The following is a 115,343-nucleotide window of genomic DNA, read 5'->3' as shown; positions in this document are numbered from 1 at the left end:
CTCCAGGAGCGGCCGGCGGGTCCGGTCCCAGGCCTCGCGGGCGCGGACCAGGAAATCACCCCAGCGCTGCCCGGCGCCCGACCCGAGCGCCTCGTCCAGGGCCGCGACCACGCCCGCGCGCGAGGCGTTCGGCAGCGACACCTCGGTGCCGTCCGCGAAGACGTGCCGCGCCGACGGGTCTACCTGGACCAGCTCGACGCAGGACTCGAGTGGCTCCTTGCCGGTCTTGACGAACAGGTCGCGGTAGACCGCGGGGAGAGGGAGGAGCCCCGGGCCCGTGTCGAAGGAGAAGCCGTCCCGCTCGAAACGGCGCACCGCTCCGCCGTACGTCTCCGTACGCTCGTACACCGCCACCCGGTGGCCCGCGACGGCCAGCCGGGCGGCGGCCGCCATCGCGCCCGTCCCGGCGCCGATCACCGCAATCCTTGCCATGCCTGCGACTTTATCGGCCGCCACTGACAATCCGGCCGCGCGCCGGTGACCAGCGAAGTTCCCTTCTTCAGTCGGCTGCGGGCAGGCGTGTGCGCCGCGTCCCCTGCCGAGTCGACGGACGGGCTCTTGTCTGCGCCCGCCTCGCTCGACGGAGTACGGGCACGGAGGCGATCGTGCCCAGTCGGCGACACCGCCTCCTGAGGGTGAGCGCGGACTACTGAGTACCCGTACTCAGGGGGCTGGTTGAGTACGCGCGCGGATGGGGGACGACCTGCGCGAACGAGAGAGTGGGAGGCACGGAAAAGGGGCGCGGCTCCGGCACCGGCGACACGGGGCGCCGGAACGGAGCGGCCCCCGGATCCGCTCCTTCCGTCGGCCGGTGTCGGCGGGAGCGAGGCACGGGGGGACCGGGGGACCGGGGGAACGACCGAACGGGGGATACGGGGGCACGGGGAAACGGGGGGGCACGGGGAAACGGGGAAACGGGGAAACGGGGGAGCACAAGGAGACGCCGGTTCGAGGTGGCCCGCGGGGGACGCGGCCACATCGGACCGGCGCTTCTCTGTGCTCCCCTGTTCTCGTGCGCCCGGGTGCCTTCCTGCGCCCGGCGTTTCCCGTGGCCTGGGAAGCCGTTATGTGCCGCTGTCCCAGAGGGTCGCCTCAGCGGCGCCCGCTCACCCGTCCCTGGAGCAGTCGGGACAGTGCCGCGTGCACGTCGTCCAGGGAGCGCTCCGGCTGGAAGGCCTGCCAGTCCAGGGCGGCCACCAGCACCATGCCGACCAGTGCGGCCGCGGTGAGCTGCACGTCGATCTCGTCGCTGAACTCGCCGTTCTCCACGCCCTCGCGCAGCACGCTCTCGACGACGGCCACCGCCTGTTGCCGCACCACCATGAGGGTGGACTGCCAGGCCCGGTTGGTGCGCCACAACTCCGCCACGTACAGCTGGGTGAAGGACGGGTAGCGCTGGATGAAGACGAGCCCCGCGCGGACCATCGCGTCCAGGGCGTCCACCTTGCTGCCGCCTTCGCGGGCGGTGTGTTCGGTCGCCTCGCGAAGGGAGGCGGTGAGGAGTCCCACTCCGTGCCGCAGCAGCTCTTCGAAGAGGACCGACTTGCTCGCGAAGTTGTAGTACACCGTGCCCTTGGCGACCCCGGCCCGCTCGGCGATCTCGTCCACGGTGGTGGCGGAGAACCCCTGCTCGGCGATGAGGGTGACGGCCGCCTCGTAGAGCTTCTGTCGGGTGGCCTCGCGGCGCGAGCTGACACCCGGCGTGGCGCTGCTGCTTTCCATGGTCCTGATTCTCACAGGAGCCGTGCCGCGAGGGGGCACCGAACGGTTCAAAGGGTCAGCTCCGGGTGCAGCCGGTCGAGAGTCCACGCCTGGCGGCGCCGGGCCGCCACGGCGGTCAGCGCGAGGGCGCCGACGGTGAATGCCGTCAGGACGACACAGGCCTGCCACACCGGGCCCAGGCCGCCGCCGGTGATCAGCCTGCGCAGGGCTTCGACGACGTAGCTCATCGGCAGGAAGGGATGCAGGGCGTTGAAGAAGCCGGGGCTGGTCTGCACGGGGTAGGTGCCGCCCGCGGACGTCAACTGCAGCATCAGAAGCGCCAGGACGAGGATCCGGCCCGCCGCTCCGAAGCGCGCGTTCAGCCACTGCACGATCGCCGCGAAGCACGCCGTCACCAGGAACAGGAAGCCCACCGTGCCGGCCGCTCGCGCCATCTGCAGGCCGACCGCCCAGTGCAGCACGGACATCAGCGCCACGGTCTGCAGCACCCCGACCGCCACCACGGGCAGCCAGCCCGCCAGCGCGATCCGCCGGGCCGGCGCACCCATCGCCAGCGCCCGCCGGTTCATCGGCGTGATCAGCATGTACGCCACCATCGCCCCGACCCACAGGGACAGCGGGATGAAGTACGGAGCGAAACCGGTGCCGTAGTTGGGTGCCTTGTGCAGGTCCCTGGAGGCGAGCTGGACCGGGTCTGCCATCACCCCGGTGCGCCGGTCGCGGTCCTTCTTGTCGTAGTCGGGGATCTGCTGCGCACCGTCGTGAAGACCGTCGGAGAGCTTCCCGGAACCGTCGACGAGCTTGTACATGCCGCCGCTCAGGTCCTCGGCGCCCGTCTTGAGGTCCCCGACGCCCGCGTCCAGGTCCGACGCGCCGGTGTCAGCGGTGCTGAGCCCCTTGTGCAGCTCCGTGGCGCCGGCGGCGACCTTCCCGGCGCCCTCGTTCAACTCGTTGATCTTCGATACGGCATCGTCGAGGTCCGCGGCGAGGTGCGGGGTGTGGTCGGCGAGCGCCCGGGCCTGCTTCTGGAGGGTGCCGAGGTTGGCGTCGAGCTTCCTCAGATCGCCGTGCTGGTCGGCGATCAGGGCGTCGAGGTCGTCGGCGACCTTCGCCACGTCGGCGGCGGCCTGCTTGGCCTTCTTCAGGTCGGCGCAGGCGGCGTCCGGGAGGACCGGGTCCTCGCAGCGTGCCTTGTGGACGGCGTTCAGCGTGTCGGAGGCCGCGTGCGCCCCCTTGGCGGCCGTCGGGGCCGTCTTCACCAGCGTGTCGAGGTGGTGCCGGACCACTCCGGACGAGTCGGCGACCAGTCGGGCGGTGGCGCCGATGGTCTTCTCGTTGTCCGCCAGGAAGGGACCCGCCTTGTCCGCGGCTCCGTTGACCTTGTCGGCCAGGGTCTGGGTGCCCGCCGCGACCCGCCGTGAGCCGTCCTCCAGGTCACCCGCGCCCGTGTCGAGCTTCGTCAGCCCCTTTGACAGCTTGCCGCTGCCCTTCTTGGCGTCCTTGAGACCGTCGGCGAGGTCCTGGGAGCCCTTCTCCGCCTTGCCGATGCCGCCTTCGAGGTCATCCGCCCCTTTCGCGGCTTTCACCGTCTCGGCGTGGATGTCCGAGAACGAGATGAAGATCCGGTCCAGGAAGGACCGCGAGGCCTTCGTGGACGCGGCCGTCCGCACCTCGCTGAACACCGTCCGAGAGATCTGACCGACGATGTAGTTGTTCGCGTCGTTCGTGCGCACCTGGAGCGCGCCCGTCTCGGGGGAGTCGCCCGAACTGGAGGCGATGCGTCTGCTGAAGTCGGCCGGCATGGTCAGCGAGAGGTAGTACCTGCCGTCCTCCACGCCCGCGCGTGCCTCGGCGGCGCTCACCTCGTGCCATTCGAAGGTGTCGCTGTCGCGCAGGCCCTCGGTGATGTCCTCGCCGGCGGTGAGATTCTTCCCGTCGGCCCTCGCGCCCTTGTCGTCGTCCACCAGGGCGACGGGGATGCGGTCGAGGCGGCCGTACGGGTCCCAGAAGGACCACAGGTACAGGGCGCCGTACAGCAACGGCAGGACCAGCAGCGCGACCAGCGCGGCGCGCGGCAGCCTGCCCCTGCCGAAGCGGCGCAGCTCAAGCGCGGCCAGTTGCGGCGAGCGCATCGGCTTCCTCCTCCGTCTCGTCCGGTTCCGTCTTGTCCGGCTTGCGAGTGGGCACCGTGACGGCGCCTTCGGGGGCCTCGGCACACACCGCCAGGACGGTCGTCCCGGCCTCGGCGATCGATGTCAACAGCTCCCAGACCTCGGCCCGTTCGGCCCCGGACAGCTTCAGGTCGGTGTCGTCGACCCCGAGCAGCCCCGGCCGCCCGACGAGCGCCAGGGCCACCGACAGCCGCAACGCCTCGACCCGCTCCAGATCGCGTACGGCGGTCCGGGAGCCCTTGGGCAGGGCCTCAGGGGCCAGGCCGGCGGTGGTGAGGGCGCTGTCGACGAACAGCTTCGTCTCGTGCGCCCGTTCCGCGCGTGGGCGCAGCAACTCCCGTAGGGACCCGCCGTACCGTCGCTGCAGCAGGGCACGCTCGTACAGGTGCTCGCCGACGGTCAGGGCCGGGTCGAGGTCGGTCACTCCGGGGACGTGCGCGAGCGCGCTGACGCGGCGGACCGCCCCCAGTTGCTTCGGCAGCCGCGCGGTCCCCACGGCCGCCGTGCCCTCGGTGGCCTTCATCCGCCCGGTGAGCGCGAGCAGCAGGCTCGTGCGGCCCGAACCGGAGGGGCCCGTGACCGCGATCAGCGACCCGGGCTCCGCGTCGACGCCGAGGTCCCGGAAGACCCACCCCCGAGGACCCCTGAGGCCGAGACCCTCGGCTGTGATGCGGATGCCGCCCACAGATCCTCCTGCCGTGATCCTCATTTTTTGCACTGACTGGTCAGTACAAAAACTACTCCGAACTTTCGTTTGAGGCAAAAGCCCAGGTCAGGGTGGATTGTCAGTGCCATACCTCACGATGGGCACATACGGCACCCCGTATCGGGGCGATGCCGTCACACGACGACAGGAGGTTCGTCATGGCCAACCACCTCGCAGCAGCCGCCCGTCGGCGCCGCGCCACCGGCCCTGCCCCCTCACTGACCGGCCCGCCGAGCGACGTGCACCCCGTGCTGCGCCGGGCCACGGCCCCGCCCGCCGCCCTTGACCTGCTCGCCCAGGCCCGTGCCGGACTGGACGAGGCCGCCGCCCTGGAAACCCCGAACGAGCGCTACGCGACGGCCCACCTCGCCGCCCTGCGCACCGCCGCCGCCGTGCTCGCCGCCCGCGGGCGCCCGGAGTCCACACAACGACGCAGGGCCAAGATCCGGAGTGCCTGGGAAGTGCTCCCCGAAATCGCGCCCGAGCTCGCCGAGTGGAGTGCGCTGTTCGCCTCCGGCGCCCGGCGCCGCGCTCGGGCCGAGGCGGGCATCCAGGGCGCGGCCGGCCGCCGGGACGCCGACGACCTGATACGTGACGTGGCGATGTTCCTGCGCCTCGTCGAGCGCACGCTGGTGCTCCAGCCGGTCCTGCCCCAGCCACGCCAGGACACGGACCAGCCGACGGGCCCGGAGCCCGCCATTCGTGACGTCCCGGACGCGGGATGAGCGACCAGAGGGGCACATGGCGAGACGGGCGATGGAGCAGGCGTCGCGGAGGACCGCCGTGAGACGAGACGCGCGATGGGCCAGAGGCGGCGGAGGACCGGTGTGAGGCGTGTGGTGGGGCCCGGCATCGCAGGTGACCGCGTTGTGAGACGTGCGAGGGGCCCGACACCGCAGTGACCGGCCGCGGTGCGGGAGGCAATAGGGTGGGAAGCGCCTGAAGCCTCCCCCATCCCGCGCCTCGGGGCGGGGAGGCGCCCCGTTCGCTCCGCCGCGCAAGAGGCGGTGCCGCGCCGAGGAGTCAACTGCCGTGTCGGACCCGATGCGCCCGCCCGCCTCCCCCCACAGCCCTCGAACGGCGTCGCTGCGCTCCGACCCTTCTCGACCCCGCGCCTCTCTGCGTACCGCCGTGGTCTGGGAGGTCCTCCAGGACGCCCTCGACCGCCGGGTCAAGGCCACGGGACGGGAGTCGCTGGACGTCCTCGACACCGGAGGCGGCAGCGGCAACTTCGCGGTGCCCGTAGCCCGCCTCGGCCACCGCGTCACGGTTGTCGACCCCAGCCCGAACGCGCTGTTCGCCCTGGAGCGCCGCGCCGCCGAGGCCGGTGTCGCCGACCGCGTCCAGGGCGTCCAGGGCGACGCCCACGGCCTCTTCGACGTGGTCGAGCGCGGCGGCTATGACGCGGTGCTGTGTCACGGCGTCCTGGAGTACGTGGACGACCCCGCCGATGGCGTCCGCAACGTGGTGGCCGCCCTGCGCGCCGAGGGCGTCCTCAGCCTGCTCGCCGCGGGACTGGGCGGCGCCGTGCTCGCCCGCGCCCTCGCCGGCCACTTCAAGGAGGCCAGGCAGGCCCTCGACGACCCCAACGGCCGCTGGGGCGACGGCGACCCGGTGCCGCACCGCTTCACCACCGAGCAGCTCACCGCGCTGGTAGAGGGCGCCGGCCTCACGGTCGCGGCGGTGCACGGGGTGCGGGTCTTCGCCGACCTCGTCCCCGGCGTGCTCGTCGACACCGAGCCCGGTGCCCTGGAGGCCCTGCTGAAGCTGGAGGAGGCAGCGGCAGAACTCCCCGCCTTCCACTCCGTGGCCACACAGCTCCATGTGCTCGGTGAGACCCGCGGGCAGGGCGAGGCCTGAGAGCCTCCGTGGGCAGGGCGACGGGAGCGCCCGCTGATCAGGGACTTGCGTGCGCATGTAGTACGCCACAGGCCCCCCGATCCGGCGCAGCGCGCCGTATGATCGAGGGAGACCGCCCGGCATGACGGGTCGGCTGCCGGGGAATGGAATCCTCAGCGAGCCGGGATGTTCATGGCGGGATCCGGTTGGCCAATTGGCGTAGAGGGGCGGGTTTCACGGGGGCGATTCCCTGCCTATCCTGAAGGGACCCCCTAGTCGCCCCGGCGACTGCACGATGAGGAGGACTCCGTGCCGCTCTCGGAGCACGAGCAGCGAATGCTCGAGCAGATGGAGCGAGCGCTGTACGCCGAAGATCCCAAGTTCGCGTCGGCGCTCGAGGGAAGCGGGCTGCGTACGTACACCCGGCGGCGGGTCTACCAGGCGGTCGCGGGCTTCCTCGTGGGTATCGCGCTCCTCATGGCCGGTGTGGTCGCCAAGCAGGTGTGGCTCAGCGTGCTGGGCTTCCTGGTCATGCTGGGTTGTGCGGTGCTCGCGGTGACTGGTTGGCGCAAAGCACCCAAGCCGGGTGAACAGCCGGCCGGCGGCCCACAGGCACGCCGCCAGGGACGGCAGCGGCGCTCCATGATGGACCGGATCGAGCAGCGCTGGCAGCGGCGTCGCGACGAACAGGGCCATTAGCCAACAGCTCTCACAGACAGGTGAGGGGGTGACCACCCGCCGGGTGGTCACCCCCTCACGTATGCCCTCAAGGCCGGTGAAGCCGGGGCACTAGTGCCCCTGCCTCGACGGCTTGCGCAGGTTCGGCCGGGCCGCCGCTGCGCGGGCCGTCAGGCCGGTCCACCACTCCGACAGATCCCACACCGCTCGCGCGGTGGACCGCGGGGCGAGTAGCGCGCGCAGCCGGCTGCTCCTGCTGACCGTGCTTTCCAGTGCGGCGACGACCCGGAAGACATCGTCCGCGAGCCCTGCCGTCAGGCGGGGGTGAGGCGCGTAGAGGACCTGCTCCACGGCGTCCGCCACCCGTTGCACCGAGGCTGCCGCCGTCGGGTCGAGATGCCCGATCCGGATGATCCGGGCGGCCGCCTTGCGCGGGGTCAGCGAGTCGTCCGGCAGGATCCCGAAGTCCCACGCCGAATCGGTGAGCTCCTGCCAGGCCGCCAGGGTGGTCAGTGCCGCGTCCGCCTCGCCGCGGCCGTGCCCGCCCAGCCGTACGACTCTGCGCCGCAGCCGCCACAGCATGGGCGCCAGCGGTATCGCCAGGGCGGCCAGGCCTGCGAGGGCCCACAGAGACAGACGCACGTACCGCCACGGGCCGTCGTCGTTCGCGCTCAGCGCGGCTTGCGGGGGCTGGCTCGCGCAGCCGTCCAGCTTGCGCTGCTGCGGTGTGCAGGACTCGCTGGCCGAGGCCGCGGCGGAAGGCGCCGTGCTCGCGGACTGCGACGGCTGCGTCGGGTCGGGGAGGGTGTTGCCGGACGCGTCCGGGACGGTGTACGAGGGCACCGTGCCCCGGTTCGGGGTCGGCTCGAAGCGGGTCCAGCCCACGCCCTCGAAGTACAGCTCGGGCCAGGCGTGGGCGTCCTTCAGCCCCACGGACACCGTCCCGTCCGCCTGCGGAGTACCGGGTGCGAAGCCCACCGCGACCCGGGCCGGAATGTCCAGGGAACGGGCCATCGCCGCCATCGCGAAGGAGAAGTGGACGCAGAAGCCCTGCTTGTCCCTCAGAAAGCGGGCGATCGCCTCCGAGCCGCTGCCGACCTGAACCTCGGTGTCGTACTGGAAGCCGCCGGTCACGGCGAAGTAGTCCTGGAGCGCGACCGCCTGCTCGTACGGGTTCTGGGCGTTCGCGGTGACCTCGCGGGCCGTCTGCGCCACCACCGGCGGCAGCGAGTCGGGCAGCCTGGTGTACTCGCGGGCCAGGGCCGACGGCGGGTTCGGCGCCGTGGCGAGTTGATCGGCCGTCGGCTGCACGTCCAGACTCTTCACCTCGTACGTCGCACCGCGGGTGTTCTGACCGTGGTCCCCGACGAGCGTCATGCCCTCGGGCTCGTAACGCCAGTTGCCGCTGATCCGTACGCCGCTGGGCGGATACGGCATCGGCAGCCAGTCCTGGGCGTACCAGTCGGCCGCCGAGATGGTCGTCCGGGTCTCCGAGCGCTTGACGTCGGATGCGAGGCCGATGGGGGTCGGGAACTCTCCCTCGGGGACTGTGGTGATGGACCGCTTGGACGGCTTCCAGGTGGTGCCGTCGAAGTCGTCCAGGGACACGATCCGCAGGTAGAGGTTGGAGACGTCCGCGTCGGTGTCGGGCCGCAGGGAGAGCACCGTGCGGTCCTCGTCCACGTTCAGACTGTCGCGCAGGGACACCAGCGGGTTGACCGCGGAGATCGTTCCGCCGCCCCCGGAGCCGGAGCCCACGCCCGCCCCGGCGCCGTCCAGCAGGCCGCCGTTCATCGAGGGCAGCGCCCACGGCACCAGCAGGGCCACGCCCAGGGCGGCCATACCGATGCGCCGCCCGGTGCGGACCGGGGCCACCGCTCCGGACGTCTCGCCCGGGACGCGCGCGGCCCCTCCGAAGACCCGGCCCCACTGCGACAGCCGCTCCCGCCCCTCGGCCAGGAGGAGCAGCAGATAGCCGGCGGCCGCGATCAGGAACCAGAGCCAGGGGGTGCCGCCCTCGGACAACCCCGCGGCGACGGAGTACAGCGCGAGCAGCGGCAGACCGGCCGGGGCCGCGCTGCGGAAGGTCACCGCCAGGGTGTCCACCGCGAGGCCGATGATCAGCACACCCCCGACGAGCATCAACCGGATGCCGTCGGACTCCAGCGGTGCCGGGATCGCGTACCGCGCGATGTCGTCCGAGCCCTGTTGCAGCAGGTCGGCGAAGTGCCCGAAGGCGTCAGGGCCGGGGATCAGTTCGAAGAAGGCCTGCTCCCGCGCGAAGGTCACGGTCAGCAGGAGCAGCGTGACCAGGGCCTGCGCGGCCATGGTCAGCGGCCGTGCCAGCGGCACCCGCCGGGTCGCCGCACCCACGCCCGACTGCACCGCCAGCAGGAAGGCCGCCTGCAGGATCCAGGTGGCCGGCCGGACCAGCGGCAGCAGGGCGCACGCGGACATCAGCGTGGCCGCCCAGGCGCACAGTGTCAGTCGTACCCCCCCGCTCATGACCATCCCTCCCCGAAACCGAGCGCGCCGACGCCCGTACGCTCACGCTCCGCCTGGCGCCACAGGTCCTCCAGCGAGGCGCTCCGGCGCACGCTCAGAGCCGTCCAGCCCGCCTCGCGCAGCATCCGCATCCGTTCCTCGCTCCGGTCCGACGGGCCGGGCACATCGCTCGGCTCCCGCACCCAGCTGTCGCTGTCCAGAACGAAGGCGACCGCTCCGCCACTGCGCTGCCGCATCCGGCCGGCGATCGCGGCCTGCTCCTCGTCGAGGTCGCCGAAGAAGGCCACCAACAGCCCTTCGTTGCCGCCACGCAGCACGTCGTAGGCCCGGGACAGACCCGCGCTGTCGGAGTGGTCGATCACCGCGAGGGTGTCCATCATCAGCCCGGCCGCGTCCGCCGTCTCCTGGCTGGCGCCCGCGAACCCGTCGCCGCCCTCGCCGGGCACCGAATTGCCGCTGTCCGTCAACAGTCGTACGGAGAAGCCCCGTTCGAGCATGTGCACCAGGACCGACGCGGCGCCCGACACGGCCCACTCGAAGGCCGAGTCGGGGCCGGAGCCCCGGAAGGCGGGGCCTCGGGTGTCGAGCAGGACCGTGCAGCGGGCGCGCTGCGGTGTCTCCTCGCGGCGGACCATCAGTTCGCCGTAGCGCGCGGTGGAGCGCCAGTGCACCCGGCGCAGATCGTCGCCGTGGCGGTAGCCGCGCGGGATCACGTCGTCCTCGCCGGCCAGCGCCAGCGAGCGCTGCCGTCCGTCGCCGTACCCCTTCGCCTCGCCGCTGAACCGCAGCGGCGGCAGCGCCTCCACGCGCGGGATCACCGTCAGGGTGTCGGACGTCGAGAAGGACCGGGTCAGCTCGCACATGCCGAACTGGTCGGTCAGGCGTAGCTGCAGCGGGCCCAGCGGGTAGCGGCCGCGCAGGTCGGAGCGGACACGGTAGGACACCTCGCGGCGGCCGCCCGGCTCCACCCGGTCCAGTACGAAGCGAGGGCGCGGGCCGAGGACGTAGGGCACCCGGTCCTGGAGCATCAGCAGGCCCGTGGGCAACCGCGAGACGTTGTCCATCCGCAGATGGACGCGGGCCTCGCTGCCCGCCGGCACGCGCGCAGGGGAGAGCCGGCGGCTGCCGGCCACCCGGTAACGGGTGCGGAAGAGCACGGCGGCGCAGATCAGGGGCAGTGTGGCGAGCAGCAGGCCGACCCGCAGCAGGTCGCTCTGGCCGAGGACGTAGGAGCAGATGGCGGCGGCGATTCCGGCCGCGAAGAAGGAGCGGCCACGGGTGGTCAGACCGGCCAGTGCCGTGCGCACCCCGCCCCTCTCGCCGCGGTCGGCCTCCGCCTGCCCGGTCCCGCCGGGGGCCATCACAGCCTCCGCGGCGGCTGCCGGCCGTAGGCCGTCGCGCCCCGGCCCGGACCGACGCCGCCCTGCTGGGGTGCGGCGGGCACCGGGGTGGCCTGCAGGATCTCCTGCACCACCTGCTCGGCTGTACGGCGGTTCAGCTGGGCCTGGGCGGTCGGCAGCAGCCGGTGGGCCAGGACCGCGACGGCGAGCGCCTGCACGTCGTCCGGCAGGGCGTACTCCCGGCCGCTGAGGGCCGCGGAGGCCTTCGACGCGCGCAGCAGATGCAGCGTCGCGCGCGGCGAGGCGCCGAGTCTGAGGTCGGGGTGGGAGCGGGTGGCGGACACCAGGTCCACCGCGTACCGCCGGACCGGGGCGGCGACATGGACGCCGCGGACGGCGTCGATCAGTTTCACGACATCGTGGGCGTGCGCCACCGGCTGGAGATCGTCCAGAGGATTGGCCCCGCCGTGCACGTCGAGCATCTCCAGCTCGGCCTCAGCGCTCGGGTAGCCGATGGAGACCCGGGCCATGAAGCGGTCGCGCTGGGCCTCCGGCAGCGGGTAGGTGCCCTCCATCTCGACCGGGTTCTGCGTGGCCACCACCATGAAGGGGCTGGGCAGCTCGTAGGTCTGCCCGTCGATGGTGACCTGGCGCTCCTCCATGGATTCCAGGAGTGCCGACTGCGTCTTCGGCGAGGCGCGGTTGATCTCGTCGCCGATCACGATCTGCGCGAAGATCGCGCCCGGCTTGAACTCGAAGTCCCGGCGCTGCTGGTCCCAGATGGACACACCCGTGATGTCCGAGGGCAGCAGGTCGGGCGTGAACTGGATACGTCGCACCGAGCAGTCGATGGACCGCGCCAGTGCCTTGGCCAGCATGGTCTTGCCGACGCCGGGGACATCCTCGATCAGAAGATGCCCCTCGGCGAGCAGTACGGTCAGCGAAAGCCGTACGACCTCGGGCTTGCCCTCGATCACACCCTCCACCGAACTGCGGACACGCTCCACAGTGGCGGTCAGATCTGTGAGGCTCGCTCGATCGTCATAGGTCGTCACCCGGCCCTCCTCGGCCCGTTCTTTCCTGGCCGGCGCACGTGCTGCGCGACCGGCCCACCCCGGAATACGGACACCACGCGGAAAATGTTCGCGTGACGCCACAAGCGCATTCTTGCCGCCGTTACCGTTTCGTGTCACTCGCCTGTGGACAACTGCCCTCGATATGTCGGGTCTTGCGGTCTTTTGAGTAACCCAGGGTCGGGAATCAACAGCGAAACGACAGGTGTAGCAGACAGTTACGCGGGTCCATCGGGGGTTCTACGCGGGATACGCGGGGTCCATCGGGGGTTCTACGCGGGATCGATCTCGCGCAGCAGGCCGGTCTTCACGTCGAAGACGAAGCCGCGCACGTCGTCGGTGTGCAGCAGGAACGGCGAGGTGCGCACCCGCTGCATCGACTGCCGTACGTCCTGGTCGACGTCCCGGAAGGCCTCCACCGCCCACGCGGGACGCTGGCCCACCTCCATCTCCAGCTCGGTGCGGAAGTCCTCGGTGATCGCCTCCAGGCCGCAGCCGGTGTGGTGGATCAGCACGACGCTGCGCGTGCCGAGCTTGTGCTGGCTGATGGTGAGCGAGCGGATGACGTCGTCGGTGACGACCCCTCCGGCGTTGCGGACGGTGTGGCAGTCGCCGAGTTCCAGACCGAGCGCGGCGTGCAGGTCCAGCCGGGCGTCCATGCAGGCCACGACGGCGACGTGGAGCACGGGACGGGCGTCCATGCCGGGGTCGGTGAAGGCGGCGGCGTACTGCTCGTTCGCCGCGACGAGTCGGTCGGTGACGGTGCCGCCGGTGGTTATGGCGGCTTCAGGGCCGGTGGGGAGCGATGCGGAAGTCGTCATACTGATGACGGTACTGGTCACGGTCGCCTCGGGCCTGGTGTGAGGAAGGACAAAGAACGCCGCCGCGGCTTGTTGTGAGCTAACCCACACAGGTGGCGTAAGCGCGGCCATGCGAGTGATTCCTTCCGTTTCGTCGTATCGATCGCACCCGGTCTCGCGACGCGCAGGCCGGTTGATTGACCGCGAGACACCGTGGACTAAAGTGACGCGAAGCGGGAGGCGAGGCCTCCCTGCGGACTGATTTCCCCCGGAGGCCCCGGCGATTTTCCGGAGCTCTCCCCACGTGCGCGGCGCGTACGTACGGCTCGGCCTCCTCCCGCTCCCGGCCGGCTGACGCTCTGGGCGCCGGCAGGCCTCCCCTTCACCGGGGCCCCAGCTTGCCGGGGGAGGGCGGGGACCCGGCGGTGCGTACCGCCCGTGCCGGACCTGAGAGGGCCCCTTGAGCCAGCAGAGTCGACACGTTCCGGTGATGCTCCAGCGGTGTCTGGACCTGTTGGCCCCCGCTCTCCAGGCCCCCGGAGCGGTGGTCGTCGACTGCACGCTCGGTCTCGGCGGTCACAGCGAGGCCCTGCTGGCGCGGTTCCCCGAGGCCCGGCTCGTCGCCCTCGACCGTGACAAGGAGGCCCTGCGCCTGTCCGGCGAGCGCCTCGCGCCCTACGGAGAGCGCGCCACCCTGGTGCACGCGGTCTACGACGAGCTCCCGGACGTCCTGCGAAGGCTCGGTGTCCCCCGTGTCCAGGGCGTCCTCTTCGACCTCGGCGTCTCCTCCATGCAACTCGACGAGGCCGACCGCGGCTTCGCCTACTCCCAGGACGCACCGCTCGACATGCGCATGGACCAGACGACCGGGATCGGCGCCGCCGAGGTCCTCAACACCTACCCGCCGGGTGAGCTGGTGCGGATCCTGCGGGCGTACGGCGAGGAGAAGCAGGCCAAGCGGATCGTGGCCGCGGTCGTGCGGGAGCGGGCGAAGGAACCGTTCACCAGCAGCGCGCGGCTCGTCGAACTCATCCGGGACTCGCTGCCGCAGGCCGTCAAGCGCACCGGCGGCAACCCGGCCAAGCGCACCTTCCAGGCCCTGCGCATCGAGGTCAACGGTGAACTGTCCGTCCTGGAGCGGGCGATCCCGGCCGCGGTGAAGGCGCTCGACGTGGGCGGACGGATCGCCGTGCTGTCGTACCACTCGCTGGAGGACCGGCTGGTCAAACAGGTGTTCGCGGCCGGCGCCGCCACCACCGCGCCGGCCGGCCTGCCGGTGGTCCCCGAGCGCTACCAGCCCCGGCTCAAGCTGCTCACACGCGGTGCCGACCTTCCCACCGAGGAAGAGATCGCCGAGAACCGGCGGGCGGCACCGGCGCGGCTGCGCGGGGCCGAGCGCGTCAGGGAGGACGTCGGGTGAGCGAGTCGGGGAAACGGACCCAAGGGGAGGGCGTGTGAGTAGGAAACCCCAACTGAGGGGCAGGGCCGCCCGTCTGGCGCGGCTCATCCCGATGACCGCGGGCCCCGGGCAGGCCGCCCGCACCCCCTTCGTCCTCCTCGTCGTGTTCCTCCTCGGCGGCGGTCTGATCGGGCTGCTGGTGCTGAACTCGGCGGTCTCCGAAGGGTCGTTCAAACTCGACGACCTGCAGAAGGGGACGAAGAACCTCACCGACGAGGAACAGGCGCTCCAGCGGGACATCGACGCCTACTCGGCCCCCGACGCCCTCCAGCTCCGAGCCAGGGAGCTCGGCATGGTGCCCGGCGGCGACCCTGCCTTCCTCGACCCCGACGGCACCGTCAAGGGCGTACCGGGCCCCGCCTCCGGCGCCCAGCAGGCCTCCGCGCGCTTCCCCCTCGTCCTCGCCCCTGAGGCGATGGGCGCCGCGACCGGCCCGGACCTGACCGCACCCGCCCCGACGACACCGACACCGACTCCCCCTCCGACGGCCACTCACACCGCCCCGCAGCCCGTCCAGCCGGCCGACCCCGCCCAGCCCGCCGAGGCGCCCCCGGCCTCCTCGACCTCCCCTTCCTTCACGATCCAGACGCAGACGCAGACGCAGACGCAGACGCAGCCCCAGCCCCAGCCCGCGACCCAGACCCCCGGCAGGTGACGGAAGTGTCCGACAGGGAACCGCCGCCGCGCCGCCGCGTGCCCCGGCCTGCACGCCCCGAGCGCCCTGCACGCCCCGAGCGCTCCGCACGCCCCGAGCGCTCCGCCCGTCCCGTCGGCCGGCGCACTCCGGGCCCCGGCGCCCGTCCAACCCGCCGCCCGGCGCCCCGCTCCGCGGCCCCCCGCGTCATCCGGCTGGGCAGCCCCCGCCCCCGGCTGCGCATGATCGGCCTCGCCCTGACCCTCGTACTGATCGCGTTCGTCGTACGGCTGCTCCAGGTGCAGGCCGTCGACGCGAGCACCTACGCCGCCAAGGCCCAGCAGAACCGGTACGTCGGCTACACCCTGGCCGCCGAGCGCGGCGGGATCACCGACCGCGCCGGCGTGGCCCTCGCGACCAGCGTGGACGCGTACACGATCACGGCGGACCCGACGCTGTTCACCCGCAAGCAGTTGAAGGCCGACGACGGGCCCGAACAGGCCGCCGCGCTGCTCGCCCCGATCCTCGGCGAGGACCAGGAAACGATCGTCAAGAAGCTCAGGCCGGCGAACCGCAACCTGCGCTATGTCGTGCTCGCCTATCGGCAGACCCCGCAGGTCTGGAAGCAGATCAAGGACCTGAAGACCGCGCTGGCCGGCAAGGCCGAGACCGACCCGAGCACGGTCAACGCCCTCGCGGGCGTGCTCGCCGTCCCCACCAGCAAGCGCGTGTATCCCAACGGCGACCTCGCCGCCGGGATACTGGGCTGGGTCAACGCCGAAGGCAAGGGCGGCGGCGGGGTCGAGCAGCGGCTGAACCGGATGCTGGCCGGCAAGGACGGCAAGATCCGCTACGCCCAGTCCGGGGGCCGGCAGGTGCCGACCGTGGGCTCCACCGAGACGCCCGCCGTGCCCGGCAGCGACGTCGAGCTCACCATCGACCGCGACATCCAGTGGGCCGCGCAGAACGCGATCTCCGACCAGGTGAAGGCGTCCAAGGCCGACCGCGGCTATGTGATCGTGCAGGACACGCGGACCGGCGAGGTCCTCGCCATGGCGAACTCGCCCGGCTTCGACCCGAACGACCTGTCCAAGGCCAGCTCGGTGAACATGGGCAACGCGGCCCTCCAGGACGCCTACGAGCCCGGCTCCACCGCGAAGGTCATGTCGATGGCCGCCGTCCTGGAGCATGGTGTCGCCACCTCGCAGACGCACGTCGTCGTGCCCAACCGGCTGCACCGCGGCGACCGGCTCTTCAAGGACGACATCGACCACCCGACCTGGCACCTCACGCTCAACGGCGTGCTCGCCAAGTCCAGCAACATCGGCACCATTCTCGCCACCGGCCAACTCGGCAGGACGCAGCAGCAGGCCAACCAGGTCCTCTACTCGTACCTGCGCAAGTTCGGCCTCGGCCGCTACACCGGGCTCGGCTTCCCCGGCGAGACACCGGGCATCCTCGCCGCACCCGGTGACTGGTCCACCTCGCAGCAGTACACGATTCCTTTCGGCCAAGGCGTGTCCCTCACCGCGATGCAGGCGGCCTCCGTCTACTCGACCATCGCCAACGGCGGCGTACGCGTCGCACCCACGCTCGTGCGCGGCACGAAGGGCCCGGACGGACGCTTCACACCGGCCGCGAAGCCCCGGCAGACCAGGGTCGTGAGCGCGAAAACGGCGAAGACCCTCGCCCAGATGCTGGAGTCCGTCGTGGACGACGAGGAGGGCACCGGCGCCAGGGCGCGCATCCCGGGCTACCGGGTGGCGGGCAAAACGGGTACGGCCAACCGCGTGGATCCGGCCACCGGCAAGTACAAGGGCTACACCTCGTCCTTCGCCGGTTTCGCCCCCGCCGACCAGCCGCGGATCACCGTCTACTGCGCCATCCAGAACGCCACCGAGGGCGGTTACTTCGGCGGCCAGATCTGCGGACCCGTCTACAAGCAGGTCATGGAGTTCGCCCTGAAGAGCCTGCAGATCCCGCCGACCGGGGCCAAGGCGGCCAAGCTCCCGGTCACCTACAAACCCTGACCAGCAGGGACCCTTACAAACCCTGACCAGCAGGGACCTTCCACCCTGATCAGTACCGAGCACCCAGGAACCACCTCGTGACAACGATCACCCCCGATTCCGGGAACCAGGGAACGCCCAACCCCTCACTTCGCTCCCGGGCGGGTACGCCCGGTACGCTCACCGCCGTGCCACACGCCGATCAGTCCCAAATCACCCAGAAGGGTGCACCCGTGACGTATCCGGGACCGCCCCGGCCGGTTCAGGTCTCCGCGACACCCCTCGCCGAGCTCGCCGATCAGTTGGGTGCGGAAAAGCCGGCGAGTCCGGCTGGTCCGGCGACCGCCGCCGAGGTCACGGGCATCACCCACGACTCGCGCGCCGTCCGCCCCGGTGACCTGTACGCCGCCCTTCCGGGCGCCCGTCTGCACGGTGCCGACTTCGTCAGGCAGGCCGCGGGCCTCGGTGCGGTCGCGGTGCTGACCGACCCGACGGGCGCCGAGCGGGCCGCCGCGACGGGCCTGCCGGTGCTGGTCGTCGACGACCCGCGCGCGCAGATGGGCGAACTGGCGGCCACCGTCTACGGCCACCCCGGCCGTGATCTGCTCCAGATCGGCATCACCGGCACCTCCGGCAAGACCACCACCGCCTATCTCGTCGAGGGCGGCCTGCGAGCGGCCGGGTCCACCGGCGAGAGGGGCCGGCGCGAAGCGTCGTCGGTCGAGGGCGGTGGTGGGCGACGGGTGGGCCTCATCGGCACCGTCGAGACGCGCATCGGTGACGAACGCGTCAAGTCCGAGCGCACCACCCCCGAAGCCACCGACCTCCAGGCCCTGTTGGCGGTCATGCGCGAGCGGGGAGTCGAGGCGGTCGCCATGGAGGTATCCAGCCACGCCCTGGTCCTCGGCCGGGTCGACGGCTGCGTGTTCGACATCGGCGTCTTCACCAACCTCAGCCCGGAGCACATGGAGTTCCACTCCGGCATGGAGGACTACTTCCAGGCCAAGGCACAGCTGTTCACGCCTCGACGCAGTCGGCTCGGTGTGGTCAACATCGACGACGAGTACGGGCTCAGGCTGGTCGAGGAGGCCACCGTCCCCGTCGTCACCTACTCCGCCGAGGGCCACCCGGACGCCGACTGGCGCGCCGAGGACGTCGAAGTCGGGCCGCTGGACTCGACGTTCACCGTGATCGGCCCCAAGGAGGAGCGGATCACCGCCAGGTCGCCGCTCGCCGGGCCCTTCAACGTGGCCAACACCCTCGCCGCGATCGTCGCCCTCGCCGCCGCCGGCCTGGACCCGCAGACCGCCGCCGACGGCATCGCCGCCGTCCCGGGCGTACCGGGCCGGCTGGAACGGGTGGACGCCGGACAGCCGTATCTCGCGGTCGTCGACTACGCCCACAAGACGGACGCCGTCGAATCGGTCCTGCGCGCCCTGCGCAAGGTCACCGAGGGTCGGCTGCACGTCGTGCTGGGCTGCGGCGGCGACCGGGACAAGACCAAGCGGATGCCCATGGGTGCCGCCGTGGCCCGGTTCGCCGACACGGCCGTACTGACCTCCGACAACCCACGCTCCGAGGACCCCCTCGCGATCCTCGCCACCATGCTCCAGGGCGCCGCGTCCGTACCGGCACACGAACGCGGTGAGGTCCAGGTCTTCGAGGACCGGGCCGCCGCGATCGCCGCCACCGTGTCCCGCGCGCGGCCCGGGGACACCGTGCTGGTCGCGGGCAAGGGCCACGAGCAGGGCCAGGACATCGCCGGGGTGGTGCGTCCCTTCGACGACCGCCAGGTGCTTCGCGAAGCTATCCAGAAGACCCAGGGATGAACTTGTGATCGCCCTCCCTCTCGCCGAGATCGCAGCAGTCGTCGGCGGGCAGACGTACGACATACCGGATCCGTCCGTCCAGGTCACCGGACCGGTGATCCGGGACTCCCGGGAAGCCGGCCCCGGCACCCTCTTCGTCGCCTTCGTCGGTGAGCGGGTGGACGGCCACGACTTCGCGCAGGCGGTCGTCGAGGCGGGTGCCGTGGCCGTTCTGGCGTCCCACCCGGTCGGCGTGCCCGCGATCGTCGTCGACGACGTCCAGACGGCACTCGGCGCCCTCGCCCGGCATGTCGTGCAACGGCTCGGCGCGACCCTGGTCGCCCTGACCGGTTCCGCGGGCAAGACCAGCACCAAGGACCTGATCGCCCAGGTCCTCCAGCGCAAGGCGCCCACGGTGTGGACGCCGGGCTCGTTCAACAACGAGATCGGACTGCCGCTGACCGCCCTGTCGGCCACCGAGGAGACCAAGTTCCTCGTGCTGGAGATGGGCGCCCGCGGCATCGGCCACATCCGCTACCTCGCCGGCCTGACGCCCCCGAAGATCGGCCTGGTGCTGAACGTCGGCACCGCCCACATCGGCGAGTTCGGCGGCCGTGAGCAGATCGCGCAGGCCAAGGGCGAGCTCGTCGAGAGCCTGCCGGAGGACGGCACCGCGGTGCTCAACGCCGACGATCCCCTCGTACGGGCCATGGCATCCCGAACGAAGGCGAAGGTGATCCTTTTCGGAGAGTCCGGCGAAGCGGACGTACGCGCCGAGAACGTGCGACTCATGGACAGCGGACAGCCCGCCTTCATGCTTCACACACCCTCCGGTGCAAGCGAAGTGACCATGCGCCTGTACGGTGAGCACCACGTGTCGAACGCGCTCGCCGCGGCCGCCGTCGCCCATGAACTGGGTATGTCCGCGGAAGAGATCGCCACCGCGCTCTCCGAGGCGGGCTCCCTCTCCCGCTGGCGTATGGAGGTCACCGAGCGCCCGGACGGCGTGACGGTCGTCAACGACGCCTACAACGCGAACCCCGAGTCCATGCGAGCGGCTTTGCGCGCGCTCGCGGCCATGGGCAGGGGGCGGCGGACCTGGGCGGTGCTCGGCAAGATGGCCGAGCTCGGGGACGAGGCGCTCGCCGAGCACGACGCGGTCGGACGGCTCGCCGTCCGGCTCAATGTCGGCAAGCTCGTCGCGGTCGGGGGCAGGGAAGCGTCCTGGCTGCAACTGGGCGCATATAACGAGGGTTCGTGGGGTGAGGAGTCGGTGCACGTGTCCGACGCACAGGCGGCGATCGACCTGTTGCGCAGCGAGTTGCGCCCAGGGGATGTCGTACTCGTGAAGGCGTCCCGGTCGGTCGGGCTCGAGAGCGTGGCACAGGCGCTCGTCGAGACCGGTGCCGAGGGTGAGGTTTCCGCCCGATGATGAAGCAGATCCTGTTCGCAGGAGTCATTGGTCTTTTTCTGACGCTGATCGGTACCCCGCTGCTGATCAAGCTCCTCGCGCGCAAGGGCTACGGCCAGTACATCCGCGACGACGGCCCGCGCACGCACGGCAGCAAGCGCGGTACGCCGACCATGGGCGGTATCGCCTTCATCCTGGCGACGGTCGTCGCGTACTTCCTGTCCAAGGTGTTCACCGGACTCGGCGAGGCCAAGACGCCCCCGCCGACCTTCTCGGGCATGCTGGTCCTCGCCCTGATGGTCGGCATGGGCATGGTCGGCTTCCTGGACGACTACATCAAGATCGTCAAGCGGCGTTCGCTCGGTCTGCGGGCCAAGGCGAAGATGGCCGGCCAGCTGACCGTCGGCATCGCCTTCGCGGTGCTCTCGCTCCAGTTCGCGGACTCCCGGGGACAGACGCCGGCCTCCACGAAGCTGTCGTTCATCACGGACTTCGGCTGGACGATCGGCCCGGTGCTGTTCGTCGTCTGGGCGCTGTTCATGATCCTCGCGATGTCGAACGGCGTGAACCTGACGGACGGTCTGGACGGCCTGGCCACCGGTGCCTCGGTGCTCGTCTTCGGCGCCTACACCTTCATCGGCGTCTGGCAGTACCAGGAGTCCTGCGCCAACGGCGAGACCCTGACCAACCCGGGCGCCTGTTACGAGGTGCGTGATCCGCTCGACCTCGCGGTGATCGCCTCCGCGCTGATGGGGTCCTGCCTCGGCTTCCTGTGGTGGAACACCTCGCCCGCCAAGATCTTCATGGGCGACACCGGCTCGCTGGCCCTCGGCGGGGTGCTCGCCGGCCTCGCGATCTGCTCCCGCACCGAACTGCTGATCGCCCTCCTGGGCGGCCTGTTCGTCCTCATCACCATGTCGGTCGTCATCCAGGTCGGCTCCTTCCGGCTCACCGGGAAGCGCGTCTTCCGCATGGCGCCACTCCAGCACCACTTCGAACTCAAGGGGTGGTCCGAAGTCCTTGTCGTGGTCCGCTTCTGGATCATTCAGGGCATCTGCGTGATCGTCGGACTGGGTCTCTTCTACGCGGGATGGGCGGCGGACAAGTGACCGACTGGCAGGGCAAGGGCGTCACCGTCGCCGGGCTCGGCGTCTCAGGCGTCCCGGCCGCCAAGGTGCTGCACGAGCGCGGCGCCCTCGTCACGGTCGTCAACGACGGCGACGACGAGCGGGCCCGCGCCCAGGCCGCGGAACTGGAGACCCTGGGCGTCACCGTGCGCCTCGGCGACGGCGCCACCCTGCCGGAGGGCACCGAACTCATCGTCACCGCGCCCGGCTGGAAGCCGGACAAGCCGCTGTTCGCGGCAGCTCATGAAGCAGGGGTCCCGGTCTGGGGGGACGTCGAGCTCGCCTGGCGGCTGCGCGGCCCCGACGCCGCCCCCTGGCTCTGCGTCACCGGCACCAACGGCAAGACCACCACCACGCAGATGCTGGCGTCGATCCTGACGGCGGCCGGCCTGCGCACGGCCGCCGTCGGCAACATCGGCGTCTCGCTGCTGGACGCGGTGCTGGGGGAGGAGCGGTACGACGTCCTCGCCGTGGAGCTCTCCAGCTACCAGCTCCACTGGGCGCCCTCCCTGCGTGCCCACTCCGCCGTCGTCCTCAACCTGGCCCCGGACCACCTCGACTGGCACGGCTCCATGGAGGCGTACGCCAAGGACAAGGGCCGTGTCTACGAAGGCAATCGGGTCGCCTGCGTCTACAACGTCGCCGACAAGGCCACCGAGGACCTGGTGCGCGAGGCCGACGTCGAGGAGGGCTGCCGGGCCGTCGGCTTCACCCTCGGCACCCCCGGCCCCTCCCAACTCGGCGTGGTGGACGGCATTCTGGTCGACCGCGCCTTCGTGGAGAACCGGCAGAAGAACGCCCAGGAGCTGGCGGAGGTCTCCGACATCGATCCGCCGGCCCCGCACAACATCGCCGACGCCCTCGCGGCGGCGGCCCTCGCGCGCGCCTTCGGGGTGCCCGCCGCGGCCGTACGGGACGGGCTTCGGGCCTTCACCCCGGACGCCCACCGCATCGCGCATGTCGCCGACGTGGACGGCGTGGCCTACGTCGACGACTCCAAGGCCACCAACACGCACGCGGCCGAGGCCTCGTTGGCGGCGTACGAGTCGATCGTATGGATCGCGGGCGGACTGGCGAAGGGCGCGACCTTCGACGAACTGGTCGCCAAGTCGGCAAAGCGACTTCGCGGGGTCGTCCTGATCGGTGCCGACCGTGCCCGCATCCGGGAAGCCCTCGCGCGACACGCCCCGGAAGTACCCGTCGTCGACCTGGACCGGACCGACACTGGGGCGATGCTCCAGGCAGTCCAGGAGGCGCAGCGGCTCGCGGCGCCGGGCGACACGGTTCTGCTGGCCCCGGCCTGCGCCTCCATGGATATGTTCGCCAACTACAACAAGCGCGGTGACGCGTTCGCCCAGGCGGTTCGCGAACTCGGAACCTGACCCGGCCGCCTGCCGGGCGGCCCCTTGGGAGGGACGCGTGTCGAGGCCGACGTACAGCGGAGAAGCCGATGCCCGTTAGCCGTACCGGACGCCCGCCCGTGCAGCGGGCGGCCAGACGGCCCGCCGTCCCCCGCGCACCGCGCGAGAACCCCTTCGTGCGTCTGTACACGCGCGCCCGCCGGGCCTGGGACCGACCGCTGACCGCGTACTATCTGATCCTCGGCGGCAGCCTGCTGATCACCGTGCTCGGCCTGGTGATGGTCTACTCGGCCTCCCAGGTCACCGCGCTGCAGATGTCGCTGCCGGGTTCCTACTTCTTCCGCAAGCAGCTCCTCGCGGCTGTCATCGGCGGGGTGCTGCTGCTGGTCGCCTCCCGCATGCCGGTGAAGCTGCACCGGGCGCTCGCCTACCCGATCCTCGCGGGCGCCGTCTTCCTGATGGCACTGGTGCAGGTGCCGGGCATAGGGATGTCGGTCAACGGCAACCAGAACTGGATCTCGCTCGGCGGCTCCTTCCAGATTCAGCCGAGCGAGTTCGGCAAGCTCGCGCTGGTGCTGTGGGGCGCCGATCTGCTGGCCCGCAAGCAGGACCGGAAGCTGCTGGCCCAGTGGAAGCACATGCTGGTGCCGCTGGTACCGGCCGCCTTCATGCTGCTCGGGCTGATCATGCTCGGCGGCGACATGGGAACGGCGATCATCCTGACCGCGGTCCTCTTCGGCCTGCTGTGGCTGGCGGGCGCTCCGACCCGGCTGTTCGTCGGCGTGCTCTCGGTCGCCGCCACGCTCGGTGTGATCCTCATCAGGACCAGCCCCAACCGGATGGCCCGGCTCCAGTGCATCGGCGCCACCGAGCCGAAGTCCGGAGCGGCCGACTGCTGGCAGGCCGTGCACGGCATCTACGCCCTGGCCTCCGGCGGACTCTTCGGTTCCGGGCTCGGTGCGAGTGTGGAAAAATGGGGCCAACTCCCGGAAGCCCACACCGACTTCATCTTCGCTGTGACCGGCGAGGAACTGGGGTTGGCGGGGACGCTGTCCGTGCTGGCCCTCTTCGCGGCTCTAGGCTATGCGGGTATCCGCGTGGCCGGACGCACGGAGGACCCCTTCGTAAGGTATGCCGCGGGAGGTGTGACGACCTGGATCATCGCTCAGGCGGTGATCAACATGGGTGCGGTGCTCGGCCTGCTGCCGATCGCCGGCGTCCCCCTCCCGCTGTTCTCCTACGGAGGTTCCGCCCTGTTGCCGACCATGTTCGCCGTCGGGTTGCTGATCGCCTTCGCGCGTGACGATCCCGCCGCGCGGATGGCGCTTTCTCTGCGGCAACCCCGCTTTGGTAGAAAGCGGGCGGGAGGCCCTGTGCGGGGGCCTCGAAGATGGAACACGATGCGACGGCGTGCCTCGTCGGCGCGCACGTCCGGAGAGCGGTGAATTTCGGTGCATGTCGTACTCGCCGGTGGGGGGACCGCCGGCCACATCGAGCCCGCGCTCGCCCTCGCGGACGCCCTGCGCAGGCAGGACCCGACCGTGGGGATCACGGCTCTGGGCACGGAGCGCGGCCTGGAGACCCGGCTCGTACCGGAGCGGGGCTACGATCTCGCGCTGATCCCCGCAGTACCGCTGCCACGCAAGCCCACTCCCGAGCTGATCACCGTCCCGGGCCGGCTGCGCGGCACGATCAAGGCGGCCGAGCAGATCCTGGAGCGCACCCACGCGGACGCCGTCGTCGGCTTCGGCGGCTACGTGGCCCTGCCCGGCTACCTCGCCGCCAAGCGCCTGGGCGTGCCGATCGTGGTCCACGAGGCCAACGCCCGGCCCGGCCTCGCCAACAAGATCGGCTCGCGGTACGCCGCCAAGGTCGCCGTCTCCACCCCGGACAGCAAGCTGCGGGACGCCCGGTACATCGGGATCCCGCTGCGCCGTTCCATCGCCACCCTCGACCGGGCCGCCGTGCGTCCCCAGGCGCGGGCGACCTTCAGACTCGACCCGAACCTGCCGACGCTGCTGGTCTCCGGCGGTTCCCAGGGCGCACGCCGGCTCAACGAGGTGGTCCAGCAGGTCGCGCCGTATCTCCAGCAGGCCGGGATCCAGATCCTGCACGTGGTCGGCCCGAAGAACGAACTGCCGCAGGTGCAGCAGATGCCGGGGATGCCCCCGTACATCCCGCTACCGTACGTGGACCGGATGGACCTCGCGTACGCCGCGGCCGACATGATGCTCTGCCGCGCCGGCGCGATGACCGTCGCCGAACTCTCCGCCGTCGGGCTCCCGGCCGCCTACGTCCCGCTGCCCGTCGGCAACGGCGAACAGCGGTTGAACGCCCAGCCGGTGGTCAAGGCCGGCGGCGGACTGCTGGTCGACGACGCGGAACTGACGCCCCAGTGGGTGCAGCAGAATGTTCTGCCCGTGCTCGCCGACCCGCACCGGCTGTACCAGATGTCCCGGTCCGCCGCCGAGTTCGGCCGCCGGGACGCCGACGACCTGCTCGTCGGCATGGTGTACGAGGCGATCGCCGCTTCCCGTGCACGCCGATAGCGACCGTATTCCTGTGTAGACGAGGGGCAGCGAGCGTGGCCGGACCGACGACCGCCGAGCGCGGTGAACGCCAACAGGAGTCGTCCGGCCCGCCGCCCACCCGAAGGTTCACCCCGCCCCCGCTTCGTACGATCATCATTCTCGCTGTCGCACTGGTGGTTCTCGGGGCGGGGTGCGTCTGGCTGTTGTACGGCTCGCAGTGGCTGCGGGTGGAACAGGTGTCTGTCTCGGGGACCCGGGTCCTGACGCCCGCGCAGGTGCGCGAGGCAGCCGACGTACCGGTCGGATCGCCGCTGATCTCGGTCGACACCGATGCGATCGAGGCACGGTTGCGCCAGAAATTGCCTCGAATTGACGTGGTTGACGTAGCGCGTTCCTGGCCCGATGAAATCGGACTGAAAGTGACGGAGAGGGCTCCGGTTCTGCTTGTCCGAAAGGGTCGAAACTTCATCGAAGTGGACGATGAAGGTGTCAGATTCGCCACGGTTTCCGAGGCCCCGAAAGGGGTTCCCGGACTGGAATTGGCCCTGTCCCGGCCAGGGTCGCGCGCCCCGAGTCTGCGCCGCTTCGGCGCCGACCGTCTGGTGCGCGAGGCGGTCCGGGTCGCCGGCGCCCTTCCGGCCGCCGTCGCCCGCGGCACCCGCACTGTCAAGGTGCGTTCCTACGACGACATCTCCCTGGAGTTGGGCGACGGCCGGACCGTCGCGTGGGGGAGCAGCGAGAAGGGTCCTTTGAAGGCCCGTACCCTCACGGCTCTCATGAAAGCCTCCTCGGGTGCGCGGTACTTCGATGTCAGCGCTCCCACCGCACCTGCGTCATCAGGGAGTTGACGCACCTCCGCGCAGGTCGGCACCCGGGTTGGGCACTGCTATGGCTGATCACATAGGGTGAAAAGAAAAACGGGAGGTTCGGCGTGTTCGTTGAACGTGCGCCACTTGTCGACTTAGTGTCCTGTTCAGAAGACTCCAGGGAACAGACACACTGGTAACCCTAAACTTCAACGTTAGGGTTCGGGTCGGCGCTACGGACCGTCCCATCGGCATCTGTCGTCGGACCGCGGGTTCACACCCGCGAGGCGACGGCAACGTAATTCGAGGCGAGAGGCCTTCGACGTGGCAGCACCGCAGAACTACCTCGCAGTCATCAAGGTCATCGGTGTCGGCGGCGGTGGTGTCAATGCCATCAACCGGATGATCGAAGTCGGCCTCAAGGGTGTCGAGTTCATCGCCATCAACACCGACGCGCAGGCCCTGTTGATGAGCGACGCCGACGTCAAGCTCGACGTCGGCCGTGAACTCACCCGTGGACTCGGCGCCGGAGCCAACCCGGCCGTCGGCCGCAAGGCCGCCGAGGACCACCGCGAGGAGATCGAGGAGGTCCTCAAGGGGGCCGACATGGTCTTCGTGACAGCCGGCGAAGGCGGTGGCACCGGCACCGGCGGCGCGCCCGTGGTGGCCAACATCGCCCGTACGCTGGGCGCCCTCACCATCGGCGTGGTCACGCGCCCGTTCACCTTCGAGGGACGGCGCCGCGCCAACCAGGCGGAGGACGGCATCGCGGAACTCCGCGAAGAGGTCGACACCCTCATCGTCATCCCGAACGACCGACTGCTGTCCATCTCGGACCGCCAGGTCTCCGTCCTCGACGCCTTCAAGTCGGCGGACCAGGTCCTGCTCTCCGGTGTTCAGGGCATCACCGACCTCATCACCACCCCCGGCCTGATCAACCTCGACTTCGCCGACGTCAAGTCCGTCATGTCCGAGGCCGGTTCGGCTCTCATGGGCATCGGCTCGGCCCGCGGCGACGACCGTGCGGTGGCCGCGGCCGAGATGGCGATCTCCTCGCCGCTGCTCGAGGCCTCCATCGACGGTGCCCGGGGCGTGCTGCTCTCCATCTCCGGCGGCTCGGACCTCGGCCTGTTCGAGATCAACGAGGCCGCCCAGCTGGTCAGCGAGGCCGCCCACCCCGAGGCCAACATCATCTTCGGCGCGGTCATCGACGACGCCCTCGGTGACGAGGTGCGGGTCACCGTGATCGCGGCCGGCTTCGACGGGGGTCAGCCGCCGACCCGGCGGGAGACCGTCATCGGGTCGTCCTCGACCTCGGCCCGACGTGAGGAGCCCACTCCGGTACGGCAGCCGGAGAGCCGTCCGTCCTTCGGCTCCCTCGGCAGCGTCACACCGAGGGAGGAGCCGGAGCTCGCCCCGGAGCCGGTGGCTGACATTCCGGTCTCCCCGCCTGTTCCGCCGTCGCGGTCCTACACGGACAGCGCGGCCGAGGAACTGGACGTGCCGGACTTCCTGAAGTGATAGGACGGCGCGACACCGAGAGCGGCGCGCACTTCGCCTTCACCGACAGGTGGGGCGGGGTGAGCGCCGCTCCGTATGAGGAGCTCAATCTCGGCGGAGCGGTCGGCGACGACCCCGAGGCCGTACGGACCAACCGGGAGTTGGCCGCGAAGTCGCTGGGACTCGATCCGGGCCGGGTGGTCTGGATGAACCAGGTGCATGGCAACGCTGTCGCCGAGGTCGACGGTCCGTGGGCCACGCGGCTCACGCCGGAGACCGACGGTCTGGTGACCGCGACGCGTGGACTCGCACTGGCCGTCCTGACCGCGGACTGTGTACCGGTCCTGCTGGCCGACCCGGTCGCCGGTGTGGTCGCCGCGGCTCACGCGGGACGGCCCGGCCTGGTCAAGGGGATCGTGCCCGCCGCCGTCGACGCGATGGAGTCGCTGGGCGCCGAGCCGTCCCGGATCGTCGCCCGCACCGGACCCGCCGTCTGCGGCCGATGTTATGAAGTGCCGGCCCAGCTGCGCGCCGAGGTCGCCGAGACCGAACCGGCGGCGCACGCCGAGACGAGTTGGGGCACACCCGCGGTCGATGTGAGCGCCGGAGTGCACGCTCAGCTCAAGCGCCTCGGGGTGCGCGACCGGGAGCAGTCGCCGGTGTGTACGCGGGAGTCGGCGGACCACTTCTCGTACCGTCGCGACCGGACCACGGGCCGGCTCGCGGGCTATGTCTGGCTGGACTGATCGGGTATGACGGACCGTAAGGACGAACTCGCCGGAAATCTGGCGAAGGTCGAGGAGCGCATCACCGCCGCGTGCGTGGCTGCGGGCCGGGGGCGCGAGGAAGTGACCCTGATCGTGGTCACGAAGACCTATCCCGCCGCCGACGTGCGGGCACTCTCGGATCTCGGCGTGCGGCACGTCGCCGAGAACCGCGACCAGGACGCGTCACCCAAGGCCGCCGAATGTGTGGACTTGCCCCTTACTTGGCACTTCGTCGGTCAATTGCAGACCAACAAAGTTCGATCCGTGGTCGGTTACGCGGATCTTGTGCAGTCCGTCGATCGTTCCAAGCTTGTGACGGCCTTGTCCAAGGAGGCCGTGCGGGCCGAGCGCGAAGTGGGCTGCCTGATCCAGGTCGCCCTCGACGCGGGGGAGAACGAGCGAGGAGAGCGAGGGGGTGTAGCGCCAGGTGGAATCGGAAAGTTGGCCGACCTCGTCGCCGGCGCCCCGGGCCTGCGGCTCGACGGGCTGATGACCGTCGCTCCGCTCACCGGGGAGTACGCGGGTCGCCAACAGGCGGCGTTCGAGCGGTTGATGGATTTGTCGACCGACCTGCGCCGATCCCATCCGGCTGCGAACATGGTCTCGGCAGGGATGAGTGCGGACCTCGAACAGGCCGTGGCGGCCGGAGCGACACATGTACGCGTCGGCACCGCGGTACTCGGAGTCCGCCCCAGGCTCGGGTAACGTCGCCAGGAAGTCGGACCACAGCAGAAAATATGGTCATTACCGCTGGATAGCGGGCATAACGACCTCTTGGATCGCGGGCACTTGACAGTCGTCAGTCGATCCATCACAGAGCGGAGGACTCAGAGCATGGCCGGCGCGATGCGCAAGATGGCGGTCTACCTCGGCCTCGTGGAGGACGACGGGTACGATGGCCGCGGTTTTGACCCCGATGACGACTTCGAACCTGAACTGGACCCGGAACCCGAGCGGGACCGTCGACGGCATGAGCCGTCGCACCAGTCACATCAATCCCATCAGGCGCTTCAGCCTGAAAGGGATGAACCCGTACGAGTGGTGCAACCCTCGCCGCCGCGTGACCCGGTACCCCGATCCGCTTCGCTCGCCGCGGATTCCGGACGTCCGGCGCGCATCGCGCCCGTGGCATCTATCACACAAGAACGCGCAAGCCTGGAGAAGAACGCACCGGTGATCATGCCCAAGGTCGTGTCGGAACGAGAGCCGTATCGGATCACCACCCTTCACCCCCGTACTTACAACGAGGCCCGTACCATCGGGGAACACTTCCGTGAGGGCACCCCGGTGATCATGAATCTGACGGAGATGGACGACACGGACGCCAAGCGACTTGTCGACTTTGCGGCCGGTCTGGTGTTTGGCCTTCACGGCAGCATCGAACGGGTGACGCAGAAGGTGTTCCTGTTGTCGCCTGCTAACGTCGATGTCACGGCGGAGGACAAGGCCCGCATCGCAGAGGGCGGGTTCTTCAACCAGAGCTGAGACGCACGACCGGTATCAGCAGTACAAGTAGTACCCGGCAGCACGGAACAGAGGAGAGGGAAGCACCAGTAATGAGCGTGGTCCTGGATGTCATCTACATCGCGCTGATGTGCTTCCTCATCGTGCTCATCTTCCGGTTGGTCATGGACTACGTCTTCCAGTTCGCCCGCTCGTGGCAACCCGGCAAGGCGATGGTGGTCGTTCTGGAGGCCACCTACACTGTCACTGATCCACCGCTCAAGCTTCTACGGCGGGTCATCCCGCCGTTGCGTCTCGGGGGCGTGGCGCTCGACCTGTCCTTCTTCGTACTGATGATCATCGTCTACATCCTGATCTCCGTCGTGAGCCGGCTGTGAACGATACGGTCTTGCCGAATGCCGACGACTACGTTGAGGTGAAGAGATGCCGTTGACCCCCGAGGACGTGCGGAACAAGCAGTTCACGACCGTCCGCCTCCGAGAAGGCTATGACGAGGACGAGGTCGATGCCTTCCTCGATGAGGTTGAAGCCGAACTGACCCGACTGCTCCGCGAGAACGAGGACCTGCGCGCCAAGCTGGCCGCGGCCACGCGTGCTGCTGCCCAGAACCAGCAGAACATGCGCAAGCCTCCGGAACCGCCCCAGGATCAGCAGCAACAGCAGCAACAGCAGCAACAGCAGGGCATGCCGCCGCAGGGTATGCCGCAGCAGGGCATGCGCGGTCCGGGCGCTCCGGTGCCCGCCGGCATATCGGGCCCGCCGCAGCAGCAGATGGGCGGCCCCATGGGTGGCCCACCCCAGCTGCCGAGCGGTGCTCCGCAACTGCCCGCCGGTTCCGGCGGTGGCCAGGGCGGCCAGCAGGGTCCCGGTCCGATGGGTCAGGGTCAGATGGGCCAGGGTCCGATGGGTCAGAACCCGATGGGCCAGGGTCAGATGGGCCAGGGTCCGATGGGTCAGGGTCCGATGGGTCAGGGTCCGATGGGTCAGGGTCCGATGGGCCAGGGCCCCATGGGTGGTCAGCCCCCCATGCAGCAGCAGATGGGCGGCCCGATGGGTGGCCCCATGCAGCAGCAGATGGGCGGCCCCGGTCAGGGCCCCGGTGGCGACAGTGCCGCCCGTGTCCTCTCGCTGGCTCAGCAGACCGCCGACCAGGCGATCGCCGAGGCCCGTTCCGAGGCCAACAAGATCGTCGGCGAGGCGCGTTCGCGTGCCGAGGGTCTCGAGCGTGACGCCCGTGCCAAGGCCGACGCCCTGGAGCGGGACGCGCAGGAGAAGCACCGCGTCGCGATGGGCTCCCTCGAGTCCGCCCGCGCCACGCTGGAGCGCAAGGTCGAGGACCTGCGCGGCTTCGAGCGCGAGTACCGCACGCGGCTGAAGTCCTACCTGGAGTCTCAGCTGCGTCAGCTGGAGACGCAGGCCGACGACTCGCTGGCCCCGCCGCGCGCTCCGGCGACCGCGTCCCTGCCGCCGTCCCCGGCGCCGTCCATGGCCCCGGCCGGTGCGAGCGCCCCGTCGTACGGCGGCAACCAGGGCATGGGCGGCGGCCCTTCGCCGGCCGGCCCGTCCTATGGCGGCCAGCAGCAGATGTCCCCGGCGATGACCCAGCCGATGGCGCCGGTACGGCCCCAGGGTCCCTCGCCCATGGGGCAGGCTCCCTCGCCGATGCGCGGCTTCCTCATCGACGAGGATGACAACTGACGGCCAGTAGTACGCCTCAGGCGTCGGCAGCGTTCAAAGGGCGGGGCCCCGGATTTCGATCCGGGGCCCCGCCCTTTTGGCGGCCGCAGAGGTCCGCGCCCGCGTGGCGGGCCTCCTGGTTCGTCCGGACGAACCGTTCCGTTGCCCGAGCAACTGGGCCTGCCCGCCGTCGTGACGGCAGACGCAGACGCAGACGCAGACGAGGGCCCGGCCCCCGTCCGGGAGCCGGGCCCTCGTCTGTGTCTGCCTCGGCGGCCTTAGGCCTTACGCCTTGCGCAGGCGGAACGTCAGGGACAGGCCCTCGTCCGTGAACGGGGTGCCGTACGTGTCGTCCGCCTCGCCCTGGGCGAAGTCCGTGGCGAGGACCTCGTCGGCGATGAGCTCGGCGTGCTCGCTGAGTGCCGCGATGACCGCGGGGTCCGTGGAGGTCCAGCGCAGCACGATGCGGTCGGCCACGTCGAGCCCGCTGTTCTTGCGGGCCTCCTGCATCAGGCGGATCGCGTCACGGGCCAGGCCCGCCTGCCGCAGCTTCTCCGTGATCTCCAGGTCGAGGGCGACCGTCGCACCCGAGTCGGAGGCCACCGACCAGCCCTCGCGCGGGGTCTCCGTGATGATCACCTCATCCGGGGCGAGAGGGATCGTCTCGCCGTCGACCTCCACCGACGCCGTACCCTCGCGCAGGGCGAGGGAGAGCCCGGCCGCGTCGGCGTCGGCGACCGCCTTCGCCACGTCCTGGACGCGCTTGCCGAACCGCTTGCCCAGGGCACGGAAGTTGGCCTTGGCCGTGGTGTCGACCAGGCTGCCGCCGACCTCGCTCAACGACGCCAGCGCCTCGACGTTCAGCTCCTCGGTGATCTGCGCGTGCAGCTCCGGGTCGAGGGCGTGGAAGCCCGTCGCTGCGATCAGCGCACGCTTCAGCGGCTGGCGGGTCTTGACGCCCGACTCCGCGCGTGTGGCCCGGCCCAGCTCCACCAGGCGGCGGACCAGGACCATCTGCCGGGACAGTTCGGGGTCGATCGCCGTGAGGTCCGCCTCCGGCCAGGACGCCAGGTGCACCGACTCCGGCGCGCCCGGGGCGATCGGAACGACCAGGTCCTGCCAGACCCGTTCGGTGATGAACGGGGTCAGCGGGGCCATCAGTCGGGTGACGGTCTCCACGACCTCGTGCAGCGTGCGCAGCGCGGCCTTGTCGCCCTGCCAGAAGCGGCGCCGGGACCGGCGGACGTACCAGTTGGACAGGTCGTCGACGAACGCCGAGAGGAGCTTGCCGGCGCGCTGGGTGTCGTAGGCCTCCAGGGACTGGGTGACCTGGTCGGTGAGCGCGTGCAGTTCGGACAGCAGCCAGCGGTCCAGGAGCGGGCGGTCGGCCGGGGCCGGGTCCGCCTCGCTGGGCGACCAGTTCGCCGTGCGCGCGTACAGGGCCTGGAAGGCGACCGTGTTCCAGTACGTCAGGAGGGTCTTGCGGACGACTTCCTGGATCGTGCCGTGGCCGACTCGGCGGGCCGCCCACGGGGAGCCGCCGGCTGCCATGAACCAGCGGACCGCGTCGGCGCCGTGCTGGTCCATCAGCGGGATCGGCTGCAGGATGTTGCCCAGATGCTTGGACATCTTGCGGCCGTCCTCGGCGAGGATGTGGCCCAGACACACCACGTTCTCGTACGACGACTTGTCGAAGACCAGGGTGCCGACCGCCATCAGCGTGTAGAACCAGCCACGGGTCTGGTCGATGGCCTCGCTGATGAACTGCGCCGGGTAGCGGGACTCGAACAGTTCCTTGTTCTTGTACGGGTAGCCCCACTGCGCGAACGGCATCGAACCCGAGTCGTACCAGGCGTCGATGACCTCCGGCACGCGCGTGGCCGTCTTCTCGCACTGCGGGCAGGCGAAGGTGACCTCGTCGATGTACGGGCGGTGCGGGTCCAGGGCCGACTGGTCGGTGCCGGTCAGCTCGGTGAGCTCCGCGCGGGAGCCGACGACGGTGAGGTGGTCGTCCTCGCAGCGCCAGATCGGCAGCGGGGTGCCCCAGTAGCGGCTGCGGGACAGCGCCCAGTCGATGTTGTTGTTCAGCCAGTCGCCGAAGCGGCCGTGCTTGACGTTCTCCGGGAACCAGTTGGTCTTCTCGTTCTCCTGGAGGAGGCGGTCCTTGATGGCGGTGGTCCGGATGTACCAGGACGGCTGCGCGTAGTAGAGGAGCGCGGTGTGGCAGCGCCAGCAGTGCGGGTAGCTGTGTTCGTACGGGAGGTGCTTGAAGAGGAGGCCGCGCTGCTGAAGGTCCTCGGTGAGCTGTTCGTCCGCCTTCTTGAAGAAGACGCCGCCCACGAGGGGGACGTCCTCCTCGAAGGTGCCGTCCCGGCGGACGGGGTTGACGACGGGAAGGCCGTAGGCGCGGCAGACCTTGAGGTCGTCCTCGCCGAAGGCGGGGGACTGGTGGACCAGGCCCGTACCGTCCTCGGTCGTCACGTACTCGGCGTTGACCACGTAGTGGGCCGGTTCCGGGAACTCGACGAGCTCGAACGGACGTTGGTAGGTCCAGCGCTCCATCTCGGCGCCGGTGAAGGTCTCGCCGGTGACCTCCCAGCCCTCGCCGAGGGCCTTGCCGACGAGCGGCTCGGCGACGAGGAGTTTTTCCCCGCCGTCTGTGCCGTCTGTGCTCTTCGTCGCGACGACGTAGGTGACGTCGGGATGCGCGGCGACGGCGGTGTTGGAGACCAGCGTCCAGGGGGTCGTCGTCCACACCAGGAGCGCTGCCTGGCCGGCGAGCGGGCCGGAGGTGAGCGGGAAACGGACGTACACGGACGGGTCGATGACCGTCTCGTAGCCCTGCGCCAGTTCGTGGTCCGACAGACCCGTCTCGTCGCGCGGGCACCACGGGGCGACACGGTAGTCCTGGACCAGCAGACCCTTGTTGAAGATCTCCTTCAGCGACCACCAGACGGACTCCACGTACTCGGGATCCATCGTGCGGTACGCGTCGTCCAGGTCGACCCAGTAGCCCATGCGGTTCGTGAGCTCGGTGAAGGCGTCGGTATGGCGGGTCACGGACTCGCGGCACTTGGCGTTGAACTCGGCGATGCCGTACGTCTCGATGTCCTTCTTGCCCTCGAAGCCGAGTTCCTTCTCCACGGCGATCTCGACCGGGAGGCCGTGGCAGTCCCAGCCGGCCTTGCGGGCCACGTGATAGCCGCGCATGGTGCGGAAGCGGGGAAAGACGTCCTTGAAGACGCGCGCCTCGATGTGGTGGGCGCCCGGCATGCCGTTGGCGGTGGGCGGGCCCTCGTAGAACACCCACTCGGGGCGGCCCTCGGACTGCTCCAGGCTCTTGGCGAAGATCTTCTGCTCGCGCCAGAAGTCGAGCACGGCGTGCTCGAGCGCGGGCAGGTCGACCTGAGCGGGCACCTGGCGGTACGTCGGCGTTGTCATCAGCGAGCTTCCTCCGGCGGACTTGCTGCCTTCCGTCCGGAGGGACGAGAGCTGTGTCATTCCTGCGCCGCTTTCGGCGCGCTCCCGCGGTACCACCCTCCTTGGCCCTCCGGTGCGGTGTGCACACCGGCGAGCCCCCTCATTGGGGTCGCGATGCCGGGTCTACTCGCCGCTGCGGTGCTTGCTGCTTGGCTGCGGTTTTCCTCCGGCGGCTCCGGGGTGATCTTCACGTCGTGCTCGCCCCCGGGCTTCCACCGTCCCCGGGTCGCTCTGGGCTGCGTACGCCGCTACTCGTCCCCATCCACGCTTTTCGCTCCGCCCAGTGTACGGCGCCGCGAGGACAGCGGCCGACCGCTTTTCCGGCTCCGGCGGCGGGGCCGGGCGCCGCTGGTGGTGACCCGAATGGCGAGGCGCGTGCGTTCGGATCCTGGGGCCCTCGCCCGTCGGGTTACCCGGCGGGGAGCTGGGCACAACGCATGCAGGTCTGCCGCGCCGCATCCGCGAGGCGGGCGAATCGGGCGGTGCGCCCCGTTGCCGCGAGGCTCAAGTCGATTTATCGTCCCAGCACGACTCGCGAGCAAGATCACAATATGTGAAGGGGCCGCGGCCATGGTGGCGAAGAAGACCGCCGAACAGCAGTCGGCGTCCAAGTCCACGGGTGCCTTTGGCGGTGCGGCCAAGGACGTCGGCGGGAAGAGCGCGGCCGGGGGCGTGGGGGCGGTCGGCAAGAAGGGCGCGGTCGCCAAGAAGGCGGTGCCGGGGAAGAAGGCGGTGCCGGGAAGGAAGGGTGCCGGCAGGGAGGCCGCGGTGAAGAAGGCGGCTGGTTCGGTGAGGGCGGTCGAGGAAGAGGGGGCGGAGAGACCGGCGGCCGAGGAAGCGGCGGTGGCTGAAAAGACGGGGGCAGGGAAGAAGGTGGTGGTCAAGAAGGCGGGCACCAAGAAGACCGGCGCCAAAAAGGCCGTGGCGAAGAGGGCCTCGGCGGAGAACGTGGTGGCGAAGAAGGCGGTGGTGGCCACGACCGAGGCGGCCGGACAGCAGACGGCCCCGAAGAAGACCGCTGCTCGGAAGAAGGCCCCCACGGGGAGCGTGTCTCCGAAGGGTGCGTCCGCGACGGGCGCCACTCCGGGAAGAGAGTCCCCGAAGGGTGCCTCCACAGAGCGTGCGTCCCCCAAGAGCGCCGCCTCGAAGAGTGCGTCTCCGAAGCGCACCCCGAAGAAGAGCGCAGCCAAGACGACTGCGGCCAAGACGACTGCGACTGCGACTGAGACGACTGCGGCCAAGAAGACTGCGGCCAAAAAGGGCATGGCCAAGAAGGCGGGCGCGGCTGAGGCCGCGGAGCAGACGGGAGCCACGACGGTGGTTGCGAAGAAGACCCCTGGCACAGCCACGGCGGCGAAGACCGCCCTACCCAAGGTGCGCGTCGTCGCGGCGGAGCCCGGCGAGCTCGCGGTACGCCCCGGCGAGGCCCCCTGGACGCCGGAAGAGGCCGCGGAGGCACGCGCCGAACTGGAGTCCGAGGCGAAGCGGCTGCGCGACGAGATCACCACCGCCGAGGAGTCCCTCGTGGGCCTGATGCGGGACTCCGGAGACGGGGCCGGCGACGACCAGGCGGACACCGGCACGAAGAACATCACGCGCGAGAGCGAGATGGCCCTCGCGGCCAACGCGCGCGAGATGCTCATCCAGACGGAGCGCGCCCTGGACCGGCTCGACGCGGGCACCTACGGCCTGTGCGAGAACTGCGGCGACCCGATCGGCAAGGCACGCATGCAGGCCTTCCCGCGGGCCACCCTGTGTGTCGAGTGCAAGCAGAAGCAGGAACGTCGGTACTGACCAGCACCCGGGTGCCGGGGGGCGTGCCGTACTCTCGTCCTCAGTCAGGCACCTAGGTCGAGGGACTCACGTGGCAGAGGCGGAGCGCATCATCGGTACGCCGGACACCCCGGAAGGGGCGGGGGTCGAGCCGGAGCAGTCGGCCAGTCCGGTTTCCGGTTCGGAGGGGCAGGAGAGCACCGAGGCGCGGCCCAGGGGCAAGCGGCGGATCGCCGTGCTGTTCGCGGTCGCGGTCTTCGCGTACGCCCTCGACCTGGTCAGCAAGATGATCGTGGTCGCCAAGCTGGAGCACCACGCACCCATCGAGATCATCGGGGACTGGCTCAAGTTCGAGGCCATCCGCAACGCGGGCGCCGCCTTCGGGGTCGGCGAGGCCTTCACGGTGATCTTCACGGTGATCGCGGCGACGGTGATCGTGGTGATCGCCCGGCTGGCCCGCAAGCTGTACAGCCTGCCCTGGGCGTTCGCGCTCGGCCTGCTTCTCGGCGGTGCGCTCGGCAACCTGACCGACCGGATCTTCCGCTCTCCGGGTGTCTTCCAGGGCGCGGTGGTCGACTTCATCGCGCCCAAGCACTTCGCGGTCTTCAACCTGGCCGACTCGGCGATCGTCTGCGGCGGCATCCTGATCGTGCTGCTGTCGTTCAGGGGCCTCGACCCGGACGGCACCGTCCACAAGGACTGAGCGGCCGGACTGACGTACGGCGATGTCGCAGGCGTCCGGCATACTCGACGGGTGAGCACCGTTCCCGAGATCCGTAACCTGCCCGTACCCGACGGCCTGGAGGGCGAGCGTGTCGACGCCGCCATCTCCCGCATGTTCGGCTTCTCCCGGACGAAGGCGGCCGAGCTCGCCGCCGGCGGGAAGGTCACGGTCGACGGGTCGGTGGTCGGCAAGTCGGAGCGCGTGCACGGTGGCGCCTGGCTGGAGGTCGAGATGCCGCAGGCGCCCGCGCCCGTGCAGATCGTCGCCGAGCCGGTCGAGGGCATGGAGATCGTGCACGACGACGACGACGTGCTCGTGATCGTCAAGCCGGTCGGTGTCGCCGCGCACCCCTCGCCCGGCTGGAGCGGGCCGACCGTCATCGGCGGGCTCGCCGCCGCCGGGTACCGCATCTCGACCTCGGGCGCCGCCGAGCGCCAGGGCATCGTGCACCGCCTGGACGTGGGCACGTCCGGCCTGATGGTGGTCGCCAAGTCGGAGTACGCGTACACCTCGCTCAAGCGCCAGTTCAAGGAGCGCACGGTCGACAAGCGCTACCACACGCTGGTCCAGGGCCACCCGGACCCGACCAGCGGTACCATCGACGCCCCCATCGGCCGCCATCCCCACCACGACTACAAGTGGGCGGTCACCGCGGAGGGCAAGCCCTCCGTCACCCACTACGACCTCATCGAGGCGTTCCGCGCGGCTTCCCTGCTCGATGTGAAGCTGGAGACGGGTCGCACCCATCAGATCCGCGTCCACATGGCCGCCCACCGCCACCCCTGCGTCGGCGACCTGACCTACGGCGCCGACCCGACGCTCTCCAAGCGACTGGGGCTGACCCGCCAGTGGCTGCACGCCGTCCGCCTGGGCTTCGAGCACCCCGGGCACGGCGAGTGGGTGGAATTCTCCTGTGGCTACCCGGAAGACCTCCAGCAGGCGCTGGACCAGGTGCGCGAGGAGACCTACGCATGAGCCCGGCCGCGTACGTGCTGCGAGTGGCCGAGGACCCCGCCGACCGGGAAGCCTGCTTCGCGGTGCGCAAGGAGGTCTTCGTCGGCGAGCAGGGGGTCCCCGAGGACCTCGAATACGACGTGTACGACGCCGACGCCGTGCACGTGCTGGCGGTACGGGAGGACGGCCTGCCGCTCGGGGCCGGGCGGCTGTTGCACGGCGAGGCGGCCGCCGCGAAGACCGACGGCGACCTGTCCGTGGGGTCGCTGGGGCGGCTCGCGGTGACGAAGGCGGCGCGCGGGCTCGGGGTCGGGGCGTCGCTCGTCGGGGCCATCGAGGACGCGGCACGCGCGCTTGGGCTGACAGCGGTGGACCTGCACGCGCAGACGCACGCGCTGGGGTTCTACGAGCGGCTGGGGTATGTGGCCTACGGCCCGGAGTACCCGGACGCCGGGATCCCTCACCGGGGGATGCGGCGGGTTCTGTAAGCGCGGTCGTGTGACGGGTTCTGGGCCAGGGAGGCCGGAAGGGCCGGTGACCACGGTGGCGTGGCAGGCTTGACGTCTGCTGTGTGAACGCCGAAACACCCGGAGCGCGGACCGTGGATCAGTTGGCCTTGTTGTTCGTGCTGTTGCTCGGGGCCGTGATCAGCGTCCCGGTGGGGGACCGGTTCGGGCTGCCCGCGCCGGTGCTGATGACGCTCCTCGGGATCGTCCTCGCGGTCCTCGACTTCGTACCGAACGTCAGCATCCCGCCGGACCTCATCCTGCCCGCGCTGCTGCCACCGCTGCTCTACGCCGCCGTACGACGCACGTCCTGGCGGCAGTTCACCGCCAACATCCGGCCGATCTTCCTGCTGGCCGTGGCGTTGGTGTTCGTCACGACGGTGACCGTGGCCGCCGTCGCCCACGCGATCGTGCCCGGGCTGCCGATCGCCGCCGCCGTGGCGCTCGGCGCGTTGGTCGCGCCGCCCGATCCGGTCGCCGCGACCGCCGTCGCCGGGCAGCTCGGGCTGCCGCGCAGGCTGGTGTCCATCCTGGAGGGCGAGGGGCTCTTCAACGACGTCACGGCCATCGTGCTGTACCACGTGGCGATCGCCGCCGCCGTGAGCGGAACCTTCTCGCCATGGAAGGCCGGGCTCGACCTGGTGCTGTCCGCCGTGGTCGCGCTGGCGGTCGGGCTGACGCTGGGCTGGGGCGCGAACAAGCTGATGGACCTGCTCGACGACGCGACCCTGCAGATCGGGCTCACGCTGCTGGTGCCGTACGCCTCCTACGTGCTGGCGGAGGAGTTCCGCGGGTCCGGGGTGCTCGCCGTGCTCACCACCGCGCTGTTCCTCGCCGAGTACGCGACGGACGCCGACGACGTGTTGACCCGGCTGGCCGGGCACACCTTCTGGGACATCGTCGACACGCTGGTGACGGGCGTGGCGTTCGGACTGATCGGGCTGGAGTTGCACAACGCGATCCGGACGGCGTCCGGGCGGTGGGGCGAGATGCTCGGGTGGGCGGGGGCGATCGTGGGTGTGGTCGTGTTCGTACGGCTGTTGTGGCTGCTGCCGGCGACCTGGCTGACCAGGCGGTTGCACGCGCGGCGCGACCACAACGAGGACATTCCGACGAGCTGGCGGGAGACCGTCGTCATGTGGTGGGCGGGGATGCGGGGTGTGGCGTCGGTGGCGTTGGCACTGGCGATTCCGTTGACGACCGGCGACGGGTCCGCGTTTCCCGATCGCGACGAGATCGTGTTCGTCGCGTTCGGGGTGATCATGGCGACGCTGGTGCTGCAGGGGCTGACGTTGCCGTGGCTGGTGAAGCGGCTGGGGGTGCGGGCCGACACGGATCAGGACAAGGATTTCGAGAAGGAGTTGGCCGTGCGGGCGGCGAAGGCGGCGAAGCAGCGGCTCAAGGAGATCGAGGCGGTGGAGGAGCTGCCGGAGGAGCTGTCCGAGCAGATGGTGCGACGGGCCTTCGAGATCGGGGTGCGGATCAGCCCGGACATGGCGGAGGACGAACGTCGGGAGGCGCATCAGCAGCGGGTGCGCAGGCTCAAGCGGGTGCGGCGGATCCAGGGGGAGATGTTGAGTGCGGCGCGGCATGAGGTGCTGGCGGCGCGGAGTGAACCCGGGGCGGATCCGGAGGTGGTGGACCGGGTGCTGCGGCATCTTGATGTGAGGAGTTTGCGGTGAGTTGCGTCTATTGGGGGCGGTATCGCGGAGGTTGAAGGGGGGTCGGCCTTGCGGAGGTCGAACGCCATTTCGTCTCTCGCCTCACCTGGTTTCCCGCGTCACCTGGTCGCCCGCGTCACCTGGTCGCCCGCCCCACCGCAAAGCCGTTTGCGGTGGGGCGGGAAGTGGGCTGTGCCTGTGGGTGTGTCGCGTCGTCGGTGGCTCTCCGTTCGTTCCTCCAGAGGCCACCCCGCCCGCGATCGGTCAGCGGCCCGGGCCCGTTCGCGGGGGCTCGTGCTGCATGCGGCGGGCGCTCGCGCCGTCCCGGGAGGGCTCGCCGCCGTCCCGCGCGGGCCCGCCCTTACTGCGGCTGTGCGGCAGGGCCGCACTCGCCGTGTTGACGCGGGGCAGGGCGTAGGAGTGTTCCTCGGCCAGCCAGCGGATCATGCGTTCACGGACCGCGACCCGGACCGTCCAGATGTCGTCCGCGTCTTTGGCGGTCACCAAAGCCCGTACCTGCAAGGTGTTCGGGGTGGTGTCCGTGACGTCGAGGCCGTAGGCGCGGCCGTCCCAGGCCGGGCACTCGCGCAGCAGGTCGCGGAGCTTCTCGCGCATCGCGTCCAGGGGGGCCGTGTGGTCGACGTGCCAGTACACGGTGCCGGTCATCTGCGGGGTGCCGCGTGACCAGTTCTCGAACGGCTTGGACGTGAAGTACGAGACGGGCATCGTGATCCGGCGCTCGTCCCAGGTCCGCACGGTGAGGAAGGTCAGTGTGATCTCCTCGACCGTTCCCCACTCGCCGTCCACCACGACGGTGTCGCCGATGCGCACCATGTCGCCGAAGGCGATCTGCAGCCCCGCGAACAGGTTGCTGAGCGTCGACTGCGCCGCGACACCGGCGACGATGCCGAGTATTCCGGCCGAGGCCAGCAGCGAGGCACCGGCCGCGCGGAACGCGGGGAAGGTCAGCAGCATCGCGGCGACCGCCACCACGCCGACCACCGCGGAGACCACCCGCATGATCAGCGTCACCTGGGTGCGCACGCGCCGCACCCTGGCCGGATCGCGGTGGGCGCGCGCATAGCGGCTGTACGACGTCTCCACTGTCGCGGCGGCGATCCGGATCACCAGCCAGGCGGCGGCTCCGATGAGGACCAGCGTGAGCGTCCGGCCGATTTCGGCCTGGTGCCGCTCCAGCAGCTGCGCCTCGTCGTACGAGCCTCTCAGCGTCGCCGCGCAGATCACAAGCTGGAAGGGGATGCGGCCGCGGCGCAGCAGACCCCACATCGGGGTCTCGTGGTGTTGTGCGTCGGCCTTGCGCAGCAGCAGGTCGGTGGCCCAGCCGATGAGCAGCGTGAGCAGGACCGACCCGCCGACCACGATGAGTGGGCGGAGCAGGTTCTCCATGCCTTCGAACGTAACCGGCCACGGGCGTTCATGAACATGTGACTTCCGACCCGTTGTGGGTAGGGCCGCTGTCCCCCGCCGGGCGCCGCGTTGTCGTACCCGGCTGGCACCATGGCCTCATGAACATCGTGCTTTTCCATTCGACCTTCGGCCTGAGGCCCGCCGTGCGGGCGGCGGCGGACCGGTTGCACGCAGCCGGACACAAGGTGTGGACGCCGGACCTCTTCGAGGGGCGTACCTTCGACACGGTCGAGGAAGGCATGGAGTTCAACCAGACGATCGGCAAGGACGCACTGCTCAAGCGGGCCGTGCTGGCCGCCGCGCCCTACTCGGAGCGCGGACTCGTGTACGCCGGGTTCTCGCTCGGCGCCTCCGTCGCGCAGACCCTCGCCCTGGGCGACGCGAAGGCCCGCGGACTGCTGCTTCTGCACGGCACCTCGGACCTCGCGGCCAACGCCACCGTGGACGAACTGCCCGTGCAACTGCATGTCGCCGAGCCGGACCCCTTCGAGACCGACGACTGGCTGAGCGCCTGGTACCTCCAGATGGGCAGAGCGGGAGCCGACGTCGAGATCTACCGTTACGCCGGGGCCGGTCACCTCTACACCGACCCCGACCTGCCGGACTACGACGAGGAGGCCGCCGAGGCGACCTGGCGGGTGGCGCTCGGTTTCCTCGACAGCCTGTGAGCCGCGAGCCGCGACTACACGGGGTCGTACGTCCGTTCCACCTTCTGCGTGCCGGAGCGCGTGCGGTACGAACGGGCCCAGGAGGAGGTCGCGTCAGGCTTCGTGCGGTCGGACAGGACGTAGTAGTCCATCTGCGCGCGGTCGGCGGTGATGTCGAGGACGCCGTAGCCGTGACGGTCGGTGTCGACCCAGTGGACGTGCCGGTTGGCGGCCCTGATGATCGGCGCGGCGACCGCGGAGATGGTGCCCTCGGGGGCCTTGACGATGTCGTCGAGGTTGTCGGAGGTCACCGAGGTGACCACGAACTCCGTGGCGGCCGAGGCGGACAGCGGGTAGGTCCCGGCGTCCACCGGCACGTCGTTGGCCCACGCCATGTGGATGTCGCCGGTCAGGAACACGGTGTTGCGGATGGCGTTCGAACGCAGGTGGGCCAGCAGTTCCCGGCGGTCGTCCGTGTAGCCGTCCCACTGGTCGGTGTTGAGGCCGAGACCCTCCTTCGGCAGGCCCAGCAGCTCGGCGAGCGGCCCCAGGAGGTCCGCGGTGAGTGAGCCGATCGCGAACGGCGAGATCATCACGGAGTTGCCGACCAGCCGCCAGGTGGTGTCGGACCTCGTCAGCCCGGCCTTCAGCCAGTCGAGTTGGGCGCGGCCGGTGAGCGTACGGTCCGGGTCGTCGACCGAGCCGTTGCCGACGCCGACCTGCTGCGAGCGGAAGGAGCGCAGGTCGAGCAGCGATAGGTCGGCGAGCCTGCCGAAGCGCAGACGGCGGTAGGTGGTGCCCGCGACCGCGGTGCGCACCGGCATCCACTCGAAGTAGGCCTGCTTGGCGGCGGCCTGGCGGGCCGCCCAGGCGCCCTCGGTGCCCTCGGTGTGGTTCTCGGCCCCGCCCGACCAGGCGTCGTTGGCGAACTCGTGGTCGTCCCAGATCGCGATGACGGGCGCGGTCGCGTGCAGGGCCTGAAGGTCAGGGTCGGTCTTGTACCGGCCGTGCCGGATGCGGTAGTCGGCGAGCGTGAGGATCTCGTGGGTCGGCGCGTGCTGCCGTATGACGGCGTCGCGGGTGCCGTACGCGCCGGTGGCGTACTCGTAGATGTAGTCACCCAGGTGCAGCCAGGCGTCCAGGTCGCCGCGGGCCGCGAGATGGCGGTACGACGAGAAGTAGCCGGCCTCCCAGTTGGCGCAGGAGACCACGCCGAAGCGCAGGCCCGAGACGCTCGCGTCGGCGGCCGGTGCGGTGCGGGTACGGGCGGCCGGGGAGTCGGCGGGGCCGGCCGAGAAGCGGAACCAGTAGTCGGTCGCGGGCTCCAGGCCGCGCACGTCCGCCTTCACCGTGTGGTCCGAGACGGCGGTGGCGGTGACCGAGCCCTTGGCCACGATGTCGGTCAGCGCCTTGTCCCTGGCGACGATCCAGTCGACCGGGGTGTCCGGGCCGAGCCCGGAGCCGGGTGTCGCCTGGGCGGTGGGCGTCACTCGGGTCCACAGCAGGATGCCGTCGGGCAGCGGGTCCCCGGAGGCGACGCCGTGCAGGAAGACGGGCACGTCGGCGGCGGCCCGCGCGGGCAGGGCGGCGGCCTGTGGACCGGCCAGCACGGCGGTGGCGGCCGCGGCCTTGACGACCGTACGGCGGCGCGGCGACAGGGCGTTGGCGGAGTCGGTGCTCTCGGATGATCTGTATCGACTGGTCACGGCCGATCAGGTTACTGATCGGTACGGGCGAGGGCGGGCGAAACGTGAAAAGTTCGCCCGCCCTTCACGCGGAGGCCGGATTCCGGGACGGCGTCAGCCCTTGAGAGCCGCGTCCACCACCCTGTTGAAGTCGGCCACCGTCATGGGCGGGTTGCCCTGGCTGTCGGTGGTGAGCTTCTTGCCGTCCATGACGAAGGTCGGGGTGCCGGTCACGCCTTCCTTGTTGGTGTCGAAGGTCTTCGACATGGCGAGCGCCCAGGCGTCGTACTTGCCGCTCGTGACCGCGTTCTGGAACGTCTTGTTGTTCTTCAGCGCCGGGACGGTGTCGGCGACCTTGATGAGGTAGTCGTCGCTCTTGAACTTGTCGTCGGTCTCCTCGGGGTGCCACTTCGTGGAGTACAGCGCGGTCTTGTACGCCATGAAGGCGTCCGGGCTCACGTTCAGCGCGGAGCCCATGGCGCTCATCGCGTTCTTGGAGCCCTCGCCGTTGCTGCCTATCTTGTTCTTGCCCAGCGAGTCGCCGTCGATGAACGTTCCGCCGATGTACTCGATCTTGAACTTGCCGTCCGCGATGTCCTTCTCGACGGTCGAGCCGACGGTCTGCTCGAACTGGGCGCAGACCGGGCAGCGCGGGTCCTCATAGACCTTGAGGGTCTTCTTGGCGCTGCTCTTGCCGATGACCACGGTCGTGCCGTCGGTCCCCGTGGTGTTGGCCGGGGCGACGACCTTGGCGTCCTTCTGGTCCTCCCAGTAGCTGGGCTTGTTGGACTGGACGACGGCGTAGCCTATGCCGCCGGCGAGGGCCAGCACCGCGACGACCGAACCGGCGACGATGGCCTGCCGCTTGACCTTGTTGCGCTTGGCCTGGCGCTCGCGCTCCTGGCGCAGCCGTTCCCGGGCGGCCGTCTTCGCTGCCTGGCTGTTCCGCTTGCTCATGGTGGTGTTCTCCGTAGGGGACGCGCACAGGACGTGGTCGTGTGCGGGATACGTAGGGGGGCTGACTGGTGCTCAGTTGCTGTTCGGTGCCGCTCGGGCCGAGGCTCGGCTCAGACTCCGGCGAACGCGACCGAGCACGGCGGTCCACGCCGTCCCAGGGAGTGCACGAGAAGCCGCTCGCGCGCGGTGGTGGTACGGCGGACAGGGCGCCGCGCACAGCGGGCGGCGGGAGCTGTCCGGACCGTGACGGCGGCGACCGCGAGCAGCAGCGGCCGGAAGGTGGTCGCGGCCGCCGCCCGCAGCAGCTGGGCCAGCGCCCGCTCGCCGCGGCGCAGCCAGGCGGCCGCGAGCAGGCCGACGCCGAGGTGCGCGCCGAGCAGCAGCCAGGCGGTCGCCGGGTCGGCGTGGGCGAGCAGACCCGCCAGCCGGTCGGTGTCGGTGCCCGTCGCCCGGGCCAGCGGGGCCCCCACCCCAATGCCGTCGCCGCACAGCACGTCGAAGCCGACGGAGCGCAGGGGGCCGGCGACCGGGCCGCCGGCCGCGCCGTAACAGACGTGCTGGCCGGTGGTGAACACCGTGTCGGCGGCCAGCTCCAGCGGGATCAGCAGGGCGGCGATCCGGCCGAAGCCGCGCTCGCGTCCGGCCAGGGCGAAGGCGACGAGGAACACGGCGGCCGCGATCAGGGCCACCGTGTTCAGCGGCAGGGGGACCTGGGACAGCAGCACGTGCGACGCGCTGCTGAGCGTCACGACGAGCGCCGTGAACAGTGCCGCGCGTACGGCTCTGAGCTGGGTCCCGGATATGTCCATAACGGGGAAGAGTCTGTCACGCGGGCCTGTAAGGGACCCCTAAAGGGTCCCTGTGAGGCGTCTGCCGGCAGCGGATCGTCACAGACCCGGAATCCGTCCGTTGCGGAACAGGTCCACGAAGATCTGGTGGTCGGCACGCGCGCGTGCGCCGTAGGCGTGCGCGAAGTCGACGAGCACGCCCGCGAAACCTTCCTCGTCGGCGGCGATCGCCGCGTCGATGGCCCGCTCGGTGGAGAACGGCACCAGGGACTCGCCGGACTGGTCGTCCGCCGCCGCGTGCATGGTGGCGGTGGCCCGGCCCAGGTCGGCGACGACCGCCGCGACCTCCTCCGGGTCGTCGATGTCGCCCCAGTCGAGGTCCACGGCGTACGGCGAGATCTCGGCGACCAGTTGCCCGGCGCCGTCCAGTTCGGTCCAGCCCAGCCACGGGTCGGCGTGCGCCTGGAGGGCGCGCTGGGAGATCACCGTGCGGTGGCCCTCGTGCTGGAAGTAGTCCCGGATCGCCGAGTCCGTGATGTGGCGGGAGACGGCCGGGGTCTGGGCCTGCTTGATGTAGATCACGACGTCGTTCTCCAGGGCGTCGCTGTGGCCCTCCAGGAGGATGTTGTACGACGGCAGACCGGCCGAGCCGATACCGATGCCGCGGCGGCCCACGACGTCCTTCACGCGGTACGAGTCGGGGCGGGCCAGGGAGGTCTCCGGCAGCGTCTCCAGATAGCCGTCGAAGGCCGCGAGGACCTTGTAGCGGGTGGCCGCGTCCAGCTCGATGGAGCCGCCGCCCGGGGCGAAGCGGCGCTCGAAGTCACGGATCTCCGTCATCGACTCCAGCAGACCGAAGCGGGTCAGCGAGCGGGCGTCCCGCAGGGCGTCCAGCAGCGCGCCCTGGGCGGTGTCCAGGGTGAAGGGCGGCACCTCGTCGCTCTTGGCGCCGGTGGCCAGGGCGTGCACGCGCTCTCGGTACGCGCCCGCGTAGATCTGCACCAGCTCGGTGATCTGCTCGTCGCTGAGTGCCTTGGCGTACCCGATGAGGGCGATGGAGGCGGAGAAGCGCTTGAGGTCCCAGGTGAAGGGGCCGACGTACGCCTCGTCGAAGTCGTTGACGTTGAAGATCAGGCGGCCGTTGGCGTCCATGTACGTGCCGAAGTTCTCCGCGTGCAGGTCGCCGTGGATCCACACGCGCGAGGTGCGCTCGTCCAGGTACGGTCCGCCCCGCTTCGAGCCGAAGCCGATATCCCCGGTCAGGTCGTGGTAGAAGAGGCACGCCGTGCCCCGGTAGAACGCGAAGGCCGAGGCCGCCATCTTCCGGAACTTCACGCGGAACGCGGCCGGGTCGGCGGCGAGGAGCTGGCCGAAGGCGGTGTCGAAGACGGCGAGGATCTCCTCGCCGCGGTGCTCCTCGTTGAGCTGCGGGACCGACATCGCTGGGTTCCTCCTGGTGCAGGTGGTGCGTGACATTTTGGGGGCGGATCCTCTGCTCACACCAACGGGCGACCGCCCGCGGGAGTGCCCGCGACCTCGCACGAAAGGTACGAGCGGGGTGCCGCGTTTTCTTCACATGAAGGTACGCGGGGGAGCCCGTCGAGTGTCAGTGCCGAGGCATAGACTTCGACGCTGTCCCCCAGACTGTCCGCAGCCGGTGGGACACCAGTCGACGAATGCCCGCCCGTCGCCCGACCACCGCCCCTCAACGAGGCGCTTCGCGCCACACCTTTCCCTTGGAGGCCGCAGCCGTGTCAAAGCCGCCGTTCACGCACCTGCACGTCCACACCCAGTACTCGCTGCTGGACGGTGCCGCGCGGCTGAAGGACATGTTCAACGCGTGCAACGAGATGGGCATGACCCATATCGCGATGTCCGACCACGGCAACCTGCACGGGGCGTACGACTTCTTCCACACCGCGGAGAAGGCCGGGGTCACACCGATCATCGGGATCGAGGCGTATGTGGCGCCCGAGTCCCGGCGCAACAAGCGCAAGATCCAGTGGGGCCAGCCGCACCAGAAGCGGGACGACGTCTCCGGTTCGGGTGGTTACACCCACAAGACGATCTGGGCGGCGAACGCGAAGGGCCTGCACAACCTCTTCCGGCTGTCCTCGGACGCGTACGCGGAGGGCTGGCTGCAGAAGTGGCCCCGTATGGACAAGGAGACCATCTCCCAGTGGTCCGAGGGGCTCATCGCCTCCACCGGCTGTCCCTCGGGAGAGCTGCAGACCCGGCTGCGGCTGGGCCAGCACGACGAGGCGCTGAAGGCGGCCGCCGACTACCAGGACATCTTCGGCAAGGACCGCTACTTCCTGGAGCTGATGGACCACGGCATCGAGATCGAGCGCCGGGTCCGTGACGGTCTGCTGGACATCGGGCGGAAGCTGGGCATCCCGCCGCTGGTCACCAACGACTCGCACTACACGTACGCGCAGGAGTCGGTCGCGCATGACGCGCTGCTGTGCATCCAGACCGGCAAGAACCTCTCCGACCCGGACCGCTTCAGGTTCGACGGGACGGGCTACTACCTGAAGTCCACGGACGAGATGTACGCCATCGACTCCTCGGACGCCTGGCAGGAGGGGTGCCGCAACACCCTCCTGGTGGCCGAGCAGATCGACACCACGGGCATGTTCGAGAAGCGCGACCTGATGCCCAAGTTCGACATCCCGGAGGGCTACACCGAGGTCAGCTGGTTCAAGGAGGAGGTCCGCCGCGGCATGGAGCGCCGCTTCCCCGGCGGCATCCCCGAGGACCGGCAGAAGCAGGTCGAGTACGAGATGGACGTCATCATCCAGATGGGGTTCCCGGGGTACTTCCTCGTCGTCGCCGACTTCATCATGTGGGCCAAGAACCAGGGCATCGCGGTCGGTCCGGGCCGTGGTTCCGCGGCCGGCTCGATCGTCGCGTACGCGATGGGCATCACCGACCTCGACCCGATCCCGCACGGTCTGATCTTCGAGCGGTTCCTCAACCCCGAGCGCGTCTCCATGCCCGATGTCGACATCGACTTCGACGAGCGTCGGCGCGTCGAGGTGATCAGGTACGTCACGGAGAAGTACGGCGCCGACAAGGTCGCCATGATCGGCACCTACGGCAAGATCAAGGCGAAGAACGCCATCAAGGACTCCGCGCGCGTGCTGGGCTACCCGTACGCCATGGGTGACCGCCTCACCAAGGCGATGCCCGCCGACGTCCTCGGCAAGGGCATCGACCTCAACGGCATCACCGACCCCTCGCACCCGCGCTACAGCGAGGCCGGCGAGATCCGCGCGATGTACGAGAACGAGCCGGACGTCAAGAAGGTCATCGACACCGCCAAGGGCGTCGAGGGTCTGGTCCGGCAGATGGGCGTGCACGCCGCCGGCGTCATCATGTCCAGCGAGCCCATCGTGGACCACGCCCCGATCTGGGTGCGGCACACGGACGGCGTGACCATCACACAGTGGGACTACCCGCAGTGCGAGTCGCTCGGCCTGCTGAAGATGGACTTCCTCGGCCTGCGCAACCTGACGATCATGGACGACGCCGTCAAGATGGTGAAGTCCAACAAGGGCATCGACCTCGACCTGCTCTCGTTGCCGCTCGACGATCCGACGACCTTCGAACTGCTCCAGCGCGGCGAGACCCTCGGCGTCTTCCAGTTCGACGGCGGCCCCATGCGCTCCCTGCTGCGTCTGATGAAGCCCGACAACTTCGAGGACATCTCCGCCGTCTCCGCGCTCTACCGTCCGGGCCCGATGGGCATGGACTCGCACACCAACTACGCGCTCCGCAAGAACAAGCTCCAGGAGATCACCCCGATCCACAAGGAGCTGGAGGAGCCCCTCGAAGAGGTCCTCGCGGTCACCCACGGCCTGATCGTCTACCAGGAGCAGGTGCAGAAGGCCGCCCAGATCATCGCCGGCTACTCGCTCGGCGAGGCCGACATCCTCCGCCGTGTGATGGGCAAGAAGAAGCCCGACGAACTGGCGAAGAACTTCGTCCTCTTCCAGGAGGGCGCCCGCAAGAACGGCTTCAGCGACGAGGCGATCCAGGCCCTGTGGGACGTCCTGGTCCCGTTCGCCGGGTACGCCTTCAACAAGGCCCACTCGGCCGCGTACGGCCTGGTCTCGTACTGGACCGGCTATCTGAAGGCGAACTATCCCGCCGAGTACATGGCCGCGCTGCTGACCTCGGTCAAGGACGACAAGGACAAGTCGGCCGTCTACCTCAACGAGTGTCGGCGCATGGGCATCAAGGTGCTCCCGCCGAACGTCAACGAGTCGGTGCACAACTTCGCCGCGCAGGGCGACGACGTGATCCTCTTCGGCCTCGAAGCGGTCCGCAACGTCGGTACGAACGTGGTCGAGTCGATCATCAAGAGCCGCAAGGCCAAGGGAAAGTACGCCTCCTTCCCCGACTATCTCGACAAGGTCGAGGCGGTCGCGTGCAACAAGCGCACCACGGAGTCGCTGATCAAGGCGGGCGCGTTCGACACCCTGGGGCACACCCGCAAGGGTCTGACCGCGCACTTCGAGCCGATGATCGACAACGTGGTGGCGGTCAAGCGCAAGGAGGCCGAGGGGCAGTTCGACCTCTTCGGCGGCATGGGCGAGGAGGACACCAGCGAGCCCGGCTTCGGCCTCGACGTGGAGTTCACCACCGACGAGTGGGACAAGACCTATCTGCTCGCGCAGGAGCGGGAGATGCTCGGGCTGTACGTCTCCGACCACCCCCTGTTCGGTCTGGAGCACGTGCTGTCCGACAAGGCGGACGCGGGCATCGCCCAGCTCACCGGAGGCGAACACGCCGACGGCGCGGTCGTGACCATCGGCGGGATCATCTCCGGCCTGCAGCGCAAGATGACCAAGCAGGGCAACGCCTGGGCCATCGCCACCGTGGAGGACCTGGCCGGTTCCATCGAGTGCATGTTCTTCCCGGCGACCTACCAGCTGGTGTCGACCCAACTCGTCGAGGACGCCGTGGTGTTCGTCAAGGGGCGCCTCGACAAGCGCGAGGACGTGCCCCGGCTGGTCGCCATGGAACTCCAGGTGCCCGACCTGTCGAACGCCGGCACCAACGCGCCCGTGATCGTCACCATCCCGGCCACCCGGGTCACCCCGCCCATGGTCAGCCGCCTCGGTGAGATCCTCAGCCACCACAAGGGCGAGAGCGAGGTCCGGATCAAGCTCCAGGGGCCGCGCAAGACGACCGTGCTGCGCCTGGACCGGCACCGGGTGAAGCCCGACCCGGCGCTGTTCGGCGACCTGAAGGTGCTGCTGGGACCGGCCTGTCTGGCGGGCTGACACCCGGACTCGGCCCGGCCGTCCGGCGCCCAGGCTCTTGACGTACGCGAGGGGCGCATCCGTATACGGATGCGCCCCTCGGTGCTGCCCGGGTTCCAACAACCCGTCATGCGGACGTCAGTTGTGACCGAAGCGTTTCTGACGCCCCTTGCGGGCCATGTCGCCCGGCGTCGCCTCAGCGGCGTGCTGCTCGGTCTGTGGCTCCATCGAGGACTGCTGGGACACCTGCTGACCACGCTCGGAGCGGTGCTGCTTACGGTCCTGTTTCCTGTTCTTGGCCATGGTGCTGCCTCCTGTGGGGATCTAGGGCCAGGGCCGGGACCAGATTCACATAAGCTGACAGAGCGCGCATGTCGGATAATTACCGTGTGTGACACGGTTCGTCGGGGTGCGATCCCCCGAAACGCCACGCCGAAGATCGAGTTCCGGCCGTTAACCCCCGCGTGGTCGGGCAGACTCGGAGCAAGCCCGAAGCAAACCTCCCGGGAAGAGGGTGAGTCGTGTGGACCGCTGCATCGTCCTGGTGGACGCCGGGTATCTGCTGGGGGCCGCCGCGAGTCTCCTCGCCGGGGAGCCCTCACGGTCCCGCATCACCGTCGATCACGCGGCGCTCATCCAGGGGTTGCGCGAACGAGCCGAGTCCGACACGGAACGGCCGCTGCTGCGCATCTACTGGTTCGACGGCGCCCCCGACCGTGTCCCGCAGCCCGAGCACCGCAGGCTCCGGGTGATGCCCCGGGTCACCGTCCGCCTCGGTGCTCTGACCCGCAGTGACGGCCGTTGGGCGCAGAAGGGCGTGGACGCCGCGATGCACGCCGAGCTGACCGAGCTGGCCCGCAACCGCGCCTGCTCCGACGTCGTCCTGGTGACCGGCGACGGGGACCTGCTGCCGGGCATGATGGCCGCCAAGGAGCACGGGGTCGCCGTACACCTGTGGGCCGTGCAGGCCGCCGACGGGGACTACAACCAGTCCGAGGACCTGGTCGCCGAGGCCGACGAACGGCGCGTCCTGGACCGTACGTGGATCACCAAGGCCGTCCGCGCCAAGGACCTCGGCGGGGTCTGCGCGCCGTCGCCCGCGCCGCGCCCCGAGATCGCCGCGATCCTGTCGGCGCCGCTGCCCGAGTCCTCGCTCTCCTCGGGGACCGAGCGGACGGCCGACGAGAGCGAGCACGCCCCGGCGGCCCCCGCCTCGGAGAACGGCACCGAGCAGCGCATGCCCGCACCCAAGGGCGTACCCACCCCCAAGGACCTGGCCGCCCTGCGCGGTCCCGGGGTCCAGCCCGCCCAGCCCCCCACGTCGGCGACCCTGCGCTGGTCCTCCGACAAGGGCTGGGTCGACCGGCCCGGCACCGCCTCGGAGCCCCCCGAGGTCGCCTCCATGCCGACGCTGGCGCAGCTGACCACGGCGGAGCAGCGATGGGCCGACCGGGAGGAGGACATCACCACGGTCGGCGGGGACCCGTTCGAGGTGGGACAGGTGTTCGCACGGCGGTGGATGGAGCGCCTCGGGGACCAGAGCCACCTGCAGAAACTCTCCGGGATGTACCCGCGCGTCCCGCACCGCATCGACGGCGAGCTGCTGCGCTACGCCGCCCGGTTCGGGCTGCTCGCCCACAAGGACGACCAGATCGACGAGCACGACCGCTACGCCATCCGGGCCGGGTTCTGGCGCGAGATCGACGTGCGGACGGCGGCGGAGCACGCGCCTGCCGGCGAGTGAACCGGGCGGGTGGGTCGGCAACGTTTCCGTCGGCGGTCGTACCCGTCATGGGTCCACCCGGGAGTGGGCCCGGGGCCCCGACCCCGTAGTCTCGTTCCTTGTGAGTACGCGCGCGGCACAGGCACCTCGGCACGGTGGTGATGTCGTGTGCGCCGTGCGCGGGCTGACCAAGACCTATCCGGCGGTACGGGGTCGCCGCGGCGTCCCCGCGACGCCCGAGGTGCAGGCCACCGACGACGTACGGCTGGACATCCGGCGCGGTGAGATCTTCGGGCTGCTCGGGCCGAACGGCGCCGGGAAGACCACCCTCGTCCGGCAGCTGACCGGGCTGATGCGGCCCGACAGCGGGAGCGTGGAGATCCTCGGGCACGACATCGTGCGCCATCCGGAGCGGGCCTCCCGGCTCCTCGCCTACCTGGGGCAGGAGTCCTCCGCCCTCGACGAGCTCACCGTCTCCCTCGCCGCCGAGACCACTGGACGGCTGCGCGGGCTGGACGCGGCGCGGGCGCGGGCCGAGCGGGACGCCGTACTGGACGAGCTGGGCCTCACGCCGCTCGCCGGGCGGGCTCTCAAGAAGCTGTCCGGCGGGCAGCGCCGCCTCGCCTGCCTGGCTGCCGCGCTGGTGGGACAGCGGCAGCTGCTCGTGCTCGACGAGCCGACCACCGGCATGGACCCCGTGGCGCGTCGCGCGGTCTGGGGAGCCGTCGACCGGCGCCGCGCCGAACACGGCGCGACCGTGCTGCTCGTCACCCACAACGTCATCGAGGCCGAGACCGTCCTCGACCGGGTCGCCGTCCTCGACCGGGGCCGGGTGATCGCCTGCGACACCCCCACCGGACTCAAGGAGCAGGTCGCCGGCGAGGTCCGGGTCGACCTGGTGTGGCGCGAGACGGCGCCGCAGCACGTCCCCGAGGTCGCCGTGCTGCGCGACCGGGCCGTGGAGTCCGGGCGCCGCTGGACGCTCAGGCTCGCCCCGGACGAGGCCCGCGCGGTCGTCGCCACCGTCACCGGCGGCGCCGCCTTCGCCGCTCTGGACGACTTCACGCTCGCCATGCCCAGCCTGGAGGACGTGTACCTGGCCCTGGGCGGAGCGGCGCAGCAGGGGCTGGTGAAGGCGTGAGCACGTTGAGTGCCCGGACCGTCACATCCGTAGGGAACAGGACGACTGCCGGAGTGAAACCGAGCGAGGGGAGCCGCACGAGGTGAGTGTCGTACCCGCCGAGGCTCTGCCGGGCAGTGCCCTGATCGTGGACGAGCCGGCCCGGGAAGCCGCCGAGCTCGGCCCCCGCGCCCGGCTGTGGCCCGCGCTGGTGGCCGTGTACCGGGCTCAGCTGTCCCGGGCGCGGGTCGCGCGCATCCCACTGCTGTTCGTGGCGACCTTCCAGTCGATCGGGATCATGATCCTGATGCGTGGGGTCGTGGACGGCGGCGGAGAGGCGCAGGCGGTCGTGGCCGGCTCGTCGGTGCTCGTCGTCGCCTTCGTCGCGCTGAACCTGCTCGCGCAGTACTTCGGCCAGCTGCGGGGCAGCGGAGGGCTCGACCACTACGCCACGCTGCCCGTGCCGCCGGCCGCGGTGGTGCTCGGCGCGGCGGGCGCGTACGCCTCCTTCACCGTGCCGGGGACCGTGGTGACCGCGGTGTTCGGATCCGTGCTGTTCGGCCTCCCCCTGACGCATCTGTGGATCCTCGTCGCCGTCATCCCGCTCGCGGGCGCCGCGCTCGCCGGGCTCGGGGCCGCGCTCGGGCTGCTCGCGCCCCGTCCGGAACTGGCCACGCTGCTCGGCCAGCTCGGTATGTCGGCGGCACTGCTGCTGGGGGTCCTGCCCGCGGACCGGATGCCCGAGGCGGTGCGCTTCGCACGGGACCTGCTGCCGTCGACGTACGGCGTGGAGGCTTTCGCCCGCACGTTCGGGCCGCACCCCGACTGGGCCTACGTGCTCGGTGACCTCGCCGTCTGCGCCGGCGTCGGCGTGGTGTCGCTGGCCGTCGCCACCTGGGCGTACCGCCGGGCGGCCGTCCGGTGAGGCGTCGCACAGACGCGCCTGGCACGATGTCCGGGTGACCGCACCGTTGACGCCTCCTCCACCGCCCCATGAACAGCCGGCGCACCGTGCGTGGCAGGGGCCGCCTCCCGGGTACGTGGCTCCTGAGCCGGACGCGCCGGACGCGTCCTACGGCGCGCACGGTTCGTACGGACAGGATGGGCCCGGGATGAAGACCGAAGTGCGGGAGGCCGCCGTGACCACGGTGGCGGTGGCGCTCGCCGGAGTGCTGCTGGGCCTGCTGTGGTGGTGGCTGTCTCCGCACGTTCCGCTGACGGGCGACGTGGTCGACAAGAGCTGGGTCGTCTACCTCAAGGACACCGAGGGCGAGCAGGCGGTCGGTGTCGACGGAACGTTCACTCTGCTGGCGCTGGCCTTCGGGTTCGTGAGCGCCCTCGCGGTCTTCCTGGTGCGGCGACGCGGGGGAGTGCCACTGGTGGTGGCCCTGGGCGTCGGCGGCCTGCTGGGGTCGTTGCTCGCCTGGCGGCTCGGGGTGTGGCTCGGGCCCGCGCAGGACGTGATCGCCCACGCGAAGTCCGTGGGCAAGGGAGTCACCTTCTCCGCGCCGCTGAAGCTCGGCGCCAAGGGGGCGTTGCTGGCGTGGCCGCTGGTGGCGCTGGTGGTGCATCTGGGGTTGACGGCACTGTTCGGCCCGCGGGACCCGGAGCGGCAGGATCCCTATGAGCAGGGCCCCGACCCGAAGGATCCGTACGGAGCCCCGCTGGAGTGACCCGGCCGACCGGCCTCGGCTGGGCGGGGCGGCTGCCGTGGTGGGAGCCGCCGGCCCTTCTTGACGCGTCATCTGCCGTGGTGGGGGCGGCCGGTCGTCTCCCCGGCAGCCCTTCTTGACGCGCACCTGCGTTTCCGCCCCGTCTTCGACAGGCCTCTTCTGCGGAATCGAGGAAGCCCGACGGTCATCCGGCCTCGGCGGTCATCCGGCCCCGGCGGGCCGGACCGCCGGGCCGACGCCGCCGCCCGGCGGTCGAGGGCTCACGCCCGCCCGACGGGTGCCACCACCGCGTCCGTGAGTTCGGCCAGGTCGTCGGGGGAGAGTTCGACCTCCAGGCCCCGGCGGCCCGCCGAGACGCAGATCGTGGAGTGGGCCGAGGCCGAGGCGTCGAGGACCGTGGGGAGCTTCTTGCGCTGGCCGAGCGGGGAGATGCCGCCGCGCACGTAGCCCGTGGTGCGTTCGGCGAGGGCCGGGTCGGCCATCGTGGCGCGCTTGCCGCCCACCGCCGAGGCCAGCGCCTTGAGGTCCAGTTGGCCCGCCACGGGGACGACGGCGACCGTCAGGGCCCCGTCGACGTCCGCCACCAGCGTCTTGAACACCCGCTCCGGCGAGACGCCCATCGCCTCGGCCGCCTCCTCGCCGTAGGACGGGTGGGAGGGGTCGTGGTCGTAGGAGTGGACCGTGTACGACACCCCCGCGGCCGTCAGGGCCACGGTCGCGGGCGTGCCGCCCGACTGTTGCCGCTTCTTCGCCTTCTTCGCCATCGCGGCCTGATCCCGCCTGTTCCCCGGAGGTCGTACGTCAGTTGAGACTCGTCGGCCCGCGGGTCAGCTCCGACGCGGGCAACGACGGCAGATTACGGATGATCGAGGTCTCCGAGCGAAGGAGTTTCAGCTCGTCGCGCAGCCGGGACGCGGTGTCCGGGGCCTGCAGCAGGCGCTGCTTCGTCGGGATGTCCAACATCATCGCGGCGGCCACCAGAAAGGAGACCACGGACGGTTCGTCCGGCAGCTCCGCCCCGGTCGACAAGGACCGCTCCCGGGCGCCCGCGAGACGCTTCTGGTACTGGCGGAAGGACCGCAGCACCCCCTGGGCCAGCGCCCCGGCCTCGTCGCCCGGCTCCTCCGGCAACTCCTCCAGCTCCGCCGTCAGGAACGGGCCGGAGGCGTCGACGGTCAGCAGGCGCACCCTCGTCGTGCCGGTCGCCAGGACCTCGAAGGTGCCGTCGGTCCGCTCCCGGACGGTCGCCGCGTCCGCGATGCAGCCGACGCCGTGGAACGCCTTGACCGGGTCGTCGCCGAAGCCGGCCGCGGGGCCGCGCTCGGGCACGGCCGTCTGGTCCGGCAGGCCCGGCGCGGTGGATGCCACCTCGTGGCCGTCGCGGATCGCCACGACGGCGAATCGGCGCGATTCGTCCTCGGGGGTCTTCAGCAGCTCGCGCATCATCGCGCGATAGCGCTCCTCGAAGATGTTCAGAGGAAGTACGAGCCCCGGGAACAGGACCGAGTTCAAGGGGAAGAGCGGGAGCCGCACGGTGGTCACGACGCAAGAGCCTAATGGTCGCCGGAGCGGGCACGTCCGCCGTGCTCACTTTGTGGATGGCCGGACGCGGTCCGACGGCGGACCGCGTCACGGATCTCGGCGCGGATCTCCAGGAACCGGGCGAGGGGGTCGTCCGCGAACCGGTCCCAGGGGAAGGAGGTGGCGTACGGGCCGATCAGGCGCAGCTGCTCCTCGGCATCCGTCCAGCGCTCCAGCCGTACCAGCACGTACATCAGCTTGTTGCGGACCTCGGCGGGCCAGGGGTCGGCCGCCGGGAACCCGGCGGAGAGCGCGATCGCCCGGTCGGCGGCCGCGTCCAGCCGCTCGCGCGGTACCTCCCGGCCGCTGCCGTCGGTCAGATACGAGAAGGTCGCCCGGGCCGGCAGCGCCTGGACGAGCGAGTCGGCCGGGGCGTCCTGCGCGGCCCGCTCGGCGAAGTCGAAGCAGGACGGGTGGGAGCCCTGCCAGAAGGAGGCGAGGTAGCGCAGGGCGGCCACATGGCAGCCGTAGTGGTGCGGGGCGCGGCGGACCGCGGCTTCCCACAGCTCTCCGAAGTGCGTGTGCCCGGCCTTCGAGCCGCGCGCGTGGTCCAGCGCGATCCGCCACGGCACCGGATCGCGCAGGTCGCCGTGCGCGGCGGCCGTGATCAGCGGGCCCACCTCGCGCAGCAGTTCCGCGCGTGCCGGTGACGGCCACGCCCGTTCCACCGCGAGCTGGGCGCCGATCAGCAGGGTGTCCGGGTCGTGCGGGGCGACCGTCCGCCAGTTCTCGTACCACTCGTCGCGGGAGCGTGCGAAGGCCGCGAGTCTTCGCGCGTAGCGGTCGCGCATCTCCCAGTCCGCGCTCGTCCGGGTGGCGGCGAGCAGCGCGGCGGCGTGGCCGTACTCGCCCTGGGCGGCCGCGACCAGCGCGCGGCCGAGCCGGTCGTCGGGCACGTCGAGGAGCACCTCGTCGTCGGCGGGCAGCCCGGGGGCGGGGCGCGCGTGGGTCAGGTGCGTCCTGGCCGTACGGATGAAGGGGGGCAGCAGAGCCATGGTGTCGACCATTGAAAGTCCGCAGGTCAATCCTGCGCCAGACAGAAGACGCAACTCGTGGAAAGTTGTACGCCGTAAGGCCAAGGACCGGTAAAAAGGTGACAGTTCAACAACTGGTGCCACACCAGCCTCACCGGCCACACCCGGGCCTCACCGGCCACACCCGGGCCTCACCGGCCACACCCGGGCCTCACCGGCCACACCCGGGCCTCACCGGCCACACCCGGGCCCCACCGGCCACACCCGGGCCCCCACACCAGCCTTACCAGCCCATCCGTGCCCCCATCAGCCCCCTAGCTGCGCCGCAGCAAACGGGTAGCCCCCGCTGCCACTGTCGTCGCCAGGACCCAGCCCAGCAGGATCATCGCCGCAGCCAGCCACTGCCAGCCGCCGCGCAGCTGCCAGAACCCGACCTGACCCAGGTCGATGACCGGCAGCAGCAGATCCAGGGCGAACAGCGCCGGGTTCCAGGGCGGATGCTCGCCGCTCTTCAGTGGCGGATGGGCGGCGTGGGTGAAGGCCACCGAACTCGCCGCCCACAGCACCGCCATCCATACGGCGGCCCGGCCCGGCCGGTACCCGTAGGCGACCGTCCAGTCCTGGACGTACCCCCACAGCTTGGCGGCGATCGGCAGGCTCTCTCGGCGGCGGCGCTGCTTGGCGAGCAGCACCTCGCGCGCGTCCTCGTCCTCGCCGCCGGTCCGCAGTACGGCGGCCAGCCGTTCGTACGGCTCCGGGTTGTACTCGGCGGTCGCCGCGGCCACCCACTCCAGCCGCTCGTTCAGCGGGAACGGACCGCGCGGCACCAGGTTCTCGTAGCTGAAGCCGCCCATGTGCAGCCGGCCCGGGCCCGGCCAGGCGTCCGCCCGGTCCATCAGGTTGACGACCCGGGCCCCCGAGAGGACCACCGTGCCCCGCGCCGGCCGCTCCCCGAGGAAGCGCAACTCGGGCGTCTGTACGCGGCGCAGCGACAGTTCCTGCTCGTCGGTGAGGGTGAACCGGGCCCGCTCCAGGTCGACCGCGTCTCCGAAGCGCCCGTCGTCGAGGCGCAGCCCGCCCTGGCACTCGAACGGCTGGATGCGCGTCCCGCGCGCGGGGGTCGCCCCGCTCAGCAGGTTGCTGCCGACGGCCGCCGGAGTCAGGTACAGCGAGCGCTCCACGGTCAGCTGCGGGGCGTTCAGGGCGAGCCGTGAGTAGGGGTTGGCCAGCCGGGCGCCGCGCAGGCTCAGGGAGACGCCGACCTTGGCGCCGCGCAGGCTCAGCTCGCCGTGCGACTCCAGCATCTCGGCCTGGAGGTCCTGACCGACGGTCATGCCGTCCGCGGCGATCGAGCGGCCGCTGCGGTCGCGGTAGACGATCGCCTGGTTCATCAGCAGATCCGTGCCGATGTGCGCGTCGGTCAGCCGGACGCCGTTGTGGAAGCGGCAGCGCGGCAGGTGCAGATCGCCCTCCGTGCGCACCCGGGCGGCTTCCAGGCGCGGCACCGAGCAGTCCACCAGCCGGACGGTCGTGAAGTGGGCCTCCGGCAGCAGGACGTCCCGTTCGAAGCGGCAGTCGCGCATCTCGACATACGGCACCACCGTGCCGCCCGCCAGATCCACGGTGTCGCTGATCTGTACGCCCACGAGCTTCATGGAGGACACGCGGCCCGCCAGCGCGGGCGGGCCGTCCAGCAGCAGCCAGCACACGATCCGCGCCCGCACGGTCCGTGCGGGGCCCCAGGGATGGCCGCCGTGCGGATCGTCGACGACGGTGTCGCCGCTGCTCAGGTCGTACACGCTGCCGTTGCGGAAGGCCTGCCACATCCCGGCCTCGGTGGCGGTCAGATCGTCCGGCAGGTCCCCGCCCCGGATGTCCGCCCCTTCGGTCACGTCTCTTCCATCCCCCTCGGCTACTCCTGGGTTCATACACCTGTTCATGCCCAGTGGGTGACACGGTGAACACTGAACGTGAAGACGATCTTCCGCGTTCGTGCTGTGATCTGTATCAGCTATTGATACGCGCGAACAGTGCACGATTGTGGTCTGAGAGAATTGACGGCGTGCTGCAACCTTTCTCTTTGGCCCGAATCGATCTGCGCGGCGACGTCCTGCCCGAGGGCCCTGCCCTGCGCGACCTGCTGCCCCGAGCCGACTTCGACGTCTCGGCCGCCCTGGAGAAGGTGCGTCCGATCTGCGAGGCCGTGCATCATCGGGGCGACGCGGCGCTGATCGACTTCGCCGAGAAGTTCGACGGGGTACGGCTGGAGTCGGTGCGGGTCCCGGCGCAGGCGATCTCCGACGCGCTGGAGCAGCTCGACCCCGCTGTGCGCGCGGCCCTGGAGGAGTCCATCCGCCGCGCCCGTGTCGTCCACCGGGAGCAGCGCCGTACGACGCACACCACCCAGGTCGTGCCCGGCGGCTCGGTCACCGAGAAGTGGGTGCCGGTCGAGCGGGTCGGGCTGTACGCGCCCGGCGGCCGGTCGGTCTACCCGTCCTCCGTGATCATGAACGTGGTGCCCGCGCAGGAAGCCGGCGTCGAGTCGATCGCCCTGGCCTCCCCGGCGCAGGCCCCCGCGTTCGCGAACGACCCGGCCGGCGGGCTTCCGCACCCGACCATCCTCGCCGCGTGCGCGCTGCTCGGCGTGGACGAGGTGTACGCCGCCGGCGGGGCGAGCGCCGTCGCGATGTTCGCGTACGGCACCGAGTCCTGCCCGCCCGCCAACATGGTCACCGGCCCCGGCAACATCTGGGTCGCCGCCGCCAAGCGCTACTTCACCGGAAGGATCGGCATCGACGCCGAGGCCGGACCGACCGAGATCGCGATCCTCGCGGACGACACGGCCGACCCGGTGCACGTCGCCTCCGACCTGATCAGCCAGGCCGAGCACGACCCGCTGGCCGCCGCCGTCCTGGTCACCGACTCCGTGGCGCTCGCGGACGCGGTCCAGAAGGAGCTGGAGCCGCAGCTCGCGGCCACCAAGCACGTCGAGGACCGGATCGTCCCCGCGCTGAAGGGCCGGCAGTCCGCGATCGTGCTGGTCGACGGGGTCGACGAGGGCCTCAGGGTGGTCGACGCGTACGGCGCCGAGCACCTGGAGATCCAGACGGCCGACGCCGCCGCGGTCGCCGATCGCGTCAAGAACGCCGGCGCGATCTTCATCGGCCCCTGGGCGCCCGTGTCGCTGGGCGACTACGCGGCCGGGTCCAACCACGTCCTGCCGACCGGCGGTTGCGCGTGCCACTCCTCGGGCCTGTCCGTCCAGTCCTTCCTGCGCGGCATCCACATCGTCGACTACACGAAGGAGGCGCTGGCCGACGTGGCGCACCACGTGGTCACGCTGGCGGAGGCGGAGGACCTGCCCGCGCACGGCGCGGCGGTCAAGGCACGGTTCGGGTGGAAGGTGCCGGCGAGCAAGTGAGCTTCGGAATCGACGATCTCCCCGTACGGGACGAGCTGCGCGGCAAGTCCCCCTACGGAGCGCCCCAGTTGGACGTCCCCGTACGGCTGAACACCAACGAGAACCCCTACCCGCTGCCCGACCCCCTGGTCGAGCGGATCACCGAGCGGGTGCGCGAGGCCGCCCGGCACCTCAACCGCTACCCCGACCGGGACGCCGTGGAGCTGCGCACCCGGCTCGCCGCGTATCTGACGGACACCTCCGGTCACCAGGTCGGCCTGGCCGACGTCTGGGCCGCCAACGGCTCCAACGAGGTCATCCAGCAGCTGCTGCAGACCTTCGGCGGACCGGGCCGTACCGCGATCGGCTTCGAGCCGTCGTACTCCATGCACGCCCTCATCGCGCGCGGGACGGGCACGGGCTGGATCTCCGGTCCGCGGCGCGAGGACTTCACGATCGACCTCGCCGCCGCCGAGAAGGCCATCGCCGATCACCGGCCGGACGTCGTGTTCGTCACCACGCCCAACAACCCCACGGGCACGGCGGTCCCGCCGGAGACGGTCCTCGCGCTGTACGAGGCCGCGCAGGCCGCGCGGCCCTCGATGGTCGTGGTCGACGAGGCGTACATCGAGTTCAGTCACGGCGACTCGCTGCTGCCACTGATCGAGGGCCGGCCGCAGCTGGTCATCTCCCGGACCATGTCCAAGGCGTTCGGCGCCGCGGGGCTGCGCCTCGGCTATCTCGCCGCCCACCCGGCGGTGGTGGACGCCGTCCAGCTCGTACGGCTGCCCTACCACCTGTCGGCGATCACCCAGGCGACCGCGTTGGCCGCCCTGGAGCACACCGACACGCTGCTCGGCTACGTCGAGCAGCTGAAGGCCGAGCGGGACCGGCTGGTCACCGAGCTGCTGGCGATCGGCTACGAGGTCACCGCATCGGACGCCAACTTCGTGCAGTTCGGCCGATTCGACGACGCCCACGAGATGTGGCGGAAGATCCTCGACCGGGGAGTCCTGGTCCGGGACAACGGCGTGCCCGGCTGGCTGCGGGTGACCACCGGAACCCCCGAAGAGAACGACGCGTTCCTCGACGCTGTCCGTGAGTTGAAGAAGGAGAGCGCATGAGCCGCGTAGGCCGCGTGGAGCGGGTGACGAAGGAGACCTCGGTCCTTGTCGAGATCGATCTCGACGGGTCCGGCAAGGTCGAGGTGTCGACGGGTGTCGGCTTCTACGACCACATGCTCGACCAGCTCGGCCGCCACGGTCTGTTCGACCTGACCGTGAAGACCGAGGGCGATCTGCACATCGACTCCCACCACACCATCGAGGACAGCGCCCTCGCGCTGGGCGCCGCCTTCAAGCAGGCGCTCGGCGACAAGGTGGGGATCTACCGCTTCGGCAACTGCACGGTCCCCCTGGACGAGTCCCTCGCCCAGGTCACCGTCGACCTGTCGGGCCGCCCGTATCTCGTGCACACCGAGCCCGAGAACATGGCGCCGATGATCGGCGAGTACGACACGACGATGACCCGGCACATCCTGGAGTCCTTCGTCGCCCAGGCCCAGATCGCGCTGCACGTGCACGTGCCCTACGGGCGCAACGCGCACCACATCGTGGAGTGCCAGTTCAAGGCGCTGGCCCGGGCCCTCAGGTACGCGTCCGAGCGCGACCCGCGCGCGGTCGGCATTCTCCCGTCGACGAAGGGCGCGCTGTGACCGGGCTGTCGACCATCCTGATCGTGGTCGGCCTCTTCCTGGCCGGCGGCATCTACTCCTTCGTCAAGCAGCAGATGCCGAAGAGTCTCATCGTGCTGCTCTCGATCGGCGCCGCGATGTGCCTGGTCGCGGGTGTCGTGAGGCTGGAGGTGTGGAATTGAGCGCTCCCAGGCGAGTGGTCGTCTTCGACTACGGCTTCGGCAACGTGAGGTCCGCCGAGCGCGCTCTCGCGCGCGCGGGAGCCGAGGTCGAGATCACGCGTGACTTCGACCGGGCCATGAACGCGGACGGGCTGCTGGTGCCGGGTGTCGGGGCCTTCGCCGCCTGCATGAAGGGCCTGCGCGAGGCCCGGGGCGACTGGATCATCGACCGCCGGCTGTCCGGCGGCCGTCCGGTCATGGGCATCTGCGTCGGCATGCAGATCCTCTTCGCGCGCGGCATCGAGCACGGCGTGGAGACCGACGGCCTCGAAGAGTGGCCCGGTTCGGTCGCGCCGCTCGAGGCCGACATCGTGCCGCACATGGGCTGGAACACCGTGGACGCCCCGGCCGGCTCCGAGCTGTTCGCGGGCCTGGACGCGGACGCGCGCTTCTACTTCGTGCACTCCTACGCGGTCCACGACTGGAGCCTGGAGATCACCAACCCCGCGCTGCGCGCCCCGCTGGTCGCCTGGACGACGCACGGCAAGCCCTTCGTGTCCGCCGTGGAGAACGGCGCCCTGTGGGCCACCCAGTTCCACCCCGAGAAGTCCGGCGACGCCGGAGCGCAGCTGCTGAACAACTGGATCGGAACCCTTTGATGTCTTCGAAGATGTCTTCGAACCCCGCAGGACGGCTGGAACTCCTGCCCGCCGTGGACGTCCGGGACGGCCAGGCGGTCCGCCTGGTGCACGGCGAGTCCGGCACGGAGACCTCGTACGGCTCCCCGCTGCAGGCCGCCTTGGCCTGGCAGCGGTCGGGCGCCGAGTGGCTGCACCTGGTCGACCTGGACGCCGCGTTCGGCACCGGCGACAACCGGGCCCTGGTCGCCGAGGTCACCGGGGCGATGGACATCAAGGTGGAGTTGTCCGGCGGCATCCGGGACGACGCCACCCTGGCCGCCGCCCTGGCCACCGGCTGCACCCGGGTGAACCTCGGCACGGCCGCCCTGGAGTCCCCGGAGTGGGTCGCCAAGGTCATCGCCGAGCACGGCGACAGGATCGCGGTCGGTCTCGACGTACGCGGCACAACCCTGCGCGGGCGCGGCTGGACCCGCGACGGCGGCGACCTCTACACGACGCTGGAGCGCCTCGACGCGGAGGGCTGCGCGCGCTACGTGGTGACCGACATCGCCAAGGACGGCACGCTGCAGGGCCCGAACCTGGAGCTGCTGAAGAACGTGTGCGCGGCGACGAACCGGCCGGTCGTGGCCTCCGGTGGCGTGTCGTCCCTGGACGACCTGCGGGCCATCGCCGCGTTGGTGCCCCTCGGTGTCGAGGGCGCCATCGTCGGGAAGGCGCTGTACGCGAAGGCGTTCACCCTCGAAGAAGCCCTGGAGGTGGTAGCCCAGTGAGCGATCTGCGACGCGTCACGACCGACACGCCCTGGGAGGAGACGTTCGGGTACTCCCGCGCTGTGGAGCTGCCCAACGGCCTGGTGCTGGTCTCCGGCTGCACCTCGACAGTGGACGGCGAGATGGCCGGCGGCGGTCCGTACGAGCAGACGGTCAACGCCTTCAACGTCGCGTTCGCGGCGCTCGGGCAACTGGGGCTCGGCCGCGAGGACGTCGTGCGGACGCGCCTGTACCTCACCCACGCCCGGGACGTGGACGACGTGGGACGGGCTCACAAGGAGCTGTTCGACGACGTCCGGCCCGCCGCGTCCATGATCATCGTCTCCGGCTTCGTGGACCCCGGCCTGGTCGTCGAGGTCGAGGTGGAGGCGTTCCGAGGGGAGGGCACGGCATGACCCTTGCCGTACGAGTCATCCCCTGCCTGGACGTGGACAACGGCCGGGTCGTCAAGGGCGTCAACTTCCAGAACCTGCGCGACGCGGGCGATCCCGTCGAGATGGCCAAGGTGTACGACACCGAGGGCGCCGACGAGCTGACGTTCCTGGACATCACCGCCTCGTCGGGCAACCGCGAGACCACCTACGACGTGGTGCGCCGCACCGCCGAGCAGGTGTTCATCCCGCTGACGGTCGGCGGCGGCGTCCGCACGGCCGAGGACGTGGACAAGCTGCTGCGGGCGGGCGCGGACAAGGTGGGCGTCAACACGGCCGCCATCGCGCGTCCGGACCTCATCCGCGAGATCGCCGAGCGCTTCGGGCGCCAGGTGCTGGTCCTCTCGGTGGACGCGCGCCGCACCGAGTCGGGTTCCTTCGAAGTCACCACCCACGGCGGTCGCCAGGGCACCGGCATCGACGCCGTCGAATGGGCGCACCGGGCCGCCGAGCTGGGCGCGGGGGAGATCCTGCTCAACTCGATGGACGCGGACGGCACGAAGGACGGCTACGACCTGGAGATGATCGCCGCGGTCCGCAAGCACGTGACCGTCCCGGTGATCGCCTCCGGAGGCGCGGGCAAGCTGGCCCACTTCCCGCCGGCGGTCGCGGCGGGCGCGGACGCGGTGCTGGCGGCGTCGGTGTTCCACTTCGGGGATCTGCGGATCGGCGAGGTGAAGGAGACGTTGCGGAGGGCGGGGCATCCCGTGCGATGACGTCCATGGACGCGGTGTAAAACCCTGCGGTGCAAGCCCTGCGGTGCAAGCCCCGGTCGCCTGCTTCGGTTCTGGTGGCCGGGGCTTACTCATGGCCAGATACGAAAGAGAAGTTGCGCAAAATATATTGCGCAACTTTTCTTTCCTTTCTACGGTGACGGCATGACAGGCAAGGAGAACCGCCGGATCACCGACATGGGCACGCTGAAGGCGCTCGCTCATCCGCTGCGGTTGAAGCTTTACCGGGCGCTGTACCTCGAACGGGTGGCCACCGCCTCGCGGCTCGCCGAACTGGTCGACGAGGCGGTGTCGCTGGTCAGCTACCACCTGCGCAAGCTCGCCGAACACGGGCTGATCGAGGAGGCCGAGCCGCAGAGCGCGGACGGACGCGAGCGCTGGTGGCGGCCCGCATCGGACGGCGTCAGCATCCACGACGAGGACTTCCGGGACGCGCCGGAGAAGGTGGCCGCGCACAAGTCGGCCTCCCGGCTCTTCTTCGAACAGCGCAGCGAGTTGTACCACCGCCATCTCGACGAGCGGGCCCACTGGGGTCGCGAGTGGAACAGGGCCTCGGTCGACTCCGAGTACCTGTCCCGGCTGACCTCTGCCGAGCTGGCCGAGCTGGGCCGGGAGCTGCACGTCCTGATGAGCAAGTACGTCGACAAGGGACGCGCGGCCGAGGCGGCCGGCGACACCGAGGGCCGCGAGAACGTCGCACTCCACCTGTACGGGTTCCCGTTCCGTCCCTGAGAGAGGCCACCGCCGTGACCACCGTGTCCGCGACATCCACCGGTCAAGGCGCCGTCGAGCGTCCTGCCCACCGTGATCCCAACGTCCTGCGCTGGCTGGGCGCGTACGCCTCCTCGATGGCCGGCGACGGCGTCTACTACATCGCTCTGTCCTGGGCGGCCGTACAGGCCGGCACGCCCTCGCAGGCCGGGTTGCTGATGTCGGTCAGCGCGCTGCCACGCGCCGTGCTGATGCTGGGCGGGGGCGTGATCGCCGACCGGTTCGGTCCGCGCCGGGTCGTCATCGGCAGTGACGTCGTGCGCTGCGCGGCCGTCCTCGCGGTGGCGGGGCTGCTGTTCCTCACCAGCCCGGGGCTGTGGCCGCTGGCCGCGCTCGCCCTGGTCTTCGGCACCGTGGACGCCGTGTTCGTGCCCGCCGTGGGGGCGCTGCCCGCGCGCATCACCGGCAAGGGGCAGCTCGCCCGGGTGCAGGGGATGCGCGGCCTGGCATACCGGTTCGCCGTGGTCGTGGGCGCCCCGCTCGGCGGCCTCGGCGTGGCGGTCGGCGGCGCGGCGGCCGCGTTCGGGCTCGCCGGACTGCTGATCGCCGTGTCGGTGCCGCTGCTGATCGCCGTACGGGTCCGGGAGCTGCCCCAGGACGACACGGCTGCCCCCACCACCACTGCCTGGCGTGACCTGGTGGTCGGCCTCCGCTACATCCGCCGCCACCGCGTCCTCGCCCCGTTGATGCTCGCCATAGCCCTCGGCGACCTCGGCTTCGTCGGACCGCTCAACGTGGGCCTGACCCTGCTCGCCGACGAGCGCGGCTGGGGTGCCGCCGGGATGGGCTGGGTGCTCGCGGGGTTCGGCGTCGGTGCGGGGGCCGTCTCGCTCCTGCTGACCGTGCGGGGACGGCTGCCGCACGCCGGGCAGGTCGCCGGTCACGCCCTCTTGGCGGGCTCCGTCGCCATCGGCGCCCTCGCCTATGTACCGAGCGTCCTCGCGGCCGTCGGCACGGCCCTGCTCATCGGGCTGCTCGCCGGGCTCAGCGGCGCCCTGTGCAACGCCCTGCTGCAGACCCAGGGCGACCCCGCCTTCCTCGGCCGCGTCACCGCTGTCGCCAGCCTCGCCAGCCTCGGTCTGACCCCGCTGAGCATGCCCGTGTCCGCCGCGGCGATCGGGGCCTGGGGTACCGGCCCCGTCTTCGTCGTCAGCGCCGTCGTGTGCGGGCTGGGCGGCGTGGTCGCCCTGTGCGTCCGGGATCTGCGCCGCGCCGAACTGCCCCGCTGACCCTCGTCAGCCCTTCGGCTGCACCAGCTGCACGAGATTGCCCACCGTGTCGTCGAGTACGGCCGCGACGACCGGCCCCTGCTCCCGCGGTTCCTGCGTGAACTCGACGCCGAGCTCGCGCAGCCGCTGGTACTCCGCCTCGATGTCGTCGACGGAGAAGACCATGCACGGCAGGCCCGCCTCGCGCAGCGCCGTGCGGTACGGGTCCGCGATGGGGCCCTGCCCGGGCTCCAGCAGCAGCTGGAGGTCCGGCTGGGCCCCCTGGGCGGCGCCCACGGTGACGAACAGCGTGCCGCCGCCGAGATCCATGTGGAGGCGGGTCTCGAAGCCGAGCACCTCCGTGTAGAAGGCGTGGGCCTTGGCCACGTCGTCGACGTACACGCTGGTCATGGCGACCTTGATCACGCCAGGCCCTTTCAGATACCGAGCTGCTTCGTCTCGTGCAGCCGGGCGATCGCGTCCTTGTCGCCGTCCAGCTCGACCTTGGCCGCGTTCTGCCGACCGTACAGGAACAGCAGCAGCTCCGAGGGCTCACCGGTCACCGTCACGACCGGGGTGCCGCGGTGGGCGACCGCCGTCTGGCCGTTCGGGCGGCGCAGCACCAGGCCGGTCGGGACGCTTCGGCCCATGAGACGGGCGCTGCGTTCCAGCCGGGACCACAGGGCGTCCTGGAAGACCGGGTCGAGCTCACGGGGCGCCCAGTCGGGGCGGGCCCGGCGGACGTCCTCGGTGTGGACGTAGAACTCGACGATGTTCGACGCCTCGTCGACCTGCTTGAGGGAGAAGGGCGAGAAGCGCGGCGGGCCGGTCCGGATGAGCTGGATCAGCTCCTCGTACGGCTTGGCCGCGAACTCGTCCATCACCTTGTCCAGACGGGAGGCGAGCTGTTTGATCAGTATGCCGCCGGCCGCGTCGGGACGGCGCTCGCGCACCACCACGTGCGCGGCGAGGTCACGGGTCGTCCAGCCCTCGCACAGGGTCGGGGCCTCGGGGCCCTCGGCCTCCAACAGATCGGCCAGGAGAAGTCGTTCACGCTTCGCGAAAGTCGACATGGCAGCCACCCTACGACCAGGGCGCACGTCCGCCCAGTGGACACTCCCCGGTGACTGTCAGTGGCGCGCGGCACAATGGCACCCATGACCAGCTCTCCCGCCCGCCACCCGACCACCACCCCTCATCGAGACGCTTCGCGCCACAGTTCTCCATCCAGCAACCTGGACCCCGAGATCGCCGCGCGCCTCAAGCGCAGCGCCGACGGGCTCCTGCCCGCCATCGCCCAGCAGTTCGACACCGGTGAGGTGCTGATGCTCGGCTGGATGGACGACGAGGCGCTGCACCGCACGCTCACCACCGGCCGCTGCACCTACTGGTCGCGCAGCCGCCGGGAGTACTGGGTCAAGGGCGACACCTCCGGTCACTTCCAGTGGGTCAAGTCCGTCGCCCTCGACTGCGACGCCGACACGGTGCTGGTCACGGTCGACCAGGTGGGCGCCGCCTGCCACACCGGCGCCCGCACCTGCTTCGACGTGGATGTGCTCCTCAAGGACGCCAAGGGCGCGCAGGGCACAGAGGGTGGCGCGGAGGGCACAGGGGGCACAGGGGGCACAGCGGGCGCACGGGGCACCGATTCCGGTGTGCCGGCCGGGGATCAGTAAAGTCAGCCGTCATGGATCTCGACACGTTCCGCAAGCTGGCCGACGACCGCCGGGTCATCCCCGTCACCCGCAAGCTCCTCGCCGACGGCGACACCCCGGTCGCGCTCTACCGCAAGCTCGCGGCCGAGCGCCCCGGCACCTTCCTGCTGGAGTCCGCGGAGAACGGCCGCTCGTGGTCCCGCTACTCCTTCGTCGGCGTGCGCTCGGCAGCGACGTTGACGGCGCGCGACGGCCAGGCCCACTGGCTCGGCACACCGCCCGTCGGCGTCCCTGTCGACGGTGACCCCCTCGCCGCCCTGCGCGCCACCATCGAGACCCTGCACACCCCGCACCAGGAGGGCCTGCCGCCCTTCACCGGCGGCATGGTCGGCTACCTCGGCTACGACATCGTGCGGCGCCTGGAGAAGATCGGCCCCGGCGAGCGGGACGACCTCCGGCTCCCCGAGCTGACGATGCTCCTCACCAGCGACCTCGCGGTGATGGATCACTGGGAGGGCTCGGTCCTGCTGATCGCCAACGCGATCAACCACAACGACCTCGACACGGGCGTCGACGAGGCGTACGCCGACGCGGTGGCCCGCCTGGACGCCATGGAGGCCGATCTCTCGCGCGCGGTGGCCCAGCCGCCCGCCGCCCTCCCGCCCTCCGAACTCCCCGAGTACACGGCGCTGTGGGGCGGCCCCGACTTCCAGGTGGCCGTCGAGGACATCAAGGAGCGCATCCGCGCGGGCGAGGCCTTCCAGGTCGTCCCCTCCCAGCGCTTCGAAACACCGTGCACGGCGAGCGCGCTGGACGTGTACAGGGTGCTGCGGGCGACCAACCCCTCTCCGTACATGTACCTGTTCCGCTTCGACGGCTTCGACGTCGTCGGTTCCTCCCCGGAGGCCCTGGTCAAGGTCGAGGACGGGCAGGCCATGGTCCATCCCATCGCCGGCACGCGGCACCGCGGGGCCACCCCGCAGGAGGACCAGGCCCTCGCCGACGAACTGCTGGCCGACCCCAAGGAGCGTGCCGAGCACCTCATGCTGGTCGACCTCGGGCGCAACGACCTCGGCCGGGTCTGTGAGCCCGGTTCGGTCGAGGTCGTCGACTTCATGTCCGTCGAGCGGTACTCACATGTCATGCACATCGTCTCGACGGTCACCGGCAAGGTCGCGGCGGGCCGTACCGCCTTCGACGTCCTGACGGCCTGCTTCCCGGCGGGCACGCTCTCCGGCGCCCCGAAGCCCCGCGCGATGCAGATCATCGACGAACTGGAGCCCTCCCGGCGCGGTCTGTACGGCGGCTGCGTGGGCTATCTGGACTTCGCCGGCGACTCCGACACCGCCATCGCCATCCGTACCGCCCTGCTGCGCGGCGGCACCGCGTACGTCCAGGCGGGCGCCGGCATCGTCGCCGACTCGGACCCGGTCTCCGAGGACCAGGAGTGCCGCAACAAGGCGGCGGCCGTCCTGCGTGCGGTCCACACGGCCAACCGTCTGGGCAAGTAGGGCGCTTTCGGCACAGTAGGACACTTCTCATACGAACCCCGGGTGACCGTACTCCCGGGGTCCAGGCGATAGTGGAGGACGTGACTGCTGTTCCTGACTCCCGTTCCGAAGCCGCAGGCCCCGCCCGGGCCGGCCGCCGCAGCCTCGCCGTCGCCCTGCTCAGCGGGGCCGTCGGCGCGGCCGTGGTGCTGCTGGCCACCCGTCAGGAGTGGTCGGGGGGCACCGCGACGGTGGCCGGCGGTGAGTTCCCGTTGACGGCGAAGGGCAGCGACGTCACCGGCGTCCCCGCGGCCCTCGCCGTGGTGGGCCTCGCCGCGCTCGTGGCCGTCTTCGCCGTACGCCGGGCCGGCCGCTTCGGCGTCGCCGCCCTGCTCGCGCTCTCCGGGGCCGGCACGATCGCCGCGGCCCTGCTCGGCACCTCCGACAGCTCCGCGCTCGACGAGAAGGCCGCGGAGGCCTCCGGCGACACCTCGGCCGTCGTGGACTCGCTGACCCACACCGCGTGGCCGTACGTCGCGGCCGTGGGTGGTCTCCTGATCCTCCTCGCCGGACTCCTCGCCCTGCGCTACGGCCGCCGGTGGCCCGCGATGTCCGGCCGCTACGAGCGTTCCGGTGCCCCCCGCCCCCGCCGCCCGGCCGCCACCGACCCCGACCGGCCGGAGGAGCTGTGGAAGGCCCTCGACCGGGGCGAGGACCCGACCGGGGCCTAGCCCGGCGCCGACGCGCGCGGAAGGGTGGACCCCCGGGCAGCGCGCGTGTGTGCGTGCGGGACAATGGGCCATGAGCGTCCGGCTCGGACACGTACACAGCAACGAGGAGCAAGTCATGGCGGGCAGCAGCCACGGTCACACCCCGGCCGCCTGGACCGGTGTCATCATCTCTGTCATCGGTTTCTGCGTGGCGGGCGCCTTCATGGTGATGGCCCAGCCGATGGGCTTCTGGGCCGGCATGGTGATCGTGGTCCTCGGAGGCGTGGTCGGCTGGATCATGAGCGCCATGGGCATGGGCATGCCGAAGGGCACCCACCCGGTGCACAACACCACCGACACGCGCGAGCCGGCGAGCGCCGAGAGCTGACACACGGACGAACCTCGTGAGAGGGGCGGCCCGGCGCGGATGCCGGGGCCGCCCTTCGCGCGTGGTTCGGGCCGCCTCTCGCGCGCGTTCGGGCCGCCCTTCGTGCGCGTTCGGGCCGCCCCTCGTCCGTATGAGGGCCGCTTCTCGCGCGCGCGGGGGCCGTGCGGGGCACAATGCGAGTCGTGAACGCCGACAGTCAGCGGATGACGCCGACCCCGTCCACCACGGTCGTGGGACGGCTGGCCGTTCCCGCCGGGATCCTCGCCGCGGTCGCCGGTGCCTTCGCGTACGTGGGGGCAGTGGACCCCAACCAGCCCGGCCACTACCCCGTCTGCCCGCTGCTGCGCTACACCGGCCTGTACTGTCCCGGCTGCGGCGGGCTGCGCAGTGCGCACGCCTTCGTGCACGGGGACTTCCTGACGGCGCTGCACGCCAACGCGGCGGCCGTCGCCGGTTATCTGGGCTTCGCCCTGGTGTGGACCGTCTGGGTGGCGCACACGGTGCGCGGACGCCCGTCCCGGATCGATCCCGCTCCGGCGCTGGTGTGGACACTGGTCGCGTTGCTGCTGGTTTTCACGGTTGTCCGGAACCTGCCGTTCGGTGGCTGGTTCCATCCTTGATCAACTGGTGGACGTCCAGGTAGTGGGACCGGCGTCAACCGGATGTGAGGCCTACGCCCTCCTCCGGATACCATCGCAGTGACCATCGGCTCTCTTCCCGGCCGCGCCCCGACGGGCGGCCCGGTGACGGAAGCCGAACCGCTTGAACATCAACTGTCTGGAAGGGGACCGCTCGCGTGAGTGTGCTCGACGAGATCATCGACGGAGTCCGTGCTGACCTCGCGGAGCGGCAGGCGGGCGTCAGCCTCGACGAGCTCAAGGAGCGCGCGGCGAAGGCACCGGCCGCCAAGGACGGTGTGGCGGCGCTGCGTGGCGAAGGTGTCAAGGTGATCTGTGAGGTCAAGCGCTCCAGCCCGTCCAAGGGCGCGCTGGCCGCGATCGCCGACCCGGCAGGCCTGGCCGCGGACTACGAGGCGGGCGGCGCCGCAGTCATCTCCGTCCTCACCGAGCAGCGCCGCTTCGGAGGCTCGCTGGCCGACCTGGAGGCGGTCCGCGCGCGGGTGGACATCCCCGTCCTGCGCAAGGACTTCATCGTCACCTCGTACCAGCTCTGGGAGGCCCGGGCCTACGGCGCCGACCTCGCGCTGCTGATCGTCGCAGCCCTCGAACAGTCGGCCCTGGAGTCCCTCATCGAGCGCGCGGTGTCCATCGGGCTCACCCCGCTCGTCGAGGTCCACAACGAGGACGAGGTCGAGCGCGCGGTGGACGCGGGCGCGAAGGTGATCGGCGTCAATGCGCGCAATCTGAAGACGCTGGAGGTCGACCGCGGCACGTTCGACCGCGTCGCCCCGGAGATCCCCGCCCACATCGTCACGGTCGCCGAGTCCGGCGTCCGTGGCCCGCACGACCTCATCGCCTACGCCAACGCCGGCGCCGACGCGGTTCTGGTCGGCGAGTCCCTGGTCACCGGCAAGGACCCGAGGACCGCGGTCTCCGACCTGGTCGCGGCGGGCGAACACCCCGCACTGCGGCACGGGCGTGGCTGACCTCCCGGTAGGCTGAGCGGCGATGACTGTGACGATCACCCTGGCGACCAAGGACCGGTACGCCCGCCTCGCGCGCGGCTGCCGGCCCCGGGGCTGCCGCGCTCCCGCCCGCAGGGTGCACGGCCGCCGGGTGAGGTACGTCATCGGAGACGAGCCGGGCCAGGTGAACGGGCGGCGATGGCAGCGCCCCTTAAGGGGCGCGGGGCAGTTCTGAAGGTGCGGCTCCGCCGCGCGGGCGCGACCAGTCACAACGCTCCCGCAGTCGACTGACAAAACTCCGCCCCCACGGCGATCAGTGTCTTTCCCCACACTCACCGTGAGGTTCACTCATGCCCAGCGAGTTCTTCATCCCTGACCCGGAGGGTCAACTCCCCAACGCCGAAGGCTACTTCGGCGTGTTCGGCGGCAAGTTCATCCCGGAGGCCCTCGTCGCCGCCGTTGACGAGGTCGCCGTCGAGTACGACAAGGCGAAGCACGACCCCGAGTTCGCCCGCGAGCTCGACGACCTGCTCGCCCACTACACCGGCCGGCCCAGCTCCCTCACCGAGGTGTCGCGGTTCGCGGAACACGCCGGTGGCGCCCGGGTTTTCCTCAAGCGCGAGGACCTCAACCACACCGGCTCGCACAAGATCAACAACGTGCTGGGTCAGGCCCTGCTCACCCGGCGCATGGGCAAGACGCGCGTGATCGCCGAGACCGGCGCGGGACAGCACGGCGTCGCCACGGCCACCGCCTGCGCGCTGTTCGGCCTCGAGTGCACCATCTACATGGGCGAGATCGACACGCGGCGCCAGGCGCTGAACGTGGCCCGGATGCGCATGCTCGGCGCCGAGGTCATCTCCGTGAAGTCCGGCAGCCGCACGCTGAAGGACGCGATCAACGAGGCGTTCCGCGACTGGGTCGCCAACGTCGACCACACCCACTACCTGTTCGGGACCGTCGCCGGGCCGCACCCGTTCCCGGCCATGGTCCGCGACTTCCACCGGGTGATCGGCGTCGAGGCCCGCCGCCAGCTGCTGGAACGCGCCGGACGGCTGCCCGACGCGGCCGTCGCCTGCGTCGGCGGCGGCTCCAACGCCATCGGCCTCTTCCACGCCTTCATCCCGGACGCCTCGGTCCGTCTCATCGGCTGCGAGCCCGCCGGCCACGGCGTCGAGACCGGCGAGCACGCGGCCACCCTCACCGCCGGCGAGCCCGGCATCCTGCACGGCTCGCGCTCCTACGTCCTTCAGGACGAGGAGGGCCAGATCACCGAGCCGTACTCCATCTCGGCCGGTCTGGACTACCCGGGCATCGGCCCCGAGCACTCCTACCTCAAGGACAGCGGCCGCGGCGAGTACCGCGCGGTCACCGACGACGCGGCCATGCAGGCGCTGCGCCTGCTGTCGCGCACCGAGGGCATCATCCCGGCCATCGAGAGCGCCCACGCCCTGGCCGGCGCCCTGGAGGTCGGCAAGGAGCTGGGCAAGGACGGGCTGATCGTGGTCAACCTGTCCGGCCGCGGCGACAAGGACATGGACACCGCCGCCCGCTACTTCGGCCTGTACGACGCCGACGCCGAGGTCGCGGCCGACGCGGACAACGGCACCGCCGAGATCGAGGGGGACGCCAAGTGAGCGGCACTGCACCGATCGGTGGAAAGAGCCGGCTGCTGACCGACACCCTCGCCGCCGCCAAGGCCGAGGGCCGTTCCGCGCTCATCGCCTACCTCCCGGCCGGGTTCCCGACCGTGGACGGCGGCATCGAGGCGATCAAGGCCGCCTTCGACGGCGGCGCGGACATCGTCGAGGTCGGTCTGCCGCACAGCGACCCCGTCCTCGACGGTCCTGTCATCCAGACCGCCGACGACATCGCCCTGCGTGGCGGCGTCAAGATCGCGGATGCGATGCGCACGGTCCGCGAGGCCCACGAGGCGACCGGGAAGCCGGTGCTCGTGATGACGTACTGGAACCCGATCGACCGCTACGGAGTCGAGCGCTTCACCGCCGAGTTGGCGGACGCGGGCGGGGCGGGCTGCATCCTGCCCGACCTGCCGGTGCAGGAGTCGGCGCTGTGGAGGGATCACGCGCAGAAGCACGACCTCGCGACCGTCTTCGTCGTGGCACCCAGCAGCAAGGACGCCCGGCTCGCCGAGATCACCGCGGCGGGCAGCGGCTTCGTCTACGCCGCCTCGCTGATGGGGGTCACCGGCACCCGCGCGTCGGTCGGCGCGCAGGCGCAGGACCTGGTCGAGCGCACCCGGGCCACCGGCACCGACCTGGCCGTCTGCGTCGGCCTCGGCGTCTCCGACGCCCGGCAGGCCGCCGAGGTGGCCGGCTTCGCCGACGGCGTGATCGTCGGCTCGGCGTTCGTCAAGCGGATGCTGGACGCGCCGGACGAGGCGGCCGGTGTCGAGGCGGTCCGTGCCCTGGCCGAGGAGCTCGCGAAGGGCGTGCGCGGACAGGCGTAACACAGCGTGATAGGGCGTACGGGTCACTCGAAGGGGTGGACCTGGGGCCGGGGAGGCGCGGTGCGCCTCCCCGGTTCGTTCTGCGGGATGTGAGCGACAAGAACCGACAGGGAAAGCGCACCGCCCGGGAGCGGCTGGCGGAAGAGCGCGAGAAGCAGAAGTCCGTGGAGAAGCGGCGCCGGGTGTTGATCGTGGGCGCGAGCGTGGTCTGCGTCCTGGGTCTCGCGGCGGTGATCGGCGTCGTCGCGGCCAACACGGGCAAGGACGACGGCAGCAAGTCCGCGGGCCCGGTCGTGGTGCCCTCGGGGGCGTTGGGCAAGGACGGCCTGGCCATCCCGGTCGGCAGGGAGAGCGCCAAGTCGACGCTGACGGTCTGGGAGGACTTCCGCTGCCCGGCCTGCAAGGCCTTCGAGACGGTGTACCGGCCGACCATCCACGAGCTGACCGACTCCGGACAGCTGAAGGCGGAGTACCACCTGGCGACGATCATCGACGGCAACGCGGGCGGCACCGGCTCCCGCAACGCCGCCAACGCCGCGGCCTGCGCACAGGACGTCGGCAAGTTCACCGCGTACCACGACGTGCTCTACGACAACCAGCCCGCCGAGACCGACGACGGCTACGCCGAGAACAGCAAGCTCATCGAGCTGGCCGGCAAGGTCGACGGCCTCGACACCCCCGCGTTCCGCACCTGTGTCGAGAAGGGCACGCACAGCAGCTGGGTCGAGAAGTCCGCGGCGGCCTTCCGCAAGGGCGGGTTCAGGGGCACGCCGACCGTGCTCCTCGACGGCAGGAACATCTACCAGGACCAGACGATGACCCCGGCGAAGCTGAAGCAACTGGTCCAGCAGGCGGACAACGGGTAAACGGCGCCGGGGGGTTTCATCCCCGCCTGTTATGGACCCGTAGCCGGGCTGCCTGCCGTGCCCGCGGCCCGGCAGGGTAGCGTCGACCCTGCCATGGAACTTGCCTTCATTCCCAGCCCTTCGCGCGGGGTGCTGCATCTCGGCCCCATTCCGCTGCGCGGCTACGCGTTCTGCATCATCATCGGCGTCTTCGTAGCCGTCTGGCTCGGAAACAAGCGCTGGCTCGCCCGGGGCGGCCAGGCCGGCACGGTGGCCGACATCGCGGTCTGGGCCGTGCCGTTCGGTCTGGTCGGCGGCCGGCTCTACCACGTGATCACGGACTACGAGCTGTACTTCAGCGAGGGCCGTGACTGGGTGGGCGCCTTCAAGATCTGGGAGGGCGGCCTCGGCATCTGGGGCGCGATCGCCCTCGGCGCGGTGGGCGCGTGGATCGGCTGCCGGCGCCGGGGCATCCCGCTGCCGGCGTGGGCCGACGCCCTCGCCCCCGGGATCGCCGTCGCGCAGGCGATCGGCCGCTGGGGCAACTGGTTCAACCAGGAGCTGTACGGGAAACCCTCCGACCTGCCGTGGGCGCTGAAGATCACCTCGTCGACGGACGGCCGGGTGCCGGGCACCTACCAGCCGACGTTCCTGTACGAGTCACTGTGGTGCCTCGGCGTCGCGGCCCTGGTGATCTGGGCGGACCGTCGCTTCAAGCTCGGACACGGGCGGGTGTTCGCGCTGTACGTCGCGGCGTACTGCGTGGGCCGGTTCTGGATCGAGTACCTGCGCATCGACGACGCCCACCACATCCTGGGGCTGCGGCTGAACAACTGGACCGCCGTGGTCGTGTTCGTGCTCGCGGTCGTCTACTTCGTGGTGTCGTCGAAGAAGCGGCCGGGGCGGGAGACCGTGGTCGAACCGGGTGCCTCCGACGGGGCTCCGGCTGACGAGGTTTCCGGTGACGGGGCCGAGGGCGATGGGGCCGGGTCCGAGTCCGGTGCGACGTCCGACAAGAAGGCCGGGGCCGGGGCCGGGGCGGACGCCACGACCGAGGCCGGCGCCGAGGCGGATGCGGATGCGGATGCGGACGCGGCGGTGAAGAACGAGGCGGAGTCGGCCAAGAAGAGCTGACGTCCGGACCTACGACGAACGTACGACGATGAGGGCGCCCGGGATCTCCGGGCGCCCTCGTCGGGTGCGGGCGACGGGTTGACGTGCGGGCCGTTGAAGCCTATTTCCGGCGGGCCAGGGCCAGCGTGAGGTGGGCTGTTGCCACGACCGCCGCGTCGATGAAGGTGCCGTCCGGGAGTGCCTGGGCTCCCTTTTCCGTTGTGGCCGCCTTGATGATCGTCTCCGCCTCCTCGACCTCCTGCTCCGTGGGGAGGTACGCCCGTTCGATGATCGGGAGCTGGCGGGGGTGGATGGCGGCCCGGCCCAGGAAGCCGAGGGCGCGGCCGTGGGCGCAGGACGTGGCGAGGCCTTTCAGGTCGCGTGTGTCGGGATGGACGGACTGGGGCGGTGGGCGAAGGCCCGCCGCCCGGGCGGCGACGACGACGCGGGAGCGGGACCAGTCCAGGCCCGCGTCGTCGCGTACGCCCAGGTCGGCGCGGAGGTTCGCCTCGCCGAGAGCGATGCCGCGCAGGGCGCTGTGCGCGCAGGCGACGGCGTGGGCGCGTTCGATGCCGAGGGCCGTCTCCAGGAGGGCGTACAGCGGGGGCGCGTTTCCGTCGGCGGTGGCCGTGCTCTCGGCGATGCGGACGATCTGCTCGGGGGAGGTCACCTTGGGCAGGCGCAGACCGGAGACGCCCGGGAGTGCGGCCACCGCCTTCAGGTCCGCGTCGGCGGCCGGGCTGCCGAGGGCGTTCACCCGGACGTGGACCGGGACCGGCTGCGGTTCGGCGAGCAGGTCGGCGGTGGCCGCGCGGGCGTAGTCCTTGCGGTCGGGGGCGACGGCGTCCTCCAGGTCGACGATGACGACATCGGCGCCGGCGGCGAGGGCTTTGGTGACGATCCGCGGACGGTCGCCGGGGGCGTACAGCCAGGTCAGAGGGGGCTGAGTCATACCGCGCCCGCCTGGCGCAGGGTGCTCAGTTCGGCTGCGGTCAGGCCCAGTTCGGTGAGGACCTCCTCCGTGTCCGCGCCGTGCGGGCGGCCCGCCCAGCGGATCGTGCCGGGGGTGGCGGAGAGACGGAACAGGACGTTCTGCATGCGCAGGGGGCCCAGTTCCGGGTCGTCGACCGTGGTGACGGTGTCCAGTGCCTGGTACTGCGGGTCGGCCAGCACGTCCCGGACGTCCTGGATCGGGGCGATGGCCGCCTCCGCCTTCTCGAAGGCCGCGAGAACCTCGGTGCGGGTGCGGGTGGCGATCCAGGTGCCGACCGCCTCGTCGAGGACGTCGGCGTGGGCGGCCCGGTCGGCGCCCGTCGCGAACCACGGTTCGTCGATCAGTTCCGGGCGGCCGACCAGGCGCATCACCCGCTCGGCGATCGACTGGGCGGAGGTGGAGACGGCGACCCAGGTGCCGTCCGCCGTGCGGTAGGTGTTGCGCGGGGCGTTGTTGGCGGAGCGGTTGCCGGTGCGTTCCTGCACGTAACCCACCTGGTCGTACCAGGTCGGCTGCGGTCCGAGGACCGTCAGGATCGGCTCGATGAGCGCCATGTCGACGACCTGGCCCGCCCCGGTGCGGTCGCGGGCGGCGAGGGCCGTCAGCACGGCGTACGCCGTGGCCAGGCCCGCGACGGAGTCGGCGAGGCCGAAGGGCGGAAGGGTCGGGGGCGCGTCCGGTTCGCCGGTGATCGCGGCGAAGCCGCTCATCGCCTCGGCGAGGGTGCCGAAGCCCGGGCGGTGGGCCAAGGGGCCGAACTGGCCGAATGCGGTGACCCGGGTGAGGACCAGACGCGGGTTGACAGCCGACAGGTCCTCCCAGCCGAGGTCCCACTTCTCCAGGGTGCCGGGGCGGAAGTTCTCGATGACGACGTCGGCGGTGGCGGCCAGGCGCAGGAGGGTGTCACGGCCGCCGGGGGTGGAGAGGTTCAGCGTGATCGTGCGCTTGTTGCGGCCCAGCACCTTCCACCACAGGCCCACGCCGTCCTTCGACGGGCCGTGGCCTCGGGAGGGGTCGGGTTTCGCCGGGTGCTCGACCTTGACGACCTCCGCGCCGAAGTCGCCGAGCAGGGTGGCGGCGAGGGGACCGGCGAAGAGGGTGGCGAGGTCCAGGACGCGTAGTCCGGTGAGCGGGGCGGCGGAGGGCGTGCGGTGGCCGTGGTGGGCGCCCTCGTCGCCGGGGGCCGTACGGAACTCCCTTCTTGGACCGGTCTGTTCGCCTTGTTCGTGGTGGGTCATGGGCGAGGTGCCTCCGGGTGGGCGAGCTCGTGGGTGAGGCGGGCGAGGGCGTCGAAGCCGGTGCCGTCGAAGTCGCCGATGGTGGTGGACAGGCGGTTTTTCAGGGGGGCCGTCCAGCGCTCCGGGAGGGCGGACGGCGAACCGGCGAGGAGGGCGGCGATGCTGCCGGTCGTGGCGCCGTTGGAGTCGGTGTCCCAACCGCCCGACACGGCACGGCAGATGGAGCCGTCGAAGTCGCCGTCGGCGTGGGTGAGGGCGGCGGCGATCAGGGCGGTGTTGGGGAGGGCGTGGACCCAGTGGTGGGTGTGCGCGTGGGTGGCGTGGAGCGCGTCGACGACGTCGGCGAAGTCCCTGTGTTCCCGGGCCAGTCGGATGGCGTGGTGGATTGCGCGGGCCAGGCGGGAGGACGGGGGGATCACCGTGAGACCGGTGCCCAGCGCGGTGTGGATGTCGGTGGTGCCGGTGGCCGCGCCGGCGATGGTGGCCGCGGTGAACATGGCCGCGTAGACGCCGTTGGCGGTGTGGGTGAGGGTGGCGTCCCGGTGGGCCTGTTCGGCCGCGGCGGCCGGGTCGCCGGGGTTGGTCCAGCCGTGCACGTCGGCGCGGATCAGGGCGCCGATCCATTCGCGGAAAGGGTTGCGGTGGCGGGCCGTGTCCGGGGGTTCCAGTCCGGTGAGGAGATTGCGGTAGGCGACGCGTTCCGCGGTGAACGTGCGGCCCGCCGGGAGTTCGTCCAGCCAGAGGGCAGCCACGTCCGTGGTGGCGAAGTTCTTGCCGTGGCGTTGGATCAGGAGGAGGTTGAGGAGGGGGTAGTTGAGGTCGTCGTCCTCCGGCATGCCGTCGATGTTCTCGGCGAGTGAGGTGGTCGCCGACCGGCGGTTCCAGGGGTGGGCGGTGAGGAGTTCGGTGGGGACTCCTCGGGCTGTGAAGTACGTGGTCAAGGGCCAGTTGCCGGTGGCTGCGGCCAGCCGGCGGATGGCGGACAGGGGGAGTTTCTCCACGGGTTTGCCCAGGAGGCAGCCCACCGCTCTGCCGAGCCAGGCGGCTTCCAGGCGGGCCGGGGTGGGGGCTTGGGTGGGATCCGGGGCGAGGACCGGGCGGGCTCGGGTGGCTGCCCCCGGGGCCGTCGGCCAGTCCGGGCAGACGGCCTTGATCCCGGCGAGTCCGGTCGGTTCCTGCTCGGTCAACCTGCCTGGCAGGTCCGCCAGTTCGGCCAGCAGGTCCTCCGCGAGCTGCCGCAGGTGTCTCGACGCCGGCTCAGGTGACGCGCCCGCCCGTAGGGGGGCGTCCGAGCCGCCGGCCGCTCGCCATCTCGCCGCGATCGCCTGTGCCTCCCGGCCGTCCTGCCGCGCCTGGCGGAGTTCGTGGCCGAGCAGGTCCTCCGGCTGGACCCAGGTCAGTCGGAGCATCGGCGGCCCCCGATCTCCGTGAACGCCGTTTCGTGGGCGCGGCGGCGGTGTACGTCCCGTCCGAAGATCTCCCGGGTCACGGACGTGAGGGTCGTAGCCGGTTCCCACAGGTCCAGGCGGCTTGCCTCGGACACCTGCTTCGCCCAGTCCTCCGGGACCGGGGAGCCGAGGGCGCCGGAGATGGCGCCCGCCATCGTCGCGATGGAGTCGCAGTCGCGGCCGTAGTTCACCGCGCCGAGGACCGCGTGGCGGTAGTCGCCGTCGGCGACGAGCACCATGCCCAGTGCCACGGGGAGTTCCTCGATCGCGTGCAGGCGGGACGGGCGGCGGGCGCCGAGGGAGGGGGAGCGGTAGTCGGGGCCCACGGTGTCGTAGGGGGCGACCGCCTCGCGCAGGGGGGCCAGCGCCGACTCGAAGTCCCGGTGGCGGGACGCCGTTTCGCAGACCTTCTCGACAGCCTCCCGGGTGCCGTCCTTCGCCAGGGAGAGGCAGGCGGAGATGACCGAGTCGGGGGTGGCACCCGGGGCGGTCGCCGCCGCCACCGCCGCCGCGAAGACGCCCGCCGCCTCGCGGCCGTACGACGACTGGTGGGCGCCCGCGATGTCGAGGGCCTCGGTGTACGCGGCCGGGGGGTTGGCGGCGTTGACCAGGCCGACCGGGGCCATGTACATCGCGGCACCGCAGTTGACGATGTTGCCGACGCCGGCCTCCCGGGGGTCGACATGGCCGTAGTGGAGGCGGGCCACCAGCCACTTCTCCGCGAGGAAGATCCGGTGGAGGGGGAGTGCCTCGGCCTCCAGTTCCGGGATCCAGCGCGGGGTCGTCATCAGGTCGGGGACCAGGTGGTCGGCGATCGCGTACGCGTCCAGGTGGTCGCGGACCTGTGCGTAGACCCGTACGAGTGCGTGGGTCATCAAGGTGTCGTCGGTGACGTGGCCGTCGCCCTTGTGGTACGGCGCGACGGGGCGGGCGGTGCGCCAGGCGTCGCCGTTCCAGGGGCCGACGATGCCGTGGACGCGTCCTGCGTGGCGCTGAAGGATCTGGGCGGGGGAGTAGCCCTCGACGGGACCGCCCAGCGCGTCGCCGACGGCCGCGCCGACCAGGGCGCCGGTGATGCGCTCGTCCAGGCTCGCTTCCCGACTTTCTTCAGTTTGGGGTGTCATGATCCGAATCATCCCTTGATGTGACTGGTTGTGCGGCTTCCAGGAGTTCGGCGAGTTCCACCAGGTCCGTCCCGGTGAGGCGGGGGAGCGCGCAGCCGGAGAGGGTGCGGCAGGCGTCGCGCCAGGAGGCGGGGATCGAGGCGCCGCCGCCCAGGGCGCCGGTGAGCGCCCCGGCGAGGGCGGGGGCGGAGTCCGCCACGCGGGACAGACAGGCCGCCGCCGGTACCGCTTCCGCGATCCGGCCGCGCGCCGCGGTGGCCAGGGCGAGAGCGACCGGGACGGTTTCGGCGGCTGCGATGCCGTAGCTGTAGACGTGGTCGACGATCTGGTGTTCGAGGAGGGGGATCAGGGCGAAGGCGCTCTCGGCGTCGTGGGCCAGCCTGAGGGCGTGGCGGGCGTTGCGGCCGATCTCGGTGGACTCGGGGAGTTCCGTGAGGGCGGCGGTCGCACATGCCTGTACGTCGGCTCCGGCGATGGCGAGGGCCACGGCCGCCGCCATCGCGCGGGCGCCGTGCACACCGTCGCCGTCCTGGGTGTAGCGGGCGTCGAACTCGGCGAGGTCGGCGGCGAGTCGGGGGTCGCCGGGGTGGGCCACGGCGAGGACGCAGGCCCGTACGCAGGCCGCGTCGTCGAAGTAGTGCGGGTTGTCGTGGCCGGTGGCGGGCGGGCGCAGGCCGGTGGCGAGGTTGCCGAGTCCGGCCCGGACGGAGATGCGGGCGCGCAGGGGGAGGACGGCGGACTCGATCTCGGGCGCGCGCTCGGCTGCGGCGGCGATTTCGCCGGCTGCGGCGTTCCAGGTCAGGTCGATGGCGGCGCGGATACGGCGTTCTCGGCTGAGGTCGCCCAGGGCGGTGTCGTCGCCGGCGCGGAGGAGGGCTTCCGCGGTGAAGGTCGCCCATTCGGCGTCGTCGGAGGGGCCCAGGCGGAGGGGTTCCGGGGGTTGGTTGAGGGCGATGGGGACGGGGAGGGTCGTCGTCGCGTTCTGTTCGGCGAAGGTGTCCAGTTCGCGGGTGAGGCGGCGGGTCCAGTCGGGCATGCGGGCGGCTCGGTGGCGGGCGGCGGGCCAGCCGGCCGCGTCGCCTGCGGCCAGGCCGAGCAGGAGTCCCTCGACGCGGTGGCGCTGCCGCGCGGCCCGGGCGGGTTGCACGGCCTCGGCTTCGCCTTCGGCCGGTGTGTTCCCACCCGCATCACCCGTGCGACTTTCGTCGTCGGGTGCGGGTGGCCCCGGTGGGGTGTTCTCGCCGTCGGCGGTCGGCGGTTCGAGGGGGTCCGTCGGTGTCGTGGACTCCGGATCCAGCGGTTCCGCCGTCGTCGTGGACTCCGGTTCCAGCGGTTCCAGCGGTTCCGTCGGTGCTGTGACCGTCGTGACGCCCTCGCCCCAGGGGGTCGGCGGTGTCATGCGGTCACCGCCGATCCTGTCGACGATCCGGTGGGGGTCGGCATCAGTAGTTCCGCCACGTCCAGGACGTGGTGGCCCGCCATGGACGGGAGGCAGCTGCCGCGGGCCGGCCCGATGGCCGCGGCCCAGTCGGCCGGGATCGCGGCGGCTCCGCCGGTCGCGCCCGCCAGGGCGCCGGCCACCGCTGCCGTGGTGTCGGCGTCGCGGCCCATGTTGACGGCTGTCAGGACCGAATGGACGAAGTCGCCGTCGGCTGCCGCGTAGGCGCCGAAGGCGAGGGCGACCGCTTCGGGGGCCAGGTCGGTCCAGGGGTAGCCGCCGATGACGACGGCGGAGCGGACCGCGCGTCCGCCCCGGTGGGCCACCGCCACCGCACGACGGAGGGAACGGGCCGTCCAGGAGTCGTCGGGGACGACCGCCAGGGCCGAAGAGACCACCGCGACGGGCGGGGCGCCGGCCATCGCCGCCGCCACACCGGCCGCGACCGCCTGACCGCCGTAGATGCCCTCGCCGTCGTGGCTCACCGAGCCGTCGATCGCGACCAGGCGGGCGGCCTCGGCGGGGCGGCCCGCCGCGAAGACGCCGAAGGGGGCGGCGCGCATGGCGAGTCCGTCGCTCCAGGCGTGCCGGTGCTGGGCAGAGATGGGGGCGGCCAGGCCCCGGCGCAGGTTCTCGAGCGTGCCGCGCTCGCTGAAACCGGCGCCTCGGAAGGGGCCTTCGTCGCGGTCGGCGATCCACTCGTGCCAGGCCGCCTCCACGTGGGTGGGGGTGAGCGCGGAGCCGTGGCGGGCGAGGAGAAGACCGGAGAAGATCGCGTACTCGGTGTCGTCCGTGCCGACGGGGGTGTCGGTGACGTAGCCGGTGATGCGGCCCCAGCGGGCGTGGATCTCGGAGGGCAACATGTTCTCGGCCGGGGCCCCGAGGGCGTCCCCCACGGCCAGGCCGAGCAGTGCGCCGCGGGCCCGCTCGCGGAGTTCGGCGGCGTTCCCGGGCGCCGGGGCGGAGGAAGTGCAGGCGATCGATGCCATACGCGGCTTCTCCTCTCAGGGGCGCCGCCCGAAGACGTGGCCGGGGGCGCGGAACCCTTTGCGGAACTGTCCCCGGTGCGGTGTTCCGTGCAGCCGTTCGTGCCTGGGTGTCACCCGGTCGACATCTGTGCGAGCTCATCCACGGATGAGCGAAAAGGGTAAAACCGCAGGTTAGCCCAGCCTTTCCTTGCTGGCGGGCGGGAATGGCGAGGCGTATGTTGCTTGTTGTCGAAAAGTGGAACCTGTCCAAAGAAGCGGTACGAGAACTCCCTGGGGGACCCGAATGGCGATCATCGAAACCGAGGCGGCGCTGCATGAGGCGCACCGGGACAACCACACCCACCGGGACGTCACCGGTGGCTGGTTGCGTCCCGCGGTCTTCGGTGCGATGGACGGCCTGGTCTCCAACCTGGCCCTGATGACCGGCGTCGCGGGCGGCTCGGTCGGCCAGCAGACCGTTGTCATCACCGGCCTGGCGGGGCTGGCCGCCGGCGCCTTCTCCATGGCCGCCGGTGAGTACACCTCCGTCGCGTCGCAGCGCGAGCTCGTCGAGGCGGAGCTGGACGTGGAGCGGCGGGAGCTGAGGAAGCACCCCCAGGACGAGGAGGCCGAGCTCGCCGCGCTGTACGAGGGGCGCGGGGTGGAGCCCGAGCTGGCGCGGGAGGTGGCCCGACAGCTGTCCCGGGACCCCGAGCAGGCGCTGGAGATACACGCACGGGAGGAGCTCGGGATCGACCCCGGGGACCTGCCGTCTCCGCTGATCGCCGCCGTGTCGTCGTTCGGGGCGTTCGCGCTCGGGGCTCTGTTGCCCGTCCTGCCGTACCTGCTCGGCGCCGCCACTCTGTGGCCCGCCGTGCTGCTCGCGCTCTTCGGGCTGTTCGCGTGCGGTGCCGTCGTGGCCAGGGTGACCGCGCGGACCTGGTGGTTCAGCGGACTGCGGCAGCTCGCCCTCGGAGGTGCGGCAGCCGGTGTGACGTACGCCCTGGGCACCTTGTTCGGGACGGCCGTAGGATAGGTCGGCTACAGATTATGCGCTGGGCCGCATAAGTAGTCGTTACCCGCTGGTTTCGAATGGTTAACCGCCGGGCATGAGCCGTAAGCGCTGTGGGCAAGGGAGCCTGCGGCGCACGCGCGGGGTGGGTGGCGACGCCTGCTTCCGCCCCGGGCCGACGGACACCGATCTGTCCCGTTCGATCCCACACATTTCAAGCCATGTGCGCGATACCCCCGCCGCCTCCGTGGCGTCCGCATGGTGGAACGGATTATCCGGTTTCCGAGAGTCGTTCCATCATGTAACCTGCTCGAAATTTTGCACTCACGCAGAGGGCCAGCGTCGTCCCTCGGCAATCTGCATATGCCACATGACGACGACGGGAGAGCCGATGCGTACGCCGCGCCAGCCGTCCCAGCACTCCACGAATGGCCAGAACCGGTCGTTCATGGATGCTCGCCCTGCTGCGCAGGGTATGTACGACCCCCGCAACGAGCACGACGCCTGTGGCGTCGGCTTCGTGGCCACCCTCACCGGCGAGGCGAGCCATGCGCTGGTCGAGCAGGCGCTCACTGTTCTGCGCAACCTGGAGCACCGCGGTGCCACCGGCGCCGAGCCCGACTCGGGTGACGGCGCGGGCATTCTGGCCCAGGTGCCGGACGCCTTCTTCCGCGAGGTGACCGAGTTCGAGCTGCCCGCGGCCGGTGCCTACGCCGTCGGTATCGCCTTCCTGCCGGAGGACGGCACCGCGGACGCCGTCTCACGCATCGAGACGATCGCCGCCGACGAGGACCTCACCGTCCTCGGCTGGCGCGAGGTTCCGGTCGCCCCCGGACTCCTCGGCGCCACCGCCCGGTCCACGATGCCCGCCTTCCGCCAGGTCTTCGTGACCGACGGCGCCACGGCGGCTGCCACCGGGATCGACCTCGACCGCAAGGCCTTCGTGCTGCGCAAGCGTGCCGAGCGCGAGGTCGGCGTCTACTTCCCGTCGCTGTCCGCGCGGACCATCGTCTACAAGGGCATGCTGACCACCGGTCAGCTGGAGCCCTTCTTCCCGGACCTGTCCGACCGCCGCTTCGCCTCAGCGATCGCGCTCGTGCACTCCCGGTTCTCCACCAACACCTTCCCGTCGTGGCCGCTCGCGCACCCGTACCGCTTCGTCGCGCACAACGGTGAGATCAACACCGTCAAGGGCAACCGCAACTGGATGGCGGCCCGCGAGTCCCAGATCGTCTCCGACCTGTTCGGCGACCAGGAGAAGATCGACCGGGTCTTCCCCATCTGTACGCCGGACGCCTCCGACTCGGCGTCCTTCGACGAGGTACTCGAACTCCTCCACCTCGGCGGACGTTCGCTGCCGCACTCCGTGCTGATGATGATCCCGGAGGCGTGGGAGAACCACGGCTCCATGGACTCGGCCCGGCGCGCCTTCTACGAGTTCCACGCCACGATGATGGAGCCCTGGGACGGCCCGGCCTGTGTCACCTTCACCGACGGCGTCCAGGTCGGCGCGGTCCTCGACCGCAACGGCCTGCGTCCCGGCCGCTACTGGGTCACCGACGAGGGCCTGGTCGTCCTCGGCTCCGAGGTCGGCGTCCTCGACATCGACCCCGCGAAGGTCGTCCGCAAGGGCCGTCTGCAGCCCGGCCGGATGTTCCTCGTCGACACCGCCGAGCACCGCATCATCGAGGACGACGAGATCAAGGCCCAGCTCACCGCGGAGAAGCCGTACGCGGAGTGGCTGGAGGCCGGCGAGATCGAGCTGTCCGACCTGCCCGAGCGCGAGCACATCGTGCACACCCACGCCTCGGTCACCCGCCGCCAGCAGACCTTCGGCTACACCGAGGAGGAGCTGCGCGTCATCATCGCGCCGATGGCCAAGGCCGGTGCCGAGCCGATCGGTTCCATGGGCACCGACTCGCCGATCGCCGCGCTGAGCGACCGTCCGCGACTGCTTTTCGACTACTTCACCCAGCTGTTCGCGCAGGTCACGAACCCACCGCTGGACGCGATCCGCGAGGAACTGGTCACCTCCCTGCGCTCGTCGCTGGGCCCGCAGGGCAACCTGCTCGAGCCGACCGCCGCGTCCTGCCGGACCGTGACCCTGCCGTTCCCGGTGATCGACAACGACGAGCTGGCCAAGCTCATCCACATCAACGCCGACGGCGACATGCCCGGCTTCAAGGCCGCGACCCTGTCCGGTCTGTACCGGGTCTCCGGCGGCGGTGACGCTCTCGCCGCGCGCATCGACGACATCTGCGCCGAGGTCGACGCCGCCATCGAGAACGGCGCCCGGCTGATCGTCCTGTCGGACCGCCACTCCGACGCCGAGCACGCGCCGATCCCGTCGCTGCTGCTCACCGCGGCCGTCCACCACCACCTCATCCGCACCAAGCAGCGCACCCAGGTGGGCCTGCTGGTGGAGGCCGGTGACGTCCGCGAGGTCCACCACGTCGCCCTGCTGATCGGTTTCGGCGCCGCGGCCGTGAACCCGTATCTGGCGATGGAGTCCGTCGAGGACCTGGTCCGCGCCGGCACCTTCCTGCCGGACGCCGAGCCCGAGCAGGCCATCCGCAACCTGATCTACGCCCTCGGCAAGGGCGTCCTGAAGGTCATGTCCAAGATGGGCATCTCGACGGTCGCCTCCTACCGGGGCGCCCAGGTCTTCGAAGCGGTCGGCCTGGACGGTGAGTTCGTCACCAGGTACTTCAGCGGTACCGCCACCAAGATCGGCGGCGTCGGCATCGACGTCATCGCCAAGGAGGTCGCCGCCCGCCACGCCAAGGCGTACCCGGCCAGCGGGATCGCGCCGGCCCACCGCGCCCTGGAGATAGGCGGCGAGTACCAGTGGCGCCGCGAGGGCGAGCCGCACCTGTTCGACCCGGAGACGGTCTTCCGCCTCCAGCACTCCACGCGCAGCGGCCGCTACGACATCTTCAAGAAGTACACCGGGCGGGTGAACGAGCAGTCCGAGCGACTGATGACGCTGCGCGGCCTGTTCGGCTTCACGTCGGACCGGCAGCCGATCTCCGTCGACGAGGTCGAGCCGGTCAGCGAGATCGTCAAGCGTTTCTCCACGGGCGCCATGTCGTACGGCTCCATCTCGAAGGAAGCCCACGAGACGCTCGCCATCGCCATGAACCAGCTGGGCGGCAAGTCCAACACCGGTGAGGGCGGCGAGGACGCGGACCGGCTGTACGACCCGGCACGCCGTTCGGCGATCAAGCAGGTCGCCTCCGGCCGCTTCGGCGTGACCTCGGAGTACCTGGTCAACGCGGACGACATCCAGATCAAGATGGCCCAGGGCGCCAAGCCCGGCGAGGGCGGCCAGCTGCCCGGCCACAAGGTGTACCCCTGGGTCGCCAAGACCCGGCACAGCACCCCTGGTGTCGGTCTGATCTCCCCGCCGCCGCATCACGACATCTACTCCATCGAGGACCTGGCCCAGCTGATCCACGACCTGAAGAACGCGAACCCGCAGGCGCGGATTCACGTGAAGCTGGTCTCGGAGGTCGGCGTCGGCACGGTCGCCGCGGGGGTTTCCAAGGCGCACGCGGACGTCGTCCTGATCTCCGGCCACGACGGCGGAACGGGTGCCTCCCCGCTGACCTCGCTGAAGCACGCGGGCGGTCCCTGGGAGCTGGGCCTCGCCGAGACCCAGCAGACCCTGCTGCTCAACGGCCTGCGCGACCGGATCGTCGTGCAGACCGACGGACAGCTCAAGACCGGCCGTGACGTCGTCATCGCCGCGCTGCTGGGCGCCGAGGAGTTCGGTTTCGCGACCGCGCCGCTCGTCGTCTCCGGCTGCGTCATGATGCGCGTCTGCCACCTCGACACCTGCCCGGTCGGCATCGCCACCCAGAACCCGGTCCTGAGGGAGCGGTTCACCGGCAAGGCCGAGCACATCGTGAACTTCTTCCGGTTCATCGCCGAGGAGGTCCGCGAGATCCTCGCCGAGCTGGGCTTCCGCTCCATCGAGGAGGCCGTCGGCCACGCCGAGACGCTCGACGTGACCCGCGCGGTCGACCACTGGAAGGCGCAGGGCCTGGACCTGTCCCCGCTCTTCTACGTGCCGCAGCTGCCCGAGGGCGCCCCGCTGCACCAGGTGATCAAGCAGGACCACGGCCTGGAGAAGGCGCTCGACAACGAGCTGATCAAGCTCGCCGGCGACGCCCTGGCCGCGGACTCCGTGACCGACGCCCAGCCGGTGCGCGCCCAGGTCGCGATCCGCAACATCAACCGCACGGTCGGTACCATGCTCGGCCACGAGGTGACGAAGAAATTCGGCGGGGCGGGCCTGCCCGACGACACCATCGACATCACCTTCACCGGCTCGGCCGGCCAGTCCTTCGGTGCCTTCCTGCCGCGTGGTGTCACGCTGCGCCTGGAGGGCGACGCCAACGACTACGTCGGCAAGGGCCTGTCGGGCGGCCGGGTGATCGTCCGTCCCGACCGCAACGCCGACCACCTCGCCGAGTTCTCCACCATCGCGGGCAACACCATCGCGTACGGCGCGACCGGCGGCGAGCTGTTCCTGCGCGGTCGTACGGGCGAGCGGTTCTGTGTCCGCAACTCCGGTGCCACGGTCGTCGCCGAGGGCGTGGGCGATCACGGCTGCGAGTACATGACCGGCGGTCACGCGGTGGTCCTCGGGGAGACCGGCCGTAACTTCGCGGCCGGTATGTCCGGCGGTGTCGCGTACGTCATCGACCTGAACCGCGACCACGTCAACATCGGCAACGCCGGCGCCGTCGAGGCGCTGGACGACACCGACAAGCAGTGGCTGCACGACGTGGTGCGCCGCCACGCCGAGGAGACCGGCTCGACGGTCGCCGAGAAGCTGCTCGCCGAGTGGACCGTGTCCGTGGAGCGCTTCAGCAAGATCATCCCCAGCACGTACAAGTCAGTGCTCGCCGCCAAGGACGCCGCCGAGCGAGCGGGTCTCACCGAGACCGAGATCACCGAGAAGATGATGGAGGCGGCGATCAATGGCTGACCCGAAGGGCTTTCTGAACCACGGCCGTGAGGTCGCCAGGACCCGTCCCGTCGAGGAGCGCGTCAAGGACTGGAGCGAGGTCTACGTTCCCGGCTCCCTGCTGCCGATCATCAGCAAGCAGGCCAGCCGCTGCATGGACTGCGGTATCCCGTTCTGCCACAACGGCTGTCCGCTGGGGAACCTGATCCCCGAGTGGAACGACTACGCCTACCGCGAGGACTGGGCGGCCGCCTCCGAGCGTCTGCACGCGACGAACAACTTCCCGGAGTTCACGGGCCGGCTGTGCCCCGCGCCGTGCGAGTCGGCCTGCGTCCTCGGTATCAACCAGCTGCCGGTCACCATCAAGAACGTCGAGGTCTCGATCATCGACAAGGCGTGGGAGACCGGTGACGTCGCCCCGCAGATCCCGGAGCGGCTGTCCGGCAAGACGGTCGCGGTGATCGGGTCCGGCCCCGCCGGTCTCGCCGCCGCCCAGCAGCTGACCCGGGCCGGTCACACCGTCGCCGTCTACGAGCGCGCGGACCGTATCGGCGGCCTCCTGCGGTACGGCATCCCCGAGTTCAAGATGGAGAAGCGGCACATCAACCGCCGTATCGAGCAGATGCGCGCGGAGGGCACCCGCTTCCGTACGGGCATCGAGATCGGCCGCGACCTCAAGGCGACCGACCTGAAGAAGCGGTACGACGCGATCGTCATCGCCGCCGGTGCGACGACCGCCCGTGACCTGCCGGTCCCCGGCCGCGAGCTCAAGGGCGTCTACCAGGCCATGGAGTACCTGCCGCTGGCCAACAAGGTGCAGGAGGGCGACTACGTGGCGCCCCCGATCTCGGCCGAGGGCAAGCACGTGATCGTGATCGGCGGCGGTGACACCGGCGCGGACTGCGTGGGCACGGCCAACCGTCAGGGCGCGGCCTCGGTCACGCAGCTGGAGATCATGCCCCGCCCGAACGACGAGCGGAACCCGGTCTCCCAGCCCTGGCCGACCTTCCCGATGCTCTACAAGGTGACGAGCGCGCACGAGGAGGGCGGCGAGCGCGTCTACTCGGTGTCGACGACGCACTTCGAGGGGGACGAGGACGGCAACGTCCAGTGGCTGCACCTCACCGAGGTGGAGTTCGTCGAGGGCAAGCTGACCCAGAAGCCGGGCACGGAGCGCAAGATCCCCGCCCAGCTGGTCACCCTGGCCATGGGTTTCACCGGCACCGACCGGGAGAACGGCCTGGTGGACCAGTTCCAACTGGAGCTCGACGAGCGCGGCAACATCGCCCGCGACGCCGACTTCCGGACCAACGTGCCGGGCATCTACGTCGCCGGTGACGCCGGCCGCGGCCAGTCGCTCATCGTGTGGGCGATCGCGGAGGGCCGTTCGGCCGCGCGCGGCGTCGACCGCCACCTGACCGGTGACAGCGAACTGCACGCCCCGATCCGCCCGACGGACCGCTCGCTGATGGTCTGATCCGCCGGATTCCGATCCGCGGTTTTCCGACCCGCGGGATTCTGATCCGCGGGATCAACAGACGTCCCGTACAAAGGCGTACGGAACATGGACGGCGCCTGCCCTATTGTCCCCGACCGGACGACCGGGCAGGCGCTGTCGTCTTCCCTCCCCTCGGCCGTCAGCCCGAACTCGCGTCCAGGCCCTGGAACTGCACCGTCGCGTCCTCCGAGTACGCGCCCACCCGGCCCTGGAGGTAAGGCCGTTCGGTGTCCGTGAACGTCACCAGCGGCTTCCCGCCCACCGACAACGACAGCACCGCCCCGCGCTGCTCGACCCGCACGTCGTACCAGCCACCCACGGGATACGTCGTCCGCCCGGTCGCCAGGAAGCGCTGCCCGCCCGGATAGGCGGGGTCGCGCTTGCCCAGCTCCCAGCCGTTCGGTTTGAGGGTGAGGTAGTAGAAGTGCTCCGGGTCGGTGTACGCCCACACCAGCCAGGGCACCTCCCACGGGTTCGGTTTCGGTGACCGCAGCTGTTCCACCGTCCGCATCCGTGTCTCGTAACGCACGTCCGGGTAGGAGGCGGTGCTCACCACCAGCCCGGCGTGTGTGGTCCCGGGGTCCTCGGCGGCCAGGGGGGAGAGGGTGAGCGACTCGTCGTCACCGGTGTTCTTCCCCATGCCGTTGAACACCGACAGCCAGCGGCCGTGGGTGGTGCCGTCGATCCAGGGCTTGGGCGGCGACGCCTCCGACCGGCACTGGCTCAGGACGATCGCGAGAACCGCCACGAGCGCGACGACCAGCGCCAGTCCGGTGACGGCACGGCCCCTGCGTCCCGCCCGAAGCCCCGGCGGAACCGAAGGGATCCATCGGCGGGAGCGCAGGGGTGAGGGCGTCATGCCGTCGAGTATGGCCCGGATGCGGTGAGGCCGACCGGGACATCGGCGGCGAAGTCCTCGGCCAGCTGGGCCAGGATCCGGGCGGTCGCCCTGCCGTCGCCGAACGGGTTGCCCGCGGTGGCCATGCGCTTGTACTCCACCGGATCGTCCAGCAGTCTCTCCGCCCAGGTCACGATGGCTTCCGGGTCGGTGCCGACCAGCCGGGCCGCGCCGGCCTCGACCGCCTCGGGCCGCTCGGTGGTCGTCCGCAGGACGAGCGCGGGCTTGCTGAGGCTCGGGGCCTCCTCCTGGATGCCGCCGGAGTCGGTGAGGACGAGGTCGCATTCGGCGAGGGTGGCCGCGAAGTCGAGGTAGTCGAGCGGCTCGACGAGCGAGATGCCCTCGTGGCCGTCGAGTTCGGGCAGCAGGGCGTCCCGCACGGCCGGGCTCTTGTGCAGCGGCAGCACGATCTCGACGTCCCCGCGCGCCGCGAGCCGGGTCAGCGCCCGGCCCATGCCGCGCATCCGCTCGCCCTGGTTCTCCCGGCGGTGCAGGGTGACCAGGATCCGCTTGGCGGAGGTGCGGAAGGCGGAGGTACCGGTGCCCTCGGCGAGCACCCACAGCAGGTTGTCGATGACGGTGTTGCCGGTGGTGAACACCTGTTCAGGCGCGACTCCCTCGTCCGTCAGATGCCGGGCGGCCGCAGGGGTCGGGGCGAAGTGCCAGCGGGCCATACGGCTGATCAGGCAGCGGTTGAGCTCCTCCGGGAAGGGGTTGTCCAGAACCCCGGTGCGCAGTCCGGCCTCGACATGGGCGACCGGTATCTTCTCGTAGAACGCGGCCAGGGCGCCGGCCAGCGCGGTCGTGGTGTCCCCCTGGACCACGACCAGGTCGGGGCGGTGATCCCGCATGATCCCGCCGAGCTCCCGGACGAGGCGGGCGGTCAGGTCGGACAGTTGTTGCCGGCTGCGCATCACGTTGAGCGTGATGCGGGCGTCGAGGCCCAGCAGACCGAGCATCTGGTGGAGCATCTCGCGGTGCTGGCCGGTGGTGACGACGATCGGCTCGAACTGCGTGCCGGTGGCCATCGCCCGCGCCACGGGCGCCAGTTTGATCGCTTCCGGCCGGGTGCCGAGCACGAGCATGGCGCGTACGGGCACGGCTGACGGGTGTGTGGACATGGGGGCCCCCTTGGGCATGCGTGATCGGCGCAGCGATCACGTGAGGTGATGAGAGGTACTGCGGAGGAGAGGTACTGCGGGGAAGGGGTACTGCGGAGGAGAGGTACTGCGGAGGAGAGGTACTGCGGGGAAGGGGTACTGCGGAGGAGAGGTACTGCAGCAGAGGAGAGACGAGGACCCGCGCGGGCTCGGCGCGGTCTGAACGCGCTCAGGTGCGCGCGGTCTTGAGCCAGCCCCGCTGGCCGGTGAGCATCCGCCAGAAGCCCCACCATCCGGCGGCGAACCAGATGTAGCCGTAGAAGACGAAGACGTGGGCGATCAGCACGGAGCGCACGAGCCCGAGGTCACGCTCCCGCTTGGCGTACACGAAGCCGTACGCGTAGGCGGCCGTGAACGAGAGCAGGTACGGGCCGAGCAGCCACATCGGCGAGACGAGCGAGTGGCCGGCCTGGATCGAGCCCACGGTGGTGGCGCCCAGGGCGACGAGGAAGGACAGCGGCAACAGCGAGGTGAGCAGGATCAGTACCGGGCTGGAGAGGTGGTACAGGAGGTCGAGCGCCGCTCGGGTCGGTACGTCCCTGAGGATGAGCGGGACGAGGCCTGCCGACTGCAGGTGGCCCTGGAACCAGCGGGATCGCTGGCGGATCAGGCGCCGGAGGCTGAGCACGGCCTGCTGGGAGACCGCGGCGGCGGTGCAGTGCTGGTTGGTCCAGCCCTTGGCGATCAGCCGGACGCCGAGGTCGAGGTCCTCGGTGAGGCTGTCGCTCCAAGGCCCGTCGCCGTCCAGGGTGTTGAGGGCGGCGAGACGCATGAACTGCCCGTTGCCGCCCATGCCCACGCTGCCGATGAAGCGACGAGCGCTCTGGAAGACGTCGCCGTAGACGACGAACTCCATGTCCTGCAGACGGGCGAGCAGCCCGAGGCGCCGGTTGTACATCCGGACGCAGACCTGGACCGCGCCCGTTCCCGGGTCGTCGAAGTACGGGTCGACCGACTGCACCACGTGCGGGTCCAGCCGTCCGTCCGCGTCGACCACGCACAGCACCACGTCCTCAGGATCGCGGCCGGCGAGCACACCGGACTCCCTGAGGTGGCGCACTCCGTCGTTGAGCGCGGCCCCCTTGCCCTTGCGCGCGTTCGGCAGGGTGCGCCGGTGCAGCCGGACCAGGGCCGGGTCGGCGGCCAGGGCGATCTCGGCGGTGCGGTCGTCCGAGCCGTCGTCGATCACCAGCGCCATGAAATCCCGGGTGGGCAACGAGGTGATACGCGCCAGGCTTTCAGAAAGCACTTGCTCCTCGTTGAGGCAGGCAAGAAGGAATACGTAGAACCGTTCTCGGCGGTCGGTTCGGGAACGGCGGTGTCTGCGTCTCGACAACAGAAACAGGCTCGTGTTGTAGCAGCCGGCCATCATGATCAAGGTGATGCTCGCCCACAGCAGCAGTTCAGTGATCATGGCTGCTCCCGGCCTCGGTCCGCACCTTCCGCGCAAGGCGGCGCAGGCGTATCCGTATCAGCAGAATCAGACAGGCCGTCAGGCAATAGAGCAGGAATCCGGCCCCGGCCGTTGCCTGCAACGCTTTCGCCAGAGGCAGCCCGGGCAGGGCTTCTGGCGCGGCCATCGCCCCTGCGAGAGGCAGCAGTGCCCCCAGGGCGGGTCGTCCGTACATGGTGCCCCCCACATCTCAATGCGCGCCCCCAACGCGCGAAAGTGAACGTAGCAGACGTCTGGGGCAATCCAGAAGATGATTCGAAAAACTGACATGTCCAATTTTCCGGTAGGGTCTCATGGCACTCCGGGAATTAACCCTTCGACCCATTGACACCCTTCGTGCCGGTCAGAAGAATCGGTGACTTCCGGTTGGGGAAAAACGTTTGCCAAGAATTGGCAAAGTGGGGGGAGTCATCGTGAGACCAATGATCCATATCCGTAGACGGGGAATGCGGAAGCTCTACCTTGCCCTCTTGCTCCTCGTTGCCATGGTCGGCGGCACTTTCATGGCCACGGGAGCGCAGGCCGGCCCCGGGGGGCACCAGCACGGTCACGAAGCCGTCGGCGGGAAGTCCGGACTGGGCAAGATCGACCTCAAGGGCTGGGCGCAGGCGCAGCTCAAGTCCGACCGGACACGCCACGACAAGCCGCGTCCGAAGGCGTCCGCCACGTCCGCGGCCGGCCTGTCGACCTCGGCCGGCCAGGCGACCTCGGCCGTCTACCGGACCGGCACCACGGCAGCCGCGACGACCGTGACCCGGCAGGCGTCCCTGACCCAGGCCGTCGGCGCCGCCGCGGCCGACCCGACCAGCGCGCTCGTGCTCTACGACACGGCCGGCCCGTACGGGCAGTTGGGCGAGCTGTACGCCATGGGCGTGGCCAACCTCGCCGGCCACTTCGGCAGCGTGACGGCCAAGCCCGTCCAGCAGTACACCGCCGGCATGATCGGTTCGTACTCGGCCGTGATCTACATCGGTTCGACCTACTACTGCTGTGACGTCCCGGACGCGATCCCGGCCGCCTTCTACCAGGACGTGTCCACCACCACCAAGCCCGTGATCTGGATGGGCGACAACATCTGGAACATGGCGAACGCGGTGGGCGTAACCCAGTTCACGCAGAAATACGGCTGGGACCCGACGACGTCCTACTTCGAGGACGGCGGTTCGGTCGGCACCGTGACGCAGGTGACGTACAGGAACCAGGCCCTCACCCGGAAGATCCCGGCGGGCCAGGACGGCGGCGTGCTGCGCCCCAACGTCCTCACCGGCCCCGGCTACCCCGCCGTCACCCGGCTCGCGGAGGGACTGGACAGTTCCAACGGTCACACTTTCGGATGGGCGATCCGGTCGTCCAACCTGACCTACCTGGGTGAGGTCCCCTTCGCCTACGTCTCCGAGAGCGACCGGATCATCGTCCTGGAGGACCTTCTCTTCGACGCCCTCGCCCCGGCCACCCCCGCACGGCACCGCGCACTCATGCGCCTGGAGGACATCAGCCCGGACTCGGATCCCACCGAGCTGCGGACGATGGCCGACTACCTGTACTCACAGAAGATCCCGTACGGCATCAACGTGATCCCGGTCTACACGGACCCGAAGGGCACCTACAACAACGGTGTCGCGCAGACGATCACGCTCGCCCAGCGGCCGAAGGTCGTCAGCGCCCTCAAGTACATGATGGCCAGGGGCGCGGTCCTCATGGACCACGGCTACACGCACCAGTACAGCAACATCGCCAACCCGTACGACGGCGTCAGCGGCGACGACTTCGAGTTCTACCGGGCCCACGTCGATGCCTCGAACAACGTCGTCTACGACGGCCCCGTCGCCGAGGACTCCACCTCCTGGGCCCAGAGCCGGGTGACCAGCGCGCTGGCCGCGTTCACCGCCGCGGGGCTGCCGAAACCGACGCTGTGGACCACCCCGCACTACGCCGGTTCGGGCTCCGACTACAAGGTGTTCAGCTCCAACTTCTCGGCCCGCCTGGAGCGTTCGCTGTACTTCTCCGGAACCCTCAGCGGCAACTCCGCCGGGCCCAACACCTTCCTCGGCCAGTTCTTCCCGTACGTGGTGAAGGACGTGTACGGCACGAAGGTGCTGCCCGAAGACATCGGCAACTACGAGCCGGAGGCGTACAACAACCACCCGGCGCGGCTGCCGGCGGACCTGATCGCCTCGGCGAAGGCCAACCTCGCGGTCCGGGACGGGTTCGCCAGCTTCTTCTACCACCCGTACTACCCGACCCAGCCGCTCAAGGACACGATCAACGGCATCAAGGCCCTGGGCTACACCTTCGTCAGCCCGACGAGTCTGTGAGGGTGTCAGCCGTGCGCAGGAGGACCGTCGCCGCTGCCGCGGTGGCGGTCCTCCTCGCCGCTGGAGGATGCACGGCCCTCGGCTCTTCCCGTGCGAAGGAGCCGACGGCGACCATGCGTGGCATCACCCTGCCCTCCTGGTACACCACCGACTACGACAGCCCCGCCGCCGGCCGCTATCTGCGGGACATCAGGGCGACCGGGGCACGCTGGGTCACCTTCACCCCGACCTGGTACCAGCACAGGCGCACCGACTCCGTCATGCGCCGCACCGAGGAGACCGCGAGCGACGTGAGCCTGCGGAGGATCGTGCGCCGTGCCCACACGGCCGGCCTCAAGGTGATGATCAAGCCGCACGTGGACCTGCCGGGCGACGGCGACCGCGCCGAGATCCGCCCCCACGACCGCGCCGCCTGGTTCACCGAGTACCGCCGCTTCATCACCCACTACGCCGACCTCGCCGCCGACGCGGGTGCCGAGCAGTTCGCGGTGGGCACCGAACTCGCCGGGGTCTCCGGCGACCGCGAGGCGTGGACCCGGGTCGTCGACACCGTCCGCGAGCACTACGACGGCCCGCTGACCTACGCGGCCAACTACGACGAGTACACGAGGATCGGCTTCTGGAAGGAGCTCGACCTCATCGGCATCGACGCCTACTGGCCACTGTCCGACCGGCCCACCGACGACACCGCACTGCTGCGCCGCGCCTGGAAACCGATCAGCGAGGAACTCGCGGCGTTCTCCCGACGCCACGACCGGCGCATCCTGTTCACCGAGGCCGGGTACGTCAGCCAGCACGGCACCACCACCGCGCCGTACGCCTGGGACATCAGCACGCGCACCGGCGCCGCCGAACAGGCCGCCGCCTACCGGGCGTTGCTGGACACCTTCACCGACCGCCCGTGGTGGGCCGGGGTGTGCTGGTGGATGTGGGACGACTGGCCGGACAGCGGCGAGACCCCGGCCCGGCTGGCCTACACACCGCACGGCAAGCCGGCGGAGCAGGTGCTGCGGGAGAGATGGGGCGGCTCCTAGCCCGACGGGGCCTACGGCACCTTGTACGTCTGCCCGTACACCTGCCACTCCAGCGGAGTGGCCAGCTCCAGGTTGCCCTCGTTCAGGAAGCGGAGTTGGGCGGTGTCGACGCGGCTGGTGTCCGTGCCGGGGTGCAGGGTGGTCATGGCGGTGCGGCGGACGTCGAGGAACGCCTTGAGGTACGTCTTCTCGGAGCCGCCCTGGGCGGGGGTGGCCGCCCGGCGCAGGGCCGCGGCGCGGATGCCGTCGAAGCTGGTCGCGCTCCTGCCGGGACCGTGGTACACCATCGCGTCGTAGTAGATGAACTGGCCGAGGACACCCAGCCCGTCCCGCTGGGCCCGGCGGACCGCGGGATCGAAGTAGACACGGTCGCGCTGCTCGTCCTGGGCCCCGCGGAACGCGGCACGTTCGGACTCCGCCTTCCAGGCCGCGGTGAAGCCCGGGTCCAGGCCCGCGTGGGAGTCCGTGCCGTCGACCGCGCGCAGGGCGGGGAGATAGCGGGCCAGACCGTTGCCGGGGTGGTCCTCGGTGTAGGTCTCGACGAGGGTGAGCAGGTCGTGGGTTCCGGTGCAGAAGCCGATGAGGCCGGCCGTGTAGCCCTGGCCGTCGCCGATGTCCTCGATGTAGCCGTAGGCCCTGCGCCAGTCGAGGGTGGAGTTCTCGGCACTGGCCACCAGCTCCTGGGCCAGCCCCTTCTTGCCGGGGTCGGTCAGGCTCGCGGGCCGGGCGGCAGGTGTATGAGAGGCGGCCGGGGTACGGGAGGCGGCCGGGGTACGGGAGGTGGCCAGGGTACGGGAGGTGGCCAGGGTACGAGGCGAGGCCGGCGCACGAGAAGCCGTCGGTGTACGAGGGGCTGCCGTCGTCCGCACGGCTGCCGCCGCCCGGCCGCCGCCCATGTTCGGCTCCGGTGCCGTCGAGGAGGCATAGACCGTCGCCGCGACGACGACGGGCACGGCGGCGACCAGGAGCAGACCGGCACGTTTCATGACACCCAGCGTACGGTCGCGCGGGTGTCGTGGCCGGGGCTTCGCTCCCGTCGGGCTCCGCATGGCCCCGGGAGCTCACCAGTGGCGGCCACCACCCGTGAGAACGGCGGCCCGGCACTCGTCGGGGCTGCCCCAGGCGGTGCGCAGGGCGCGGGCCCTGGTCAGCCACAGGGACAGGTCGTACTCCGCGGTGTAGCCGATCGCGCCGTGCAGCTGGAGGGCCGTACGGGCGGTGGCGTACGCGGCCTCGCACGCGGTGACCTTCGCGGCGGCGGCGTCCCGCGCCGTCATCGTCAGGGCGGCGCCGAACACGAGGGGCCGCGCGAACTCCAGGGCCAGCTCGGCGTCCGCCAGCCGGTGCTTCACGGCCTGGAAGGAACCTATGGGGACGCCGAACTGGGTGCGCTGCTTGACGTGGGTGACGGTTGTGTCGAGGAGCGCGCGGCCGACACCGAGGGCTTGGGCGGCGACGGCCAGGCGGGCGGTGGTGAGGGCGCGGGCTGCGGCCGCGGCGACGTGGGGGCCGGTGGCGAGAAGTTCACCGCCGGGCGGGACGGGGAAGAGGCGGCGGGCGGGGTCGAGGGAGGAACGCGGGGGGCCGGGCGGGGGTGCCAGGCGCAGCTCGGTGACGTCGGTCGGCTCCGTCGGCTCGATTGGCTTGGCCGTGTCAGTCGGCTCGGTCGGCTCAGTCGGCTTGGTCGTGTCGGTCGTGTCCGTCGCGTCGTTCGGCTCGGTCGTGTAGGTCGTGTAGGTCGTGCCGGTCGGCTCCGCCGGGCTTCTCGGTGCCGACACCGTCAGCCGTACGTCCGCCACGTCCGCGTCCAGTGCGTACGGCCCCCGGGCCAGGGTGGCCGTCGACGCGCCCGAGGCCAGCGCGGGCAGCAGACGCCCCGCCGGGCCCGTGTCGTCCAGTGCCGCCAGCAGCGTCGCCGCAGTCACCGTCTCCACCAGGGGGCCGGGTACCGCGTGCCGTCCCAACTCGACGAAGGCGACGGCGAGTTCGACGGGACGCGGACCCATCCCCTCATAGGCCTCCGGTACCGCCAGCGCGAACACCCCGGCCTCGGCGATACGGGACCACAGGGCGCGTCCGCCGGCGTGGTCGCCGCGGCTCCAGTCCCGTACGACGGACGGGGTGTCGGCGGCCGTGAGCATCGCGTCCAGCGAGTCGGCGAACGCCCGCTGCTCCGGGTCGAGAAGGAACCGCATCACCGGCGTCCCTTCGGCAGGCCCAGCAGGCGTTCGGCGATGATGTCGCGCTGGATCTCGTTCGTACCGGCGTAGATGGGCCCGGCGAGCGCGAACACATACCGCTCGGCCCACTCGCCGTCCGCCCACTCGCCCTCCTCGCCCAGGAGATCGAGGGCCGTCTCGGTGAGCGCGATGTCGTACTGCGACCAGAACACCTTGTTCAGGCTGGACTCCGGGCCGAGGGTCGCCCCGTCGAGGTGGCGGGAGGCGGCGGCGTAGGTGAAGAGCTGGTAGGCGCGGGCGCCGATCACGGCGTCGGCCACGCGGTCGCGGGCGCTGTCCGGGCTGCCCTGCGCCCGCCAGAGCGCGCACAGCCGGTCGGCGCCCGCCAGGAAGCGGCCGGGGGAGCGGAGCGTCAGCCCGCGCTCGTTGCCGGCCGTCGCCATCGCCACCCGCCAGCCCTGACCGGGCTCGCCGATCACGTCCTCGTCCGGCACGAACACCTCGTCCAGGAACAGCTCCGCGAAGGCGGGCTTGCCGTCGAGGCGGCGGATGGGGCGGATGGTGACGCCGGGTGCGCGCAGGTCGAACATCAGGTAGGTCAGCCCCTGGTGGGGTCTCGGCGTGTCCGGGTCGCTGCGGAACAGGCCGAACGCGCGGTCGGCGAACGCGGCCCGCGACGACCACGTCTTCTGCCCGCTCAGCAACCAGCCGCCGGGGGCGCGGACGGCCTTCGAGCGGAGGGACGCCAGGTCCGAGCCGGCCTCCGGCTCCGACCAGGCCTGCGCCCAGACCGCCTCGCCGGTGGCCATCGGCGGGAGCACCCGCGCGCGCTGGTCCTCGGTGCCGTGCGCGAAGAGGGCCGGTGCGAGCAGGCTGACGCCGTTCTGGCCGACGCGGCCCGGCGCGCCCGCCGCGTAGTACTCCTCCTCGAAGATCAGCCAGCGGATCAGGCCCGCGTCCCGGCCGCCGTACGCCCTGGGCCAGTCGACCACCGACCAGCGGTCCGCGGCGAGTTCGGCCTCCCACGCGCGGTGCGCGGCGAAGCCCTCCTCGGTCTCCAGGGAGGGCAGCGCAGCGGACGGCACACGGTCCGCCAGCCAGGCGCGGGCCTCGGCGCGGAACGCTTCCTCAGCGGGCGTGAAGTCGAGGTCCATCAGCGGCCATCCTTCCCTAACAAGTGTTTGGTAGGTTAGCGTGGCCCTATGACAGGCGTCGAGAGTCCGGTGTACGTGCCCGGGCACGGGCTGCTGAACGGGCGCACCGCCGTCGTCACGGCCGCCGCCGGCGCCGGGATCGGCGGGGCCACCGCCCGCCGCTTCCTGGAGGAGGGCGCGCGGGTCCTGATCGGCGACGCGCACACCCGGCGGCTGAAGGAGTACGAGGCCCTGCTGGCCGGCGAGTTCGGCGCGGAGTCGGTCGGTGCGGTGCCGTGCGACGTCACCGACGAGGAACAGGTGCGGGCGCTGTTCGACACGGCGGTGCGGGAGCACGGGCGGCTGGACATCGTCGTCAACAACGCGGGCCTGGGCGGGACTTCCGACCTCGTCGACATGACCGACGAGCAGTGGTCGCGGGTGCTGGACGTGACGCTGAACGGCACGTTCCGGTGCACCCGGGCGGCCCTTCGCCTGATGCGGGACACCGGCGGCGTGATCGTCAACAACGCCTCGGTTGTGGGCTGGCGGGCCCAGGCCGGGCAGGCGCACTACGCCGCCGCGAAGGCGGGCGTGATGGCGCTGACCCGGTGCGCGGCGATCGAGGCGGCCGCGTACGGGGTGCGCGTCAACGCGGTCTCGCCCAGCCTCGCCATGCATCCGCACCTGGTGAAGGTCACCTCCCCCGAACTACTGGAGGAACTGACGGAACGCGAGGCCTTCGGGCGGTACGCCGAGCCCTGGGAGGTGGCCAACGTGATCGTGTTCCTGGCGTCGGGCTACTCCTCGTACCTGACGGGCGAGGTCGTCTCCGTCAGCAGCCAGCACGCCTGACGACCGGAGCAGACCACAATGGATCCGTGCCTCCTACGAAGAAGAAGCCCCAGGTGACCGCCGCGCCCGCGCGCCGCCGCGAACTCCTCGACACCGCCGCCGAGGTCTTCGCCGAACAGGGCTACAACGCCACCACCGTGCGCAAGATCGCGGATCACGCGGGCATGCTCGCGGGCAGTCTCTACTACCACTTCGACTCCAAGGAATCGATGCTGGAGGAGATCCTGCGGACCTTCCTCGACGAGTTGTGGGACGGCTACGACACCGTCCTGGGCGCCGAGGCCGGGCCGCGCGAGACCCTTGAGGCCCTGGTCACCGAGTCGTTCCGGGAGATCGACCGGCATCGCGCCGCCGTGGCGATCTACCAGAAGGAGAGCAAGCAACTGGTCGCGCAGGAGCGGTTCGAGTTCCTCGCCGAGTCGCAGCGCAAGTTCGAGAAGGCGTGGCTGTCCACGCTGGAGCGCGGGGTCGCCGCCCGGGTGTTCCGGGCCGACCTCGACGTCCGGCTCACCTACCGGTTCGTCCGCGACACGGTGTGGGTCGCCGCGTCCTGGTACCGGCCCGGGGGACAGCACAGCCCGGAGGAGATCGCCCGCCAGTACCTGTCGATGGTGCTGGACGGGATCGCCGTACGCACGTAACCCAATACGCATGTAACTCAATGGGGAGTCTGGGGAGTTGCCATGGCCGAGGCCTACATCGTCGAAGCGGTCCGTACGCCCGTGGGGCGGCGCGGGGGAGGACTGAGCGGGGTCCACCCGGCCGACCTGGGCGCGCATGTGCTGAAGGAACTGGTCGCCCGGTCCGGTGTCGATCCGGCCGCCGTGGAGGACGTCGTCTTCGGCTGCCTGGACGCCGTGGGGCCGCAGGCCGGGGACATCGCGCGGACCTGCTGGCTGGCGGCCGGGCTGCCCGAGGAGGTGCCGGGCGTGACGGTGGACCGGCAGTGCGGGTCCTCGCAGCAGGCCGTGCACTTCGCCGCACAGGGCGTGCTGTCCGGGACGCAGGACCTGGTGGTCGCGGGCGGGGTGCAGAACATGTCGCAGATCCCGATCGCCTTCGCCACCCGGCAGGCCGCCGAGCCCCTCGGCTTCACCGAGGGACCGTTCGCGGGAAGCGAGGGCTGGCGGGCGCGGTACGGGGACCGGGCGGTGAACCAGTTCGCCGGCGCCGAGATGATCGCCGCGAAGTGGGGCATCAGCCGGCTGGACCAGGAGGAGTTGGCGTTGCGCTCCCACCGGCGGGCGCTGCGGGCGATCGACGAGGGGCGCTTCGATCGGGAGATCGTGGCGTACGGCCGGGTCGCCGTCGACGAGGGCCCGCGCCGGGACACCTCGCTGGAGAAGATGGCCGCGCTGAAGCCGGTCATCGGCGGCGGTACGATCACCGCGGCCTGCTCCTCGCAGGTCTCCGACGGGGCCGCGGCCATGCTGCTGGCCTCCGAGCGGGCCGTGCGGGAACAAGGGCTGCGGCCCCGCGCGCGCGTGCACCACCTCTCCGTACGCGGCGAGGACCCGATCCGCATGCTGACCGCCCCCATACCGGCCACCGCCCACGCCCTGAAGAAGACGGGCCTGTCGATCGACGACATCGATCTCGTCGAGATCAACGAGGCGTTCGCGCCGGTCGTCCTGGCCTGGCTGAAGGAGACCGGCGCGGATCCCGAGAAGGTCAACGTCAACGGCGGCGCCATCGCGCTCGGGCATCCGCTGGGCGCGACGGGCGTCAAGCTCATGACGACCCTGCTGCACGAACTGGAGCGCACGGGCGGCCGGTTCGGGCTGCAGACGATGTGTGAGGGTGGCGGTCAGGCGAATGTGACGATCATCGAGCGGCTCTGAGGAGGCGGTCGGCCTGTTCGCGGCGGGGCGCGGCGCGGCGGGGCGGTGCGGTGCGGGGTCGGGCGTCGGGCGTCGGGCGTCGGGCTCATGTGGTTGTCGTCGGGGGGCTTCGGGGAGGGCGCGCGGGGTCGGGCGTCAGGCTGGCGGGGCGGTGCGGTGCGGGGAGGGGTCGGGCGTCCGGCTCAGGTGATCGTCATCGAGCGGCTCTGAGGAGGGCGGCGCGGGGCCGGCCGTTCAGACCCCTGCGACCGTCATCGGGCGGCTGCCAGCCGGGCCAGCGTCTCCTCCGCCTCCTTCATGACCCGCTCCACCAGCTCCGCGCAGGACGGCAGGTCGTCGATCACCCCGGCGACCTGCCCGGACGCCATGACCCCGAGATCCGTACGGCCGTCCACCATCGCCGACCTCAGCAGCATCGGCGTGTTCGCGGCGAGCAGCACCTGGCCCCAGGTCAGCTCCTTGCCGTGCTTCATGGCGAGGCCGTCGCGGATCATCTGCCGCCAGGTGAGCCCGGACAGCCTGCGGAATCCCGCTGCCCGGCGGACCGAGTGCAGCAGGGTGCGGGCGCGGCCGGAGGACTCCAGGGCGTCGACCAGTTCCGTCCGCAGCATGCGGTGCGGCAGGCCGTCGACAGCCGTGGTGACCGTGACGTCCCTGACGGTCGCGGCCAGATACCGCGCCTTCACCGCGTCCGGGACCGTCGAGTCCGAGGTGAGCAGGAACCGCGTGCCCATGGCCACCCCGGCCGCCCCGTGGGCCAGCGCCGCGACCAGCCCCCGTCCGTCGAAGAAGCCGCCCGCCGCCACCACCGGTATCCCGACCGCGTCCACCACCTGCGGCAACAGCACGGTCGTCGCCACCTCGCCGGTGTGGCCGCCGCCCTCGCCACCCTGCACGATCACCGCGTCCGCGCCCCACGCGGCGACCTTCTCGGCATGCCGGCGGGCACCGATGGACGGGATGACGACCACCCCCGCCGCCTTCAGTTCGGCGATCAGCTCGGGGGAGGGCGCGAGGGCGAAGGACGCCACCCGCACCCCCTCCTCGATCATGATCCGCACCCGGTCGCCGGCGTCGGCCGCGTCGGCCCGGAGGTTGACGCCGAACGGCGCGCTCGTGCGGGACCGCACCTCGCGGATCGCCTCACGCAACCGGTCGGGGGTCATCGTCGCGGAGGCCAGGATGCCCAGGGCGCCGGCCTCGGCCGTCGCCGAGACCAGGCGGGGGCCCGCCACCCAGCCCATCCCGGTCTGCACGAGCGGGTGGCGGACACCGACCAGCCGGGTGAGTGCCGTGTCCATCAGGCCCCGACCTCCCGGGCGCGGGTGTTCCCCGGGTCGATCACCTCACGGATCAACTCCAGCTCCCGGGGCGTCGGTTCACGGGTGTACGGCACCTCGTCCGGGACGGTCAGCTCGAAGCCGGTGGCCTCCCCGACCTGGTCCACGGTGACGCCCGGATGCAGCGAGGCCAGCCGCATCGAGCGGTCCGGGGTGGCGAAGTCGAAGACGCCGAGGTCGGAGACGACCCGGGGGATGCGATGGAAGCGGGCCGTCCCCGGATGCCTTGCGGCACGGTCGTACCCCACCCCGCACACCAGGTCGACCCGCTCGACGAAGACCCGCCGGGAGTGCCTCGGGATCCAGTAACTGGTCGGGTTGTTCAGGGTGTTGACCGAGGCCCCGCGCACTCCGAGCAACTGCCGTTTCGGCCGGGCCCAGTCGCCGATGCAGGAGATGTTCTGGTTGCCGAACCGGTCGATCTGGCTCGCGCCCATCATCACGTGCCGTCGGCCGCCGGTGACCAGAGTGAGGTGGTGCCGGTAGGGCAGCCAGCCCTCGACGGCGCCGTCCGGGCCGACGAGCATGGCCTCACCGTCGGTCAGCAACAGGTCCGGTGCGAAGGTGCGGCGGGCCAGCCGGGCGCCGACGGACGGGATCAGGCCCATGGGGCTGGCGAGGATCTCGCCCGCGTCCCGCCAGGCCTCCGCGCAGGCGATCACGCAGTACTCGGCGCGGGTCACCGTGGTCATGTCGCCTCCCTGACTGCCGACTGGTAGGCCTGCTCGTCCCCGTCGAGGAACCGCTCCGCGAACTCGGCCCAGGGCGTGGTCGCGTACCGCTTCTGGAACGCCTCGTCCCGCCCGTAGTCCGGGACGCAGGACGTGAAGTGCGCGCCGTTCGGCGTCTCGACGACCCCCGCGACCGTGTGCCGCTTGATCAGCAGGGTCTGCGGGGCGGCCTCCTTGGTCAGCTCCGCCGTGTCCACGATCCGCTCGCACGACACGTACGCCGTGTCGGCCGCCTCGCAGAACAGGTCGTCGAAGTACGGGTCCGGGCCGAGGTACTGCCCGTTGCCCTGCCGGTCCGCGCGGCTGACGTGCACCAGGGCGGCATCCATCCGCAGCGCCGGCATCGCGACGAACGTCTCCCCGTCCCCGTACGGCGACGTCACCGTCCGCAGGCCGGGGTTGACCCGCATCACGTCCGAACCGATCCCGGCCCGCACCGGCAGGAACGGCAGCCGGTTCGCCGCCGCCCGCAGACCCCACAGAAGCATCGCCTCGTCGATCTCCATGAGGTCGAGGGCGCCGCGCTCGCGGACCGCCCGGTAGTGCGGTTCCAACGGAATGGAGTCGAGGGTGACGAAGGCGGTGACCAGCTTGCGGATCCGTCCGGCCGCGGCCAGCATGCCGACGTCCGGACCGCCGTACGAGATGACCGTGAGATCGGTGATATCGGACCGGAGCAGCGCCCTGACCAGGGCCATCGGCTTGCGCCGCGAACCCCAGCCGCCGATGCCGAGGGTCATGCCGCTCGTCAGGCGACCGACGACCTCCTCGGCCGACATGGTCTTGTCGCTCACTCGGTGGCCTCCTTGCCGAAGTCGTCGCGCACCCGGTCGGCCACCCCGGTGAGGTTGGCCTCGAAGGTGAAGCCCTGTTCGAAGCGGTAGCTGCGGCGCACGTCCACCGGGTCGATGCCGTTGAGGGCGGCCTTGGCCAGCCGGATCAGCTCCCCGTCCTTGGCGGCGATCTCACCGGCCAACTCCAGGGCGGCCGAGCGCAGTTCCGCGCGCGGCACCACCCGCCAGACCGACCCGTGCGCACGCAACTGGGCCGCGCTCACCGTGCGCGAGGTGTAGTACAGCGCGCGCATCAGATGCTGCGGGACCAGCCGGGCGAGATGGGTGGCGGCGCCCAGCGCCCCCCGGTCCAGCTCGGGCAGACCGAAGACGGCGTCCTCGCCGGCGACGATCGCGTCCGCGTTCCCCACCAGCCCGATCCCGCCGCCCAGGCAGAAGCCCTGCACCGCCGCCACCACGGGCACCTCGCACTCGTACACCGCCGCGAAGGCCTCGAAGCAGCCGCGGTTGGCACCGACCAGCGCGTCCTGCCCCCGCGCCTGGATCTCCTTGATGTCCACGCCCGCGTTGAACCCCCGCCCCTCGGCGGCCAGCACCACACACCGCACCGCGGTGTCGTGGCCGGCCGCGCGCACGGCGTCGGCCAACGCGAACCAGCCGCGCACCGGCACCGCGTTCACCGGCGGGAAGTCGACCGTGACGACACGGACCCCGGCTGCCGGGGACGAGACGGAAATCCCCTTTTCCGGGGACGAGGTGGAGACACCCATGGGCGCATCAGCTACCTTTCCACCAAACGTTTGTTAGGCGAAGGGTAGCGGCGAATGGAGCTGAACGGGAAGGTCGCGGTCGTCACCGGCGGCACCCGCGGGGTCGGCGCCGGGATCGCGAGGGCCTTCGTCGCGGCGGGCGCCGAGGTCGTGGTCTGTGCCCGCAGACCACCCGAAGAGCCCGTCAAGGGAACGGAGTTCGTCCCCGTCGACCTGCGCGACCCGCCCGCCGTACGGGACTTCTTCGCCGCCCTGACCCGCCTCGACGTCCTCGTCAACAACGCGGGCGGCGCCCCCTTTCGGCCCCTCGCCGACGCGGACGCCGTACGCCACGCCCGGGTCGTCGAACTCAACCTCCTCGCCCCGCTGACCGCCTCGCTCGCCGCGTACGACCACCTGAAGCGTGCCCGGGGATCCGTCGTCATGATCGGCAGCGTCAGCGGCAGCCGCCCGTCGCCCGGCACGGCCGCATACGGGGCGGCCAAGGCGGGCCTGGAGCACCTCGCCCGCTCGATGGCGGTGGAATGGGCGCCCGAGGTCCGCGTCAACACCGTCGTCGTCGGCATGGTCCGTACGGAGTCCGCCCACCTCCACTACGGCGACGAGGACGGCATCGCCGCGATCGCCCGCACCGTCCCGCTCGGCCGCCTGGCCGACCCTTCCGACATCGGCGCGGCCGCGGTCTTCCTCGCCTCCGACGCCGCCGCCTACATCACCGGAGCCGGCCTGCTCGTCCACGGCGGCGGCGAGCGACCGGCATTCCTGGACGCCGCGACCGCCAACAAGACCGGGGCCGAGACCGCCGCCAAGGCTGCTGCGACCGCTGACAAGGCCGGCGACAGAGCCGCGACCGAGACCGAGACCGCGACCGCGACCGCGACCGCGACCGAGACCGCGACCGAGACCGCCGTCGAGACGGGCGCCGAGACCGCCGTCGAGACGGGCGCCGAGACCGCCGTCGAGACGGGCGCCGAGACCGCCGACCCGGCCGTCGGCAAGACCGCCGACGAGACCGGCGCCCACACCGCCGACCACCGCCGACAAGATCGTCGAAAAGGAGGCAGGACATGAGCGGACTCTGTGCCGGACGGGTCGTCGTGATCACCGGCGCGGGCCGCGGGCTCGGCCGGGCCCACGCCCTCGCCTTCGCCGCCGAGGGCGCCCGGCTCGTCGTCAACGACCTCGGCGTCGGCCTCGACGGCACCCGCGGCCTCGACGGCACACCCGGCGTCGACAGCCCCGCCGAGCGGGTGGCCGCGGAGATCCGCGCGGCCGGTGGCGAAGCGGTCGCCCATGGCGGCGACATCGCCACGAGCGAGGGCGCCGCCTCCCTGATCCGGACCGCCGTGCAGACGTACGGCCGTCTCGACACCCTCGTCAACAACGCCGGCTTCCTGCGCGACCGTATGCTCGTCAACCTCGACGAGGACGACTGGGACGCCGTGATCCGCGTCCACCTCAAGGGTCACTTCCTGCCACTGAAGCACGCCGCGGCGCACTGGCGGACGGAGGCGAAGGCGGGCCGGGCGCCCGAGGCGCGGATCGTCAACACCAGCAGCGGGGCCGGGCTGCTGGGCTCGGCCGGGCAGGGCAACTACACCGCCGCGAAGGCCGGGATCATCGGGCTGACCCTGGTCGCGGCGGCCGAACTGCACCGCTACGGCGTCCAGGCCAACGCGATCGCGCCCGCGGCCCGGACCCGGATGACGGAACGCACCTTCGCCGAGACCATGGCGGCCCCGGAGACCGGCTTCGACGCGATGGCCGCGGAGAACGTCTCGCCGCTGGTGGTCTGGCTGGGGTCGGCTGCCGCCGCGGGCGTCACCGGCCGCGTCTTCGAGACGGAGGGCGGCCGGATCACGGTCATGGAGGGCTGGCGACCGGGACCGAGCACAGACAAGGGGGCACGGTGGAGCCCGGCCGAGGCGGGGGAGGCGGCTCTGAAGCTGCTGGCGGAGGCTGAGCCCCCGGGGGCGGTGTACGGGGCGGGGTAGCCGTTTCAGCCCTGTTCCGTCGGATCCCCGGGCGCGACCAGCCCCGTCTCGTATCGCCATCGCCGTACCGGGCGCGCTGCCGCCCGCGGGCTGGGCGGCCAGGACGCGTACGGCGACGGCTCTGCGCACGGAGTGGAGAGCCCCGGGCACGGCAGGCGGCTCCGCGCGTGGAACTGGTGCTCCGCCCGTCAGGTGTCGCACTCCAGCACCGTCCGGCACAGCGCACACCGCGCCCGGACCCGCCCCCGCACGGGCACCCTGATCCGCTGATGGCAGGTCGGACAGGGGAAGGAGACGCGGAGACGGCCGCCGCTGTCGGGGCTGAAGGCGTAGGGAACGACGGGCCCCTGCCCCCGCCCCTGCTCCGGTCCCGGTCCGGGCGCGTGCCGGCGGTCGCGGGCGTAGCGGCGCCGGCCCGCCCAGCCCGCCGCGGTCAGCGGCGGCTGCTGTTCGTCCTGGCGGGCCCGTGCCATGCCCTTCACGTACGCCGGGTAGGCCTGCGGGCTGGTGAACCACACGGACGGGTCCTCGCCGAAGACCAGGGCTCGCTTGGCGAGGACGTATCCGAACTCCTCGGGCGTGAGATACCCGAGCTTCTGCGAGGACGCCGCGTCCTCCCGGTACGCGTCCAGCAGCAGCCACCCCGCGCCCAGATACGTCGTCGCCGTGTCCGTGAGGATCTCGTTCTCGCGGGTGCCGGGAAAGAACAGATCGAGGCGGTGCAGATAGACGTGCATCACCTCGTGCGCGAGGGCCGCCCCGATGTCCCGGCGATGGGTGCGGAAGCGGTCGTTCAGCTCGACGAAGTACTCGGGCCCGGCGGTGAGCTCGACGTTCGCCGCGTGGGTCATCTCGCGGAAGCTCACCACCAGCCGGGCGTCCGGCAGCCGGTAGTGCCGCACCAGCTCACGGGCCACCCGCTGCGCCCCCAGATAGAGGTCGTCGGTGTCGCAGAACGCCACGTCGACGGGGGCCAGACTGGTCGCGAACGTCTGGATGGTGTCGTACGACAGCCGTTTGTACAGCGCGGTGATGGCGGCCCGTACCGTCTCCAGATGCGGGTAGCCGTGCTCGACCGGTCCGTCGTTCGCCACGCCCGTACCCCCAAGACGCCCTGAACCCGATTCCACTCTACGGGGACGCGGCCGGAACCTCCCGGGTATACGACACGGAGGCTCTACCGGGCCCGGCGCGGAACCTCTACCGGACCTGGAGGCGAGGCCCGAGCGCGGCCTCCTCGAACTCCAGTACCCACACGTCGTTGACGCCCTCCCGCAGCACCGGCCCCGGCACGTACAGCGACTCCTGCGGGCCCGCTGACCAGTAGCGGCCCAGGTTGAAGCCGTTGATCCACACGAAGCCGCGCGTCCAGCCCGGCAGTTCCAGGCGGGCGTCCCCGGCGCCGGCGACCGTGACCGTGCCCCGGTACAGACCCGGGCCACCGTCCCCGGGCAGCGCCCCGAAAGCTACCCCCGTGACACCGTCCGGCGCGTCCAATGTGTCCAGTGAGTCCAGTGAGTCCAGTGAGTCCAGTGAGTCCAGCCGCAGTCCCCGCGCGCGCACCCCGTGCAGATACTGCCGCTCGTGCAGCAGCCCCCCGGTGATCCCCTTCGGTTCGCCGGCCCGGGGGCCGTAGTTGACCCTCCCCAGGGACTCCACCCACAGCTCCACGCGCGCGTGCCCGGCGACGGGCTCCTTCAGACGGGCGTCGTCCTCGGTGAGCGTCCCGGCCCGCCGCCCGTCGACGTACACCACCGCCAGGTCCCGCAGCCCGCGCACGGTCAGCGGATAGGGCTGCCGCGGCCCCGGCACGGTCACCTCGTAGCGCACGACCCCCCGGTCCACGTCCAGCTCCTCGAAGGCCGGCGGCACGGGAGCCGAGGTCTCCGGTCCGCCGAACACATCGAGTACGGCGCCCAGGGACGCCCAGCCGGTCAGCGCCACCTCGGCCGGCGCACCCAACGCCGGGGGTGGGGGAGGGGGTTCGGGCAGCGGGCCGTCGGCGTACTCGGCGAGGACCTCGCGGAAACGCCAGAACTTCTCCGTCGGGTGTCCGAACTCGTCGACCGGGGCGTCGTAGTCGTACGAGGTCACGTCCGGCTCCAGCGCCCCCTCGTGCAGCTCGCCGCCGCCCCGGTTGGCCCCCGCCCAGCCGCCGAAGCTCGTGCCCCCGTGCGCCATGTACAGGTTGACCGAGGCCCCGCACTCCAGGACCTCCCGCAGGGCCGCCGCGGCCTCCTCCGCATCCCGTACGGTGTGCGCGCCACCCCAGTGGTCGAACCAGCCGCACCAGAACTCCATGCACATCAGCGGCCCGGCGCCGCGGTGCCGGCGCAGCGTCTCGAATGCCCCGCGCGCGTCGGAGGCGAAGTTCACCGTGGCGAGCACCCCGGGCAGCGAACCGCCGGTGAGCATGTGGTCCTCCGGACCGTCCGAGGTGACCAGCGGCACGGTGACACCCTCCGAGCGCAGCAGACCGGCCAGGCGGTCCAGATAGCGCGCGTCCGAGCCGTAGCTGCCGTACTCGTTCTCGACCTGCACCATGAGCACCGGGCCGCCGCGGTCGAGCTGCCGGGGCACGACCTCCCGCAGCAGACGCCGGAACCACAGCTCCACGGGCCGTAGAAAACGCTCGTCGCTAGTGCGCCGATGCCCCGGCACCCAGTGCGGCAGCCCCCCGTTCTCCCACTCCGCGCAGATGTACGGCCCCGGCCGCACGATCGCCCACAGCCCCGCCTCCCGGGCCGCGTCCAGGAACCGGCCCAGCGCCGCCACGTCCCGGAAGTCGCCGGGGTGCGGTTCGTGCAGGTTCCAGGGCACGTACGTCTCCACGCAGTTGAGGCCCATCGCCCGCAGCATCGCCAGCCGGTGCCCCCAGTGCGCCTCGTGCACCCGGAAGTAGTGCAGCGCACCGGACAACAGTCGCACCGGCCGCCCGTCCAGCAGGAAGTCCGCGTCCCCCACCCTGAACTCGCTCATACGCTCCACCCTCATCCTCTGGCGGGGATCACGTCCATGGACAAAGATCGGCGCTGCTTGGACGGAAAACACCCGGAACGCAAAACCTCCCGGGATACAGGACGCGCGGAACGCACCACACCCGGGACGCACAACACCCGGAACGCGCAGAAGACAAGACACACAGACAAGACACACAGACAAGACACACAGACAGGACCGCGGATGTACCACACCTGGATGCGGTTCCTCACTCCCGGACCCGCCCACCACCGGCTCGGCCTCGTCTGCCTCGGCGTCGGCCTCCAGTACGGCGCCCTGCCCACCGTCGGCCCCCGCACCCTCGACCATCACGTCGCCGTCGTGATCAACGCGGGCGCCGGCTGGTACCTGTACCCCGACGGCCGCCGTACGGCCATCACCGCGCCCGCCCTGCTGTGGCTCACCCCGGGCGTCCCGCACCACTACGCACCCGACCCGGGCACCGGCTGGGACGAGGGCTTCGTCGACTTCTCCGGGCCCGCCACCGTCACGTACACCGAACTCGGCTACATCGAACCCGACCGGCCCGTGGTTGCCCTGTCGGACGCCACCGGCCCGCGCGGCGTCATCGCCCGCATCGCCCGCGCCGCCCGCCGCGACAACCCGCTCCTGGAGGTGGAGACCGGCGCCGCCGTCCACGAACTCCTCGTCGCCCTGCGCCGCGCCCGCGCCGACCTCGCACCCGACGGCGACCAGGTCCTCAAGGCCCTCGCCCGGGACGCGTGCCTGCCGATGTCCGTCGCCGACCACGCG

100 protein-coding genes and 1 pseudogene (2 of these 101 cut by a window edge) are annotated in these 115,343 nt (G+C 71.0%); 61 read left to right on the top strand and 40 right to left on the bottom strand.

Annotated features, from left to right (window positions below):
• From M2271_RS24400 to M2271_RS24385, 4 genes are all read right to left on the bottom strand, one after another.
• A protein-coding gene (locus tag M2271_RS24400; protein ID WP_280889447.1) for an NAD(P)/FAD-dependent oxidoreductase crosses the window boundary here: on the bottom strand, positions 1-432 show its start. Its footprint begins 1,071 nt before the window's first position; 432 of the gene's 1,503 nt are visible here — the first part of the coding sequence; the start codon lies at positions 430-432; its stop codon lies beyond the left edge, outside the window.
• A 660-nt stretch (positions 433-1,092) separates the two neighbouring features.
• Positions 1,093-1,722, bottom strand: a complete 630-nt coding sequence (locus M2271_RS24395) for a TetR/AcrR family transcriptional regulator (RefSeq protein ID WP_280889446.1) — start codon at positions 1,720-1,722, stop codon at positions 1,093-1,095.
• A 47-nt stretch (positions 1,723-1,769) separates the two neighbouring features.
• Positions 1,770-3,854: a YhgE/Pip domain-containing protein gene (locus tag M2271_RS24390; protein WP_280889445.1), complete on the bottom strand. Its 2,085-nt coding sequence runs from the start codon at positions 3,852-3,854 to the stop codon at positions 1,770-1,772.
• Positions 3,826-4,578 carry an ATP-binding cassette domain-containing protein gene (locus M2271_RS24385; RefSeq protein WP_280889444.1) on the bottom strand — a complete coding sequence of 251 codons (753 nt, stop codon included), beginning with the start codon at positions 4,576-4,578 and terminating at the stop codon, positions 3,826-3,828. Before M2271_RS24385 ends, M2271_RS24390 begins: the two co-directional genes overlap by 29 nt.
• A gap of 179 nt (positions 4,579-4,757) precedes the next feature.
• Here M2271_RS24385 and M2271_RS24380 point away from each other — a divergent pair, with 179 nt between their 5' ends.
• The 3 genes from M2271_RS24380 (at position 4,758) to M2271_RS24370 (ending at position 7,137) form a co-directional block, all read left to right on the top strand.
• A complete protein-coding gene (locus M2271_RS24380) occupies positions 4,758-5,324 on the top strand; it encodes an SAV_6107 family HEPN domain-containing protein (protein WP_280889443.1) in 567 nt (188 codons plus the stop codon).
• A 319-nt stretch (positions 5,325-5,643) separates the two neighbouring features.
• Positions 5,644-6,459, top strand: a complete 816-nt coding sequence (locus tag M2271_RS24375) for a methyltransferase (protein ID WP_280889468.1) — start codon at positions 5,644-5,646, stop codon at positions 6,457-6,459.
• 288 nt (positions 6,460-6,747) lie between these two features.
• Entirely contained in the window at positions 6,748-7,137 is a 390-nt protein-coding gene (locus M2271_RS24370) for a DUF3040 domain-containing protein (protein ID WP_280889442.1), read from the top strand.
• Between the two features lie 90 nt (positions 7,138-7,227).
• Here the strand turns inward: M2271_RS24370 and M2271_RS24365 are convergent, their stop codons facing one another.
• From M2271_RS24365 to M2271_RS24350, 4 genes are all read right to left on the bottom strand, one after another.
• Complete coding sequence (locus M2271_RS24365) at positions 7,228-9,621, bottom strand: DUF3488 and transglutaminase-like domain-containing protein (RefSeq protein WP_280889441.1); 2,394 nt, start codon at positions 9,619-9,621, stop codon at positions 7,228-7,230.
• Positions 9,618-10,982 (bottom strand): DUF58 domain-containing protein, encoded by a 1,365-nt coding sequence (locus tag M2271_RS24360; protein WP_280889440.1) that lies wholly within the window; start codon positions 10,980-10,982, stop codon positions 9,618-9,620. The genes M2271_RS24365 and M2271_RS24360 overlap by 4 nt, the downstream gene beginning before the upstream one ends.
• Positions 10,982-12,016 (bottom strand): MoxR family ATPase, encoded by a 1,035-nt coding sequence (locus M2271_RS24355; protein WP_280889439.1) that lies wholly within the window; start codon positions 12,014-12,016, stop codon positions 10,982-10,984. Before M2271_RS24355 ends, M2271_RS24360 begins: the two co-directional genes overlap by 1 nt.
• Positions 12,017-12,306: 290 nt before the next feature.
• Positions 12,307-12,855 carry a carbonic anhydrase gene (locus M2271_RS24350; RefSeq protein ID WP_280889438.1) on the bottom strand — a complete coding sequence of 183 codons (549 nt, stop codon included), beginning with the start codon at positions 12,853-12,855 and terminating at the stop codon, positions 12,307-12,309.
• Between the two features lie 439 nt (positions 12,856-13,294).
• On the opposite strand from M2271_RS24350, the gene rsmH reads away from it, so the two are divergent.
• From rsmH to M2271_RS24270, 16 genes are all read left to right on the top strand, one after another.
• A complete protein-coding gene (gene rsmH / locus M2271_RS24345; RefSeq protein WP_280889437.1) occupies positions 13,295-14,254 on the top strand; it encodes a 16S rRNA (cytosine(1402)-N(4))-methyltransferase RsmH in 960 nt (319 codons plus the stop codon).
• Positions 14,255-14,288: 34 nt separating this feature from the next.
• Complete coding sequence (locus M2271_RS24340) at positions 14,289-14,948, top strand: hypothetical protein (RefSeq protein WP_280889436.1); 660 nt, start codon at positions 14,289-14,291, stop codon at positions 14,946-14,948.
• A 5-nt stretch (positions 14,949-14,953) separates the two neighbouring features.
• Positions 14,954-16,957 carry a penicillin-binding protein 2 gene (locus M2271_RS24335; protein WP_280889435.1) on the top strand — a complete coding sequence of 668 codons (2,004 nt, stop codon included), beginning with the start codon at positions 14,954-14,956 and terminating at the stop codon, positions 16,955-16,957.
• 212 nt (positions 16,958-17,169) lie between these two features.
• Positions 17,170-18,765, top strand: coding sequence for a UDP-N-acetylmuramoyl-L-alanyl-D-glutamate--2,6-diaminopimelate ligase (locus M2271_RS24330; protein ID WP_280889434.1), 1,596 nt, complete (start codon positions 17,170-17,172; stop codon positions 18,763-18,765).
• A 4-nt stretch (positions 18,766-18,769) separates the two neighbouring features.
• Entirely contained in the window at positions 18,770-20,176 is a 1,407-nt protein-coding gene (gene murF, locus M2271_RS24325; protein WP_280889433.1) for a UDP-N-acetylmuramoyl-tripeptide--D-alanyl-D-alanine ligase, read from the top strand.
• On the top strand, positions 20,176-21,264 hold the full coding sequence (mraY, locus tag M2271_RS24320; RefSeq protein WP_280889467.1) for a phospho-N-acetylmuramoyl-pentapeptide-transferase: 1,089 nt from the start codon (positions 20,176-20,178) through the stop codon (positions 21,262-21,264). The genes murF and mraY overlap by 1 nt, the downstream gene beginning before the upstream one ends.
• On the top strand, positions 21,246-22,664 hold the full coding sequence (murD, locus tag M2271_RS24315; RefSeq protein ID WP_280889432.1) for a UDP-N-acetylmuramoyl-L-alanine--D-glutamate ligase: 1,419 nt from the start codon (positions 21,246-21,248) through the stop codon (positions 22,662-22,664). The genes mraY and murD overlap by 19 nt, the downstream gene beginning before the upstream one ends.
• A gap of 68 nt (positions 22,665-22,732) precedes the next feature.
• Positions 22,733-24,088, top strand: coding sequence for a putative lipid II flippase FtsW (gene ftsW, locus M2271_RS24310; protein ID WP_280889431.1), 1,356 nt, complete (start codon positions 22,733-22,735; stop codon positions 24,086-24,088).
• A 6-nt stretch (positions 24,089-24,094) separates the two neighbouring features.
• Complete coding sequence (murG, locus tag M2271_RS24305; protein WP_280889430.1) at positions 24,095-25,192, top strand: undecaprenyldiphospho-muramoylpentapeptide beta-N-acetylglucosaminyltransferase; 1,098 nt, start codon at positions 24,095-24,097, stop codon at positions 25,190-25,192.
• A 35-nt stretch (positions 25,193-25,227) separates the two neighbouring features.
• Positions 25,228-26,022, top strand: coding sequence for an FtsQ-type POTRA domain-containing protein (locus tag M2271_RS24300; RefSeq protein ID WP_280889429.1), 795 nt, complete (start codon positions 25,228-25,230; stop codon positions 26,020-26,022).
• A 282-nt stretch (positions 26,023-26,304) separates the two neighbouring features.
• Positions 26,305-27,501 (top strand): cell division protein FtsZ, encoded by a 1,197-nt coding sequence (gene ftsZ, locus M2271_RS24295; protein WP_280889428.1) that lies wholly within the window; start codon positions 26,305-26,307, stop codon positions 27,499-27,501.
• Positions 27,498-28,226, top strand: coding sequence for a peptidoglycan editing factor PgeF (gene pgeF, locus M2271_RS24290; protein ID WP_280889427.1), 729 nt, complete (start codon positions 27,498-27,500; stop codon positions 28,224-28,226). The genes ftsZ and pgeF overlap by 4 nt, the downstream gene beginning before the upstream one ends.
• Positions 28,227-28,232: 6 nt before the next feature.
• Positions 28,233-28,952: a YggS family pyridoxal phosphate-dependent enzyme gene (locus tag M2271_RS24285; RefSeq protein WP_280889426.1), complete on the top strand. Its 720-nt coding sequence runs from the start codon at positions 28,233-28,235 to the stop codon at positions 28,950-28,952.
• 129 nt (positions 28,953-29,081) lie between these two features.
• On the top strand, positions 29,082-29,732 hold the full coding sequence (gene sepF, locus M2271_RS24280; RefSeq protein WP_280889425.1) for a cell division protein SepF: 651 nt from the start codon (positions 29,082-29,084) through the stop codon (positions 29,730-29,732).
• Positions 29,733-29,803: 71 nt separating this feature from the next.
• Entirely contained in the window at positions 29,804-30,088 is a 285-nt protein-coding gene (locus M2271_RS24275; protein WP_266440999.1) for a YggT family protein, read from the top strand.
• 46 nt (positions 30,089-30,134) lie between these two features.
• Positions 30,135-31,409 carry a DivIVA domain-containing protein gene (locus M2271_RS24270; RefSeq protein ID WP_280889424.1) on the top strand — a complete coding sequence of 425 codons (1,275 nt, stop codon included), beginning with the start codon at positions 30,135-30,137 and terminating at the stop codon, positions 31,407-31,409.
• 264 nt (positions 31,410-31,673) lie between these two features.
• On the opposite strand, the gene ileS is transcribed toward M2271_RS24270, so the two are convergent.
• On the bottom strand, positions 31,674-34,829 hold the full coding sequence (ileS, locus tag M2271_RS24265; protein ID WP_280889423.1) for an isoleucine--tRNA ligase: 3,156 nt from the start codon (positions 34,827-34,829) through the stop codon (positions 31,674-31,676).
• A gap of 609 nt (positions 34,830-35,438) precedes the next feature.
• Between ileS and M2271_RS24260 the strand changes: the two genes are divergently transcribed.
• From M2271_RS24260 to M2271_RS24240, 5 genes are all read left to right on the top strand, one after another.
• Positions 35,439-36,662 (top strand): TraR/DksA family transcriptional regulator, encoded by a 1,224-nt coding sequence (locus M2271_RS24260; RefSeq protein WP_280889422.1) that lies wholly within the window; start codon positions 35,439-35,441, stop codon positions 36,660-36,662.
• Between the two features lie 70 nt (positions 36,663-36,732).
• Positions 36,733-37,344 carry a signal peptidase II gene (gene lspA, locus M2271_RS24255; RefSeq protein WP_280889421.1) on the top strand — a complete coding sequence of 204 codons (612 nt, stop codon included), beginning with the start codon at positions 36,733-36,735 and terminating at the stop codon, positions 37,342-37,344.
• Between the two features lie 51 nt (positions 37,345-37,395).
• Entirely contained in the window at positions 37,396-38,340 is a 945-nt protein-coding gene (locus M2271_RS24250) for an RluA family pseudouridine synthase (RefSeq protein WP_280889420.1), read from the top strand.
• Complete coding sequence (locus M2271_RS24245; protein ID WP_280889419.1) at positions 38,337-38,807, top strand: GNAT family N-acetyltransferase; 471 nt, start codon at positions 38,337-38,339, stop codon at positions 38,805-38,807. The genes M2271_RS24250 and M2271_RS24245 overlap by 4 nt, the downstream gene beginning before the upstream one ends.
• Before the next feature lie 113 nt (positions 38,808-38,920).
• A complete protein-coding gene (locus tag M2271_RS24240) occupies positions 38,921-40,507 on the top strand; it encodes a Na+/H+ antiporter (protein ID WP_280889418.1) in 1,587 nt (528 codons plus the stop codon).
• A gap of 243 nt (positions 40,508-40,750) precedes the next feature.
• Here the strand turns inward: M2271_RS24240 and M2271_RS24235 are convergent, their stop codons facing one another.
• The gene (locus M2271_RS24235) at positions 40,751-41,893 is read right to left on the bottom strand and encodes a mechanosensitive ion channel domain-containing protein (RefSeq protein WP_280889417.1); all 1,143 of its coding nucleotides are present in this window, start codon (positions 41,891-41,893) and stop codon (positions 40,751-40,753) included.
• Positions 41,894-42,012: 119 nt separating this feature from the next.
• Here M2271_RS24235 and M2271_RS24230 point away from each other — a divergent pair, with 119 nt between their 5' ends.
• Positions 42,013-42,582, top strand: coding sequence for a dienelactone hydrolase family protein (locus M2271_RS24230; protein ID WP_280889416.1), 570 nt, complete (start codon positions 42,013-42,015; stop codon positions 42,580-42,582).
• 14 nt (positions 42,583-42,596) lie between these two features.
• Here M2271_RS24230 and M2271_RS24225 read toward each other — a convergent pair whose 3' ends face one another.
• The 4 genes from M2271_RS24225 to M2271_RS24210 all read right to left on the bottom strand — a co-directional run bounded on the left by M2271_RS24225 (position 42,597) and on the right by M2271_RS24210 (position 47,431).
• A complete protein-coding gene (locus M2271_RS24225) occupies positions 42,597-44,267 on the bottom strand; it encodes an alkaline phosphatase D family protein (protein WP_280889415.1) in 1,671 nt (556 codons plus the stop codon).
• A gap of 93 nt (positions 44,268-44,360) precedes the next feature.
• The gene (locus M2271_RS24220; RefSeq protein WP_280889414.1) at positions 44,361-45,203 is read right to left on the bottom strand and encodes a thioredoxin domain-containing protein; all 843 of its coding nucleotides are present in this window, start codon (positions 45,201-45,203) and stop codon (positions 44,361-44,363) included.
• 110 nt (positions 45,204-45,313) lie between these two features.
• Positions 45,314-46,012: a hypothetical protein gene (locus tag M2271_RS24215; RefSeq protein WP_280889413.1), complete on the bottom strand. Its 699-nt coding sequence runs from the start codon at positions 46,010-46,012 to the stop codon at positions 45,314-45,316.
• A 78-nt stretch (positions 46,013-46,090) separates the two neighbouring features.
• Positions 46,091-47,431: a DUF2252 domain-containing protein gene (locus tag M2271_RS24210; RefSeq protein WP_280889412.1), complete on the bottom strand. Its 1,341-nt coding sequence runs from the start codon at positions 47,429-47,431 to the stop codon at positions 46,091-46,093.
• Positions 47,432-47,742: 311 nt separating this feature from the next.
• Here M2271_RS24210 and dnaE point away from each other — a divergent pair, with 311 nt between their 5' ends.
• Positions 47,743-51,282 (top strand): DNA polymerase III subunit alpha, encoded by a 3,540-nt coding sequence (dnaE, locus tag M2271_RS24205; RefSeq protein ID WP_280889411.1) that lies wholly within the window; start codon positions 47,743-47,745, stop codon positions 51,280-51,282.
• 117 nt (positions 51,283-51,399) lie between these two features.
• On the opposite strand, the gene M2271_RS24200 is transcribed toward dnaE, so the two are convergent.
• On the bottom strand, positions 51,400-51,564 hold the full coding sequence (locus tag M2271_RS24200) for a hypothetical protein (protein WP_280889410.1): 165 nt from the start codon (positions 51,562-51,564) through the stop codon (positions 51,400-51,402).
• A 220-nt stretch (positions 51,565-51,784) separates the two neighbouring features.
• Here M2271_RS24200 and M2271_RS24195 point away from each other — a divergent pair, with 220 nt between their 5' ends.
• The 4 genes from M2271_RS24195 (at position 51,785) to M2271_RS24180 (ending at position 55,777) form a co-directional block, all read left to right on the top strand.
• On the top strand, positions 51,785-53,005 hold the full coding sequence (locus M2271_RS24195) for an NYN domain-containing protein (protein WP_280889409.1): 1,221 nt from the start codon (positions 51,785-51,787) through the stop codon (positions 53,003-53,005).
• A gap of 145 nt (positions 53,006-53,150) precedes the next feature.
• Positions 53,151-54,125: an ABC transporter ATP-binding protein gene (locus M2271_RS24190; protein WP_280889466.1), complete on the top strand. Its 975-nt coding sequence runs from the start codon at positions 53,151-53,153 to the stop codon at positions 54,123-54,125.
• 82 nt (positions 54,126-54,207) lie between these two features.
• Positions 54,208-55,029, top strand: coding sequence for an ABC transporter permease (locus tag M2271_RS24185; protein WP_280889408.1), 822 nt, complete (start codon positions 54,208-54,210; stop codon positions 55,027-55,029).
• Between the two features lie 34 nt (positions 55,030-55,063).
• On the top strand, positions 55,064-55,777 hold the full coding sequence (locus tag M2271_RS24180; RefSeq protein WP_280889407.1) for an AAA family ATPase: 714 nt from the start codon (positions 55,064-55,066) through the stop codon (positions 55,775-55,777).
• 260 nt (positions 55,778-56,037) lie between these two features.
• Here the strand turns inward: M2271_RS24180 and ybaK are convergent, their stop codons facing one another.
• The 4 genes from ybaK to M2271_RS24160 all read right to left on the bottom strand — a co-directional run bounded on the left by ybaK (position 56,038) and on the right by M2271_RS24160 (position 60,224).
• Positions 56,038-56,541: a Cys-tRNA(Pro) deacylase gene (ybaK, locus tag M2271_RS24175; RefSeq protein WP_280889406.1), complete on the bottom strand. Its 504-nt coding sequence runs from the start codon at positions 56,539-56,541 to the stop codon at positions 56,038-56,040.
• 37 nt (positions 56,542-56,578) lie between these two features.
• Entirely contained in the window at positions 56,579-57,319 is a 741-nt protein-coding gene (locus M2271_RS24170; protein ID WP_280889405.1) for an LON peptidase substrate-binding domain-containing protein, read from the bottom strand.
• Between the two features lie 11 nt (positions 57,320-57,330).
• Positions 57,331-58,365, bottom strand: a complete 1,035-nt coding sequence (locus M2271_RS24165; protein WP_280889404.1) for a hypothetical protein — start codon at positions 58,363-58,365, stop codon at positions 57,331-57,333.
• 281 nt (positions 58,366-58,646) lie between these two features.
• Positions 58,647-60,224 carry an oxidoreductase gene (locus tag M2271_RS24160; RefSeq protein ID WP_280889403.1) on the bottom strand — a complete coding sequence of 526 codons (1,578 nt, stop codon included), beginning with the start codon at positions 60,222-60,224 and terminating at the stop codon, positions 58,647-58,649.
• 188 nt (positions 60,225-60,412) lie between these two features.
• Here M2271_RS24160 and hisD point away from each other — a divergent pair, with 188 nt between their 5' ends.
• From hisD to M2271_RS24110, 10 genes are all read left to right on the top strand, one after another.
• Positions 60,413-61,753 carry a histidinol dehydrogenase gene (gene hisD / locus M2271_RS24155; RefSeq protein WP_280889402.1) on the top strand — a complete coding sequence of 447 codons (1,341 nt, stop codon included), beginning with the start codon at positions 60,413-60,415 and terminating at the stop codon, positions 61,751-61,753.
• Positions 61,750-62,856, top strand: coding sequence for a histidinol-phosphate transaminase (locus M2271_RS24150; protein ID WP_280889401.1), 1,107 nt, complete (start codon positions 61,750-61,752; stop codon positions 62,854-62,856). The genes hisD and M2271_RS24150 overlap by 4 nt, the downstream gene beginning before the upstream one ends.
• Positions 62,853-63,446 (top strand): imidazoleglycerol-phosphate dehydratase HisB, encoded by a 594-nt coding sequence (gene hisB / locus M2271_RS24145; RefSeq protein ID WP_280889400.1) that lies wholly within the window; start codon positions 62,853-62,855, stop codon positions 63,444-63,446. Before M2271_RS24150 ends, hisB begins: the two co-directional genes overlap by 4 nt.
• Positions 63,443-63,607, top strand: a complete 165-nt coding sequence (locus tag M2271_RS24140) for a hypothetical protein (RefSeq protein ID WP_280889399.1) — start codon at positions 63,443-63,445, stop codon at positions 63,605-63,607. The genes hisB and M2271_RS24140 overlap by 4 nt, the downstream gene beginning before the upstream one ends.
• A complete protein-coding gene (gene hisH, locus M2271_RS24135; protein WP_280889398.1) occupies positions 63,598-64,245 on the top strand; it encodes an imidazole glycerol phosphate synthase subunit HisH in 648 nt (215 codons plus the stop codon). The genes M2271_RS24140 and hisH overlap by 10 nt, the downstream gene beginning before the upstream one ends.
• A gap of 11 nt (positions 64,246-64,256) precedes the next feature.
• Complete coding sequence (gene priA, locus M2271_RS24130) at positions 64,257-64,997, top strand: bifunctional 1-(5-phosphoribosyl)-5-((5-phosphoribosylamino)methylideneamino)imidazole-4-carboxamide isomerase/phosphoribosylanthranilate isomerase PriA (RefSeq protein ID WP_280889397.1); 741 nt, start codon at positions 64,257-64,259, stop codon at positions 64,995-64,997.
• The gene (locus tag M2271_RS24125; RefSeq protein WP_280889396.1) at positions 64,994-65,392 is read left to right on the top strand and encodes a RidA family protein; all 399 of its coding nucleotides are present in this window, start codon (positions 64,994-64,996) and stop codon (positions 65,390-65,392) included. Before priA ends, M2271_RS24125 begins: the two co-directional genes overlap by 4 nt.
• Entirely contained in the window at positions 65,389-66,144 is a 756-nt protein-coding gene (gene hisF, locus M2271_RS24120) for an imidazole glycerol phosphate synthase subunit HisF (protein ID WP_280889395.1), read from the top strand. The genes M2271_RS24125 and hisF overlap by 4 nt, the downstream gene beginning before the upstream one ends.
• A 162-nt stretch (positions 66,145-66,306) precedes the next feature.
• Positions 66,307-66,894: a helix-turn-helix domain-containing protein gene (locus tag M2271_RS24115; protein WP_280889394.1), complete on the top strand. Its 588-nt coding sequence runs from the start codon at positions 66,307-66,309 to the stop codon at positions 66,892-66,894.
• A gap of 23 nt (positions 66,895-66,917) precedes the next feature.
• Positions 66,918-68,162 carry an MFS transporter gene (locus tag M2271_RS24110; RefSeq protein WP_280889393.1) on the top strand — a complete coding sequence of 415 codons (1,245 nt, stop codon included), beginning with the start codon at positions 66,918-66,920 and terminating at the stop codon, positions 68,160-68,162.
• Between the two features lie 6 nt (positions 68,163-68,168).
• Here M2271_RS24110 and M2271_RS24105 read toward each other — a convergent pair whose 3' ends face one another.
• Together M2271_RS24105 and M2271_RS24100 are read right to left on the bottom strand one after the other, a co-directional pair.
• Entirely contained in the window at positions 68,169-68,567 is a 399-nt protein-coding gene (locus tag M2271_RS24105; RefSeq protein WP_280889392.1) for a VOC family protein, read from the bottom strand.
• An 11-nt stretch (positions 68,568-68,578) separates the two neighbouring features.
• Positions 68,579-69,214: a TIGR03085 family metal-binding protein gene (locus M2271_RS24100; RefSeq protein ID WP_280889391.1), complete on the bottom strand. Its 636-nt coding sequence runs from the start codon at positions 69,212-69,214 to the stop codon at positions 68,579-68,581.
• A gap of 84 nt (positions 69,215-69,298) precedes the next feature.
• Between M2271_RS24100 and hisI the strand changes: the two genes are divergently transcribed.
• The 10 genes from hisI to lgt all read left to right on the top strand — a co-directional run bounded on the left by hisI (position 69,299) and on the right by lgt (position 78,418).
• Positions 69,299-69,817, top strand: a complete 519-nt coding sequence (gene hisI / locus M2271_RS24095; protein WP_280889390.1) for a phosphoribosyl-AMP cyclohydrolase — start codon at positions 69,299-69,301, stop codon at positions 69,815-69,817.
• An 11-nt stretch (positions 69,818-69,828) separates the two neighbouring features.
• The gene (locus M2271_RS24090; protein ID WP_280889389.1) at positions 69,829-71,307 is read left to right on the top strand and encodes an anthranilate synthase component I; all 1,479 of its coding nucleotides are present in this window, start codon (positions 69,829-69,831) and stop codon (positions 71,305-71,307) included.
• 71 nt (positions 71,308-71,378) lie between these two features.
• Complete coding sequence (locus tag M2271_RS24085) at positions 71,379-72,017, top strand: TIGR02234 family membrane protein (protein ID WP_280889388.1); 639 nt, start codon at positions 71,379-71,381, stop codon at positions 72,015-72,017.
• Positions 72,018-72,132: 115 nt separating this feature from the next.
• Positions 72,133-72,384, top strand: a complete 252-nt coding sequence (locus M2271_RS24080) for an HGxxPAAW family protein (RefSeq protein ID WP_280889387.1) — start codon at positions 72,133-72,135, stop codon at positions 72,382-72,384.
• Positions 72,385-72,557: 173 nt separating this feature from the next.
• Positions 72,558-73,004, top strand: a complete 447-nt coding sequence (locus tag M2271_RS24075) for a DUF2752 domain-containing protein (protein ID WP_280889386.1) — start codon at positions 72,558-72,560, stop codon at positions 73,002-73,004.
• A gap of 176 nt (positions 73,005-73,180) precedes the next feature.
• Positions 73,181-73,990, top strand: a complete 810-nt coding sequence (trpC, locus tag M2271_RS24070; protein ID WP_280889385.1) for an indole-3-glycerol phosphate synthase TrpC — start codon at positions 73,181-73,183, stop codon at positions 73,988-73,990.
• Between the two features lie 329 nt (positions 73,991-74,319).
• Positions 74,320-75,606 (top strand): tryptophan synthase subunit beta, encoded by a 1,287-nt coding sequence (gene trpB, locus M2271_RS24065; RefSeq protein WP_280889384.1) that lies wholly within the window; start codon positions 74,320-74,322, stop codon positions 75,604-75,606.
• Positions 75,607-75,620: 14 nt separating this feature from the next.
• A complete protein-coding gene (trpA, locus tag M2271_RS24060; protein WP_280889465.1) occupies positions 75,621-76,439 on the top strand; it encodes a tryptophan synthase subunit alpha in 819 nt (272 codons plus the stop codon).
• A gap of 89 nt (positions 76,440-76,528) precedes the next feature.
• A complete protein-coding gene (locus M2271_RS24055) occupies positions 76,529-77,305 on the top strand; it encodes a thioredoxin domain-containing protein (RefSeq protein ID WP_280889383.1) in 777 nt (258 codons plus the stop codon).
• Positions 77,306-77,398: 93 nt separating this feature from the next.
• Complete coding sequence (lgt, locus tag M2271_RS24050) at positions 77,399-78,418, top strand: prolipoprotein diacylglyceryl transferase (protein ID WP_280889382.1); 1,020 nt, start codon at positions 77,399-77,401, stop codon at positions 78,416-78,418.
• Between the two features lie 100 nt (positions 78,419-78,518).
• Here lgt and M2271_RS24045 read toward each other — a convergent pair whose 3' ends face one another.
• The 6 genes from M2271_RS24045 to M2271_RS24020 are packed head-to-tail and all read right to left on the bottom strand — an operon-like array spanning position 78,519 to position 85,628.
• Entirely contained in the window at positions 78,519-79,349 is an 831-nt protein-coding gene (locus M2271_RS24045) for a CoA ester lyase (protein ID WP_280889381.1), read from the bottom strand.
• Entirely contained in the window at positions 79,346-80,629 is a 1,284-nt protein-coding gene (locus M2271_RS24040; RefSeq protein ID WP_280889380.1) for a CoA transferase, read from the bottom strand. Before M2271_RS24040 ends, M2271_RS24045 begins: the two co-directional genes overlap by 4 nt.
• On the bottom strand, positions 80,626-82,038 hold the full coding sequence (locus tag M2271_RS24035) for an ADP-ribosylglycohydrolase family protein (protein WP_280889379.1): 1,413 nt from the start codon (positions 82,036-82,038) through the stop codon (positions 80,626-80,628). The genes M2271_RS24040 and M2271_RS24035 overlap by 4 nt, the downstream gene beginning before the upstream one ends.
• A complete protein-coding gene (locus M2271_RS24030) occupies positions 82,026-83,201 on the bottom strand; it encodes an ADP-ribosylglycohydrolase family protein (protein WP_280889378.1) in 1,176 nt (391 codons plus the stop codon). The genes M2271_RS24035 and M2271_RS24030 overlap by 13 nt, the downstream gene beginning before the upstream one ends.
• A complete protein-coding gene (locus M2271_RS24025) occupies positions 83,185-84,600 on the bottom strand; it encodes an ADP-ribosylglycohydrolase family protein (RefSeq protein ID WP_280889377.1) in 1,416 nt (471 codons plus the stop codon). Before M2271_RS24025 ends, M2271_RS24030 begins: the two co-directional genes overlap by 17 nt.
• Positions 84,597-85,628, bottom strand: coding sequence for an ADP-ribosylglycohydrolase family protein (locus M2271_RS24020; protein ID WP_280889376.1), 1,032 nt, complete (start codon positions 85,626-85,628; stop codon positions 84,597-84,599). The genes M2271_RS24025 and M2271_RS24020 overlap by 4 nt, the downstream gene beginning before the upstream one ends.
• A gap of 283 nt (positions 85,629-85,911) precedes the next feature.
• Here M2271_RS24020 and M2271_RS24015 point away from each other — a divergent pair, with 283 nt between their 5' ends.
• The 3 genes from M2271_RS24015 (at position 85,912) to M2271_RS24005 (ending at position 93,071) form a co-directional block, all read left to right on the top strand.
• Entirely contained in the window at positions 85,912-86,643 is a 732-nt protein-coding gene (locus M2271_RS24015; RefSeq protein WP_280889375.1) for a VIT1/CCC1 transporter family protein, read from the top strand.
• A gap of 367 nt (positions 86,644-87,010) precedes the next feature.
• Positions 87,011-91,615 (top strand): glutamate synthase large subunit, encoded by a 4,605-nt coding sequence (gene gltB / locus M2271_RS24010; RefSeq protein WP_280889464.1) that lies wholly within the window; start codon positions 87,011-87,013, stop codon positions 91,613-91,615.
• Positions 91,608-93,071, top strand: coding sequence for a glutamate synthase subunit beta (locus M2271_RS24005; RefSeq protein ID WP_280889374.1), 1,464 nt, complete (start codon positions 91,608-91,610; stop codon positions 93,069-93,071). The genes gltB and M2271_RS24005 overlap by 8 nt, the downstream gene beginning before the upstream one ends.
• Before the next feature lie 160 nt (positions 93,072-93,231).
• Here M2271_RS24005 and M2271_RS24000 read toward each other — a convergent pair whose 3' ends face one another.
• The 4 genes from M2271_RS24000 to M2271_RS23985 form a co-directional block, all read right to left on the bottom strand.
• Complete coding sequence (locus M2271_RS24000; protein WP_280889373.1) at positions 93,232-93,951, bottom strand: calcium-binding protein; 720 nt, start codon at positions 93,949-93,951, stop codon at positions 93,232-93,234.
• Positions 93,948-95,111 carry a UDP-N-acetylglucosamine 2-epimerase (non-hydrolyzing) gene (gene wecB, locus M2271_RS23995; protein WP_280889372.1) on the bottom strand — a complete coding sequence of 388 codons (1,164 nt, stop codon included), beginning with the start codon at positions 95,109-95,111 and terminating at the stop codon, positions 93,948-93,950. Before wecB ends, M2271_RS24000 begins: the two co-directional genes overlap by 4 nt.
• A gap of 208 nt (positions 95,112-95,319) precedes the next feature.
• A complete protein-coding gene (locus M2271_RS23990) occupies positions 95,320-96,564 on the bottom strand; it encodes a glycosyltransferase family 2 protein (protein WP_280889371.1) in 1,245 nt (414 codons plus the stop codon).
• Positions 96,554-96,778: a hypothetical protein gene (locus M2271_RS23985; RefSeq protein ID WP_280889370.1), complete on the bottom strand. Its 225-nt coding sequence runs from the start codon at positions 96,776-96,778 to the stop codon at positions 96,554-96,556. Before M2271_RS23985 ends, M2271_RS23990 begins: the two co-directional genes overlap by 11 nt.
• A 295-nt stretch (positions 96,779-97,073) precedes the next feature.
• Here M2271_RS23985 and M2271_RS23980 point away from each other — a divergent pair, with 295 nt between their 5' ends.
• Positions 97,074-98,918 carry a polysaccharide deacetylase family protein gene (locus tag M2271_RS23980; RefSeq protein ID WP_280889369.1) on the top strand — a complete coding sequence of 615 codons (1,845 nt, stop codon included), beginning with the start codon at positions 97,074-97,076 and terminating at the stop codon, positions 98,916-98,918.
• A 113-nt stretch (positions 98,919-99,031) separates the two neighbouring features.
• Entirely contained in the window at positions 99,032-99,952 is a 921-nt protein-coding gene (locus M2271_RS23975; protein WP_280889368.1) for a hypothetical protein, read from the top strand.
• 11 nt (positions 99,953-99,963) lie between these two features.
• Here the strand turns inward: M2271_RS23975 and M2271_RS23970 are convergent, their stop codons facing one another.
• From M2271_RS23970 to M2271_RS23960, 3 genes are all read right to left on the bottom strand, one after another.
• Positions 99,964-100,938, bottom strand: a complete 975-nt coding sequence (locus tag M2271_RS23970; RefSeq protein WP_280889367.1) for a chitosanase — start codon at positions 100,936-100,938, stop codon at positions 99,964-99,966.
• A gap of 75 nt (positions 100,939-101,013) precedes the next feature.
• Positions 101,014-102,147 (bottom strand): acyl-CoA dehydrogenase family protein, encoded by a 1,134-nt coding sequence (locus tag M2271_RS23965; RefSeq protein WP_280889366.1) that lies wholly within the window; start codon positions 102,145-102,147, stop codon positions 101,014-101,016.
• On the bottom strand, positions 102,147-103,286 hold the full coding sequence (locus M2271_RS23960; protein ID WP_280889365.1) for an acyl-CoA dehydrogenase family protein: 1,140 nt from the start codon (positions 103,284-103,286) through the stop codon (positions 102,147-102,149). The genes M2271_RS23965 and M2271_RS23960 overlap by 1 nt, the downstream gene beginning before the upstream one ends.
• A 48-nt stretch (positions 103,287-103,334) precedes the next feature.
• Here M2271_RS23960 and M2271_RS23955 point away from each other — a divergent pair, with 48 nt between their 5' ends.
• The 3 genes from M2271_RS23955 to M2271_RS23945 are packed head-to-tail and all read left to right on the top strand — an operon-like array spanning position 103,335 to position 105,961.
• Positions 103,335-104,120, top strand: a complete 786-nt coding sequence (locus M2271_RS23955; RefSeq protein WP_280889364.1) for an SDR family oxidoreductase — start codon at positions 103,335-103,337, stop codon at positions 104,118-104,120.
• A gap of 26 nt (positions 104,121-104,146) precedes the next feature.
• Positions 104,147-104,761 (top strand): TetR/AcrR family transcriptional regulator, encoded by a 615-nt coding sequence (locus tag M2271_RS23950; protein WP_280889363.1) that lies wholly within the window; start codon positions 104,147-104,149, stop codon positions 104,759-104,761.
• A gap of 42 nt (positions 104,762-104,803) precedes the next feature.
• On the top strand, positions 104,804-105,961 hold the full coding sequence (locus M2271_RS23945; RefSeq protein ID WP_280889362.1) for an acetyl-CoA C-acetyltransferase: 1,158 nt from the start codon (positions 104,804-104,806) through the stop codon (positions 105,959-105,961).
• A gap of 251 nt (positions 105,962-106,212) precedes the next feature.
• On the opposite strand, the gene M2271_RS23940 is transcribed toward M2271_RS23945, so the two are convergent.
• Genes M2271_RS23940 through M2271_RS23925 form a run of 4 tightly spaced genes read right to left on the bottom strand, consistent with a single transcriptional unit; the run spans position 106,213 to position 109,596 of the window.
• Positions 106,213-107,262 carry a nitronate monooxygenase gene (locus M2271_RS23940; RefSeq protein WP_280889361.1) on the bottom strand — a complete coding sequence of 350 codons (1,050 nt, stop codon included), beginning with the start codon at positions 107,260-107,262 and terminating at the stop codon, positions 106,213-106,215.
• On the bottom strand, positions 107,262-107,993 hold the full coding sequence (locus M2271_RS23935) for a CoA-transferase (protein ID WP_280889360.1): 732 nt from the start codon (positions 107,991-107,993) through the stop codon (positions 107,262-107,264). Before M2271_RS23935 ends, M2271_RS23940 begins: the two co-directional genes overlap by 1 nt.
• Positions 107,990-108,826: a CoA-transferase gene (locus tag M2271_RS23930; RefSeq protein WP_280889359.1), complete on the bottom strand. Its 837-nt coding sequence runs from the start codon at positions 108,824-108,826 to the stop codon at positions 107,990-107,992. The genes M2271_RS23935 and M2271_RS23930 overlap by 4 nt, the downstream gene beginning before the upstream one ends.
• On the bottom strand, positions 108,823-109,596 hold the full coding sequence (locus tag M2271_RS23925) for an enoyl-CoA hydratase family protein (protein WP_280889358.1): 774 nt from the start codon (positions 109,594-109,596) through the stop codon (positions 108,823-108,825). Before M2271_RS23925 ends, M2271_RS23930 begins: the two co-directional genes overlap by 4 nt.
• Before the next feature lie 54 nt (positions 109,597-109,650).
• Between M2271_RS23925 and M2271_RS23920 the strand changes: the two are divergent.
• Positions 109,651-110,382: pseudogene (locus M2271_RS23920) on the top strand (SDR family oxidoreductase); the annotation flags it as partial.
• Positions 110,383-110,663: 281 nt separating this feature from the next.
• Positions 110,664-111,590 carry an SDR family oxidoreductase gene (locus tag M2271_RS23915; protein ID WP_280889357.1) on the top strand — a complete coding sequence of 309 codons (927 nt, stop codon included), beginning with the start codon at positions 110,664-110,666 and terminating at the stop codon, positions 111,588-111,590.
• A gap of 188 nt (positions 111,591-111,778) precedes the next feature.
• On the opposite strand, the gene M2271_RS23910 is transcribed toward M2271_RS23915, so the two are convergent.
• Positions 111,779-112,684 carry a hypothetical protein gene (locus tag M2271_RS23910; protein ID WP_280889356.1) on the bottom strand — a complete coding sequence of 302 codons (906 nt, stop codon included), beginning with the start codon at positions 112,682-112,684 and terminating at the stop codon, positions 111,779-111,781.
• A gap of 106 nt (positions 112,685-112,790) precedes the next feature.
• On the bottom strand, positions 112,791-114,569 hold the full coding sequence (locus tag M2271_RS23905; protein WP_280889355.1) for a beta-galactosidase: 1,779 nt from the start codon (positions 114,567-114,569) through the stop codon (positions 112,791-112,793).
• Between the two features lie 204 nt (positions 114,570-114,773).
• On the opposite strand from M2271_RS23905, the gene M2271_RS23900 reads away from it, so the two are divergent.
• Positions 114,774-115,343, top strand: the 5' portion of a protein-coding gene (locus M2271_RS23900) for an AraC family transcriptional regulator (RefSeq protein WP_280889354.1). Its footprint extends 321 nt past the window's final position; only the first 570 of its 891 coding nucleotides appear in the window; the start codon lies at positions 114,774-114,776; its stop codon lies off the right edge, out of view.

It is taken from the genome of Streptomyces sp. LBL (genome assembly GCF_029893585.1).
In the GTDB taxonomy this organism is placed as follows: domain Bacteria; phylum Actinomycetota; class Actinomycetes; order Streptomycetales; family Streptomycetaceae; genus Streptomyces.
The sequence above is the reverse complement of the archived record's forward strand: the minus strand, read 5'-3'. Positions and strand labels throughout refer to the sequence as shown.

Excerpts from the sequence above, each read along its gene's own strand:
- M2271_RS24395 (WP_280889446.1), bottom strand. The coding sequence starts at position 1,722 with ATGGAAAGCAGCAGCGCCACGCCGGGTGTCAGCTCGCGCCGCGAGGCC.
- M2271_RS24390 (WP_280889445.1), bottom strand. The coding sequence starts at position 3,854 with ATGCGCTCGCCGCAACTGGCCGCGCTTGAGCTGCGCCGCTTCGGCAGG.
- M2271_RS24380 (WP_280889443.1), top strand. The coding sequence starts at position 4,758 with ATGGCCAACCACCTCGCAGCAGCCGCCCGTCGGCGCCGCGCCACCGGC.
- M2271_RS24375 (WP_280889468.1), top strand. The coding sequence starts at position 5,644 with ATGCGCCCGCCCGCCTCCCCCCACAGCCCTCGAACGGCGTCGCTGCGC.
- M2271_RS24365 (WP_280889441.1), bottom strand. The coding sequence starts at position 9,621 with ATGAGCGGGGGGGTACGACTGACACTGTGCGCCTGGGCGGCCACGCTG.
- M2271_RS24360 (WP_280889440.1), bottom strand. The coding sequence starts at position 10,982 with ATGGCCCCCGGCGGGACCGGGCAGGCGGAGGCCGACCGCGGCGAGAGG.
- M2271_RS24350 (WP_280889438.1), bottom strand. The coding sequence starts at position 12,855 with ATGACGACTTCCGCATCGCTCCCCACCGGCCCTGAAGCCGCCATAACC.
- mraY (WP_280889467.1), top strand. The coding sequence starts at position 20,176 with ATGAAGCAGATCCTGTTCGCAGGAGTCATTGGTCTTTTTCTGACGCTG.
- murD (WP_280889432.1), top strand. The coding sequence starts at position 21,246 with ATGGGCGGCGGACAAGTGACCGACTGGCAGGGCAAGGGCGTCACCGTC.
- ftsW (WP_280889431.1), top strand. The coding sequence starts at position 22,733 with ATGCCCGTTAGCCGTACCGGACGCCCGCCCGTGCAGCGGGCGGCCAGA.
- M2271_RS24285 (WP_280889426.1), top strand. The coding sequence starts at position 28,233 with ATGACGGACCGTAAGGACGAACTCGCCGGAAATCTGGCGAAGGTCGAG.
- sepF (WP_280889425.1), top strand. The coding sequence starts at position 29,082 with ATGGCCGGCGCGATGCGCAAGATGGCGGTCTACCTCGGCCTCGTGGAG.
- M2271_RS24275 (WP_266440999.1), top strand. The coding sequence starts at position 29,804 with ATGAGCGTGGTCCTGGATGTCATCTACATCGCGCTGATGTGCTTCCTC.
- M2271_RS24270 (WP_280889424.1), top strand. The coding sequence starts at position 30,135 with ATGCCGTTGACCCCCGAGGACGTGCGGAACAAGCAGTTCACGACCGTC.
- ileS (WP_280889423.1), bottom strand. The coding sequence starts at position 34,829 with ATGACAACGCCGACGTACCGCCAGGTGCCCGCTCAGGTCGACCTGCCC.
- M2271_RS24260 (WP_280889422.1), top strand. The coding sequence starts at position 35,439 with ATGGTGGCGAAGAAGACCGCCGAACAGCAGTCGGCGTCCAAGTCCACG.
- M2271_RS24245 (WP_280889419.1), top strand. The coding sequence starts at position 38,337 with ATGAGCCCGGCCGCGTACGTGCTGCGAGTGGCCGAGGACCCCGCCGAC.
- M2271_RS24235 (WP_280889417.1), bottom strand. The coding sequence starts at position 41,893 with ATGGAGAACCTGCTCCGCCCACTCATCGTGGTCGGCGGGTCGGTCCTG.
- M2271_RS24230 (WP_280889416.1), top strand. The coding sequence starts at position 42,013 with ATGAACATCGTGCTTTTCCATTCGACCTTCGGCCTGAGGCCCGCCGTG.
- M2271_RS24220 (WP_280889414.1), bottom strand. The coding sequence starts at position 45,203 with ATGAGCAAGCGGAACAGCCAGGCAGCGAAGACGGCCGCCCGGGAACGG.
- M2271_RS24215 (WP_280889413.1), bottom strand. The coding sequence starts at position 46,012 with ATGGACATATCCGGGACCCAGCTCAGAGCCGTACGCGCGGCACTGTTC.
- M2271_RS24210 (WP_280889412.1), bottom strand. The coding sequence starts at position 47,431 with ATGTCGGTCCCGCAGCTCAACGAGGAGCACCGCGGCGAGGAGATCCTC.
- M2271_RS24200 (WP_280889410.1), bottom strand. The coding sequence starts at position 51,564 with ATGGCCAAGAACAGGAAACAGGACCGTAAGCAGCACCGCTCCGAGCGT.
- ybaK (WP_280889406.1), bottom strand. The coding sequence starts at position 56,541 with ATGGCGAAGAAGGCGAAGAAGCGGCAACAGTCGGGCGGCACGCCCGCG.
- M2271_RS24165 (WP_280889404.1), bottom strand. The coding sequence starts at position 58,365 with ATGGTCGACACCATGGCTCTGCTGCCCCCCTTCATCCGTACGGCCAGG.
- hisB (WP_280889400.1), top strand. The coding sequence starts at position 62,853 with ATGAGCCGCGTAGGCCGCGTGGAGCGGGTGACGAAGGAGACCTCGGTC.
- priA (WP_280889397.1), top strand. The coding sequence starts at position 64,257 with ATGTCTTCGAACCCCGCAGGACGGCTGGAACTCCTGCCCGCCGTGGAC.
- hisF (WP_280889395.1), top strand. The coding sequence starts at position 65,389 with ATGACCCTTGCCGTACGAGTCATCCCCTGCCTGGACGTGGACAACGGC.
- M2271_RS24115 (WP_280889394.1), top strand. The coding sequence starts at position 66,307 with ATGACAGGCAAGGAGAACCGCCGGATCACCGACATGGGCACGCTGAAG.
- M2271_RS24100 (WP_280889391.1), bottom strand. The coding sequence starts at position 69,214 with ATGTCGACTTTCGCGAAGCGTGAACGACTTCTCCTGGCCGATCTGTTG.
- hisI (WP_280889390.1), top strand. The coding sequence starts at position 69,299 with ATGACCAGCTCTCCCGCCCGCCACCCGACCACCACCCCTCATCGAGAC.
- M2271_RS24090 (WP_280889389.1), top strand. The coding sequence starts at position 69,829 with ATGGATCTCGACACGTTCCGCAAGCTGGCCGACGACCGCCGGGTCATC.
- M2271_RS24080 (WP_280889387.1), top strand. The coding sequence starts at position 72,133 with ATGGCGGGCAGCAGCCACGGTCACACCCCGGCCGCCTGGACCGGTGTC.
- M2271_RS24075 (WP_280889386.1), top strand. The coding sequence starts at position 72,558 with ATGCGAGTCGTGAACGCCGACAGTCAGCGGATGACGCCGACCCCGTCC.
- trpB (WP_280889384.1), top strand. The coding sequence starts at position 74,320 with ATGCCCAGCGAGTTCTTCATCCCTGACCCGGAGGGTCAACTCCCCAAC.
- lgt (WP_280889382.1), top strand. The coding sequence starts at position 77,399 with ATGGAACTTGCCTTCATTCCCAGCCCTTCGCGCGGGGTGCTGCATCTC.
- M2271_RS24045 (WP_280889381.1), bottom strand. The coding sequence starts at position 79,349 with ATGACTCAGCCCCCTCTGACCTGGCTGTACGCCCCCGGCGACCGTCCG.
- M2271_RS24040 (WP_280889380.1), bottom strand. The coding sequence starts at position 80,629 with ATGACCCACCACGAACAAGGCGAACAGACCGGTCCAAGAAGGGAGTTC.
- M2271_RS24035 (WP_280889379.1), bottom strand. The coding sequence starts at position 82,038 with ATGCTCCGACTGACCTGGGTCCAGCCGGAGGACCTGCTCGGCCACGAA.
- M2271_RS24030 (WP_280889378.1), bottom strand. The coding sequence starts at position 83,201 with ATGACACCCCAAACTGAAGAAAGTCGGGAAGCGAGCCTGGACGAGCGC.
- M2271_RS24025 (WP_280889377.1), bottom strand. The coding sequence starts at position 84,600 with ATGACACCGCCGACCCCCTGGGGCGAGGGCGTCACGACGGTCACAGCA.
- M2271_RS24020 (WP_280889376.1), bottom strand. The coding sequence starts at position 85,628 with ATGGCATCGATCGCCTGCACTTCCTCCGCCCCGGCGCCCGGGAACGCC.
- M2271_RS24015 (WP_280889375.1), top strand. The coding sequence starts at position 85,912 with ATGGCGATCATCGAAACCGAGGCGGCGCTGCATGAGGCGCACCGGGAC.
- gltB (WP_280889464.1), top strand. The coding sequence starts at position 87,011 with ATGCGTACGCCGCGCCAGCCGTCCCAGCACTCCACGAATGGCCAGAAC.
- M2271_RS24005 (WP_280889374.1), top strand. The coding sequence starts at position 91,608 with ATGGCTGACCCGAAGGGCTTTCTGAACCACGGCCGTGAGGTCGCCAGG.
- M2271_RS24000 (WP_280889373.1), bottom strand. The coding sequence starts at position 93,951 with ATGACGCCCTCACCCCTGCGCTCCCGCCGATGGATCCCTTCGGTTCCG.
- wecB (WP_280889372.1), bottom strand. The coding sequence starts at position 95,111 with ATGTCCACACACCCGTCAGCCGTGCCCGTACGCGCCATGCTCGTGCTC.
- M2271_RS23990 (WP_280889371.1), bottom strand. The coding sequence starts at position 96,564 with ATGATCACTGAACTGCTGCTGTGGGCGAGCATCACCTTGATCATGATG.
- M2271_RS23985 (WP_280889370.1), bottom strand. The coding sequence starts at position 96,778 with ATGTACGGACGACCCGCCCTGGGGGCACTGCTGCCTCTCGCAGGGGCG.
- M2271_RS23975 (WP_280889368.1), top strand. The coding sequence starts at position 99,032 with ATGCGTGGCATCACCCTGCCCTCCTGGTACACCACCGACTACGACAGC.
- M2271_RS23970 (WP_280889367.1), bottom strand. The coding sequence starts at position 100,938 with ATGAAACGTGCCGGTCTGCTCCTGGTCGCCGCCGTGCCCGTCGTCGTC.
- M2271_RS23965 (WP_280889366.1), bottom strand. The coding sequence starts at position 102,147 with ATGCGGTTCCTTCTCGACCCGGAGCAGCGGGCGTTCGCCGACTCGCTG.
- M2271_RS23960 (WP_280889365.1), bottom strand. The coding sequence starts at position 103,286 with ATGGACCTCGACTTCACGCCCGCTGAGGAAGCGTTCCGCGCCGAGGCC.
- M2271_RS23955 (WP_280889364.1), top strand. The coding sequence starts at position 103,335 with ATGACAGGCGTCGAGAGTCCGGTGTACGTGCCCGGGCACGGGCTGCTG.
- M2271_RS23945 (WP_280889362.1), top strand. The coding sequence starts at position 104,804 with ATGGCCGAGGCCTACATCGTCGAAGCGGTCCGTACGCCCGTGGGGCGG.
- M2271_RS23940 (WP_280889361.1), bottom strand. The coding sequence starts at position 107,262 with ATGGACACGGCACTCACCCGGCTGGTCGGTGTCCGCCACCCGCTCGTG.
- M2271_RS23935 (WP_280889360.1), bottom strand. The coding sequence starts at position 107,993 with ATGACCACGGTGACCCGCGCCGAGTACTGCGTGATCGCCTGCGCGGAG.
- M2271_RS23925 (WP_280889358.1), bottom strand. The coding sequence starts at position 109,596 with ATGGGTGTCTCCACCTCGTCCCCGGAAAAGGGGATTTCCGTCTCGTCC.
- M2271_RS23915 (WP_280889357.1), top strand. The coding sequence starts at position 110,664 with ATGAGCGGACTCTGTGCCGGACGGGTCGTCGTGATCACCGGCGCGGGC.
- M2271_RS23905 (WP_280889355.1), bottom strand. The coding sequence starts at position 114,569 with ATGAGCGAGTTCAGGGTGGGGGACGCGGACTTCCTGCTGGACGGGCGG.